The following is a 92,971-nucleotide window of genomic DNA, read 5'->3' as shown; positions in this document are numbered from 1 at the left end:
TAAGACCCCTTGAAGACGACGAGGTAGATAGGTTGGAGGTGGAAGTGCAGCAATGCATGGAGCTGACCAATACTAATCGGTCGAGGGCTTATCCAAATTTCTAATACGCAGATTCATTTCGGATTCAGTTTTCAGGAATCAAATTGGAATTTAAAGAGCTCAAGCAGTTCTGTAAAGGAGATTTGTTTTCAGCATTTGGCGATGTTGAGACCTGAATTATAGCATTTGATATTCAAATGCCCGTTTGGTGGCGATAGCGGAGGGGTTCCACACGTACCCATCCCGAACACGACCGTTAAGCCCTCCAGCGCCGATGGTACTTGGACCGAAGGGTCCTGGGAGAGTAGGACGTTGCCAAGCACACATGACCACTGTTGATTCCTCGACAGTGGTCTTTTTGTATTTTCGGCGCTGACTGAAGGCAGGCCAACCAAACCAGGAGGTATGGTCTCATTTTACAACTCCATAACAACTGTCACTCTACTTTATAACATGTTGAGAGTAAGGTAGTGGTAGAGAAGGCAGCGCAGCAGCACAGAATGATCTCAGACTGACACTGCCGGAGAGTACAGTTCCTGTATTGAAAGTAGCGGCACCCGTGCCAGTATCTACTGTCGATGATTACCTGCGGAAGAATATGAACAAGGAGCTAATGGAGCAAATTTATGATTCGCTGAGCAAAGCACCTGAGCCCACGGTAGTTGGCGGCCAGGATCAAACCGAATCTGAGCTTAACCTTCGAACTAAGCGTCAATGGGTGCTGGAAGATCAGTATGAGTATGATGGCCTTCGGCCTCAGAAGCCCCTGCCCTTCGAGGCGGGACAAGGAGATTTATATCTGGATCTAAAGACCAATACGCTCTACGTTCCAGATAGAACTTGGACCGATGAAGAACTGCTGCAGCTTATAGACTGGAACTATCGCCAGACGCATGCAGCCTCTAAACGTTTTCCGGAAAAACCTGTTCTTCCTCAAAAGTACAGCGAATCTAAATTCATAATGCGTGCAGTTGAAAGTGTGCGGAAGCTCTACGATGCCGATGTGTCTAAGATGCAAATGGCAACTAATCTGAGAAAAGCGGAATATGGCTTCTCTTCACAATGGTGGGTGTATTTCTCTCCCTACAAGGAGCGCACCATGCGTGGGCAAGGGCAGGAGGTCTGGACATACAATGTGTGGATTGATCCAGAAACCGGAGTGGTAGTGGATACGACAGCAGTTAATTTGGCAGCGATAAGAACGCCTATTGATGAGGCTGCGGCTAAATCAGTCCAAAAGGATCCTAGCTGGATCAAGGAAGCTATACGGATTGTTAAGGACAAGCAAGGAGAGCAAAGGAAGATCGTAAAGACCTATCTGACCGATACCGAGGTAAACAATAAGCGCGGAATGGTTGCGGTGGATGTGTTATTAGAAGACGGCAGCAAATATAATGCGGAATTTCGCTATCCGAGTATGATGTTGCGTTGCCTCATTTATGAGCCTGCCGATAAGGGGAAATAAGCGGGAAGCTTATGTTCAATGAACAAACTAGTCCTGACGATCAAGCAGTTCTTGACTCGTCAGGATTTTTTGGCAGGTGGGTGTGTAATGTCAGGTTCGGCTTATAGGTTATGGATGCTCTGTAATCTGGTATGATTAAGATTAGGTTACCTATGAACAGGCACCCTGTGGCTACAGTTAGGAGGATATTCGACAGATGGCTCATATACTTGTTGTTGAGGATGAACAGGCGATTAATGATTTAATAACGATGAATCTTAAGCTGGTGGGACATACGTATGCCAAAGCCTATAGCGGCTCGGAGGTAGCGGATATGCTGGAGAAGGAACGTGCGGATCTGGTCTTGCTGGATGTCATGCTTCCCGGTCTGGACGGGTTCGGGGTGATGGAGCAGATTGCTCCACTGCGGATTCCGGTGATTCTGATTACGGCCCGGGGTGCACTCTCTGACCGGATCAGGGGCTTCGAGCTGGGGGCGGATGATTATATTATTAAGCCTTTTGAGATTCTGGAGCTGCTGGCCCGGATTAATGTTGTGCTGCGGAGGAATGAGCAGGCCGCCTCTGCTTTTGTATGCGATGGGGTTGAAATCCGGTTCACGGAGCGTCAGGTGTGGGTGGAACAGCTGCTGGTGGATCTGACAGCCAGAGAATTCGAGCTGCTTGAAGTGCTAATTCGCAACCGGAATATTGCTCTTTCCAGAGAGAAGCTGCTGGAGCTGGCTTGGGGCTATGATTATGCCGGTGATACCCGTACCGTGGATGTACATATAAGGCAGCTGCGTAAAAAACTGGGCTGGGAAGAACGGATCAAAACCGTGTTCAAGCTGGGCTACCGGCTGGAAGTTCAGGTCTAGCCATGCGGTTCTGGCATAAGATTCTTCTTGCTGTCCTGGTGCTTTTTATAGCGGCCCTTGATGTGAGTGTCGTGATGGTGTTGAAAAAAAGCTGGCAGCTGAACATGGCGAGTGAGCGTAAACGCGCGGCCAGCGAGCAACTGCTAATTACAAACAGTATATATGAGAATCTGGAATCCAATCGGTTCAGAGGGATGTCGCTCAACCCTGAACTGCTGGTAAACGTGACTCAATCTTATGGTCAGCATTACCGCAAACAGGGAATAGAATTGGAACTCCGGGAGAATGGACGGCTGCTTTATCCCATTGAGGACGGGGGGAGTCCCGGTCAGGAGGAGACGCGTTCAGCACAGGAGGAGCATATCATGACGTTAGCGATGCCGCTCCCGGCTCCCTACCAGCATCTGGAGCTGGCCTATAACCGCGATATTAGCGGGCTGTATGCCCAGCAGCAGGAGCTTAACCGTTTTTTTGTGATGATTAACTGGATTGTGGGGCCAACTCTTGTGGTGCTGCTCTACCTTCTGATCCGGCATCTGACCAAGCCGCTCAAGCTGTTGTCAGAGACGACGAAGACGATTGCCGAAGGTGACTATTCCAATCGTGTGGAGTTGAACAGCAGGGATGAGTTCGGGGAGCTGGCCGTAAACTTCAACCGGATGGCTTCAGTGATCGAGCAGCGGATAACCGATCTCGCAGGCATGGCTGAGGATAAGCAGCGGATGGTCGATAATCTGGCTCATGAGCTGCGGACACCGCTGACCAGTATGCAGGGATTCGCGGAGCTGCTGACTACTGCTAACATAGATCAGGAGGATCAGGTCAAGGCGGGGCACTATATTCTTAGCGAGACGGTGAGGTTGAAGAATTTGGCTTTCAAACTGCTGGATCTGTCCGTTCTGCGGCATCAGCCGCTGGTGTTGGCAGAGGTAGATGTGGCTTCGCTATTCGACATAGTGGCCCAGACCGAGCAGCAGAGGGTAACAGATAACGGATTACTGCTGGAAATGGATAGTTCTATTCCTGCCGTATGGGGAGATGCTGATCTTCTGGCAGCTTTGCTGGTGAATCTGATCGAGAATGCGATTCCGGTGTCCCGGCCAGGGCAGACGATCTGTGTGTTGGCCTATCAGCAGGATGGAGAAGGGGTGCTTGAAGTACAGGATAGCGGGAGTGGAATGACAGAAGAGCAGAGCAGGCGGGCATTTGAGCCGTTCTACCGTGCAGATCCTTCACGCTCGCGGGCTTATGGCCATGCAGGTCTGGGTCTCTCTCTATGCCGCCAGATCGCCGAAGCGCATCAGGCCAGAATTGAGCTGCTATCTGCTCCTGGGGAGGGAACGCGCATCCGCCTTTTTTTAAGCTCCGCTTTGTGAAACTATTTTACAACTCCATAACAACTGCTCCTCCACTCTATAACATCCCGGAATTATGCTATGGATAGAAAGAATATCCTGAATTCTGATGGAGGTAATACAATTGAACAAGAAAAAGTGGTCTGTTACTGTGGCAGTTGTCCTATGCTCAGGCGGTATGTTCGCATTCAGCGGACTCCTTGTCCCCAGTCTGGCGAACTCAGCAGTCATTGCGAAGTACAGTACGGCAACTCAGGTCAATGCTAAAGCAAGTCCGGCAGGAAGTGCTGTTCCTGTACTAAAGGTAGAGTCCCCGGCCCCGGTATCTACCGTGAATGATGATCTGCTGCTGAAGCAGATGACGGAGGCAGAAATCCAGCAAATCTACGACTATATAGAGCTCCCAGGCGATCCCCGCATTTCAGGCCGGGCGATGAGCGATGCGGAGATCAATCGCAGGCGGGTGCTGGAGGATCAGTATGTGTATGATGGTGTGCGGCCACAGAAGCCTTTGCCGTTACAGGCGGGTCAAGGAGAATTGTATCTCGATATAAAGACCAATACGTATCATCAACCGGAGCGCACCTGGACGGATGAAGAGCTGCTGCAAATGATTGACTGGTACTACCGGGTTAATCTTCTGTCTTCTAAACGCAATATAACTGCTCCGGCCGTTGCCGTACCAGAGAAATTCAGCAAGGATGAAGTAAAGGCACGGGCGGCTGAAAGTGTACGTAAGCTGTTCGATGCTGATGTCTCCAAGCTGAGAACGAATGTTACGCTGGTGGAACCGGGTTATGGCATACCCTCATTTTGGTCGGTTCACTCTGCACCATATAAGTCGCTTACTCTGCTTGGACAAGGTCAGGAATACTGGCAATATAGTGTACAGATCGATCCTGACACCGGGGTGGTGGTAGATACGACAGCTTTTAACTCTATTATAAAAAGAACCCCTATCGACGCGGCAGCAGCGGCTGCCATGAAGAAGGATGACAGCTGGATAAAGGAAGCTACCCGGATTGTGAAGGACAAGCAGGGAGAGAAACGAAAGATAGTGAAGGCGTATCTGACAGGCACCGAGGTGAACAACAAACGCGGGATGGTAGCCGTGGATGTATTACTGGAAGATGGCAGCAAATATAATGCGGAATTCCGCTATCCGGGTAAGCAGCTGCGTTGTCTGATCTATGAGCCTGCGGGCAAGGCTAAATAAGCAGACAGCTGAGTGGGTATAGAACTGAATTTGTCCTGATGATCAAGTATTTCTTGATTCATCAGGATTTTTTGTTACATTGGAGATAGAAGATGATTGTACAAAAAAAAGTAAAGCGGGTGGAGTGCATGAGAATTCATTGCTTACAGCCTGGGCTGTGCCCATCAGTGTTTTGAATATGAGGATTATGTAGTCGGGCTGCAGTTCCATCTGGAGGTCAATGAATCCAGCATCCGCAAAATCACGACCAACTGCGCCGGAGAGCTGGAGCCTGGTGAGTATATTCAAGCGCACAGATCAGGCGGAGCGAATAACAGCGGCGGGTACCCTGCTATTCCTGCTCCTGGATGCGATGGAAGAGAAGCATTTGTCCAGAACTTCTTAGTATGGCAATTAGTAAGGAGTGTAATATGAAAAGATTAAATGTAGCGATTCCTACGCCTTTTTACAGTGATGAAGGTCTGGATGTAGAAGGATTCGAAGCCATTGTCGCCTTCCAGAAGCAGAACGGCATCGAATCGCTGCTTATCTCAGGAAGCACGGGTGAGCAGCATTCGATGAGTATCGCAGAGAGACTGGAGATCATTGAGTACTTCAATCAGCAGCGATTCGAAGGGATAGAGCTGGTCTTCGGGGCTTCTGCCATCAGAACCCGTGACGCGGTAACGCTGATTCAGGCGCTGGAGACATCGGCGATGGATGCGATTATGATTGGCTTCCCACCATATATCCGGCCTACACAGCAGCAGGCAATCGCTTATGTGGAGGAGCTGCTTAGTCATACGGTCAAGCCGGTGGCATTGTATAATAACCCCGGCCGGACCGGATTCGATCTGGCTCCTGAATCGCTGAATCTGTTAATCCGCCGTTATCCGAACATTGTAGGGTACAAGGAAACAGGCGATTTGCAGCGGCATGTGGGGGTGGAGTACCCGGAGGAATTCATTCTTTTTGCCGCAGGTGATATGAAGCTTGTGGAGAATTTCGCCTCAGGCCCTTGCAATGGTCTCTCCAGTGTGGCCGGAAATATATACCCCCGGGAGATCAAGGTCGCGGTGGAGCGGCTGCTGCGGCAGGAACAGGTAGAGGTGGGTCCCATCGAAGAGAGGGTCTCCCGTGTGTTCAGCGGCCATGCCCTAATTAACATCAAGCAGCATTATAACAGCTTAGGCATTCATGCGGGAATCTGCCGGGCGCCTCTTCTCTGATGCCTACAATGACGGTGGAATGCTTTTGAGCGGCTAATTAAGGGGCCTGCGGTTATTGTTATTAAGGAGGGAGTTCATGCGCAAATTCTTCATAACGGACATCCATGGGGATCAAAAGGGGCTGGAGCTTCTGCTCCGGCAGTCTGGATTGGACTGGGGAAAAGACCAGCTGGTCATCGGCGGAGATATGATCAACCGGGGCAAGGACTCGGCCGGAGTGCTTGGTTATCTTAAGCAGCTTACAGAGCGGCATCCGGGTCAGGTTCATGCGCTAATTGGTAATCATGAAGAAATGATGGGGGATTATATAATCAGCGGTGATAAGCTCTGGCTGAGCCATGGCGGGTGCGAGACGCTGGCGAGCTTGAAGCAGGCTTATCCCGACCCGGATCAACGGCAGGAGCTGATGAAGTGGGCGTATTCTTTGCCGCTGTACTTTGAGGATGATGAATATGTGTATACACATGCAGGATTGTATACAGAGCAGCCTTTGGAGGAGCAGAGCCGGGAGATTCTATGGATGACAGAATATGAATTCTACCGCCAGCCGCGTGAAGCGCTGCTTGATTTAACGAATGGCAGGCCGGTAATTCATGGGCATACGCCGGTTGAACGGATCTATGGTGACGGCGCCAGGATGAACTGCGATCTGGGGTCTAATACCTATCCGATACTTGAAGAAAGGTCGCTTGGGCTGGTGAATCTTACGGAGATGACTTGCCATGTGTATAGGCAGGCAGACCAGTGGTTGGAGATCAGACGGATCGGGCGTATCTAGCCCCAGAAGTGACACAAGACAAGATCGCTTATTTGATATGAAGAAAAGAAAGGACGGAATGAGATGAAGCATCCTTTTCACCTGAAGGCGGTATGGAATGGAGGGCGGAACAGCGAAGGGCATATTGATGCGGGCGGACTGCGGACGGTTATATCGATTCCGCAGGAGATGGGCGGACCGGGAACCGGCACGAACCCGGATGAGATGCTGCTGGGTGCAGCAGCGACCTGTTACCTGATTACCCTGGCCGCAATGCTGGAGCGTTCAGAGATTGTTCCAGAGGAGTTGACCCTGGCGTCTGAAGCGACAGTAGATGTCACGAATAATGTGTTCACGTACGAAAAGATTGTGCACAAGCCTAGCATTGTGCTCCAGGCTGGTGCGGCACCGGCGCAGCTGAAGATGGCAGAGCGGCTGGCACATAAGGCTGAAGCCTCCTGTATGATCTCCAGAGCCGTGGCCGGTAACGTCTCTATAGAGACTGAGCCAGTTGTGGAAATCGCGCGAGGGAGCGGACAAGCCCGGGTAGAGTAATAGAAGCACCGCGGGATACAGAGCTAGAGCTACACTGGTGAGGCAAAATGCTGCTCCACCTCGTAACGCGGCAGCTCTACAATTACTGTGGTTCCCTTGGTGAATTCGCTCTCGATTCGCAGCTGCCCGTCATGCAGCTCGATAATTTCTTTGCAGATGGCGAGGCCCAGGCCGCTTCCGGACTGGCGGGAGCGGCCTTTGAAGAATTTGGTGCCAAGCTGGGCCAGATCCTCAGCCTCGATACCTTCGCCGTTGTCGGCGACTGTGACGAGTATCCGCTCGCCTTCGAGTACTGCTGTAAGGCGGACCTCGCCCTCCGCAGGGGTGAACTTGAAGGCATTATCCAGCAAATTGACAAACACCTGCTTCAACCGGTTAAAATCACCGTCCACCGGCAGCGGCTGATCGGGAAGGTCGGCATAGAGACGGATCTGCTTCGTCTGCCCCCGGTATCTGAACTGCAGCAGCAGATCCTCCAGCAGGCCTCTAAGATCATACGGCTGGCGCACGATGCGAATCTCTCCGGCCTGGAATTTGGAGAAGTCGAGCAGATCCTCCACCAGGCCGATCAGCCGGTCTGTCTCCCCGGTCATGACCTCAAGACCCTGGAGCGTCTCCTGCCTATCCGACAAATCACCGACCAGCAGCGTCTCCCCCCAGCCTTTGATGGAGGTAAGCGGGGTCCGCAGCTCATGGGTGACGGAGGAGATGAAATCATATTTGAGCTTCTCGCTCTTGAGGATTTCCTCCGACATATAATTCAGCGTTACCGCAAGGGTGCCGACTTCATCGTCATAACGCCTCTCTGCCCGGACGGCAAAATTACCGGTGGCCATTTCCTTGGCGACACCGGTCAGTTGCTGGATCGGCCCGACGATCCGTTTGGCAATAATCAGGCTGAGCATGAAGCCGAATCCAATGACGAGCAGGCCGATGAAGGCTGCATTGAGCGCGATTTTGACAATAACGTGATATAAGGGCTCTGCCGAAACCGAGTAGCGCAGCAAGCCGATCGTGCTCCCCGACTCCTTCAGTGCAATAGAAACTGCCATAATTCGTTCCCCGTTCACCGGCTTGATGCTCTGAAAGTTTCCTTTGCCGCTGGTCAGGGCTGCTCTCACATCAGGGGTACTCACCTGCTCTGTACTGGAGAAGCCGAAGGAATTAATGACCACGTGCCCAGCTGGACTCAGAACTTCCACCTTACTGCTCTCCTCAGGGGAGAGATTCTCCAGAATATAACGCGCCCGCTCATTCAAGCTATAACTCTCCAGATACTTATTGAAAAAGGTCGCTGAAGTCGTAGCCCTTGTATTCAATGTCTCCATCGCACTGCCCAGATAATAATAGTGGACAGCAGCGATGAACACTCCCTCCAGCAGCAGCACGATCAGGAGCAGCATAAGGGTAATATAGACGATAAGTCTGGACCTGATTCCCTTCAGCACGATTAGCCCCTCCAAATATATCCGAATCCCCACACCGTCTCAAGGAACTGCGGCCCGGAGGACTCCTGTCCGATCTTTTGGCGGATTCGGCTGATATTCACATCTACAATTTTAAGATCTCCCATGAAATACTGCCCCCATACGGCTGTCAGAATATCGTCCCGGTTCATGGCCTTGTTCGGCTGCTCCATAAGCAGCTTAACGATCATAAACTCGGTTGGGGTCAGCGGGATATCCTGTCCGTCCTTCAATAATTTCCGTTCATCCAGCATTAGAGTAAAAGGTGGAAGCTCGATGAGATTCTCCTGCGGCAGCGCTTCTCCCGGATACATCCGGCGGTAAAGTGAGCGCACCCGGGCGACCAGTTCCACTGGACTGAAGGGCTTGACCACATAGTCGTCTGCGCCGGATTCCAGGCCCATGACCTTGTCGATTTCCTGGCTTTTGGCGGTGAGCATAATGATTCCCAGCCGGGGGAACTGTGTCCGCAGAAGGGTACACACCTCGAACCCGCTGAGTCCGGGCAGCATCAGGTCGAGAATCGCAATATCGAAATCCCTCTGCTCCCTGGCAATCCTCAGCGCCTCTTCACCGGTGGAAGCCTCCGCGATCTCGAAGCCTGCCCGCTTAAGGTTGATGCACAGCAGATCACGGATCGGCTTCTCATCTTCCAGTATCAGCACTTTCATGAACAGCTCTCCTTCTTATTGCCGGGGCTTCTGGGGTGTGCCGGCCAGCTGAACGACTTCATCCAGTGTCAGCTTCAGCAGATTATAAGTCTGCTGGTCGGCCCCCTGCAGCTTGCCGGCGGCATCCGCTGCGGGCATTACGGCAACGAACAGGGTAGGCTCCGTGTCATTGTTAGAGTTCCCTTGCTCATACAGCAGCTTATACTCTCTATTTTCAGCCTTCAGCTGAACCTCTGCGGCAGCCCAGGCCTTCTTCGTCAGCAGGCGAAGCTCCAGCAGCGGAGCCTTCACAGCAGACCCGGCATTCTTATAGCTGAACAGGAGCTTCTCCCAGGGCTGGGGTGATTCTCCCGGAACCTCGAGCAGAGTCTGGCCCGCCCAGGACTTGGGAATACGGAAGTTGAAGCCCCAGCGGTCGAACTGCTCCTGCACGAAGGTCAGGCCGGACTGTCCGTCCCACTGATAATATTTGGTGATGAATGGGGTCGCCAGGGGAGCCATGTTCTTCGTACCGGCTGGCGGCACCAGGAAGCCGAATTCCAAGATCCCGTCATTATTCACATCCAGGCTGGACTGCGGGTAGTCCTTAATTGCAATACTGCTGCTGCCAAGCAGGTCAGGAGAGACGGCTGGCGGAGACAGCACCAGATCCTTGCTTGCAGCGAGCGCGGTACGCTGATAATCATCTGTTGCCAGTATATCAGTAAACCTGTCTTTTTCCCAAGTTAGCAATGAAGTATAAGAAGCATGTGCGCCAATGGCGGCATCTATGACGATTGCGTCCCGTGTAGGGGACGCCTTGCCGAACTGGGCCTCGATCACATTACCGTCCAGCTTCTGGTCGGATAAGGTCTGCAGCTTACCTTCCTTGAGCCGTAGCAACAGGAGATGGGTCTCACGTAAATTATCTGTGGTGTAGGTGCTCTGAAGCAAGGTAATGTCGGTATGCCCGCTCCCGGTCAGGTCGCCAAGAACCAGCTGGTCATAAGGCTGCTTAAGCAGCTCGGCCAGCTGGCCGCCGCTTAGGCTGTAGACCGCCAGCTCTTTGCTTAATCCCTCCCCGCCGCCGTATCCGAGCAGCAGCTCCTGCGCTCCGTCACCGGTAACATCTGTGAAGGACACTTCGTTCAATTCGCTGCCCACCCCGGTAAGGTTAGCCAGCTTGGTCCACTTGCCGTCCTGCTGCGAGAGTAGGAGGGTGTTAATCTCATAATCGGTTTTGTCTGTCTTGTAGAAGGCGAGGAGCTCCTCCTGCCCGTCCTTGTCCAGATCCTGTAATTGAATCGCACTGCCGGATTCTGAATGGATCGGTACCGTTAAATGCGCGTTGGCCGGTAGAAAGGATTTGACGATTCCGGTAAGATTGCCGTCGCTATTCCCCTGTGATGGGGCTTGAAGCAGATCGCTCGGTGTCTTCATGGTGCCACAGCCGGAGGCGATCAGGCTAAAGAATAAGAGGCTGCTGAGGCCGAAGGTATATTTGTTCATTCCAGTTACGCTCCTTAGGATTCATCTGTGGCTAGTATATCCTAACCTTTTGGGCAATTAGTTTCAAAATGGTAAAGGAGCTGACTGAAGATATTAATATGAGATGGAATACGAGATGGAATACGAGATGAAATATGAGATGAAATGGTAGTAACGCAAAGCTTAAACTCGTCGCTGCGGTGAACATTTGGACTTCCGGCCGCTGTTGTATACAGATTTCTAGATTCAAGCCGCTGTTTGCGGTTGAAATCCGTATACAAAGGCGGTCGCTATCGCTCCTACAGTTCCAAATTTCCCCTCCGCTCCTTCCCGCTTTTTGTTAATGGCGTATTCAACTGAAATTGATATCTTCAGTTATCGGGGGGAGGGGTAGGCAAAAAACGGCGGAATGGGGCGCTGTCGCTACCATTACCACAACTTAAAAAAGGCTGTCCCCCATCAGCCTTTTTGAGGCTTTTCGGGACAACCTGTGATGTCTGGTTATTCTATTCGCCTGAGCGCCGCAGGCTCTGTCCGTTGGTAGCAATAACATCCTTGTACCAGTGGAAGGATTTCTTGCGGTAGCGCTCCAGTGTTCCTGTGTTGTCGTCGTGGCGGTCAACGTAGATGAAGCCATAGCGTTTACTTAGCTCTGCAGTTGATGCACTGACCAGGTCAATACAGCCCCAAGAGGTGTAGCCCATGACTTCAACGCCGTCCTCGATGGCTTCGCCTACCTGCAACAGATGGTCATTCAGGTACTCAATCCGGTAGTCGTCATTAACGGTCGGCACGCCGTCTTCGCCGGTGACCAGCTCGTCCTTGGCCCCGAGTCCGTTCTCTACAATAAACAACGGCTTCTGGTAACGGTCATAGAACATATTCAGCACGTAACGCAGACCCTGCGGGTCAATCTGCCAGCCCCATTCGGAAGCCTTCAGGTAGGGATTGGGTGCGCCTCCGATCAGGTTGCCTTCCTGGGTGCGTTTGCTGCTGTCACCGGTCTCACAGATGCTCACATAGTAGCTAAATGAAATGAAATCTACGGTGTGCTTGAGTAACTCAGCATCTCCAGGCTCCATGTGAATCTCAATGCCGTGCTCTCTGAAGTAACGTTTCATGTAGCCAGGGTACACGCCTCTTGCATGCACATCCCCGAAGAAGTAGTTCATATGCTCTGACTTCATTGCCGCAATGACATCGTCCGGGTTAGGTGTGAGCGGGTACGTTGGCATGCTTAGAATCATACAGCCGATCTGGGCCTGCGGGTTGATCTCATGTCCGATTTTGACCGCAGTAGCACTTGCTACCAGCTCGTGATGAATGGCCTGATACAGATCCTGCTTGCTCAGCTTGTCCTTCGGTGTGTAAATTCCGCCGCTCATGAAGGGTTCGTGCAGAATCGAGTTGATCTCGTTGAAGGTCAGCCAATACTTCACTTTATCCTTGTAGCGGGTGAATACTGTTCTGGCATACCGTTCGTAGAAGCCGACTAATTTGCGGTTGACCCAGCCGTCATACTGCTTCGACAAGTGCAGCGGAGTCTCGTAGTGGGAGAGGGTCACCAGCGGCTCAATGCCGTATTTGTGACATTCATCGAACAGGTCATCATAGAATTGCAGGCCTTGCTCATTCGGCTCCAGCTCATCTCCGTTCGGGAAGATCCGTGACCAGGCGATGGAGGTACGGAAGACCTTGAAGCCCATTTCGGCAAAAAGCTTAACATCTTCTTTGTACCGGTGGTAAAAGTCGATCCCGACCAGCTTCATATTATCCTCGGTAGGCACCTCGGTAATCGGCCCCTTGATTCCTTGCGGAGCTACGTCTTGGGTGGACAGGCCTTTGCCGTCCTCGTTATATGCGCCTTCCAATTGATTGGCAGCTACTGCGCCGCCCCACAGGAAGCCTTCAGGAAATGGAGTACTCATGGATTATCCCGCCTTTTTTATAGTTATGGTCAGATATGGTAAGCTATTAATATGTCCCATAATTCCATGCTAAATGTTGTAACGCGTTACATGTCAAGTATTATTTAAAAGATGAGAATTTATGTAAGGAGTGCCATCATGTCGAATCTGGATCAAATCGCCAAACTGTCGGGATTCTCCAAGGCTACGGTATCAAGAGTACTGAATCGTTCTCCCCATGTAAGTCAGGCGACGCGGGAGAGCATCCTGAAGATTATGGAAGAGCTGGACTACGTGCCGAACGGTAATGCCATTTCCTTGTCCAGAGGAGAGACGATGCAGATCGGGATGGTGACGGAAGGGATCAACGAGGTGATGCTGCCTTTTCTGAACAGCTTCGTGGAGACCGCCAGCCAGCACGGATATCAGACGATTATCTATACCTCCGGGGGCGATCCGGCCAAAGAGCTGCAAGCCTTCGAGGATATGCGGCGTAAAAGAGTCGATGCGCTGGTGATCAGCACCTGCGTCAACGATCAGGCGCTCCTTGGCTACTATTGCAAATACGGGCCAATTGTCTCCTGGCAGCGGATGGAGCTTCCGGAGATTCAGAGTGTCGCCATGAATCAATATGACGGATATATGCTGGGACTTGAGCATGTGATCGGACGGGGTTATACGCGGATTGCCAATGCTTGGGGCAGGCCGACCAGTATGAATACCTCCGGGCGGATACAGGCGTACCAGGATGCAGCCCGCAAATATCATCTGGAGGTGAACCCGGAATGGTCGCAGACGGGCATCTACTCCATCCGGCAAGGTGAAGAGCTGATCCGGGGACTGCTGCTGAGTCCAGGAGGGCATCCAAACGCCATCCTCTGCGCCAATGATATGGTAGCGGCAGGTATATTGAGCGAGGCCCGCAGGCTTAAGGTCAAGGTGCCGGAGGAGCTGGCGATTGTCGGATTCGACAATACGGAGCTGTCCCATACGCTGGGGATCACCTCGATTGATAATCCGATTGCCGCGCAGGCACAGAATGCGCTCTATTTGATTATCAGCAAGCTGGGGGGAAAAGAGACCGGGCAGCAGGAGCTTGAATTCCAGCTCGTACAGAGAGCTACTACTTGAATAAGCCGTGAACCGTCCAATTTGGGCGGGTTCGCGGCTTTTTGAGTTGCTCATGCTGAAAGCAAGTTTGCGTTGTCTCCGCCGTAAGTGGGCGGGACGAGGAAAGGAGGAGCAAAAGTGCACCTGAATCCGCCGTAAGTGGGCGGGACGAGCAAACGAGAGGGATAAATCCCTCTGAATCCGCGCGAAGCGGGGTGCCTCGTAAAACAGACAAAGGGCCATACCAAGCAGCCATTTACGGCACTTGAAGTTGAACTCCCCGCAGGAGCTTCAGAAAATAATCTTCTGCGCTGCCATGATCCGGCCGATCTCAAAGATGGCGGCGCATTCCACGAAATGAACCTCGGAGATGATCGAATGGTCATGCGTTCTGTAGTAATACCTGCCGTCGGCATACACGTGATCATAGATGAGGCTGATGTCATACACCGAGGTGGGGTAGAGCTCCCCTTCGCCCTTGGCGATCCCCGCCGTGATAGAATGATGTCCTGAGCCTTCCACGAAGGAGATGCCAAGAGGGAGCCAGAGGGTAACCTGATGATCCTTATCCTGCCGCCAGCTTCCGTTCAGGGTACCTTCACCGATACGGATCAGACTGTCGCGCAGCTTGCGGGGAATCCAGGGGGAGGGGAAGACCAGATCACGTGCCAGGTTGATGATTCTGCTGCTGTTGTCAATCTGCCGCATCAGGAAGTGGAAGCTCCGTCCGTCCAGCGTAACCTCGGCCCATTCATCAAAGAACAGGTTGTCCGAGAACATCCGCTCCATCTGATCGACCTCCCCATAGAGCGCGGGCGTCAGCATGAGCTGGCTCTGAATACGCCTGCCTATCAGCCTTATGAAGTCCACGATCGGGTGGGTCTCCGGCTGGAAATAACCATAATTGATATCGTAATAAAAGCCGAGATTCTCATTGATTAAATCCTTGGCGAACGCCATGAGATTATCGAATTCTTGTTTCATCGTCATGCAAAAGCTGCTCCTTCAACCATATGATAATGTGCTTATCATATTACGTGCTATGCTCCCCTGTCTGTGATGAAAACAGCAGGTAAAGATTGGTTTAGCCTGCTGAACACCCTTTTTGGTATGGCGGGAACGCGGAGAACGGGTTTCAGCCAACCTTAACCTTAGACGCCCGGTGCTGTCGTACGGACCGGAAACATCCGGCTGAACAGGAAGCGGGTCAGCGGACCGGCCACCAGCAGCTGTAGCGGCAGGGCGCAGATGAAATTAAGCCCCAGTATGGAGAAGTAATGACGGAAGAAGTTGTCCCCGAATCCGAAGTGTGCTAGTGTGCCGTATAGAGACATGAGGATGACCATACCGCAGACCATGAAGCACGAGATCGTCAGCACTTTGCGGATCTGGGGCGCAGAAGGCTTCACTATTTTGAAGGCCAGCCCTTTGGCAACTCTGCCAACCACCACAATATCACAGAACAGGGCCACGGCAAGTGCCGGGAGCAAGCCCACAGCCACATCCGTGAGCAGTCTGCTGTTGAATCCGTTCGCTATAATCACATTGTAAAAAGACATAAAGACAACCATGCAAAAACACATCATACTGGTGAAAATTAAAGCTTCTTTTTTGTTACGGCCCATGTTTCCGAACTCCCTTAAATGTAAGTTTGTCAAACTTCACTTATAGTAGCAGTGGGATGGATTATTGTCAACCTGGTTGACAATTTGGGCGACATGGATTGTCGTTAAGACGGAACTGCATTTCTATAATGGAGGTCTTGTAGATGAATGAGTATATCAGCGGGTTGAATCTGGTCGATATGATCAGCGAAAAGCATAAGGTGCTGCGGGACAAGGTAAACCAGATGAGCAGCGAGCCGCTGAATAAGACGGAGACACATATTCTGGCGATGCTGGAGCAGCACGGCGTTCTGTCCATTTCGGAGATCAGCAGGCTGATCAGCATTTCCCGCCAGGGCACGCAAAAGACGATCAACAATCTGCTGGCCGAAGGTTACGTAGATACTGCTGCTAAGGAAGGGAACAGCCGGGACAAGCCTATCGTGCTCACTGCGAAGGGGACAGCAGCTTGCCGGAGTATGCTGGAGATCAAGCAGAAGATTGAGGCCGAAATCACGGCCCGGATCGGCAGGGAGCAGGTGGAGCTGCTGCGGACGCTTCTTACTCAGGACTGGCTCTGAGACATCCTGAAAATGGCTGAATATAGCAAAAAAAGCTGAAATAAGCAAATGGGACGAAGTGGAAAGCCTGCTTGGTCCCTTTTGCTGTGTCTTTCGGCGAATTCCATTTGTTATTCATTGTTTGGGGTTTGTCTAGGATATCTGCATATATACAGATGGTGATAAAAGAATTAATGTAGTATCGAACGGCAGCAAAAATAGTGTCTGTATCCAATTAAAGGTCCAGATTTTAATCGTGCACCAGGGGTAACATAACAATAAAAAAGTCGGTGAGTGATGATGATGTCTTCGGTAAAAAGGTTCCTGATCGGACGGCCGCTGAAGTCCGATCAGCTGGGAGAACAGAAGCTTAACAAAACCAAGGCCTTAGCCATTCTGTCCTCGGATGCCTTGTCCTCTGTGGCTTATGGCCCGGAGCAGATTCTGCTGGTGCTGATCACGATTAGTACAGCCGCGTTCTGGTATTCCATTCCTATTGCAGGCGGGGTATTGGTGCTGCTGCTGGCCCTGATACTCTCCTATAGGCAGATCATCTTCGCCTATCCCCAGGGCGGCGGGGCTTATGTCGTATCCAAGGAGAATCTGGGCAAATATCCGGGTCTGATTGCCGGGGGCTCCTTGCTCGTCGATTATATACTAACCGTAGCGGTCAGTGTCTCTGCGGGAACGGATGCGATCACTTCAGCTTTTCCGAGCCTGCATCCTTATAATGTGATAATTGCCATCATCTTTGTCCTTCTGATCACGACACTCAATCTGCGCGGGGTCACCGAGTCGGCATCCTTCCTGGCGTATCCGGTCTATCTGTTCGTACTGGCGATGTTCATTATGATCGGTCTGGGCCTGTTCAATGTGCTGACCGGAAGAGTACCGGCGGAGCTTCACACCTCACTGGGAACACCGGTGGCCGGAATCAGCCTGTTCCTGCTGCTGCGGGCGTTCTCCTCGGGCAGCTCGGCGCTGACGGGGGTGGAGGCCATATCGAATGCGATCCCCAATTTCAAGGCGCCGGCACCGAATAATGCAGCTAAAACCTTGGCGGCGATGGGGATTCTGCTCGCGCTGTTATTCTCAGGCATCGTCTTCCTGGCGTATTATTACGGCATTGCTCCGCGTGAACAGGTCACGGTGGTATCCGATATTGCCGAGCATGTCTTTGGCCGCAACTTCATGTATTATGTCGTGCAGGGAACGACAGCCTTAATTCTGGTTCTGGCGGCGAACACCGGATATTCCGCATTTCCGCTGCTCGCTGTGAATCTGGCGAAGGATAAATTCATTCCCCGGATGTTCACTGTGCGCGGTGACCGGCTGGGTTACTCTAACGGAATTCTCAGCCTTGGCATTCTGTCGATTATTCTGATCATTGCCTTTAAGGGCCGGACCGAGCATCTCATTCCGCTGTATGCGGTAGGGGTATTCATTCCGTTCACGCTCTCGCAGACCGGGATGATGGTCAAGTGGATACGGCAGAAGCCGGAAGGCTGGCTGCCTAAGCTGTTGATCAACACGACCGGGGCGCTCATCAGCTTCATCGTTACCATTATGTTCTTCCTGACCAAATTCCAGCAGATCTGGCCGGTACTGGTCTTCCTGCCGCTGATTATCCTGTTCTTCTACCGCATCCACAAGCATTATGAAGCGGTAGCCGACCAACTGCGGATCACGACCTGCGGGGAGCCGCCGCTGGCGATTGAAGGGAATATCATCATCCTGCCGGTGGCCGGTATTACCCATGTGGTAGAGAATTCCTTGCGGTATGCCAAGTCGCTGGGCGCGCAACAGATTATCGCCGTCCACATCCCGTTCGAGCGGGAGGATGACGCTATTTTCGAAGAGAAGTGGAAGAAATTCCATCCGGAGGTACGGCTGGTGACGCTGTATTCGCCTTACCGCAGCATTATCCATCCATTGACCAAGTTCATTGATACAGTTCAGCGCAAGGCCAGCGAATCGAATTATCAGGTGACCGTCATTGTCCCGCAATTCATTCCGAAGAAGGGCTGGCATAATATCCTGCATAACCAGTCCAGTCTGCTGATCCGCGCGCATCTGCTGTACCGGCGCAATGTAATTATCACTACCGTCCCTTATCATTTGAAAAAATAACAAGATTATGCGCAGGGAAGCCTCCAGCTTACGGATATCCGCAGGCTGGGGGCTTTCTGTACCTCCCCGCCATGTGATAAGCTTGACTCCATAAGCGCAGATTTGCTTCTGCAAGGTTCGGTTAGGCAATACAACAGTCAGCGGATGGAGGGACAGAGGTTGAGGAAACGCAGGTTGAACGGGAATAGAATTAAGGCAATGCTGATTATGCTTATGCTTGTCCTGCTGCTTACAGGCTGCGCGCAAGGCACGGCCCATGTGACCGTGAAGAAGGACGGCTCACTGGATCTGGCCTTCAGTCTTATGCTGGATGCCCGGGCAGAGAAGCTGGTCAGCGGCAAGGTGGAGGAGCTTCTGACCACCCGGCTGGCGGCCGCAGGCATAGAGCTGAAGAAGACGGCAAGCGATAAATCAACGGAATATCAATTTCATAAATCGTATGCTTCAATGGAGGAACTGAAGAACAGCAGCAGCGGCATAGATATTGTGGAGGCTGAAGTGGGACAGGCGGACAGGTGGCTGTATACCAAATACGATGTGGTTGCCCAGCCTAAGCTGAATGCCTACTCTGATGAGATTATCGATGGCCTCGGCAGCTTGAATGTCCCGAAGTCCCTGGTGCGGCTGCTGATGGGCAGCTTCTCCGTGGATTTCAAATTAACGATTCCCTATGATCTATACGGGGCTAATAATGCGGCAGAGCAAGACGGCAACACGTTAACCTGGCATGTGTCCCTTGCGGATTCCGAGCCTATTCGGCTGGTAGTCTATGTACCGGATATCAGGAATATTGCGATTACTGTAGGCGGGATCTTGCTTATTCTGGCCTTACTTCTTACATGGTTTATCAGAAAAAGAAAGCTGCAGAGGCCCAAGGCCCCGCCTGAAGCCACGGCGCCTACTCATCGTCCGGGACCGCTCTAAGCTTTGTATGGAAGCTGTCACGGTATTGGCCGGGGGTCATCCCCTCCTGCTTACGGAAGGAACGGATGAAGTTCTGTGAATTGTTGTATCTCAGGCGGGAGGCGATATCCTTCACGGGCATATCGGTCTCCTCCAGCCATTTTTTGGCCATTTTGAACCGGTACATGATCAGGTAATCACTGAAATAATACTGCGTTTCCTTGCGGAATACACTGCTGATGTAGTTCGCGTTATAATGCAGCCGGGAAGCACACTCCTCCAGCGTCAAATCCTGGTCATACTCATGCTGGACGATGTCGATCAGCTTCTCGGAGATATTATGATACTGGGCGTTCTGCCTGCTGTGGAAGATGACGATGACCGGCTGGATCACAATGGTCCAGAACCAGTCCTCAATCTCAGCCACGATATGCAGATCGGTCAGCTCCTCGAACAGGGAACCGCTCGCGTGGTAGATCTGATTCAGCGTAATTCCCGATTCCTGCATCATAATGAGCGTATTGTTCAGCAGCCGGGTCAGCGGAATCTGATATTCCTGCGGCGAGAGTCCCAGCGAGAAAATACACTTGAACAGCTTATGCAGCAGCTCCTTCGCCTTATCGCTGTCAGCCAGCTTGATGGCATCCATCAGGTCATTTTCCGTGTGGGTCGGGTAGTTCAAATTGAGATAATGTTTGCCAGAGTTAAGGTTCTCGTACTGGATGATGATGCCTTTGCCCAGGGTAATCCGGTGCTTCAGGGCTTCCAGACTTTCCCTGTAGGCAATGGACATTTTGTCAAACGAATGAAACGGCAGGCTCAGCCCAATGCTGACCTGCAGCTTCAGGACCTCGTTAATCTCCTGCTGGAGCTTCTCCGTAAGCGCATAGAGCATCCGGTGAAAAGATTCCGTTCCCTCATCCTCACTGCCGATGACAACCGCCAGCGCATGACCCATCAACACAGGGGTTAGCCTGTGCTGCACAGAGACCAGCTCCTGAGTCATATTATGAGCTGCGAATAACAGCAGATTGAGGTCCTTTTTCTCATAGCTGTTCTCCTCGGAGAAGTCGATGCTCAGCGTAATGACAGCCATCGTCTTCCACTCCTTGACTTGCTTGCCGTACCCGTATTGCTCCAGCTCCTCTATCAGCTCGCGTCTTCTCAGATTGCCTCCGAACGCCTGAATCAGAAAGAAGGTCCGCACCTGCCCGAGATGCTGGCTAACCTCCTTCTCCAGTTGTGACTTCGATTGGAACAGGGAATGCACCTGCTCGCCGATGAGCTGGAATTCATCCGTACGCCCTGCCCGCAGACCGGGACGGCGCAGTCCAATCTGAGTGAGCAGCCGTTCGATAGGCGTGTACATGCGCCGGGAGCCCAGCCATGCCAGCAGCACAGACAACAGCAGCATGAACGTGCAGACGAATACCGTGTAGGTGCCGATTTTGCCGGATTCGCGGGTCAGACTCTTGATGGAGGTGGCCGACAGATAGATCCAGCCGTTCAACTGGGAACGCATATAGGTGATCGAGTAATCGGCTTCATTAAGCTTGGTCTTGAATTGTCCCGATGGCTCGGCGGCAGCGGCGATCTGCTCGAAGCCCGTGAATCCGGCCGCTGCGGCAGGCTCTCCGATCAGATTGCGGTCCGGATGCAGCAGAATCCGTCCGCTTTTATCCAGCACCATAATACTGTCCAGCGGCTGCATATCGGGATTAATGAAGTCCTGAAGACTGCAGGCGGGAATATTGGCCAGAGCCAGTCCGTATTTCTGCAGCTTGGTCGTGGGCAGCTTCTTAATCAGACTGATGCTGTACTTGCAGCCGGTCACGTTAATGCTCTCTTCGCTGTAGAACAGGGAGGAGGGGTTCAGCACCCATGAGGAGGAGCCTTCCACATTCAGCAGATTCGTGAGCTGCTCGTAATTGCGGTATTCATTCAGCCGGTAGAGCCCGGAGTTCTTGATCATCCAGTTCTGGCGCTGATTGAGCAGGATGACATCTTCCAGCCGTGTATCGAAGGACTGCATATTACGGATCTCATTGCGGATGTCGTTATATAAAATGAAATCGTTTTCATTCAGCGGATTGTTCAGCGCCTTCTTCAGCACCGAAGAGTTCACGACCTGGTTCAAGGTGTGGTTGACAGTATTCAGCTTATGCTCTACATTTGAGGTGATTTGTAAAATGAGTTCCTTTTTGCTTTCGTTAACATTTTTTTGAATTTCGCTGGAGGATGTGAAATAGGAGAACGAGCCAATGAACAGCACCGGCAGGATGCTGATGGCGAACGCGAACATAGTTAATTTACTGAGAAAGCTAAGCTGTTTCAACAGCGTTCAGCACCTTTGCATGAAATATGGAAATCACTGTCTTAAGTGTATGCATCACGAAGGATAATAACAATAATCATCTGGTGCCGCAATAATCATTTTCTCTAATCATTCATACATAAGCTACATTATTCAATAGATAGGCTTCTAAGGCAGATAAATATTACGCTTCAGGGGGTTATGGAATGTTCAACCGGTTAACGGGCAGGAAGAAAGCTCTTGCAGGGTGCTTCATCCTATTCTTATCGTTCATTACGTTAAGCGCTTGCAGCGGGGGGGAGTCTGAGCGTTCCGATTCAGCGGATACCCCGGCGCCGATCTCAATTCTGGCACCGCTGCATTTTCCGCAGACGCCTTCGGCGGAGCTGATCGCCGAGATTGAGAGACTGACCGGGACTCAGCTCAATATTACCTGGGTGCCGGAGGGCGTCTACACGGACAAAATGAATACCGCACTGACCACCGGCTCACTCGGCAAAGTGACATTCGTGAAATTCACCGATTATAATCCGGTCAAGAATATGATCCGCTCCGGCGCCTTTTGGGAGATTGGTCCCTATCTGGCAAAATTTCCGAATCTCAGTCAGCTGAATGCGGCGATTCTTAAGCAGACCTCGGTGGACGGGGGAATCTATGGTCTCTATACAGAAAGACCGGCCTCCCGGCAGGGCATTATTATCCGCAAGGACTGGCTGGAGAAGCTGCATCTCAGTCCGCCCGGAACGCTGGAGGAGCTGTATGAGGTGATGAAGCAGTTCACCACGAATGACCCGGACGGCAACGGCAAGGCAGACACCCTCGGACTGGTGGACCGCAACGATCTGGTGTACGGGGTATTCAAGACGTTAAGCTCCTATTTCGGCACGCCGAATAACTGGAAGATCGAGGAGGGACAGTTCATCCCGGAATTCGCCACCCCTGAATATATGGACACGATGAACTTCATGCGTAAATTATACAAGGAGCAGATCATTAACCAGGATTTCGCCCTGACCAGCAAAGAGGTGCAACGGGATAAATTCATCCGGGGAACAGCGGGGATCTTCATCGGGAGCATGACGGATGTGCAGCGGCTCTCCATTGAGGCCAAGGCGATCAACCCCAAGGCGGAGCTGACGCTGATTAACCGGATTAAAGGGCCGGATGGGTACAAGGTATGGTCGATACCCAAGTACAACGGCTTGTACCTCTTTTCACGTAAAGCCATTGCTACCGAGCAGGAGCTGAAGCAGGTGCTTGGATTCTTCGACCGCACGATGGATGAGGATGTAGCCAACCTGATGGCTTACGGCTTCGAGGGCCGCCATTATAAGCTGGACGGGTACGGCAAAGTGATCCTTCCGGAAGAGACATCCCAGCTGCGGGTGTATGAGGTCAATCCGCTCAATTCCCTGATGATCGCCGATGTGGGCAATCTGCATATCAAGGAGGTCGCACAAAAGGAGCAGCTCACTGCCCTAGCGGATCAGCTCAGCCGGGATAACGAGCAGTTCCTGGTCGATGATCCCACCGTGTCGCTAACCTCACCGACCTATGACGAGAAGAATGCCGAACTCTCCGCCATCATCGCAGATGCCACCTACAACTATATTCTGGGCAACATCGACGCCACCGGCTTCGCCGGGGAGGTCGAGAAATGGCGGAACAGCGGCGGCAGCCTGATTATTCAGGAGTACGCCGAGGCGGAGGCGAAGGTGCGGGGGGTGGAGGAGTGAGGGGTGTACAGAGTTGGAGTTACAACAACTCAGAGATAAGCCCACCATGTCGCGTATAACTTCTAAATTGTGGTAAGATAAGGGTTATTCTAACTTGCAGATTACAAGGAGACAATATGGAACCAATCGTTATCCAACCTGTGAACGCCCAGAATTGGGAAGAAGCTCTTGAGATATCTGTCTGTAAAGAGCATAGGCACTTCGTTCCTTCAGTGATGGAGTCGCTCGTGTATGCTTATATCAAACCGTGGGATGAAGCGTTAGATCCGTATATTCTGTCCATAGACGGCTGTATCATTGGTTTCTTTTACATTTCATATACACCTGGCAGCTCAGATAATTACTGGATCGGCGGTTTTCAAATTGACTACAGGCACCAACGAAAAGGCTACGGGAAACAAGCAATGGTTGAAATCATTAAGTTCATTAAAGAGGTTCATCCGAAGTGCAGCTTAATATCCTTAACGGTGGAACAAGAGAATTCAGTAGCACAGAAGTTGTATGAAGGATTAGGATTCACCAGTGAGCAGCGCTTGAATCAGGATGGGGAGATCATCTATACCATTCAGCTTGACTGAAGATCAATTCATAATGAAGGCTGTGAACACTATGACTATTGTTGAATTACATAAGATTACTCCAGAGCTGGAACACGAATGCACTCAATTGAGCGTGAGCACGGAGCAGTTGGACTTGGTTGCAAGTAATGCAGAGTCCCTTGTACATGCGGTAAATGAGCCTACCTCTGTACCCTACGGCATTTTTGCTGAAGGAAAGATGGTCGGTTTTATCCTGTTTGACAATGAGAGATATACTGACGGTTACTATTGGATTCTGAGATTTATGATTGACGGCAAATTTCAGGGCAAAGGTTATGGGAAATTAGCCATTAAAGAAGTCATTAAGATGCTCAGAGCCCGGGAGGACTGCAAACAGATCAGGGTATCGCATATTCCGCATAATCTAACCGCCAATAAGCTCTATAAGGATGTGGGATTCACCGAGACTGGGGAGTTTGAAGACAACGGGGATATTATATTGGGTTATTCGATGTGAGCATTTTCTTAGGCCTTGAGTGAATCCTCAAGGTCTTTTTTTTGCGTCCGAAACTATGCATTACTCTATTCATGAAAGTGAGGGGGATGGCCATTGTACCAATAGTGGCAACCATAATGCCAAAAATTTAAAGTTTAGGAAAAATACATAAATAAAGCTTGAAAATTGAATCGACCACTGGTATATTTTGTATATATAAAAGGGATTTTATTCAATTTATTGCCAAAAATAATAAGAAAGGTGGTTGTGACTTGGAGGCAACAAGCACAATTTTATCGGAATTGGAGGAGTATCTGAAACAGACGGCTTTGACGATTACCCAATTCGCCAAGCGTTCACAGCTTCACTCCGGGACACTCAGTAATATTATTAATGGGCACCGGCCTATTGCGATGCAGCAGTTGGACCGGATCACCCGGGCCATGGGACAGGAGGAGGGATTCTTCTACGATCTGTACATCACTAATTACATTATTGAAGGTTCGACAGACTGGCGCAGGGTTGGCCCGTTGTTGCTCCGCTGTGCTGAGCTGGACAAGCTGGACAGTATTCGGAGAATTGCCCGCCATGTTATGGATAATCTGATGTATGCGCCCCTGTTGTTCGATACAGCTGAAGAGCTGTTTAACGCCGGGAAAAAGGAGGCTGCTGCCGCAATCTACGAGATTGTCGCCGAGACCGAACGATTCCAGCATTCAGAGCGGCTGGCGCTCTGCCATTACCGGTTGTTTACTATTTCGCTTAGCGATGATCAGGACAGAAACCTGTGGGTGGCCAACCAGTTTGAACCTTTCGTTGAGCGCTTGGACGAAATAGATCAGCTCGACGCACTCAAAGAGCTTGCCAATACATACCGGTCTTTACAGCGCTGGGACAAGGTCGATGAATGTGCCGCCAGGATGGGGCATAAGGCGAAGATTCAATATGACTTGAAGGTCCGGCCTGAACGGCGAATGTCCGAGTCTACCAAGCTCCCCGGCAGACCCCTGTTCTTCTATATCGCCTACAGTGACTTGTTGCGGGGCAATGTTTGTGATGAGTTTGGGGATTATGAGGGGGCGTTGGGTTACAAGTATGCGTATGCTGATTTAAGTTGGGTAAGAGAGCAAGGTGATGCAGTAGAGCATTGGAAAAACCTCTTCCATGAATGGTCAATGGCAAATATTTATATCACAAAGCTATTGAGTGGCGATATCACGGTATTGGGATCATATGTAAGCTATATTGATAAGCACAGAAATGAACTAGTCATGGGACTATTACATATTTTGAGAGCCGCTAATAAAAATCAACTTAATATTGATAGAACACTTGAGTTATATCAGCTAGAGATAGAAGAGATATTAAATGATCTTGTTAAAGGCAGCTATTCCAGAAACCTTGCTATGGATCGGCAAGCTAATTTAATTTATGAACTTGCTTATTATTATTTAAATAAAGAGGAGCACTCTAAAGGTTTTGATTTATTGTTAAAAACTATAATAAATTTCCAAAACTTAAATAATGAAAAGAATATACTTGAATGTGTGACTCTATTTGAAAGGTTTAGAAACGTAGCCAATCAAGAAATTCAGGATCAGTATCAAACTCAACTTTTAGGAGGGTTTTCTCATGAAGAAAAAGGTTGTTATATTTCTTACGGTTTTTAGCATTATTTTAGTGCCAATTGTGGTAGGGCCAACCGTGCCTAGCTCTCCTGGAATTACATTGTTCAATCACGGAGAAGGCTGAATAATTCCTTCAAGTCTCAAATCACCATCATCCTACAAGCTAAACTTAAAGTCCTACTACAGATTCTTGTGGTGGGATTTTTTCGGTAACATCAGCCAGCTAGTTTCCCCAATCAAGCAGACTTCAAGCACACACCTGAACGATGTGCAGAAATATACGTATTTCCAGAATGGAGCTGTTGATGCAAAAGAAGGCCCCGCCGCTTCAGCGGTGGGGCTTGATAGGGGGCTAATCTACGATACAGACAATATATTCTCCGCGGCCCTTGCCTGATTTAATTACGCCCAGTTCTTTAAGTCTTGAAATATTCTTCGCAATACTTGAGGACGAGGCATCCAGTGTATTATCAAATAATTGTCTATGGAAAACCTCCCCATCTTCCATCCTGCTAATCCATTCAAACATCGTTTTGGCATGTCCTCTGCCCAGCAATTCACGAGTATGTTTGATTTTATCGTAACGCTGTAGTTGTCTAAGAACCTTCGTAAGTGATGCGTTTACGCACTCCAGATAAAAAACAATGAATGGTTTTAAATTACCTTGTGTGGCCTCCATCAGCGTATCATAGTAATCTTCAATTCTTTTATCGAAGAATTCTTCAACACTAAATGCATCCTTGATGGTGGCTAAATCACTATGAATCAACCCGACCAAGGTAGAAAATGCACGAGCGGTTCTTCCATTACCGTCAGGAAAAGGGTGGATATAGCCAATTAAATGATGAGTTATTCCAGAAATGATGAGTGGATGGAGCTTTTTATTAAAATCAGCAATTGTAGTATCATACGGGTTACTGTATCCGGTTACGCTGGTATACAACCAAGCGAAGTAAGCCTGCATGAGACGCGGAACCTCAGCAAAGGCTGGGGGTTGATAACTGACATGTCCATCACCATCATGAAGAGCTACTGGAATATTTCTATATCCTTCGGGATAACCGGTCAATTCTTTCATTAAAATATATTGTATTTTCTTTAGTACAGACTCATCCATATCTGATAAGTCAAGGGTTGGATTTAAGGTGTACAGGTACTCATAAGTTTCAAAAACGTTTTTAACTTCGATTTGAGCTTTTTGTTTAATCATCATTGGATTTTTTTTGTAATTTTGATAAAGCTGTTCAACCTCTTTGAATTCCAGTTTATTTTGTTCGATTTTGGTAGTGAAATGCGCTGTCTTAACTAAAGAGTTCCGTAAAATAGTAGGAGTTAAAGGATGGCTTTTTAAGCCGAGTCTTGCTAATGCACCTATATTCCTCTCCGCTTCTAAAATAAGCTGCTGAATCTCGTAATCAAAAGGATTTATTTTCGGCTGATACACTAACCTGTCTTTTGCGTTGTCGAAATGTTTATATGCAGATACGTAAGGCACTCTTACACCACCGTTTACATGGTTTTATATTGTTAAACCAGTCTACACTAAAGCCCCGCCGCGCGAAGGCATTCCTTAGACTTATGCTGATTAATACAAATATTCCTTCGAAAGTTCCATTATCTTTATATCTGTTCAATGTTAATCTGTCCAGAGGAAAAGATCTGTATCTAATAAACATGAATGAAAGATGGTGCTGAGATGAGTATTCGTTACGCTTCAAATATTGAGTTTATCACTAAGGAGGCGCTGCAAGAGTTATTTCTATCTGTAAATTGGGAGTCTGGGAAATATCCGAATGAGCTTCTGCAAGCAATTCAAAACTCTCATTCCATTGTGGCGGCTTGGGATGGAGATAGGCTTATTGGCCTGGTAAATGCTCTGTCTGATGGTATTTTAACAGTGTATTTCCATTATATGCTTATCGATCCCAGTTATCAGGGGAAAGGAGTAGGTAGAGAAATGATGACCACTATGCTCAAACGATATAAAGAATATAAAAATAAAGTGCTGATTTCTTATCCGAGTGCAGTGGAATTTTATTATAAGTGTGGATTTTCGAGTGAGCATGGAGCTACGCCTATGTTTATTTCAGAGTTGGTCTAATGCCGCACTTCTCCCGGGAATGATACGGGCCAGTTGATTATATATCGAATCCGGGGTAATCCGGCCTGTGATTGACCGGATTCTCCGCATAGATGGATGCCCTTTAAGATAACAGTGCTTCCCGATCACCTATAACTTCAATTAATAAGTTTGCCCCCAACTTGAACCCATGACGAAAGGCAGCTTCTACATGCATGTTGTTCACGCTGTCGCACAAGTCCAAATATTCCTCTAATTCTAGAAACACTTCTTCCCCTAAACGTTCACGCCATTGCTGTATCTCTGCTGCTACCTGTTTGCATGCGGAACGATATTCTGGATGTGACGGCACAATGGTCATATCAGGTTGAAGCTTCCCGTGGTACAGGGCTTCCAAAATTGTTTTCATGTTTGTCCTCCCATTATTATCATCGCATCGCTTGAATGAGCTTCCTGCACATGGTAGGATATTTATGCAGTCTGCTTATCCAAGCGATTGCGGGATAGGAAGTAGCGGTGTTCTTCTCGGGACTTACGCTGCTTCCTTTTTTTATTTTTGGAGCTCGTCAAACACCTTTTCAATTCCCTTGCGGATAACATCGGAGCGGGTCGTTTGGAGCTTTTCGGTGCAAGCATCAAGCTTGCTCAGAATCTCTTGATCGACACGGACTCGAATCAATTCACTTTTGGGATTGTCAGATAGTGGACGTCCCATCTTTTTGGACGACATCGCTTCACCCCACTTTTTGTGTCCATGATAAGTATATTTATGTGGCAACAATAAGTCAATGAGGTCGTTCATGATTGATCTATCTTTTCAGCCGAAAAATGAAGCTAACGCCGATGAAAATACAGAATAAGATAAGCATAATGGCAAGGGGAAGGAATGGGTTAATGAGCGGTCAAGTCTATGTGGAGTATAGACGATTAGGTTTCTTTGCTGTACAGACTGAAGATAATTATTTCTCCATCATCGAGGTTCAAAGTAACCTCCCTTCTTTGGGAAACAAATTAATTGGAGAACTTAATTCATTGGGTGAGAAATCACTATATAATGAAACAACTAAAGAAGAATTAAAGGTATCCATTAAATCTACACAGTTAACCCTGGTTGAAGCGAAGAGTTATATAAAGAATGCTGTAAGAGGAGTCTAATTAAGTAAATACGTAATGCAATACTAAATACGAACGGCGACTACGAAGGGCTGGGGAATCAATTCTAGTCTGTCGAGTATAGAAAAAATTATGACGGAGAGAACAGATGGGAAGTGATAAGAGGTATGGATCTGAAATCAATAGAACAGACATTTAATCTCATTTATGATTTTGAAAAAATTAATAATTCTACCCGTAAAATACTCGAAGAAATTGTAAGTAAATCTTCGATCAATTTTTTAAAAGATGAAAAGGGGAATTTGCCAAAGGGAGTAAAATATTCGGATTTATTGATAGAGTATAAATGTGTGAACATCTTTATTAACAATAGTGACAGAGAGTTTCCATACTTCAGAATTTGTTATGATTTAGTTCATCCAAAAACGGGTATTCAAATGTTTTATTATCATGTTGATTATAATATAGATGGAGAGTTTTCAGATGATTACTTTGGCAGATATTAAATGAAGGTTTGATCACTTGTTTCAACTACACATTGTCTGATTCATAGGAGGTAAGATTTTGGAGCCAAGTGATGAATATATGGATTACGTGATTTCAAAGGCACGTGAGATTGGAAAAGAATTTGTGATTGATTCAGGAGAAGGGAATGATTGCGCCAATAATGAACTTGGTTGGTATATCGAAGACTTAAGCGGTTGGCTAGTGGATGCTCACGACGTTGAAGCCGTAATGGCAGCAAAATTAGAACAGAATACAGATAAATATTCTAATTGTTATGTCTTCGCGTATTGGGCATATGATGCGAGAGGGAATTTATCTATTCGATTTGAATACGTACCAAACTATGATCTGTAAAATGACGTACATTAAGCTACTCCAAGCTACTACCTTAAAATGTTGCAGATAATGCATCTCTGAATTGCCCATACCAGAGCATTACAAAGGAATGTTGCACGAAATGCAGAAATTTTCTCTTTGGGCTGCTTAGAAGAGAAAGAATGCTGCTTTTTCTGCAACATTTTTGGATTATGGTTAGTTTATGAAGAGGAATGTTGTAATTTGTGCAGGATTTCTGAGTAACAGCGAGACTAATCAGCTTTCTTACCCTATAAGGCCCCGCCGCGCGAAGCAGCGGGGCTATTTCCTTTGCTCCTTCAAGGATAGGCCTTGAAAGCCCCCAGCCTGGAGCGGCAGAAAGGGACGGAGGGAGGTTTGGAACTGGAGGAGCGGGAGCGTCCGCCTTTAGGTTTGGATTTCTACCGCAACTAGCGGTCCGAATCAGGAAATCCAAACCTAACAGCGGCCGGAAGTCCAAAGCTCACGCAGTCCCGCCCGCCGTAGCTCCCATCCTACAGCGCAGTCCCGCTCCACCTCAGCCCCGCCCCCGCAAACCCGCCCCCCCGTCGCTGCACCGCAATCCCGCCTACTGCTGCCCCCCGCGCACTAGCTTTCAATGCATATCCCCCCATCACACGATAATCATTAACCCACACCTCCCGCTGCAGCGCACCTTTATGAGCAAATGATTGTTTTCGTAATCCTGCGCAGAGCGTAATGTGAGGCTTGTAACCAATACAAGTTAAACGGAGGTCAAAGAGGAATGACGAAAAAATCCTTCACCCTGCTCCTAAGCTCGCTGCTGACACTCAGCATGTTGTCCGCTTGCGGCGGTAACAACAACAAAGAGGCGGCAGCTACGAAAGACCCGGGCGCCAGCACCGGGACCAACACAACCGCAACCACGGACCCGGCCGCAGAGCCGGAGAAGCCCACAGAGATCAAGATTATGCTACCGCTGAATACGACAGATACTCCACCGGATACGATCAAGACGGAAGTGGAGAAAGTAACGAATACGAAGCTGACCTATCAGTTCTTCCCGGCAGATACGTATGAAGAGAAGCTGAACTCCTCGTTCGCCACCGGCTCCCTGCCGCAGGTGACGTATCTGAAGAATCAGACGACCTTCCTGCAGATGAAGGAAGCGATCAAGGACGGGCAGTTCTGGGAGATCGGGCCGCTGCTCAGCGAATTCCCGAACCTGAACAAGCTGAAGCCGGAGATTCTGGGTAACACGAAGGTAGACGGCAAGCTGTATACCCTGTACATCGGCCGTCCGCTGGCCCGCCAAGGGATTATTTACCGCAAGGACTGGGCGGATAAGCTGGGACTGAAAGCGCCGGCCAACACGGAGGAATTGTTCGCGATGGCTAAGGCTTTTACCGAGCAGGACCCGGATGGCAACGGTAAAAAGGATACCATCGGTGTTGTTGACCGCAACGAGTTAGTGTATGGTGCATTCAAAACCGTCTCCTCCTGGTTCGGCACGCCGAACAACTGGGCCGAGAAGGACGGCCAGCTTGCGCCGGAGTTCACTTTTCCGCAATACATCGATACGATGGATTTCTTCAAAAAGCTGCGCGAAGGCGGTTACATGAACCAGGACTTCGCGGCAACCAGCAAGACGGATGCGGTCAATATGTTCACCAGCGGCAAGGCGGGGCTCTATATCGGCGGTTCGATGCAGGACATCGATTCCCTGAACAAGGACCTGATCAAGAACGTGCCGGATGCCGTACTGGATACGCATAGTATGGTGGCTGGACCTGACGGCAAGTTCGCCCAGTGGATGATTCCCGGCTATAACAACGTCGTGCTGTTCCCGAAACCGGCGGTGAAGGATGAAGCGGAGCTGAAGAAGATCCTGAAGTTCTTCGACTACATGATGACTCCTGAAGTATCGAACCTGATGTACTGGGGCATTGAAGGCACGCACTACACCGTCGTGGACGGCAAGGCCAAAGCGACCGACAATAAAGAGCTGATCGAGCGTGAGGTCAAAGGCTTCAAAGACAGCGTCATCGGCGAATACGAAACGAACGGCATGTATCAGAGTCTGAACGTGCTGCCGGGCCGGATTCATGCGGAGGAGCTGGTGCTGGAGAACGTGAAATACGGGGTCGCAGATCCTACGGCGGCGCTCGACTCGGCTACCTATACGTCCAAGGGCGTAGAGCTTCAGCAGATTATTGCGGATGCCACTTACAAATATATGTACGGTCAGCTGGATAAGGCCGGGTTCGAGAAGGAAGTGGAGAACTGGAAGAGCCGGGGCGGGGCGAAGATCATCGAAGAATATAATGCCGCGTACACGAAATAAGCAGAGCACAGCCGCTATAGCAGCGGACTGAACAGGAAGAGGGCTGCGTCGGGGTAGCGCTCCAGCAGCCTTTTTTTCACTACCCGAATAATTTACAGAGAAAGGAAGAGAATCATGCAGGAAGTAACCGCCCCGCCCCGCGTAGTTCCCGAACCGCAGCCGAAGAAATACAAGAGCAGCAGTGAGCTGAAGAAGCGGCTGTGGCGCAACAAATTACTCTATGTCATGCTGATCCCCGGCGTGCTGTATTTCATTATTTTCAAATATTTGCCGATGTACGGACTGATTATTTCCTTCCAGGATTACAAGCCTTACCAAGGGATTACCGGTAGCGAATGGGTGGGCATGAAGCATTTCAGCCGGCTGTTCACCGAGCCTGATTTCCTGAACATTCTAAGCAATACGCTGATTCTGTTCGGGATGAATATTCTGATTTATTTTCCGATTCCGATTATTCTGGCACTGATGCTTAATGAACTCAGAGGCACCTTCTTCAAAAGATTCTTCCAGACCCTGGTGTATCTGCCGCACTTCATGTCCTGGGTTATCGTCGTCTCGATCTCCTTCGTCATGGTGACGATGGACGGGGGGATTATCAACGAGCTGCTGGCTTACTTCGGCTTCTCCAAGATCAATTTCCTGCTGAGTCCGGGCTGGTTCCGGCCGATGTATATCCTTCAGGTGATCTGGCGGGAAGCAGGCTGGGGCACGATTATTTATCTGGCTTCCATTGCGGCTATTGATCCGGGGCTTTATGAAGCTTCGCGTATGGACGGAGCCGGACGGCTCAGACAGGTCTGGCATATTACGCTTCCGGCCATCCGGGGTGTGATTATTACCCTGTTTATTCTGAAAATCGGTTCCGTTCTCGACCTGGGCTTCGAGCATGTCTACCTGCTGCTCAATTCCATGAACCGCGAGGTTGCGGAAATTATCGATACGTATGTCTACACCGCCGGTCTGCGGCAAGGGCAGTTCAGCTACAGTACAGCCATCGGCTTCTTCAAGTCGATTGTGGGCCTGATTATGGTTATGACCGTCAACAAGGTGTCCAAGAAAATAGGAGAAGAAGGCGTTTATTAAAATGCCGCAGGAGGAATTCAAATGGTAGAAGACCGCACGTTCAGCGGCAGACTATTCGCTGCCGTCAACTTTATACTGCTCGCCCTTATCGCGCTGGTAACGGTGCTGCCGTTCGTCCACGTTGTAGCAGGCTCCTTCACAACAAGTGCTGAGCTGGCTGCCAACAAGTTTGTGCTGATTCCGAAGGTATGGAGCTTAGAGGCGTACAAATTTATTTTCTCCACGAATACGATCTTCAGAGCCTTGGGGGTATCGATTGGAGTCACGCTAATAGGCACGCTGTTCAGTATGTTCATCACGGCGCTGATGGCCTACGGTCTCTCCCGCAAGGATCTGGACGGCCGCCGGGTGTTCAACTTCCTGGTGGTGTTCACGATGCTGTTCCACGGGGGAATGATTCCTACGTTCCTCGTGGTGAAGGAGCTGGGGCTGATCGACTCGTATGCGGCGCTGATTCTTCCTTCCGCGATCAGTGCGTTCAATATGATTATACTCAAGAACTTTTTTCAGAACATTCCGGAGGGGCTGGAGGAATCGGCCAAGATTGACGGCTGCAATGACTTCGGGATTCTGTTCAAAATCGTGCTGCCCCTGTCGCTGCCGGCGATTGCCACGATCTCTCTGTTCTACGCCGTGACGTACTGGAACACTTATATGAGCGCCATTCTCTATCTGGATAATAGCGCCAAATGGCCGATTCAGGTCCTGCTGCGGCAGATTGTCGTGCTGGCCAGCGGGATGGATCATAGCGCGACACTGGACGGTACGGTTCCGCCGCCGGATCAGACGATCAAAATGGCGGTTATCGTGGTCGCTACGCTGCCGATTCTGATGGTGTATCCGTTCCTGCAGAAGCATTTTGCCAAGGGTGCGATGCTTGGCTCGATGAAGGGCTGATGCTGACGGGGGAATCGCTGATGCTAAGGGAAGACCGGATATTCTGAATGATTGAAAGGGGAATAACGATGATTGGCAGTCTGCCGCAAACACCGATCGAATGGGCGCAAAAGGCCTGTGATTCACTGATGGATACGTATGAGGCGGGAGAGCTCCCGCCTGCGCACCGCTGGCATTATCATCAGGGCGTGTTCCTGTGCGGGATGGAGCTGCTGTGGAAGACGCTCCGGGAGGACCGCTATATCGATTATATTAAGCAGTATGTGGATGATCTGGTGGATGAGCAGGGGAATTTCGACTTTGCCCGCGATGAGCTGGATGCTGTACAGGCGGGGCTGCTGCTCTTCACGCTGTATGAACGGACCGGCAAGCGAAAATACCGGGAGGCGGCAGTCAAGCTGCGCCATCTGCTGCTGACGCTGAACCGGACCTCCGAGGGCGGGTACTGGCATAAGGACAAATATCCGAACCAAATGTGGCTGGACGGATTGTACATGGCCGGGGTGTTCTCGCTGAAGTACGCGAATACTTATAGAGACGATGCCCTGCGGGCCGAGGTCCTGCACCAGGAGCGCCTAATGCGCAAATACATGAAGGACGAGGCGACCGGTCTGCTCTACCATGCCTGGGATGAGAGCCGCCGTATGCCATGGGCGAATCCCGCCACCGGCTGCTCGCCGGAATTCTGGAGCCGCTCGCTTGGCTGGTACGGGCTTGCGGTCTCGCAGTTCATGGATGAACTGCCGGAGACTGATCCGGGCCGGGCCGAGCTTGCAGCCGAACTCAGCGGATTGGTGCAGGCGCTGATCCGCTATCAGGACCCGCAGAGCGGTCTGTGGTATCAGGTCGTGGATAAGGGATATGAGCCGGACAACTGGCTGGAGACCTCCGGCTCCTGTTTGTTCGTCTACACCATTGCCCGGGCGGTGAAGCTGGGTATCCTTCCGGCTGAAGTTGCGGATGAAGCGGCGGAAGCAGCGCGTAAAGGCTACGAAGGCTTAATTCAGGTGCTCCAGTGGGATGAGCAGGGCCGGCTGTTGCTGCCGGATATCTGCATCGGGACCTCGGCGGGAGATTACCGTAACTATGTAACCCGCCCGAAGGTCAGCAATGATCTGCATGGTGTGGGCGCGCTGGTGATGGCTTGTGTGGAGATGCAGGATTTGTATCGAGCACAGGAGGCGGACCGTGTATAACATATTAGACTATGGAGCACAGCGGGACAGCGTGGTACCGGTAACGCAGGCGATTGCGGATGCTATTGCAGCAGCGCACGTTGCCGGCGGCGGCACGGTATATATTCCGGCCGGTACCTTCCTGACCGGCGCAATCCGTCTATATAGCAATATTGAGCTGTATGTCAGTCCCGGTGCGGTATTGTCCTTCAGTACCGATCCGGCCGATTATCCTGCCGTGGAATCACGGTGGGAAGGGGTGAAGCGGGAAGTCCATATGCCCTGCATCTATGGAGCGGATCTGGTGAATGTGTCCATCACTGGCAGCGGGACTATCGACGGGAATGGTGCGCCCTGGTGGGACAAGCACCGGAACCGCCCGGACGAGCTGGAGTATCCGCGTCCGAGACTGATCGGCTTCGATAACTGCAGCAGGGTAACGATCAGGGATGTCCAGTTGATTAATTCTCCCAGTTGGACCGTGAATCCGATTGGCTGCAGTAATGTGCTGATCGATAATCTGTCGATTCTGAATCCGGCTGATTCGCCCAATACCGACGGAATTAATCCCGAATCCTGCCGCGATGTGCGTATCAGCAACTGCCATATCGATGTCGGTGATGACTGCATTGCTATTAAGTCAGGCACCGAGGATACCAAGGAGCGGATTCCCTGCGAGAATATCACGATTACGAACTGCGTGATGGTGCATGGCCATGGCGCAGTAGTGCTGGGCAGTGAGATGAGCGGCGATATCCGCAATGTGACGATCAGCAATTGTGTGTTCAAGCAGACGGACCGCGGTATCCGCATGAAGTCCCGGCGGGGGCGGGGCGGGATTATTGAGGATGTCCGGATCAGCAACATTGTGATGGAGGATGTGATCTGTCCCTTCACGCTTAACCTCTATTATTTCTGCGGACCCCGGGGCAAGGAGAAATACGTCTGGGACAAGAATCCGTATCCGGTGACAGCGGAGACGCCGCAGTTCCGGCGGATTCATTATGCCAATATTACGGCCCGCAATGTCCATGCAGCGGCGGGATTCCTGTACGGGCTGGCTGAGCAGGCCATCTCGGAAATCACCTTCACCAACATCGATATCTCGATGGCGGAGCACGCGGTGCCCGGCCAGCCCGACATGATGGCAGGACTTCAGGACATGCAGCGCCGGGGCTTCTTCCTCGGCAATGTCCGTGAGGTGCAGTTTCAGCAGGTCACTATTGAGAACCACGACGGTCCGGCCTTTTATGTTGAGAACGGGGAAGAAGTGGAGTTCCTGAACTGCCGCTCCAGGAACACGGCCAAGCCGGAGAAGCTGGTGGAGCAGGTTGGTGTGGATTTGGCGGTGAAGTGAGAACGTAACGCCAATGGGCCGCCGAATTACTGGAGATGAAATACTCTGAATTCAGCAAGATAGCGGTATGCCGAAGAGCCTAGTCCTGTTAGGGGCCCGGGCTCTTTGGTGTTAAATAAAAGTTGTACAATTCATATTAAAAAGCACTAAAGAAATAAACAAAAGGCAAAAGAAGCGGAGGGGAAATTTGGAACTGTAGGAGCGATAGCGACCGCCTCCGAATTTCACTCGCGAACAGCGATATTAATCAAGAATTCTAGGGACAACAGCGGCCGGAAGTCCAAATGTTCACCGCAGTGACGGTGAAGCTTCAAGTTTAAAGCTTAAGTGCTTCTTATTCAACTTGAATTTTCAAGGCATAAATCGCGGAACCTTTCTTCCAAGTAGCCATCACTCCATAAATGTAGGTCCCTTTACTATCTGGGATATTAAATTGGTTCAAATCGGTTATATCTTTGAACTTGTATTTACTAAAGTGTTCTCTTATTAGTATGGAATCAGGCGTAGAGTCAAATTGTATATTGATTGTAGATCCTCCAGAAATGATTTCGGGATCTTTGTCCTCCATAGCTTCCCATGGACCACCGTATAACTCTTTGGCACCCCAATTAAAAGTACTAATCTCCACAGGAATCGTCTCGCCGGTATCCAAAGTAGCAACCATCTCGGGTAACGGCATAGAACTGAATTTACTACAACCAGTAATCAACACTATAATAATCAGCGCTAATACTAACTTCCCTTTCCGGTACATAGGCATCTCCTTTTTTACAGACTATGTATTAAATATTATATACTAAAATTGTGAAAAAAACAAAAAAAGGATAAGAAACTAATTATCTCCTTTTTTGCTTTAATCTATTAATTTGAGTGCATTTTAATTGTGCAAAATAACCATCTCACCAGCTCTAATTTTTGCAATTACTCTATTCTGTAAATCGCCATCTGACACTAGGACAATGAAGTCAGTCAATACATTCCAACAGTCCCTACCCTTTTCATTATTATGTAGGTCCATTCGTTTATGTGCAGCGCCAGTAAATCCATCCGCGAATACTCTAGTTAGATAGGCATCGTCAACATTCTCATGTGCAGTAGCCATTAAATTGGCCCACATTTTGCTTATATGTTTACACATTAATGCGTTCCACACAGCATGGCGAAAAGCATCAGATTCATCACCAGCACCACTGTGACCATAATTAGTTAACGTATAGGAATAAGCTTTATCTCTAGTTGATATAGTGGCATACCCCATTCCTGGATCGCCGACCACTAATAGCTTTTCAGCTGACGTAAGAGTTGACCATGTTGCTTTAGTTTCCTCATAAAATCCTAATGTACTAAAATTCTTCGCCTCATCTACAGTCCAATTGAAGTGCTCAACAATTTCTTCGTTACTTAAGTTAGGATTTTCATTTTTAAAATCTTCTATTCCTTTAAATAAGATCGTATTTTCTTCAGTCTTAGGCAACTCGTTGAACCGAGCATCACTCAAAAATTCATCCACGCTAAAACTACTACTTGCTTGTAGTTGCTCAAGATTGGTGGTCTCTTGTTCGTGCATGTTGTTTGGTATAGAGGTAGAAGCAGCAAAAGTAGAGAGGGGCGAGATAATTGTAATTAAGGAAGAAACAACTGTAGCAACTATAACTTTCTTCAAAAAAACACCTCTTTTATAGGATATAATTTCTATATAAACCTATCATATCCATGGAATAAATGTAAATATATATTAAATCCTGGATCCGTGAAACGATCTATTAGAAAGGTTAGAAAAATAGACTCCGGTGAAGTAAAATAATGAAAAAGGGAAGAATTCCCGTATTTTAAGAACTCACCTTGGAGGTGCACAGATGAACCCCGTCCCGCTTTCAACTCGATCAGTCCGTGGAATGGCTGACCGCTCATTCCGGTTTGGCCCTCATAGGACGGCTCCTTTCTCATACCCGGATCGCCAAACGTTTGATTCGTTATTCGTTGCCGGGTGCCCCGTACCCTACCGTCACTCACCCGGATGTACTTCTGGACTACCTGGGATTGCTTTGCCATGGGAAAAGCGATTTTGACCAGATCGAGCCCTTTCGGGAGGATCGCTTTTTCGCCAAATCCTTAGGCCTTAAACACGTTCCATCTTCGCCTACCCTTCGGCAGCGTCTGGATTTGGCTGCCGCTCATAGCTACGACTGGCAGACGATTTTGCTCGAAGAGTCGGCGGACTTGCTGCGTGCGCTGAAAGCACCGTTGACCCCTGTTCAGGCCACGCTCCCTAATGGAAAACCGTCGTACTGGCTGCCACTAGACCTGGATGTCTCGCCGTTTGACAATAGCAACACCCGCAAAGAAGGGGTGTCCCTGACTTACAAAAAAGTGGACGGCTATGCGCAGTTCTTTGCCTATCTCGGACAGGAAGGCTATGGAGTGAACGTCAACCTGAGTGAAGGCAGTACGCATTTGCAAAAAGAAGCGGCTGCGTTTCTATCCCACAGTCTGGATTATGCCCGCTGCATCACCGATTTGCCCCTGCTTGTGCGTTTGGATGCCGGTAACGATGCCCTGGAGAATTTGAACGTCTGCCTGAACGAAAAGGTGGATTTTATCGTCAAGCGCAATCTTCGCCGGGAATCGCCAGAGGAATGGCTGATGATCGCCAAGGGGGACGGGATGTGCTGTGAAGAACGGGAAGGCAAACGGGTGTATCTCGGCGCAATGGAGTGGAACGACAAGAAGTTGGAACGTCCGATTCGTGTCGTGTATCAAGTGATTGAGCGAACCATGGAAGCCGCTGGGCAGGCTCCTGCTGGTGCCACGGGTAGACGTGCAGGTATTTTTTACGACACTGACCTGTTACCCCTGGCAAGTGATTGGGCTCTACCGCGACCATGCCAAAAGCGAACAATTTCACAGCGACCTCAAGACGGATTTGAACTTGGAGCGCCTGCCTTCGGGTAAATTTGCTACAAATGACCTGGTGCTGTGTGCGGGCCTTGTAGCCTATAACTTGCTTCGAGCGATTGGGCAAATTTCGCTGCAGGAACCCGATGCTCCGGTGCGAACGAAGGTCAACCGCAGATGAGTAAAAACAGTCATTGAGAACCTGATCTGGCTGGCTTCGAGTATGGTCGAGCACGCGAGGCAGACTAAACTCCGGTTTGGACGGCACAGTTCCTGGTTCCCAACGTTTCAGCGTATTTATAGGAGCTTGTCAGGTTGAACCATTGGAAACATACGTTCGAAAATGGCTTGTTTAAAGGCAAGTTCTGTTTCCATATGCCTCACTGCAAACAAATCTGCTCTCCTGTCGAGTTCCAACGCCAATCCCCTCATGTTGACAGGTTAACTTGCTCCAATTTTATCTATTTCACGGATTCAGGATAATATGAAATATGGAAAAAGATTACACAATTATGGTATTGTAAATACAAAACTATCCTATTTATGCTGTAAACATACAATTTTTGGTGCGCAAAAGAGGATTACCGAAAAGGATTTTAGGAGGGGTAATATGTTAAATGTGGCATTGTGTGATGATGATAGTCATTTTTTAGATGAACTTCTTCCAGTGGTAAAGACGACATTTCAAGCATTAAAGATCCAAGTCTCTATCTATTCCTTTACTAGAGCAGATACACTAATTAAAAGATTTGAAGAGTACAATCCATATTTTGACCTAATATTCATGGATATAGATATGCCCTTCATTGATGGGAAAGAAGCGGCAAGAAGGCTTCGTATATTGGACAGCCACTTTAAATTGGTGTTTATAACTGCCTTTGAGCAGGAGGTATTAAATACGTTACAGTTCAATATAAGCGATTTCTTGCCCAAACTATTATTGAAAGAAAGAATGCCAGGTGTAATTGAACGAGTGGCCAAATCCATTATGCAAGAACGCCCTCAGATTCAAATATTCAAAGTTAATCTTAGCGGGGACAGGAGCATGATTATAAAAGTGCCTCTGGATGACATCATATATCTCGAATGCATCAACAGAAAGTCCTATTTGCATACCCGAACAAAAACATATGAAGTGCATTGTTGCAAATTTATGAATGTTATGGAGCAATATAATTCGCTCGGATTTGTTGAGATCTATCGGGCGTGTATAGTGAATCTAAAATACATATTTTCAATAGATGATCTGGAGATTCGGTTGGATAACGGTACTACACTGCCATTAAGCAGAAGAAAGAGACAAAATGTTCTTGGAAAGTTTATTGAGAGTATTGGCGAGGTTACGCGATGTTAGGATTAGACAGGGATTTTTCCTTTATATTCATGGAGACTGTTCTTCAATATGGGATAATAAATCATCTTCTGAAATGGAAAAAGGAAAATGTTAAAAGAATTTGGCTTCTTCCCTTCGTTATGATTGTTGACTCGCTTTTCATACAGTTTTGTCAGGTAGAGTCCCCTTTAATTAGAACATTGATATTGATAGGATTATTGCTGGTGATTGTTCAAACATTGTATCAGGATAACATTCTAGTTAAGATATTTGTTGTTTTACTGACGGAATATATACTGATTATTAGCGATATAATGGCAAGCAATATGCTATTTCTTGTATCCCGGATGAACATAGGGAACAAGATTTTCCAAGTATTTAGTTTAAGGTTACCTTTTTCAATATTCTCCATTATCTTTATGCTTTTGCTGGCAGGTATGTACATAAGATTATTCAATAAGATTAACTTTAACATACCTACAAAGTATTGGATTAGAGTTAATTTGATCCTAGGTATTTTTATTTTTATTGCAAACTATTTCATGATTATAAATAGAATATTTCAGAATGCGAGTCTTCAACTATCATGGTTTTTGATTAGAATATCTATATATTTCTTCGTGATGTCTTTTTTGATCACCTATCTTTTTAAGGAAATCTGCTTATTTTATCACAAAGAGCAGCAAAGAGATGATCTTGAGCTGCAAAATAAAGCTTTGGAATATCAACTTATATCTCAAGAAATTTCATGCTTGGACCTAAAGAAAATTAGACATGATATCGAGAATAATCTTGTGAATATAGCTTTTTTATTAAAAGAGAATTGCATTGAGGAATCTGTAGAATATATACAAGCGATCTCAGCTACCTTAGAAGCCACTAAACCCGTAATAAATTGCGGCAGTAAATATATAGATTCTATTTTGAACTATGAGATAGCCATATGCAAAAAACAGAATATAGATGTCCGATTCGAAATTGAGACTATCCCGGAGTTAAGCATTCCACCTACAGATCTATCCTCCATTATTTCTAATCTTCTTAACAATTCTATTGAGGCAAATTTGAAGGTGCTTGAGAGGGAACGGTATGTTCAGATGAAGATGTTCTGTTATAAGAACTATTTAACAATTGTTGTTGAGAATCCATACAATCACAAGCTGACTCCCGCAGGCGGCTTGCTGAGAACGAGTAAAAAGAACCCACGGAATCATGGTTATGGGTTGAAATCCGTAACAACTTCGGTTAACAATTGCGGTGGAATATTTAAGTACTCTTATGAGAGCAACGTATTTACATCTACAATAATTATTCCTATCGCTCCTATTCCTGCTTGAAAGCTGCCACACAGTAAGAAAAAGGTACCGCTTGGTTAAAAAATATATACATTTATGGTGTAAAATGATAATTTTTGATTGAGTCATTCGAGAAGACAATGGTAATATTATTCAGCCAGCAATTATCATAACAAAATGATGTAATGTCATAAGTTTGTTTGTGAATAAAGTTACAAACCTAGCAGCCCTGAATCAGAATTCACTGAAGATGGAGGAGAGCCGTATGATTAACGAAACGCTGAACTCTAAACTGATGAAGTTCAAACCATTTTTCCAAGATTTAAAAAAGGACAACCACTTCTATCGTTTAGGAAAGCCCTTTGAGACGTCGCAGAAAAAATACTTTTACGATACGGGAACAGGAAAGATATTTCAAATTAATGAAAATGTTTATGTGGTGTTATCCTGTCTCTTTGACTGTGACGATTTTGATTCACTTTTAGAACTGGATATGGAGGAGGATACCCTCGAATCAGCTCTTCAAGAAATCAAAGAATGCATAGATGAGGAACATATTTTATTAGCGCCACCGGTAACCTGCTTCTCCGGACCACATGTCAGCGCTCTGGAGAATTACTTGCAGTACAATATGAATCAACTCACCTTAGAGGTGACGGAACGATGTAATCTAAGGTGCAAATATTGTATTTATCAAGATTCCCATAATGATTTTCATGGATATAATAACCGGGATATGACGTTTGAAACTGCTAAAAAAGCTATTGACTATACTTATCCAAGAGTAGAAGAAGAATTCTTCCTCGCATTTTATGGCGGGGAGCCACTCCTTAACTTTAAATTGATTAAGCAATGTGTCGAATATGCCGAGAAGCTTGTCGTTGATAAGAAGCTGGGATTCTCAATGACTACGAATGCCGTCTTGGTTACTAAAGAAATTGCCGAGTATTTGGTTGAACATAACTTTGTTGTTCTCGTAAGTCTGGACGGACCAGAGGAAATTCATGATGAGAATCGGGTCTTTCAGGATGGAAGCGGAAGCTTCAAACATGTCATGCGTGGTATCAAGCATCTTGTTGAGGCAAAGGAAAAGAACCACTCCAAGGATGAAAGTGGAGATACCTTATACTTCAGCCTGGTTGCAAGTGGTCCAAATTTGGTTGAGAAATACAATAAAATACAAGACTTTTTCGACAATACAGAATGGCTTCCTAAGCCTGTGACAGTAAATGCCTCTTATGTATCTTATGGTCGCACTGCAGAAGAATATTTGGAACCCACCAGTCTTGAAGATAAGTCTTACAGGGAAGATAAATCTATTGATCCGCTGTTTTCCTGGAGCGTTGAGAACCAAAGAGATGCCAATACTGACAAGAAATTATTTTCTAACGGGCAGATGCGGAAGTTTCTTCATATGATTCACAGACGGGATATCAGGCCGCTTCCAATGGAGAATTATTATTTTAATGGCTGCTGTGTTCCAGGCTCTAGAAGGCTTCATGTCAATGTGGATGGTAATTTTCTGCCATGTGAACGAGTAGGCAGTGTTCCGTTTTTGGGAAATGTGGACAGCGGATTTAATATGAAAGCCATTCAAAATCATTACGTCAATAATTTCATGGAGAAATCCGTTGAATATTGCAATAACTGCTGGGCAGTTCATCTTTGTACAAGCTGTTATATTGACTGCTTTGACGAAGAAAAAGTGGATTTATCTTACCGCCATAGCGGATGCAGATATATCAGATATCTTCTTGACCAAAGTCTTAGTTTATACCATGAAATCCTTGAGCATGATCCAGAATCCCTTATGGAGCTTAACGAAATTATTGCTAAATGATGGTAGAAATATACACATGTATATTTTTATAAATGTCACAGGAAAGGAGGGATAAACATGAAATTGATTAATCCTGTTGGACGGGATATGAGTTCGGGTCTGGAAGCACACTTTGAACCTTTGGCTTGTATGTGTGGTTCCGGCGGCGGACAGTTTACAGGTGCTCGCGGTAATAGTGACAGTTGTTTCCATTGTGGATGCGATTGTACGAGCTCTAGCTATGGTTCCGGTAATGATAGAAATGCAACTACTACCATTCACAGAAGCTAAGGCAATCTAAAATTAACGGGAAGAAGTTCTGTAGAAGGGCTTCTTCTTGTTAATTTTGAGTAGGTGAACAGATGAAATCAGTATTTACTTCGTTACGGATGAATATGAGAATTACCGGCAGATCGTTGTGTTTTGTCTGGAACGCGTCGAGACGAACAATGACAGCCATATTATTCATAACTTTTCTTCTAGGAATGATAGTGCCTGTAAATACAATTATATGGAGTCGTTTTCTGAATACATTGGCTAATATAAACAGTGATGATCGATTATCCGGCGTTATATTATGGCTTGCTTTAAATTGCGGGATATGGGTTGTAAACGGCATACTCCAGAAAATAAATAAATATTATAAAGATATGCAGAGTGATTATGTGAATCTGTACATTACGAATATGATTCTTGAAAAAATAAACGGCCTGGAAATTATACATTTCGATGACCCTAATGTGTATGACCAAATTAATAAGGTGAATAGTGAAGCATTAAGCCGATCCATCAGCATTCTAAATAATCTGGTATCCATCCTTCAGAATAGCGTTATTCTTGTAGGGGTAATCGGAATCATTCTATTATATAAGCCAACGATCATTGTGTTGCTGATACTGACGTTTGTACCCTTGCTGATTATAAATATTAAGATTTCATCCAAATTGCATACCATTTATGACAGCAGACTGGAGAACCTGCGTTTGGTTACGGCTATCAAGTCGTTGATGATAAGATATGAGAATTTAAAAGAACTCAAAATTACCCAGATGGGAAAAGAACTGATCCAGCGGGTTTCAAATACATATAAAAAATACTTGTCTGAAGATAGAGTAATCCGAAAAAGGAATACAACGATTCAGACTTTTGGAGATTCGATCGAATTAATTACTAAATTCTGCTTCACACTCTATATCATTATGGATTGTATAAAAAGGAAATTCAGTGTTGGAACTATTGTTATGTATATTAATTCCATCGATAATCTTATGCAGGCTATTGGAAATATGATTGTGACATTTGGTAATACCTACAATGATAATTTATATATGCGGACCTTATTTGATTTTTTAGATAGAGAGACTATTCCTTCTGTACATGGAAGTGAGGTGTCACTCACAGATTTTCGGAATATCAGATTACATCAAGTCTGTTTTGGTTACCCGAAAATGGATACATACGTGCTGGAAGATATTAATCTTGAAATAGAAGCCGGTAAATCTTATCTGATTGTTGGGCTCAACGGCTCTGGAAAAACAACGCTTATCAAGGTGCTCAGTGGATTATATGAACCTAGCCGCGGCAAAATATTGGTGGATGGTGTGGATATCCGAGCCTTCAGCAAAAATTCCTATAGGGGAAATTTCGCAGTGGTATTTCAAGATTTCATTCATTATCCAATGAGTGTGGAGGACAACATTAAGTTTGGTAAATACGAGCATAAAGAACATACTGCAAGAATGTATAGGGCGGCTGAGCAGTCAGGAGCGGCGAAATTTATTCATAAGCTTCCTGATGCTTATCAGACTCAGTTGCAAAATGAATGGTCGGATGGAACAGAAATTTCGGTTGGACAATGGCAAAAGCTTGCAATTACAAGGGCGTTCTTCGCAGATGCACCAATAACTATTATGGATGAACCTACTGCATCCCTTGACCCTGTTGCTGAGAATGAATTCTATATGGGCATTGAAGAGCTAATCAGAAGCAGAACCTGCATTATGATCTCACACAGATTTACTACAGCCAAGCTTGTGGATCAAATTATCGTAATTGATAATCATCGAATCAGGGAATGTGGTTCCTTTGAAGAGCTTATGTGCAGCAATGGCAAATTCAAAGAATTATTCACACTTCAGGCAGAGAAATATAACTTAGGGGACGTTGTAAATGAAGCAAAGCTGTCTACACACTGATAAATATTTGGATTTTAATTATATGCACTATAACAAGAATGACAGGGTCAATGATGCTATGATTACGCTGGCTGTAAAAGTGGGCTCTGTGAATGATGGGGATCGCAAAGGCATTGCACATTTTTTAGAGCATATGCTAATTCTCTCTCTGGCCAATGCTTCTCAAATTGCTCCTGATCAATTCAGGATTAAGGGAACGACAGATTTTGATAAAACACTCTATGAGATCACTTGTTCAGACAAGGCGGAAGATATTGGCCAGGCAATTAAGCTGCTACTGGAAATACACTCCGGTCGTCTGCTAAAGAAGAGGGATATGGAGGAAGCCCGTAGAGATATAGATGAGGAATTTGACCACTTCAACGATGATAGCCAGAGTAGCTTGTTCCGAATACTAATTGATAACTCTGAATTTCTTAATTCAATACCTATAGGATTCAGGGATGGTCTGAAGGACATTTCTTTTCAGGAATTACAAGCGTTTCATCAAAGGAATTATCGTAAGACAAATGCTCATATTCTAATTGTCAGCCGGAGTGATGAGGAGATAATCCGTCAATATTTCCGCTACAGTGTTGAAACCATCTCAACCATTGGGCAATGCCAGCTAGTCACCGGTGAGGAAGAAGACTATGTTTTCACTGCTACAACGAATAAATATCTGTTGAAAACAGAGGATGCTACCAGGTGTAGCCTTTTTGTGCACGATGCACCTGCGGTCAGTACAGGAAGGTCTCAGGATAGAGTCATTAAGGACGTTGCACTTGTAGTCCTGGACTATTGCTTGCGTGAAATCTTGTCTACTGATGATATTTATATTTCTAAGCTGCGTTATAGCGAATTCTACAAATATCTATGTATTAGTATACACATTCCGGCCGGCAAAACTTGCTGTTTATACGAGAATCCGAATCCATTATCCCAATGTATCTCTCGTGAAATTAAAAGCTTGATGCAAAATATTGGCTTACTGCAGGAAATCATGAAAACCTATATAAATCAAATCATAAAAAGCCCACTGACACAAGAATTAGCGATGAAAGAGTTATTATCATATGCCTTGTATGGTGAACCTGTGTATGCACAGCAAGAGTACTGTTCAATTCTAAATAAAGTCACATACGAACAAGTTTTGGAGCAGCTATCAGTCTGGTTCGACAAGGGGGAAGAACTATCTATTGTAGTGGATAAGAATTGGCGGGATAGAGGGGTTCTCAAGAATTTAGGATAATCTTAAGGATTTCATAAGAAAAAACCACAAAATCTTCTGGGATTTTCTGATACAATAGCTGTATTTCATGCAGCGAAGGTGGCCGATGCCCAAATGATTGAAAATATTCTGGTGGTAGATGATGAGCAAACCATTACCGATCTCATCGAAATCTACTTAAAAAATGAAAATTATAATGTTACTAAATTGTATAGTGGGCAAGATGCCCTAGCGTATATTGAGCACGAAAAGGTTGATCTGGCCATTTTGGATATTATGCTTCCGGATATGAACGGGTTTACTGTATGCCAGCGTATCCGGGAGAATCACCATTTTCCTGTCATTATGCTTACGGCCAAAGATGAGGAGACAGATAAAATTACCGGCCTTACGCTGGGCGCGGATGACTATATGACGAAGCCGTTTCGTCCGCTTGAAATGGTTGCACGAGTAAAGGCGCAATTACGCAGATACAAAAAATATCAGCCCATGTCCAAGCCGGACGAAGGCATTATCTCGTACTCAGGGCTAGTTATGAATGTGAATACACATGAGTGTTGGCTGAACGAAGCAACGTTGTCCCTTACACCCACGGAATTTTCGATCTTGCGGATGCTGTGCGAGAATAAAGGCAAAGTGGTCAGCTCTGAACAATTGTTTCATTCCATCTGGGGCAATGAATATTACAATAAAAACAACAACACCATCACTGTACATATCAGACATCTGCGGGAGAAAATGAATGATTCCGTGGAGCATCCGAAATGGATTCGGACGATATGGGGGGTGGGATATAAAATTGAAAAGTAAAAACCAAATGACTGCGAATTATGCAAAACTGAGAATGAAAGTATTTCTACGGATGCTTGTGCTGATTCTCTTGGCTCTTGTGGCAGTGGACGGACTGTATTTATTGGTACGGGGAAGTCTAGGGGAGGGTGGCGTACGGTTGCTGCAATACGTCACTGGCTATGAATATGAACACGCGCTGTCCATTTATGAAAGTGTTTTTCGGGAACATTGGGAAATCATTATGCTGGTTGCCATATCGGCGTTTTTTCTACTGTTTTTCTATTTTTCACTATCATGGTTTACTAAATACTTTAATGAAGTCAATACAGGAATTGATGCCTTAATTCAGGAAGATGCCGAGATCAGGCTGTCGCCGGAGATGTCTTCCATGGAGCAGAAGCTGACATTTGTTAAGCAGACCCTTCATAACCGTGCGCTGGAGGTGCAGAGGGGAGAGCAAAACAAACGAGATCTGGTGATGTATCTGGCTCACGATATCAAAACCCCATTGACTTCAGTCCTTGGATATTTAAGCTTACTGAATGAAGCTCCAGAAATGCCGGATGAGCAGCAACAGCATTATCTGAGAATAGCTTTGGATAAAACGTATCATTTGGAGCGCTTAATCAACGATTTTTTTGAAGTGGAACGTTATAACCAGCAAACGATCCAGCTGAAGAAGCAGATGGTCGATATCTCTTATATGCTGATCCAAATGCCGGATGAATTTTACCCCTCGCTCTCCCCTGCCGGTAAAAGGATGGTCGTTGATGTGGAAGAAACTATAACGGTCTATGGGGATTCCGAGAAGTTGGCACGGGCGTTCAACAATATTCTTAAGAATGCCATTGCGTATAGCGACGATAATAGCACAATAGAGGTATCAGGGAAGGTTCATAAGGGAATGGCGCTGATTACCTTTGCGAATACAGGGGCAATAATCCCGCTGGATAAGCAGGATAAAATATTCGAGAAATTCTACCGCCTGAATGATGCACGTTCAACGAACACCGGAGGCTCCGGGCTTGGACTCGCCATTGCCAAGGAAATTGTAACCCGTCATGCGGGACAGATTGAAATGCAGAGTGAAGACAGGAGAACGGTGTTTTGTGTAAAACTCCCGCTTATTTCACAAGGAGGTCAAGATGGCTGACTTAATGGGTTATTTTATCATAGGAGGTATTCTGATCGTCGCGGTCATGGTACTCTATCTGCCGTTTTTTTTCTTGCTGAGAGGGCGAGTGAGTACAGGCCGGCAACTATGTCTTATATTTTTTACCGGGTCCTGTCTTATTATGTTATATGCAACTATCTTTTCAGCCTGGGGGGCAGACGCCTTTCACCCTAAGGAACATCATTTGAATGTCATTCCCTTTATCGCGTTAGGAGATTCGGAAGGAATGTCAGAGGACAAAATGATTGTGCAAGCCGTTGCCAACATTATTATGTTTATACCCTATGGTTTTTTTCTGCCTATGGTCTTTACACGGCTGCGCTCGTTCAGCCGAACGGCATTTGCGGTGTTTGCTACTAGCTTCTCTATTGAATTTATTCAATACTTTCTTGGAGCAACTGCAGACATCGATGATATCATTCTGAATTTTGTGGGAGGGATACTCGGCTACACTTTGTATGCAACGGTCTTCCGTTACCTTCTGCACCATAGACGCACACTCAGAGATCGGCAGTAATCATCCTCAATGTCAGCAAAACTTAATGATTTCTTAGGATTCTCTACATCAAATGACGATGTAATCTTAAAGTTCAGTCTGCTTGCCTACGGTAAAATAAATACCGGGTAAGCAGATTTTTGTATGTAATGGTACTTATATACGATTTCCAGGGAGGTAGGATTATGGAATTGGTGCTGGATAAGCTGACCAAACAATTTGGCCGCAAAACGGCAGTCGATGAAATGACGATTAGAATGAAACCCGGAGTGTACGGCATGCTGGGAGCGAACGGAGCCGGAAAAACAACCTTGATGCGGATGATCTGCGGGGTATTGAATCCTACACGGGGCACTGTGTTTTTGGATGGAAAGGATGTAGAGAATCTGGGTGAGGATTACCGCAATCTTCTGGGCTATCTTCCGCAGGATTTTGGGTATTATCCGGAGTTCACCGCTGAGAATTTTATGCTCTATGTTGCTGCGCTTAAGGGGATCGCCCCGCAGAATGCCAAGATTCGCAGTAAAGAACTGTTGGAGCTGGTTGGACTTACTGAGGTCTCAGCTAAAAAAATCCGCACTTATTCAGGGGGGATGAAGCAAAGATTAGGAATTGCTCAAGCTGTACTTAATGACCCGCGTATCCTGGTACTGGACGAACCCACAGCCGGACTTGACCCGAAGGAACGGGTGCATTTCCGCAATTTAATTGCTGATTTCTCCAAAGACAAGATCGTTATCTTGTCGACGCATATTGTATCTGATATCGAGTATATTTCCGACACCGTTCTAATGATTAAGGACGGCAAGCTGATTATCAATCGTCCGGCTGAGCACATTGCGCATGAAATGGACGGCAAGGTATGGAGATGCGTAGTGCGGAAGCAAGAGACCGAAGCAATCAGCCGTTCATTCTGTGTGGCCAATCTGCATCATGGAGATGACGATACGGTTATCCTTCGTGTGCTTAACGATGAGTCTCCATTACAGGGAGCTGTGAATGAGACACCTACGCTTGAAGATTTGTACTTGTATCACTTCCAAAGTGACATTGCGGAATACAGGGGGTCGAATAGATGAACAGCCTATTTAAATACGAGTTTATGAAAATCGCCAAAAAGAGAATGAATATCGTCGTGGTTCTGGTCAGTTTGTGCTTAACCCTATTCCTGTTTATTTTACCTGTAAAAAGTTACATTTCTTTGGAGAAGGACGGCAGTCAGCTCAATGGTCTTGCTGCCATCCAGCTTGAGAAGGAATACAGCCAAGAGCTTGCTGGTACACTCACTGAGGAGCGGGTGACAAAGGATATTGCAGCTTATCAAGCCTTATTCTCCAATCCGGAGCAAGTAATTAAAGATGGCAATCAGGTTCTTTTGAAAGATGATATGTATGCCCGTTATGTGTTGCCGTATTTCTCTTATTATAAATTAATTGACGATGCTTTTTTGGAGCCGCAGGTTACAGATAATGGTCTTACGGTGCTGCGCGATATGAAACTTGGGGATACTGCGGATTTTTACCAGGCGCGTGCGGACAAAGTGAAGAATTATATGGATATTGATTTCTCAGACTGGAAATATTCCGCACAAGAGAAGGCATTCTGGCATGCTAAGAACAGCCAAGTGGAGACACCATATGTATATGGATACCATGCCGGCTGGAAAAGCTTATTCCAGTGCTTCGAGCTACTGATTGTTTCTATTATAGCCATCTGCATTTGTATTGCTCCTGTATTTGCAGGAGAATATCAAACAGGGGCGGACAGTGTCATCCTATCCACACGGTATGGCAAATCCAAATTAATTAAGGCGAAGATAGGGGCGGCATTCTTATTTGCTTTGCTAATCTTTACGGTTAATCTGTTGCTTGCTGCCGGAATTCAGCTTGCAGCATTTGGAACAGGAGGCTGGAACTTGCCGCTGCAAATTTTGAATGTTACCATTCCCTATGCATTTTCCTTGCTGGAAGCTGCTTTGATATGTCTTGCGGTTCTATATTCCGTATTGATAGGGATGGTTTCAATTACCCTATGGCTGTCCGCCAAATTGAAAACTGCATTTGTGGTGCTGGTAATCGATGTGTTAATTATTTTGCTCCCCGTCTTTTTGGGACTTAGCGGTTCAAACGGCGTACTGAATCATATTCTGATGTTATTTCCTTATATGGCGGTTCAGCCTGCATTCCCCGCCGAGTATACTTCTTATTTTTCTTATCCGTTTCCCGGCCTGACGGTGGACATTATCACGATGAGGATTGTACTTTATGTAGTGATATGTGTAGTGAGTCTTCCTTTTATCGGTCGTGCATTTAAGCGTCATCAGGTCCAGTAGTCAGCAGGGATTCCCCGGAATTCCTGCTCTGGATGTTGGCGGCCATGCTGTGCATGGCACAGCTCAGGTTCTTCTGAGAGCCCCGGCCGATATCCAGTACAACAGGGTTCTCCCGGCCCGGGAACGCTTGCTCCCGCAGAACACGAGAGTTGCCAAATAGTTAGGAGCAAGCTATAATTAGTACCAAGTACTAATATCAGATACTAATAAAATCATAAGCTGAGGTGGATCTAATGACAGGTGCAAGAATAACAGCGATCGGATCTTACGTGCCGGCCCGCAGACTTACGAATCAGGACCTGGAGCAGATGGTGGATACCAATGATGAGTGGATTGTGCAGCGGACGGGTATCCGGGAGCGCAGGATCAGCCGCGCGGATGAATATACCAGTGATCTGTGTGCAGCTGCCGTCCGGGATATGATGAAGCGTTATGGCAAAAGTGTGCAGGATGTCGATATGGTGCTTGTGGCGACCAGCACGCCAGACTTCTCTTTTCCATCTGTGGCCTCGATTGTACAAAATACCCTGGGCATTCCGCTGACGGCGGGAGCGATAGATCTGAGCACCGCCTGTGCCGGATTCGTATATGCTTTGCATACGGCTCATGCGCTGGTGTCCTCGGGACTGCATCATAAGGTACTGGTCATCGGTGCCGATACGCTGTCCAAAATAACGGATTATACGGACCGCAGTACCTGTATTCTGTTTGGGGATGGAGCAGGGGCTGTACTGGTGGAGAGCGGCGGGGCGCAGGACGACTTCATGGGGTTCAATCTCGGCAGTGACGGAAGCGGAGCGCAGCATGTCTATCGCACAGGGCTGGCGGAGAAGGTGAACGGAGTGGAGCTCTCCGGGACAGGGCTGCTGGTGCAAAATGGCCGGGAAGTATTCAAGTGGGCGGTCCGTACGGTTCCGCAGGGAGTACAGCAGGTGCTGAAGAACGCCGGAGCAGAGCTTGCGGAAGTAGACTGGTTCATCCCGCACAGCGCCAATCTGCGGATGATTGAACCCATCTGTGAACGGCTGAACTATCCTCTGGAGCAGGCATTGTACAGTCTTGAAGCCTTCGGTAATACCTCGGCAGCCAGTATTCCGCTTGCGCTGGATCTGGGCATCCGCGAAGGGAAGGTGCGCAGCGGCCAGCAGGTGTTGCTGTACGGTTTCGGTGCGGGTCTTACCCATGCGGGCCAACTGGTCAGACTGTCGCTGGACCCTCAGGTAGCCGAGCCTGCTCCGCTGTAATGCGGACAGGATAGGGAAGCAAGTACAGGCCAATGTGGGGGCCAAGCCGAAAAATGGTCCCCAAAACCAGAAAAACGGTGCCTTGAAGCAGCCCGTTAAATGAGCGATTATAGTATCGAAAGCGTTATCGGCTGGGTGCGGAATGCAGCCAAGCGAAGTTCTGAGCTGGAGGGGAGGGGGTGCAGGACAGATCCGGGAGAAGCAGGAGTTCAATGGTTCAACGGTTCAGGTGCGTTAGCCCGCTGCCGCAGGATTCACGGACGATCAGCGCCGGTTCAACGACAAACGAGCCGCCTTCAGACTGGTTGTTGATGAGATCGAACAGCATATGGGCGGCGAGCACACCCAGGCGTTCCTTGTTCTGGCGGATGGTAGTCAGTGTAGGGCTGGTATACTGGCAGGCCTCGATATCGTCACAGCCGATGATGGCCACATCCTCGGGAACACGCAGACCCTGCTCCTTCAAGGCGCGGATGGCACCGAGGGCGAGGAGATCGGAGGCGGCGAAGACCGCTTTTGGCAAATTTCCCGATGCAATTAACGAGTTCATCGCCTCATAACCGCTGGGCTCGAAGAAATCACCGCCATGCACGAACCACCCCGGATTCATGGCCAGGCCGAAGCCGGCAATGGCTCGGACATACCCTGCTTCGCGCCGGTTGGAGATATCCGAATCCGCTGTACTGCCTATGAAGCCAAGCTCCCGGTGCCCGAGCAGGTAGAAGTGCTCCACCACCTTGGAAGCAATCTGGTAATTGTCTGACATGACATAGCCGGATTTCTTGCCGGTCAGCTCCAGGTCAACGCCGATGCAGGGAATATGGCTCCGGTCGAGCTCCTGTATGGCGGGTTCCATCTTTTCTCCGGAGATAATAACACAGCCATCCACATGGAAATGCAGGCAACGTGAGTAGTAATCGCCGCTGTTAATGAACTTCTCATTCGAGAAGAAAATCAGATCATACCCCAGCACCCCCATCTGCTTCTTGAACGAATTCAGCACCTCTACAAAAAAAGGATGGGTAAATTCCACATTCAGCTCACCGGCAAAAATAACCCCGATCAGATTCGATTTCTTGGTGGCCAGCGTCTTGGCGGAGCTTGAAGGGGTATATCCGGTTTGTTCGATGATTTCGAGCACTCTTCGTTTCGTTTTTTCGGAAACATCGCTGTAATTGTTCATGATTTTGGACACAGTCGATACAGAGACCCCGGCCATTTCGGCAATTTTTTTGATATTCATTTGCATGACTATGCTCACCCCCGCTGAATAGTTATAACAGGGCCAAAAGACGGGTATGCCAGGGTTTCTCAAGGCTACTGACCGTTCACTTGGACACTCTCTGCTGTCAAACAGCAGTCCTTTCTAGAGTCTATTCAACTTGCCGAAACAAGTCAAAGGTTAATTGCATTCAGAGGAATGGCACGGAGAAAATCGAAACCGATTTCGGTCCGGGGCTTGAGGGCAGCGGGGCGATGGAAATGCGGTAAGAGGAGACTTTAATCCTGAGGAGGCATATACGGAATGAAAAGGAATATATCAGCGCTGTTAGCAGCCGCAGTAATCGTTACCGGACTTTTATCGCCGCTGGGCAGCGGCGGGGCTGAGGCGAAGTCTGTTCAGAGCAGACTGACAGCGCCTGCGGAGACAACGGCCGCCTTGCAGGGCGGAAGCTTGGGGACTAGTGATTTGAAAGCGTTTACCGATGTAAAAGAGGGCAGTTGGGCGGCTCAAGCAGTGCAGCGATGGAGCCGCAGCGGGGTGATCTCCGGCTACGGAGACGGCAGCTTCCGGCCGGAGCAGCAGGTAACCCGGGCAGAATTCACGGCAATCGTCAACCGGATATTCGGCTATAAGGATATGGCGGCTGTGCTTCCGGCGGATATCCCGGCGGCGGCCTGGTACAAGGACGATATTGCCAAAGCGGTAGCAGTGGGGTATCTGAGTACAGACGCAAATCAGCGTATCGAACCTGCGGCTCCGCTGAAGCGCGGGGAGGCAACTGTGGCGTTGCAGCGGATATTGAGGCTGGAGACTGAACGTCAAGCCAAGGGCATGTATAGCGACCTGGCGGGAGCTGACAGTGCAGTAAGCGCTGCGGCGGATGCTTTTACAGCAGCCGGTTATATGCAGGGCTATCCCGGAGGCTTATTCAAGCCGGACGGGGGGATTACCCGTGCTGAGCTGGCGAAGCTGGCAGATACACTGGTGCCGGAGCTCCGCTCCGCAGCCGGGGAAGTGAAGCTGGGCAAGGTGAAGGGCAATGTGGTGCTGAGCCATGGGGATATTACACTGAGGGACAGTATCATTGATGGAAATCTCTATCTTACCGAGGGAATCGGGGAAGGAGTAATCCGGCTTCAGGGGGTGCAGGTTACCGGCACAACCTATATTCGCGGCGGCGGGGGGCAGGGCATAAGCCTTACGGACAGCAGTCCTGGGGCTGTTCAGGTAGCGAAGCCGAAGGGCAGCGTCCGCATCGTTGCCAGCGGGACGACAACTGCCGGAACAGTACACCTTGATTCCGGTGTTATCCTTGAAGAAGGTACGCTTACCGGGGAGGGATTCGGTAATGTTGTCCTCCCGGCAGGGGAGCAGATTGTCACTCTTATTGGTAACTATGGGGTGGTATCCACCGCTGATGCGGCGGGAGGCAACCTCATGCTGAGCTTGTCAGGCAAGCTATCCAAGCTGATCTGGGGCGTTCCCGGCAAGCTGATGCTGATGAATCAAGCGCAGGTGGCTGAGCTGCTCCTTACAGCCGGGGCCCGGGGTACTACGATTACGGGCAGCGGCAGCTTCGGCACCGTGCTGAATCAGGCGGAGGCTGTGACGGCCGGGGGCATCGTGCTCAAGCCGGGCAGCCACAGCAATCTGAATCTGGCCTCGCCGCAGGCCAGCCAGCCGCCTGTTGCTGCTGGGGGAGGAGAGATTGCGACGGCTACACCGGCTGTCACGGCGACGCCGGAGCCAGTAGTTACGCCGGAGCCGACGCCAACGCCGACCAGTGTTCCGTGGAGTCTGGTGTGGAATGATGAATTCGATGACAATGTTATCGATCCTGCGAAGTGGACCTATGATCTCGGCGATGGCACCGCTGTCGGGAATCCCGGCTGGGGCAATAATGAGCTGGAGTATTACACCAATGACGCGAAGAATGTGAAGGAGCAGGACGGCAAGTTAATCATTACCGCGCGCAAGGAGGCAATGGGCGGCAAGCCGTACACTTCCACCAGAATCAAGACCAATGGCTTGTACAGCAAGGTGTACGGCAAATTCGAAATCCGGGCGAAAGCGCCAACAGGCAAGGGGCTCTGGCCGGCGATCTGGATGCTGCCGGAGAATTATGTGTACGGCAATTGGGCGGCCTCCGGGGAGCTGGATATTATGGAAGGCTGGGGCAGCCGCCCGAATGTGGTTGCCGGAACGATCCATTATGGTTCCCAGTGGCCGGATAATGTCTATTCCGGCAAGGAATATGTGTTGCCGGGCGGTTCCACTATTGAAGAATTCCACACCTACTCCATTGAGTGGGAGCCGGGAGAGATCCGCTGGTATGTGGATGGGGTGCTGTTCTCCACCAAGAATGACTGGTACAGCAAAAGTAGCGGACAGCCCGCTATCAATGCGTATCCGGCACCGTTCAACCAGAAGTTCCACCTGCTGATGAATCTGGCAGTCGGCGGCAACTTTGACGGTAACCCTACGGAAGAAACGGTATTTCCGAGTTCCATGGAGATTGACTATGTCAGAATCTATGAGCTGACCGGACGCGAATACCGGCAGCCGGTTCCGGTTGAGCTGGAGAAAGAGCCTTATCTTGAGGGGGCGAAGCCGCCGCTGGCAGATGGGAACTTCATTTATAACAGCGGGTTCACGCAGCAGGTGGAGGGAGATCCGGGGATGGGCATCCCGAATACAGCCCACTGGATACTCTACAAGGATGAAGGCGCGGATGCGGCTCTGTCTCTGGAGCAGGCAGGCGGCGTGAATCTCCTCAAGGTAAACATTTTGAAGCCGGGCGGTAACTCTTATTCGATTCAGCCGCAGGCCATTGTCTCGCTGGCAAAGGGCAGATATTACAAGCTAAGCTTCGACGCCAGAACGGATACGGCGAGGGAGTTCACAGCCCGGCTGACCGGCGGCGCACCGCTGGGCTTCCCGTCCTATTCCCCGGCGTTCAAGGCGGTGCTGACCCCGCAGCTTCAGCATTACGAGACGATGTTCCAGATGAAGGAGAACTCGGACAATGCCGCGCGGATTGAGTTCAATCTGGGGACCAATGCTTCCCCAGTATGGCTTGGCAATGCACGGCTTGAAGAAATCGGCAGTATCCCCTTCGAGCATGACAGCGCCAAGGCGCCGCTCGGCAATGGCAATCACCTCTACAACGGCAGCTTCGATCTGGGCGAACCGGACCGGATGAGCTATTGGCATATCGATGCTTCAGGAGATGCGGAGGTTAATCCGCAGGTTGACACTGAAGGCCGCCTGAAGCTGGACATTACAGGCGCTGACACCGGCGGCAGCGAGGTTACGCTGCAACAGAAGGGGATCTTCCTGGTGCAAGGCCAGGATTACAAGCTGACCTTCGAGGCAGACAGCTCCTCCGCAAGGACAGCAATTGCCACACTGCGCGGCCATGACGGCGTAGTCTATGCTTCCCAGCCGGTTCAGTTGAGTGCGGGCCATCAGCAGGCTGAAGCGGTGTTCAAGAATCTCGCGGGAGCTACGGATCATCTCGGACAATTCATCCTGCGCCTGACCGGGGGCACTGGAACAGTGCTGCTGGATCAATTCATGCTGGTACGCACCAGCTCCTATTATGATCCTGATCTGACCTATTACCCGCTCTTGAACGGGGATTTCAGCTTCGGGCTTACGAGCTGGGAGCGGCTGCTTACAGAAGACGGCGGCCAGAGCACTGCGGCTGCGGTGGATGGAGCAGCCAAATTCAGCATTACGAACACCGGCAATCAGGCGTATTCGGTGATGCTTTTCCAGAATAACCTGAAGGCAGCGGCGGGCCTCGATTATGTGGTTGAATTCGATGCCAGCGCCAGCGTGGCCCGGCAGATCAATGTGAAGGCAGAGAATGCGAGCTATTCCCCTTCCATCGATAAGACGGTGGAGCTGACACCGGAGAAGAAGCATTACCGGTTCGAATTCCGGCAGGGGGCGAATGATACGCTGTCACTGAAATTCTTGCTCGGCAAGGTGGGCGGGGTGAGTGTTCCGCAGAGTCATGACATCATCATCGACAATGTCAGATTCGAGATCAAGGACGCCCCGGCGAAGCCGCAGGAGCTGCTAGCAGATTCCACAGCCAACCGGGTATCACAGCCGATTGAGCTGACCTTCATCCAGAAAGCAGAGTGGTCCGGCAGCATTAAGTCCGTTAAAGTGAACGGCGCCACGCTTGCGGCAGAGTTGTATCATGTAGGGCCGGGAGCAATCACAATTCAGCCTGCCGCCTTCCCGGCAGAGGGAAGCTATATCATTACCGTGGAAGCCGAAGGGTATGTCAACGCTAGTGTGGTGCAGACCTTACTGGCGAATGATAACAATCTGGTCGTTAACGGATCATTCACCGGCGGCAGCTCAGGCTGGTCCACCTGGTCCGGCGAAGGCGGAGCCTCGTCCTTCCAAGTGGTGGACGGAGCAGCGGAGGTGCTGATCACGGCGGCCGGGGCACAAGCCTGGCATACCCAGCTCTATCAGGACAAAATCCCGCTTGAAGCCGGCGCAACCTATGAGCTGAGCTTCAGAGCGAAATCTACCGTTCCCCGGCAGATAGTCGTGGAATACAGCGGAACCTCTGCCCAAGCGGCTCAGTCGAAGTTCGACATTACAGCCACATGGGCGACTTACAGCACACAGTTTAGTGTGACGAATGACAATCCGCTGAAGCTGAATTATCTGATTGGTGCGACACTGGGTGAAGATAAGACGGCGAACCATACGGCGCATACGATTTCTTTTGACGACATTGTGCTTAGGAAGGTAACGGACGTACCGGACACGGAGCCTGCCAGCGGCACACTGGATAACGGTACATTCGATGAACAGCCGGCTCTTAAGGGCTGGACCCAGTACTTCGAGGGCGCCGGAAATGCTGCAGTCCAGAATGGCGAGCTTGAGGTGTCGCTGGGCTTCACGGGATCTGCCAACTACGCCGCCCAGGTAGATTACAGGGATCTGAAGCTCACTCAGGGTAAAAGCTATACCTTGGCCTTCAGCGCCCGTTCGGATATCACCCGGCTGATTGAAGTAGCAGTCGAGCATTTCGGAGGGGAATATACGAAATATTTGCAGACAACCGCCGCTGCGCTGACTGGCGAAATGCAGCGCTTCAGCTACACCTTCACCATGAACGGCGGGACCGATGCAGGTGTTCATTTGGTCTTTCTGCTGGGGCTGAATCCCGGCAACAGCACAGAGACGAATGCGGCTATCGAGGCAGGCAATCATATCTACATCGATGACGTCAGTCTGGTGGAGAACCCGTAAGCTAACGGAAGACGGCGTGATTTGCCGGTAGTATAACTGCCGAAAGACAGCACATCAGCATGCGAAAACGGCCGCGGTCCTTGAATTCAAGGGGCGCGGCCGTTTTGATACTTGTATGGAAACTATAGTTTTCCTGGTAGAGCATCATATGGATCAAATGTATGCGAAAAACAGCATACAATGTGCTCAAACGCAGGCGATGGCCCGAATGCATGTGGAAAACAATATTACATTTGCCAGCGTGGAGGTAATCCCATTCATCCGTTAGGATGATTTTGTCCAGAATAGTTTGAACGCCTATAGCTGATATTATTCTTTAGGGATTAATTCAAAGATCTTGCCGGTTTCAAGCGACTCGATCAGCTTCAGCAGCCAGCGGTAATATTTGATGGCTTCCTCAATCTTGATCTCGTCGGTGTGGAGCAGGCGTGAGAGGTCCGGCTCGTCCGCATAATCGATTTGCATTTGCCGGATTTCGGCGAGCGATTTGTTAAGGGCGGTCATATTTCCTTCCACTGCTTTTCTCCATTTAATGGAGAAGTAGTCGCTGAAGTTCTGATGCCAGTCGGGCACCACCTCGAACAGATCCTTGCGGGTGCCCTTGCCCCAGACTTTGTCGATCATCTTCAAATCCAGCAGTGTACGCACTCCAGTACTCATCGAGGTCTTGCTCATGCCCATGTTACTGCTTAGTTCATCCAGTGTGACCGGGCCCTCCTTGAAGTACATGTAACCGTATAAATGCCCGATGGACAAGGTGATGCCGTATAAATCCATGTTTTTGCCGATAGAATCGATCACTCGTTCACGGGCCTTGCTGATTTTCTCTATTTGCTCGGGCAGAAGCCCCTCTAAATCGTTCATGATGTCCCTCCTGAGGAATAGGCTGACAGGCTAGAAACCTCTCCAGTGTATTGTAATCAAATCCTTGGCAAGAAGTAAAGAATTCATCAGTAACGGAATACGGCGTTAAACAGAGTATTCTATACGTAAAGTTTGTAAAGTTAAAACTGTACACTAAATTTTAACCGAATATGCGCTTTGCTTCTCTTTTCGTAAGTCCGTTACACTAGGTCAGTAGCATTAACCCGAAAGTATAAGGGGAGAAGGAGGTCACCATGGCAATTATAGAGGTGAAACAGTTAACCAAAGTATTCGGTCATGATGCAGCACGGGCGCTTCCATTAATGGAACAAGGCTGGTCCAAAGAAAGAATCGCCAAGGAAGCCAAGCTGACGGTCGGAGTGAACAAAGCCGAATTCAGCATTGAAGAAGGAGAAATATTCGTCATTATGGGCTTGTCGGGCAGCGGTAAATCCACGCTCGTCCGTCTATTGAACCGGCTGATTGAGCCCACCGGGGGCCAGGTGCTGTTCAAGGGCAAGGATGTTGTCAAGATGAGCCCGGAGCAGCTAAGAGAATTCCGGCGCAAGAATATCGGCATGGTCTTTCAAAAGTTCGCGCTGTTCCCGCATCGCAGTGTGCTGGCCAACGCAGAATACGGACTGGAAGTTCAAGGGGTGGAGAAAAGTAAGAGAACCCGACTTGCAATGGAGGCTCTTGAGCTAGTGGGTCTAAAAGGCTGGGAGAATCACCGTCCGGATCAGCTTAGCGGGGGCATGCAGCAGCGTGTCGGCCTGGCGCGCGGTCTGGCCAATGATCCTGACATCCTGCTGATGGATGAAGCGTTCAGTGCGCTTGATCCGCTGATCCGCAAGGATATGCAGCAGGAGCTGCTGGAGCTGCAGTCCAGAGTGAAGAAGACGATTGTATTCATCACGCATGATCTGGATGAGGCGCTGCGGATCGGGGACCGTATTGCCCTGATGAAGGACGGGGTCATTGTCCAGATCGGATCGCCGGAAGAAATTCTTATCCAGCCTGCGAACAAATATGTGGAGCGCTTCGTGGAGGATGTGGATCTGTCCAAAGTCCTGACCGCTTCTCATGTGATGCGCAAGCCGGAGATGATCCGCCCGGAACGCGGACCCCGGGTTGCCCTGCAGCTTATGCGGGACAGCGGCGTATCCAGCCTGTATGTGGCGGATAACGAGATGCGGCTGCAAGGTCTGCTGACTGCGGATAATGCCTCACAGGCGTTGAAGGAGAACCGCAGCATACTCGATGTGATGCTGCGTGATATTCCACGTGTTCAGCCGGATACCCTGTTGAATGATCTGTTCGAGCTGATGTCGGAGACACATCTGCCCGTTGCTGTAGTAGGGGAAGGCGAGAAGCTGAAGGGCATTGTTATCAAAGGGGCTGTGCTGTCTGCTCTGGCCGGTAACGCGGTTCCTGAAGGAGGATTAGGTTCATGAATATACCCAAGATACCGCTCGGAAAGGGCGTAGAATGGATCGAAGATTGGCTCACGACCTACTTCGGCCCTATATTTGATTTCATTCATGCTGTAATCGGGGGAATGGTGAGCGGGATTGATGCGGCGCTGAATTTCCTGCCAGCCATTGTGTTGACCCTTCTTATCGCTGCTCTGGCCTACTGGATTGGCAAATGGCGGATGGCGCTGTTTGCGGTGCTCGGGCTTTTGCTGATAGATAATCTGGGGTTATGGGGCCCGTCGATGCAGTCGCTGGCCCTTGTGCTGACAGCTTCCTTATTGGCTGTAGTTATCGGGGTTCCGCTGGGAGTATTCTGTGCGCAGAGCCGGACCTTCCAGAATATCGCCACCCCTATCTTAGACTTCATGCAGACGATGCCGGCGTTCGTCTATCTGCTTCCGGCCGTCTCCTTCTTCTCGCTGGGGGTTGTTCCCGGCGTCATTGCTTCTATTATATTTGCGATTCCGCCAACGATCCGCTTAACCAACCTGGGCATCCGTCAGGTGTCGCCGGAGCTTGTGGAAGCTGCGGATGCCTTCGGTTCAACCGCAAGCCAGAAGCTGTTCAAGCTGCAGCTGCCGATCGCACTGCCGACCATTATGGCCGGTATTAATCAGACGATCATGCTGTCCCTGTCGATGGTCGTTATCTCGTCCATGATCGGGGCCCAGGGGGTCGGAGCCTATGTATACCGTGCGGTATCGCAGGCCAAGACCGGCGCGGGCTTCGAGGCGGGGATCGCCATTGTTATTATTGCCATACTGCTGGACCGTCTGACCCAGAAGCTGTTCAAATCCAAACCACAAGGATAGGAGTGTATAATAATATGAAAAGAAATCAATCGATAAAGCGTAGACCGCTAATTTTGCTGATGCTGCTCATGGCAGTAGTCCTGGTAGCTGGTTGTTCGTCCAATAATAATAGTACGGTGAAGCTGGCTTATGTGGCCTGGGATTCTGAGATTGCCAGTACAAACGTAGTCAAGGAAGTGCTGGAGACGAAGCTCGGCATGAAGGTGGAGATGCTGCAGGTCGATGCCGGACCGATGTGGGCAGGGATTGCTGACGGAAGCGCAGACGCGATGGTAGCCGCTTGGCTGCCAAGCACCCATGCCTCTTATGTGGAGAAATACGGCAAGGACATTGAGGATGCCGGTGTGAATCTGGATGGAACGAAGACCGGGCTTGCCGTTCCCGCTTATATGGAGATTAACTCCATTGAGGATCTGAACAATGCGGAGCTAGCAGCAACGCTGGATAAGCGGATTATCGGAATTGAGCCGGGGGCCGGAATTATGACGGCTACGGAAAAAGCGCTCGAAGCCTACGGCTTGAGCGATTATACGCTGCTGGAAAGCTCGTCGGCGGCGATGGCGCAGGAGCTGCAGAAGGCTTTTGACAAGAATGAACCGATTGTAGTCACCGGCTGGACTCCGCACTGGATGTTCGCCAACATGGACCTCAAGTACCTGGACGATCCGAAGAATGTCTACGGCGGTGCCGAGCAGATTCATACCATGGTCCGCAAAGGCCTGAAGGAAGATATGCCTGATGTGCACAAGTTCCTGAGCCAATTCAAGTGGACCGCAGAGGATATGGAGCAGGTTATGGTCAAGATTCAAGGCGGACAATCGCCTGAAGAAGCAGCCAAGGACTGGGTAGAGAACAATGAAGCGAAGGTTAATGAGTGGATGGCCGGCGTTTCTGCTTAAGTGAAATCTGGAGGGCTCAGTGATCTGGCGGCGGAAACCGATGTGTGCTATGATGAGAGAAAATAAGCAACAATTCTGTAACTTGTACCGCTAACCACTGTCCTTTTCCTATTCCTGTTTTAAGCGGCTCTTCAAGTAGAATATTTCAATTTATTGTCAATAAACACCCCGCGAGGGGTGTTTTTCTTCAACGTTAATGAGCGGTTCCTTTACATGCTGCAAGGAGTCAGGAAAGGAAGAGCGCTCCATGACCGAGATGATTAATGCCTGGATTGACTGGCTGCTGCAGAGTCTTGGACTTAGCGGACCGTCCATTGTATTCGCTACACTTCCGCTCGCCGTGCTGCAAAGCTTGTTCGGATTTTTCCCCCTGGCGATTCTGATTGTGCTCCATGTCTCTGTATTCGAAGTGATCGGCGGGATGGCTGTCAGCTGGCTGGCCTGCAACCTGGGCGCGGTAGTCGTTTATTTTCTCTTCCGGCGCTATCTCTTCGACTGGTTCGACCGCAAATGGGGCTACAAGCTCAAGAAGTATGAGAAATGGCAGACCTATCTGGATCGCTACGGCATCTGGACGCTGGTGCTGCTGCGTACGATTCCGATTGTGCCCAGCAATATCATCAATCTGATGTCAGCCGTGTCTCCGATGAAGCCGGCAGCTTTTGTCTGGGGGACGGTGCTCGGCAATCTGTCCTTTATCTGGCTGTTCGGTACGCTCAGCTCCTCGCTCATTGTCCCGCGTGAGGACTGGAACGGTTTTCTGTTGTGGTACGGCGTATTTATGCTGATTCTGCTTGCTATCTTTGTCCGGCTGCATTGGGGGCATCTTCAGGAGGATAAGCGCAGGCGGGCGGGGCATTAGGTTCTTCACTTCCAGGATAACCCCACTTTTGTGGGGTTATTTTGCGTGTGCGCCGAATAGCCTATTAGTACAGGGAGCGGCTTGACCGCAGGAATGTCGGGAGGGACTGCAGGGCATGGGCAGAATCAGAAAATGGGGGAAACGAGGCGCAGGCGTACCGCTCTTCGGGCGTCTGCGTCTGCCGGACTTCAGCGGAAGCGGCCTGAGGGGGCCGGTCGGGCGCCGCCAGGCCTTCAAGGCCAAACCGTCCAGAGCGGGAATCCGGCCGCCGGGCGCGGGTCCGGGAGCAAGGTTCGAAGCGAAGCCGTCAAGACCCGGCGCGGGTCTGCCTGGCCGGAGCCGGGGGCGGAGCGGGGGCTTCGTGGCGAAGCCCTCCAGGTCCGACGTCCGGCTGGACGGGGATGTAGCGGATTACGGGACAGTGAAGCCGTCCGGGAGAGCAGCGGGCGCTCCGGGCCAGCGGGCCTGGCGTAAGGCCGGGCGCGGTGGCGGTGGCTTCCGCCTGTTCGGCAGCAGGGACGGGCAGCGGCAGGAAGCTGCCCGGGGCAAGGGGCAGAAGCCGCGCAGACGGGGCAGATTCTGGATCGTTCTGAGCCTGCTGCTGCTTATGGCGGTGCTGCAGGGGCTGCGTTATGTGGAGCAGCATCTGAAGCCGCCGATTCTCCATCTGGCACAGATCCGGGTGAAGCAGATCGCCACGGAATCGATTAACAAGGCGATTACGTCCCAGGTGGCGGACGGCGGGAATGCCGAGGCGCTGATTGACTGGAAGACAGACAAGAACGGCAAAATCTCCGGCTTCATGCTCAACTACAAGGAGCATATGCGGATTACCTCGCAGGCCGCCGAAGTCATCCAGTCCACGCTCCAGGAGCTGCATAACCGGACGGAATATATTCCGCTCGGGCAGGCGCTCGGCAGTCCGTTGATTGCCTCCTATGGGCCGGATATTCCGATCAAGGTGGAGCCTCAGGGGGCAGTGAAGGTCGAGCTGAACACACGGCAGCAGAATGCGGGAATCAATATGATTCTCGTTGAAGTCTTCATTCATATTATTACCGAGGTAGCCGTCGTCATTCCATTTGATATGGAGCCGCAGGTGGTGGATACAGAGATCCCCGTCTCCTACCTGATGGTGGTCGGTGACGTTCCGATGTACTACTATGACAATCAGGGCAAGCCTGTCGGCGAGAACGGCAGCAGTGCGCCGGGCATCGCCATTCCGGCCCCCTCGCTGAGTACCGAGAAGAGCAGCCCCGGCGTGGACAGTACACCAGCAGGCGGTAACAGCAGCTCCAACTCCAGCGGATCAGACGGACATGCGGGCAGCGGGGAGAGCCCCGCGCCTGCCGCAGGCGGTAATAATGCCCCGGATGTGAGCGGGAATGCCGGGGAAGGGTCGGAGTAAGGGGAGCAGAGAAACATAGAAATAGAAAATAGGGAAAGGGCTCCGGCAGTCATTAGATGGCTGAATGGGAGTCCTTTTTATTGTAGGTACGGGTTGTTATGGGCTTATGCGGATACAGTGCGGAATTAGTTGGCAGGCTGGCGGAGCATCTAATTCAAATCCACCTTTCCAATATGAATCCACTAGGAATGAACCGGAATGGCTTCTATAATAAGGGCAACACTGCGGCTGTTATGAACTGCAAACCATTGCCGGGGAGGCTGAGCATAGTGAGAATATTGATCGTAGATGATGAGCCCAGGCATCTTAGAGGGATGGTTAATCTGATCGGGCGCCTTCGGCCGGAGGATCAGGTGGAAGTGGCGAAGGATGGCTTGTCGGCCATGGAAGCGGTGAAGGCTCACCACCCGGATGCCATATTGACGGATATCCGCATGCCTGTCATGGACGGACTTGAATTTCTGGAACGGCTTAAGCTAGAGGATATTAAAACCAGGGTTGTCATGGTATCCGCTTACAATCTATTCGAGTATGCGCAGAAGGCGGTTCGCCATGGCGCTTATGATTACCTGCTGAAGCCGGTGGAGATTGAGAAAATAGCAGAGGTCTTAAGGCGGATCGACCTTCTGCTGACAGCGGAACAGAGGCAGCGCCGTGAAGAGGAAGAGATGCAGCGCCGGCTTAAGCTCGCTTCTTCCGCCTACCTGAACCGGCTCATGCTGTCCTGGCTGAACGGCAGTGCGTCCGTGGCCGAGCTGGCGGAGCTGAACGGTTATGGTTGGCTGCGGGAGAGCGGTGTCGCTGTGTATTCAGAGCTGAACTCCTGCCAGGACAGCGGGGAGAGGCAGGACAGCGGCGTGTTCATCCGTGCTCTGGAGCAGGCCTGGAGCAGGTGGGGGGAAGCCATCACGATTCCCTTGAGCGGGATGACGGAGGTCGGCCCTCTTGCCGCCGTTACCTTGATTACCCTGGAAGGCCTTACCGGGGACAAGCGGGAAGAAGCCCGGTCCATCGCCCAGTCCTTGGCGGCGGATTGGGCGCATACCGGACAGCTCACTCACGGGATTGGCCCGGAATGCCGTTCTCTCCGGGAGGAAGCGCCGCGGTCCTATCTGGCGGCCAGAACGGCCAACAGTTACAACTTCTATGATTTCCGGCAGGGGCTGCTGTTCTCAGATGAGATTAGGTCTTCTTCCCTTGAGGCCGTTCCTGACTGGAGCAAGGTCTATGAGGCGTTGAAAATGGATGATGCTGCGCTTGTTTTGGAAGCTTGTGTGGAAGCCCTCTGCCAGCTTGCGGACGGTGGACATGCCAGCCCTATGCTGCTGAAGGAGCAGGCATCGCTGATGCTGCTGCAGATCCGTAATGAGCATCAGGACATTCTGGATAAGAGAGCGCAGCAGAAGCTGACCGGTACGGCTACGATGCTTATCCGCTCATGCCGCTCGTACCGGGAGCTGGTGGCCCATTTGGGGCAGGCACTCCGGGAAGCGCATCTGGCCTTAACCGTATCCCGGCAGGATCAGGGGGAGAGCATGATCGCTGAATGCCTAAGCTGGATACAGCAGCATAGGAAGGAGGAGCTTACACTGGAGCGGGCAGCCGATCATTTCCATTTTAACCCTTCCTATTTCAGTACACTGATCAAGAACAGGACGGGAAAAACGTTCTCTGAGCATGTGACGGCGGCCCGGATGAAGCGGGCTAAGGTGCTGCTCGCCGGGGAGCCGCTCCGAATATATGAGGTATCCCTGGAATGCGGATTTCAGGATACGAAATATTTTTGCCGCGTATTCAAGAAGTATTACGGCATGTCGCCCAAAGCCTATAAGCACGCGCTGTCGCAAAGGAAACGTGAGGCATGAAGATCACCTTCCGTTACCGGCTGCTGGCCAGCTATATTCTGCTGATCGCCATTCCCCTGCTCGTTCTGGGGGCTTTGTTCTACCGGACCAGCCTGAAGATTATCACAGAGCAGGCGCAGAAGAATGTGTATGAGATTGTCAGGAAAAATAATGAAGTTATGGACACCAAGCTGCGGATCGTGGACCAGAACAGCATGTCCTTGTTTCTCGATAAGGATCTGTTCCGCATCTTCAACCAGCTGGACCCCGCGAATGAAGCGGAGCTGTTCGCAGCTGACCGGCAGGTGACGGCTGTGCTCAGCAAAACATTTTCCCAGAACCAGGATATCTTTGCCTATCAGCTATGGACCTCCTATTTCACCTTCGGACAACCCCTGCCTCAAGGAGAACCGACGCAATCGGATATATACCGTATGGCCCGGCAGGCGGGAGGGAAGCTGGTGTGGATACCGACTTATGAGTTCGCCTCCATGTTCAACCAGCCCTATCTGCAAGGCGGAAATCTGGAGTTCCGTTATCTCTTCTCGGCTACACGGCTGCTGGATTTCACCTATCTGAGCAATACGAAGCTTGCCAAAATGGATGCCGGAGTGGAACGCCCCGTACTTGCCATAAGCTTCAAATCCGAGGTGCTCAAATCCTTGTATGCAGACAGCATTCCGGGAAGCTCGCGCTACATGGTACTTGATCCGCAGGATAAGGTGGTCGCCAGCAGTGAGCCGGGGAACGTTGCCCAGACTTATAAGGAAGCGTGGCTGAACGAGCTCCAGCGGGAGAAAAGCGGGGCGCGGAGAATGACGCTGAACGGCGAAGCCGTGATCGTCTGTTTCGACCGTTCGGAGGTGACCGGCTGGATGTCTGTCGTGTGGATACCGGAGGCAGGGCTGGTGAGCAGCCTGGTGCCAGTGATCCGGACTTCTATTACCGCCCTGGCCGTTGTGATGGGGATTGTGGCCCTGATCTTCGCTTATTTCATTGCGGGTAAAATCACTAAGCCCATCAAGCGTCTGCTCAGTGCGATGAGATCGGTGGGCGAAGGCGATTTCCAGACCCGCGTGGATGTGGTGAGCAATGACGAGTTCGGCATGCTGACGCAGCGCTTCAACCGGATGAATGACCGGATTCACCTGCTCGTGACAGAGAATTACGAGATCAAGCTGAAGGAGAAGGAGGCCGAGATACAGGCACTGAACATGCAGATGCATCCGCATTTCCTGTACAATACGCTGAATGTGATGAACTGGACGGCAATTGAGAATGATCAGCAGGAGCTTAGCAGGATGCTTGTCTGCCTGTCCAACATGCTGCATTATACCTCCAGGAAGACATGGGATGCCGTACCTTTGTCCGAAGAGATGAGCTGGATGAGTAATTACTTCTATATTATGTCGATCCGCTTCGAGGATAAGTTCACCGTGGAGTATGATATGGACCCCCGGCTCATGGAGCATGAGGTGCCGAGACTGCTGTTCCAGCCTTTTGTGGAGAATGCGATTCTTCACGGCTTCGATCAGACCGGCTCTGGCGGACTCATTGGAATCCGCGGCTGGATTAACGGCAGAACCCGGCATTACGAGGTGGCCGACAACGGCCGGGGCATGAGTGCGGAGACGGTACAGAGGATTCTGTATCAGAAATCTTCTTCCGTGGGCATTAAAAATACTATTGACCGCATTCAGATGACCTACGGCGGCGAGTACGGGATATCCATTTCCTCGACTCCGGGAACAGGCACGAAGGTAGTGATTGCGTTGCCGCTATAAGCCAATCCAGGTCCACCAATACAAAGAGATTAGGGTTATGTAAGCGCTATCTTCTATTTTATAATAAAGGCATCATAGACTGCAGCTATGAACCCGTTGAACTTAGAAATCGAGAGGGGCTTGGAATATGTCGCAACCCAGGAAATCAGTCTTCATCACATTGGCTCTGGTTCTGATGCTTGCCGCCGTGCTGTCTGCGTGCTCGAAGTCGGATACTGCAAGCCCTGACACTTCCGCATCTTCCGGAAATTCCGGATCGAAGGAGAATATTAAGCTGCGGATGACTGTCTGGGGATCACCGGAGGAAGTGGCTCCATATAAAAAAGCGATTCAGAATTTCGAGGCCAAGCATACCAACGTTAAGGTCGAGCTTCAGCATATTGCCGCTGATTATGATACCAAGCTGACGACTATGGTCGCCGGGAATGATGTTCCCGACATTGCCATGATGGAATCGGGCACGATTGCTTTTCCGATGGCGGAGCAGGGCAAATTCTATAATCTTCAGGAATTCCTGGATACGGATGCTGATATCAGTCCGGATACACTGGTGCCTAATATCACCTATTCGCTGGAGCCGGGCAATGTCATCGGCATCGGACCGGGACCGGAATCCTTCGGATTGTTCTACAATGAGGATATCTTCAAGGAGGCCGGTGTTGAACCACCTCCGTCGAATGTGGCGGATGCCTGGACCTGGGATGAATTTGTCGAGGTTGCCAAGAAGTTGACCGTGGACATGAACGGCAAAACAGCGGCCGACCCGGACTTTGATCCGGCAAAAATCAAGCAATATGGAGCAAATATCTCCACCTGGTGGGGGGTGTACAGCAACTTCATCTATTCCAACGGCGGGGATTTCATCTCGGCGGACGGCAAAACCTTCGGCCTTAATCAGCCGGAAGCGGTCGAAGCCCTTCAGAAAATATCCGATCTGATGAATGTGCATCATGTATCCCCTTCACCTGTACAGTCCAAGAACATTCCCGCAACGAATGTGGCTCTCCAGACCAAAAAGGTAGCGATGACAGTCGATGGACAATGGGCAAGCGCAGGACTCGCCCAATCGAAGTTCAACTTCAATGTCGGGGTGATGCCTGTAATGAAGGAGCCGGTCACCACGGTGGTCTGCGGCATGTTCTCCATCTTCAAATCTACCAAGCATCCCCAGGAAACCTGGGAGCTGCTGAAGGCGCTGCTTGACCCCGAAGCCTCCATTGATATGCTTACAGCCGGAACCTGGATGCCGTCTCCCAAGGACTGGTATACCGATCCTGCGCTGCTGGCCAAATGGACGGAGAATCTGGATGCCAGACCTTCCGGTTATAAAGAAGCTATCGTGGATGTGATTCTGACCAAAGGCCACCAGACGCCGACCGGATATGTGAAGAATTTCAACAATATTATGGATCTGGTCAATCCCGCCCTGGATAAGGTATGGCTCGGCCAGCAGACCGCCCAGGAAGCGATGGACTCGATCGCTGCAAAAGCTCAGGCTCAGATTAAGGGACGCCGTGATATTAAGGAATAACTAACTGCGAAACTAGCAGCAGGGAGCGGCGTCCGAATCCTCGTTCGCCGTTCTTTTTGCCGAAATTTCGAGATTGGAGGCCGGTATGCGAAAGGGAATGTTCTACGGGCTGCTGTTCACGGCCCCTGCCATCCTTGGGTTTGCCATCTTTACGCTGGGTCCCATGATCGCCAGCCTGGTGCTCAGCCTGACCGACTATAATGTGTTCAAGGAGCAGACTGCCTTTGCGGGTCTGGATAATTACATGCGGCTGTTCTCAGGCGAGGATGAGCTGTTCTATAAATCGCTGGGGATCACCTTCTATTTCGTCGTGCTGCGCGTTCCTGCGGTGATTCTCCTCTCCTTCGGGATTGCGCTGCTGCTGAATCTCAATGTGAAGGGAAGGGCCATCTTCCGTACCATCATCTACCTCCCGAGTATTGTTCCGGCGGTGGCCTCGGCTATGATCTGGATGTGGCTGCTCAACCCCGATCTGGGACTCATCAATTCGCTGCTGAGCCGTCTGCATCTGCCGACCAGCAACTGGCTGTACGGGGAAGGCAGCGTTATCCCCTCGGTCGTACTTACCACGCTATGGGGGATCGGCAGCACGGTGATTATTTTCCTCGCCGGACTCTCCGGTATCCCCCGGCAGTATTACGAAGCGATTGAGGTGGACGGGGGCGGCTGGTTCCGCAAGCTGAGCCATGTGACGATTCCGATGGTCACCCCCACGATCTTTTTCAATACAATCATGACCATTATCGGGTCCTTTCAGGTCTTCAACGAAGCTTACATTCTGACGCAGGGCGGACCGAATAACCAGAGTCTGTTCTATGTATTTTATTTATGGAGAACGGGCTTCCGGGATGCCGAAATGGGCTATGCGTCCGCGCTGGCCTGGATCTTGTTCGTCATTATTCTGTTCTTCACCTTCATCGTCTTCAGAACCTCGAAGTCATGGGTGTATTACGAAGGGGGGGACCGGACTTGAGGCCGTCAAAGCTTTCACTTACCGCAGGCTACGGGGCGCTGATCCTGATCTCCGGTATGTTCATCATTCCGTTTGTCTGGCTGATCCGCAGCTCGCTGATGAATTTATCACAGATATTTACCATGCCCCCCGAATGGATACCGGCGCCGTTTCAATGGGGCAATTTCCATAAGGCGCTCACGGTGCTGCCGTTCGATGTCTTCTTCAAGAATACGCTCATCATCGTGGTCACCGTGCTGGTGGGAACCGTAATTACGAGCAGCATCGGAGCCTTCGGATTCTCACGGATTCAGTGGAAGGGAAGGGATATGGTGTTCGCGGTCCTGATGACCAGCATGATGCTCCCGGCGGCGGTCACGATGATCCCTAGCTTCCTCGGCTGGCAGATGATGGGGTTATACGATACGCTGTATCCGCTGATTGTGCCCGCTTATTTCGGCGGGGGGATCTTCAACATCTTCCTGCTCCGGCAATTCTATCTGAGCATTCCGCGTGATTTCGATGAAGCGGCCTTTGTGGACGGGGCCAACTACTGGAAAATCTATACCCGGATCATCTTCCCCTTAAGCCGTTCCGCGATTATCGTGGTTGCCTTATTCAGCTTCCTGGCTTCCTGGAATGACTTTATGGGTCCGCTGATCTATCTGAAAAGCGACCGTCTCTTCACCCTCGCTCTGGGCCTGCAAATGTTTCAGGGCACCTATACCGCCCAGTGGGATCTGCTGATGGCGGCTTCGGCCACCGTCGTTCTGCCCTGCGTCATTGTGTTTCTGGCCGGACAGCGTTACTTCCTGGAGGGCATAACCTTAACGGGATTGAAAGGATAAAGGAGGCGGGGAACAGAAATGGCAGAGCAACAAGCGAAGATTCATGCCTGGCAGGGTGTGTCTTTTACGGGAGTTACAATCAATGATGAGTTCTGGCTGCCGCGCCTGAAGGTGCTCCGGCAGACCATGCTGCCGGATTGCCTGTCCAAATGTGAGGAGACCGGCCGCATCAAGAACTTCGCCAAGGCCGGAGGCCTGCTGGAAGGGCATTACGAAGGCAAATATTATAATGACTCGGATGTCTACAAGGTGCTTGAAGGCATTGCCTATGCGCTGATGTCGGAGCGGGATGCCCGGCTTGAGGCTGAGGCCGACCGGATCATCGGGCTGATCGCCGCAGCGCAGGAAGAAGACGGCTACCTGTGTGCTTACTTCACACTGGAGAATCCAGAGGGCAAATGGACGGATATGGAAAAGCATGAGATGTACAACGGCGGCCACCTGATTGAAGCGGCGGTGGCCTACTATGAAGCCACGGGCAAGCGTGAGCTGCTGGAGGTCGCCTGCCGTCTGGCGGATCATGTTGACGGGGTGTTCGGCCCCGGCAAGCGGCACTGGGTGGAGGGGCATCAGGAGATTGAGCTGGCGCTGGTGAAGCTGTACCGCGTGACCAGGGCTGAGCGTTACTGGAAGCTTGCACTGTGGCTGCTGGAGGAGCGCGGCCATGGGCATGGCGTGGGCGCGATCTGGGATAATCCGGAATGGGGGCCGGCCTATTGTCAGGATGATGTTCCCGTCCGCGAGATTAAGCAGGTGACCGGCCATGCCGTCCGTGCGATGTATCTGTATACGGCCATGACGGATATTGTTCATGCTTCAGGCGATTCCGCTTATGCGGAGGCTCTGCACCGGGTCTGGACACATACGGTGGAGCGCAACATGTATATAACGGGCGGCATCGGACCGTCCAGGCACAATGAAGGCTTCACCTCCGATTATGATCTGCCCAACGAGACAGCCTATTGCGAGACCTGCGCGGCCATTGCCATGGTGTTCTGGAATCACCGGATGAACCTGACGTTCGGGGACGGCAAATATGCCGATGTCGTAGAACGTGAAATGTATAATGGCGTTTTGTCGGGAATCTCCCTCTCCGGGGATCAATATTTCTATGAGAATCCGCTTGCTTCACAGGGGGGACATCATCGTGTGCCCTGGTTCGAAACCTCCTGCTGTCCGACCAATCTGGCCCGCTTCCTGCCATCCCTGGGCCAGTACGCCTATGCTGTTACAGAGGATGGCCTGGCGGTGAATCAATATATGAACAGCGAAGCGGAGCTGGTGCTGGCCAGCGGGCTGGGCGTCAGGCTGAAGCTAAGCACCCGGTATCCTTGGAAGGGCCGAATTGAGCTTGAAGTGAACCCTGCCGCAAGCGCTGAATTCAGCATCCGGCTGCGTATGCCGGAATGGTGCAGGGGATATCGGCTGGAGGCCGGCGGCGCCAGAATTGGCGGGGCAGGAGCCTTGACGGATCAAGGGTATCTTGTGCTCAGCCGGCATTGGTCGCCGGGAGACAAGGTGGTGCTAGAGCTGGATATGCCCGTGAATATCGTGCGGGCCAAGCCGGAAGTGGAGGCGGACAGAGGGCGGGTTGCCGTTCAGCGGGGACCCGTGGTGTATTGTCTGGAGCAGACGGATCATCCTGGATGGTCCTATGATGCCTTCTCTATTCCGGCCGGGGCGACGTTCCGGGTGGAGCACCTGCCGGAGCTGCTGGGCGGGGTGACGGTGCTATGGAGCCAGGATGAAGACGGCAGGCCGCTCCGGTTCATTCCCTATTATGCCTGGGACAACAGGGAGCCCGGTTTCATGCAGGTCTGGATTCGGGAACGGGAAGAGAGCGGCCTCTACAGCTTTTAATTTGCAGGTTGCGGAGAAAGGAGGGTTTCGCTTGCGAGGAATCACGAACCCTATTGTACCGGGCTGGTATGCAGACCCCGAAGCAAGAACCTATCAGGACAGGCATTATGTGTATGCCACCAGATCTTTTACGGAATATACCCGGCAGATGAATCTGGATGCCTTCAGTTCCGGGGATCTGGTTCATTGGACGACCCACGAGGGGATCATCGAAATGGAGGATTTCCCCTGGATCTGGAGAGCGGTATGGGCTCCGACCCAGATTGAGCAGGGCGGCCGTCATTATCTGGTCTTTGCCTCCAACGATATCCAGAAGGACGGCGAAGCCGGCGGGCTGGAGATTGCTGTTGCAGATGCTCCCGAAGGCCCCTACAGAGGGTATCTCCACCGGCCCCTGATCGGCGGGTTCATTCACGGCGCGCAGCCGATCGACGCCCATCTGTTCAAGGATGATGACGGTGTAATCTATCTGTATTACGGGGGCTGGGGGCATTGCAACGTGGCCCGGATGAATGAGGAGATGACGGGGTTTGTTCCGTTCCCGGACGGAGAGGTTATCCGTTCCGTCACCCCTCCGGGATATGTGGAGGGGCCGTGTATGATTAACAAGGACGGTCTATATTATCTGATGTGGTCGATGGGAGGATGGACGAACGGGACTTACCGGGTAGCTTACGGCGTAAGCGACAATCCGCTGGGACCGTTCGCGAACCACGGGACGATTCTGGAGAGACAGGAGCCTGTAGCGGAAGGCCCCGGCCATCACGGATATCTGCATCTGCCGGAGCGGGATGAATGGCTGATTGTCTATCACCGGAGAATTATCGGGGACCGGGAGCCGGGCAACCGCATGTTATGCATCGACAGACTGGAATTCGGTGCAGGCGTTATCAAGCCGGTAAGAATGACCGACCGGTGGTAAGCTTGTCGGCTTATCGCAGGTGAATACAGGAGGAGTGAGGCCTTGGCTATGAGGGGCCTCTTTTGCCGTGGCGCCGGAGGAACGGTCATTCAATTAATGTTTTTCACCCCTGTATTCCCATAATGTTGTACATATTGCAACACGGCGACCGGGATATCCGGGGATATGATAGAGTTGTTGTATAAAATGCAAGAATTGCCCCCCGCTAAGCGTTTTAGGATGAAAAATCCTGCTTTTTATGCAGCAATTTTGAAATGTAGCCGGGATGAGCATTGGAATGTTGTATTTTGAGCAGGATTTTCACTGGGAGGTTGGGGGGAAATGCAAAATATTCATGATAATGAAATTGTTTCTTATACGGTTGATTTGCAAAAGTCAAAAATTACATTCCAAACATTGGGCGGCAAAGACAATTCAGTTCCCGTCATGATTGAGTTCATTGATGTCTTGGCGCATAGGTTTGAAACGCAGTTGCAAGGGAGTATTCTTCTTGATATCAGCCAATTCGAAATAAGTTCATTTGTCAAAGATAACAAGGAGTTGTTAGAGAAGCAAAAGGACTTCGCTTGGCCGATGTATTATGAAAAAAGAGCGGATTTTCTTGAATATTTACTACATGAAAATTACAACTACTATGTGATCTCCGCTTCGTATGGTCTTAATGGGTGGGTAGTTGCTAAAGAGTATAATATTTATAACTGAACAGAAAGTTTTAAAGTTGACCTTGAGGGAGCTATCCCTCAGGGTCTTTCGTTTCTATGAGTGTTTTAAGAGAATGAGTTAATCTTTGAAACCAATCGTAGCCTCAGACATTGTTATCTCTGTCATCCCCCGCTCTGAAGCACCGACTTCACAAGCAGCAGCCACGGAATGCTGCCCGTAGCGGTGATGCTCCCCTCCGGGTGAACCTCAGCCGCAAGAAGCAGCATGTAATAACTGAGACCAGTGATTGCGGCAGTGCTGCCGGATTGGCGCAGCGTCTGCTCATCGGCGGACGTAAGCTGCGGGACCTGCCCGCAAGACTGGGCAATGGCTGCATAGAGCAGCCATTCCGCAGCATCACCGGGAAGGCTATGGTGTTGTAAATGCCCGGTGTAATCCGCACACCACTGCAACTTAAATGCAACAGGTGCATCCAGTAGTCCTCGCAGTAGCGGCAGGGGAAGTCTGCTCCAGAGAAAATGTGCAGCGCCAAAAGGCCTGCTAAGCAGGAGCAATGTGTCCCAAGCACCTGCCTGAAGGAGCAGTTGTGCTTCGTAAGAATAATCTGCAAAGCTAAGCGGTGTATTCGTACGGTGTTCCGAATCGGCCGCGGGCCCGGGCGGCAGCTCCGCCAGCCGCCCCAGGCCTTGTCCTGCCGCGGCGATCCCGCCGCTGCGGCAGGACAAGGCCCACAGATAGCCGGATACCCAGGGGTTATCCGGCATATCCTCCCGCATCCGCGCAAGCCCGGCGGATGCGGCCCCGGGCTGTTCCGGGTCCCGGAACAGCGTCCCTAGCAGCACCTGAAGCACCTGCCGGATATCCTCCGGCAGGTGCGGTGCTGCGAGAAGCGCCGCCAGCCACGGGGCGGCGCGGGCATTGAGTGCGGCAGGCACCAGCCTGCTCAGCACTCGCCGGGGCAGGGCAGGGAGCAGCGGACGGGTGAATGCCGTCAGCTGCTCCGCTTGGCCGGCCAGCAGGCTCAGCGTGGCCAGCTGCTCCCAAGCGGCGGGATCGTCAGGCGTGTAGCCGATCGCCTGCCTGTAATGCTCCAGCGCTTCCTCGTAGAGGAACAGCCGCTCGCAGACCCGCCCGGCGAACATGCGGGTGCGGCAGGTTCCGCTGCCGGAGGAGGAAGGGTATTTATGCGCGGTATCCCCGCTGTCCAGCGCCTGCTGGAGCAGAGGGTACGCCCGCCATGCTTGCCCTTGCTCCAGCAGCAGCCCTGCATAGCTCTCCAGCAGATCGGTGAAATCTGCATACAGCCCAATCCCGGCCCGATAGACAGACTCCGCGTCCACAGGCCGCCCGCCCGCTTGGAGGGCAAAGGCTGTCTTGAGATACAGGTCAGCGGTATAACCGGACTCTGGCGGAGCTTCCTCCAGCAGCGGCAGGAGAAGGTCTGCTGCCGCCTGATATTGTCCCTGCTGGTAATATTCCGTGCCCAGTGCATACCGCAGAGGAACGCTGTCTGGTTCAAGCCGCAGAGCAGCGTGGATCAGTTCGAGATTGCGGCTGGCTTTATTTTTGCGCTGAAGCTCATCATCCAGATAGCCATAATGGTGCACAGGCAGATGGGCATAAGCGATATGTCCTCCGGGGAGGCTCCAGATGCTGGAGGCCACCTCTTCATGAATGCTCCCGCGAAAACAGATACGTGAATCATTACGGAACAGCCGGCACACATTGTCTGTCACGTATTCGCGCCCGGAGCCCTCCCCCACATAATGGATAAAAGGCAGGAAATACCCGTCCGCACGCTCCGATTCCAGCAGACTCTGCAAGTCATCCAGCTTCCAGTCAGCAAGGGCTTCATCTGCATCCAGCACCAGAATCCAGCCATAGGAGGCCAGTTGTAGGGTATGATTACGGGCTTTGGAGAAATCGTGTTCCCAGGGCAGCCTGATCACCCGGGCGCCGAACCTGCGGGCGATAGCCATACTGTTATCCTCTGATCCGGTATCTGCAATGATGATCTCCGAGACCCTACCCTGAACAGACAGCAGGCATTGCTCCAGATGCTGCGCCTCATTCCTGACGATCATGCAGAGCGAGATCCCGGGAGTATCCATGGTCTGTAAGCTCCTTCCTAACAGTATCTGATTGAAAAAGTGGGAGTGCAAAGCAAGCGGATATACTCCTGACGGACTGGAGAGCCGTTATTTCCCCACAAACAGCACCTTTTACGGAGTGGCGGACTGAGAGGACCCTATTGTCTCTCTAACCGATGATTTTGGGCAGCATATCGGCCTTTAAGCGCCGTGGAGTCCGTAACTCTTCCCAGTCATGCGTTTTCTCCAAAATAAACGCTCCTCAGTCCGCAAAGCTCAGTCACACCAACGCTCTACCTGATAAAAAAACGACTATGCAGGATAGTTGCAGAATGTACACGTAAAACCAGCGAAAAGGTATACTTTCTATGGATAAGTGTAGTCTGTACAACTAAAGCTGGCCCAAAGGGGGAAAAGGAAGAATCGGCGGATGTTTAAATGCCCGAATTACAACTAAACGGGAAATTGGTGATCAATCAGGCGTTTTAGTTGTACCAAATACAATTAAGCCTATCGCCACTCCGATCATCTGATGATGTACTAATCGGTCGATCTGGGGAGCGGAAGAGTGATGCGCGCAGCCGCAGCCGCCGGTGAATACATGGCCGAAGTTACGAGCACAGCCAGAACCTTGTCAGCCAAAAGAATCCAGGGCTGCACAGCCGCAGCAATAGCAGATAAGGGGAGTGCTGTGTTCCGGTCCGCCGGGACAACTGTAGGATGGTTAAGCAGCCCGGTGATATCATCGTAGCTCAGCTCAGCTGCGGAAGCCGCTTCCGCCCGTTGCAACAGCTCCAACAAATCAGCAGTAGGCGACACTTCCGGCTCTGCATCATCTACCGCTCCCGCACCTTGCATCACAGCATCGATCTTACCCTCACCCCGCACCGCCGCACCCAACGCTCCCGCATCTTGCAACACACTATCCATCTCACCCGTACCCGGCGCCGCCGCATCTCGCATCACGCTATCGATCTCACCCTTACTCTGCGCCGTACCATCCATCTTACCCGAATCTTGCACCACACCATCCATCTCTATCGCCCCTACCCCAGCCCCAAGCACATCAGCCGCCGCTGTGTAACAGCCATCCCTTACCAGCAGGCGCAGTAGTTCCTGGCGCTGCTCCGTCAGGATGCCGGGCAGCTGCCCGGCCAGCCAGCCGTGGAGCTCGGGCTCGCGGCCCGTGCATTTGAACAGGCGCGTGAGCCGGGGGATCAGCGGCCAGGGGTCCGGCTGGAGCTGGGCTGCCCTGGTGAAGCAGGCTGCCGCTTCATGCGCTTCGCCGATCTGCTGGCAGACCTGCCCCAGCAACGTGTGGGTGAGATAGGTGCCTAACCCGGATTCCGTATGGTAGAGGGGAGGCGAGGCTCCGATCTCCAGTGTCCGGCACAGCGCGGTCTTGGCTTCGGCTAAGGCCGACACCTGTAGCAATAACGCACCCTTGAGGTGGTGGAGATCGGGATAATCCGGGAAAAGCGTGCTTCCCTGCCCGCAGGCCTCCAACGCACCCGGGTAATCACCGGTTACCGCCAGGCAGCGTACTTTGTATTTATAGAGCAGGTGAACATAGCTGGTACCCGGCTCGGCCAGCTTCAGCGAGGTGCCGATATGCTCCAGCGCCTGCCCGTAATCGTTAAGCCGCATATATTCAACTGCCAGATTGAAATGCTGAAAAGCATCTCCAGGACTTTGCTCCAGCTGCTGCTTCAGCAATCCGAGATTACGGCTGATTTTATCTTTCCGCTCCACGACCCCGTCGGCATAGCCGTAGTGATGGACAATGACGGTGCCCATATGCATCGCGGCCTCCGGGGTCTCCTGCACAATGACAGCCGCAATCTGCTCATGAATAATGCCGCTGAAGCGATAATTCGGGCGGTTCTTGAACATTCGGAGGATCGGGTTAACCGTAAGCGTCTGCGAAGCGCGCTCCGTTCCCTGATGATTATGAATCCGCACAAAAAAAGCCTCATACTCCGTATGCTTCGCGCACACCAGCAGCTCATCCCGGCTCCCCGGCTCCAGCTCCTCGTCTGCATCCAGCACCAGAATCCAGGTGCCCTGCGCCAGGGCCAGACCGGCATTGCGTGCGGCGGCAAAATCCCCGTTCCACGGGTAATCAATAATCCGGGCACCGAAGCTGCGGGCAATGGAACAGGTGGCGTCGGTGGAGCCGGTGTCCACAATGATGATTTCATCCACAGCTCCGCGTACACTACGCAGACAGCGGGCGAGGTTGTCGGCTTCATTTTTGACGATCATACACAAGGAAATCAGCGGTTGGTGTGGTTTCGTAGTCATAAGCTCAGATCAACTCCTCTCTGCCGCTGAGTGTAATTCCACTTCGTATGCCAGGGTGTGCAGCGCAGCACCGCGATGGATTGGGCAACCGCTGCCCTGTCCTCCTGAAGCGGACCATGAGGCTGCTGCCCCTTCCCCTGGAGACGTTCTACAGCTTCTGCGAGACGCTGCTCCGCCAGATGCAGATAACAGAGCGCCAGTCCGGTGCTAACTGCATCGTCTGCAGGAGATTCCCCCAGAGCAAGCCGGTACCAGCCGGCAGCCTCTGCATAATGCCCTTTATCTATCAGAAGTTCTCCGAGATACCGCAGGGTTGCCCCTGAAGCCTCCTTGCTGCCTGCAAGGCCAATGAATAGTTCCCCCGCCTCTGCACGCCAGCCTTCCTCATAGAGCGCCTCTGCCAGAGTGCTTGTGTGTGCCGGAAACCGTCCAACCAGCCGCTTGCCCAGCGCGATGAACTGGTGCTTCACAGCGAGCCTTATCACCTCGGCCAGCAGCGGGGAGTCCCCGGAGGGAGCGAATTCTGCCTGCGGCTCAGTGGAATCGAGAGACAATTCCCTGTCGATCTCAAGCACTGCGGAACGCACTTCCGCAGGGGATTGCAGCCACAGCTCCTCCTGCAGCTTCCCGCCTAGCTCCCAGGTTAAAATGGCCTCAAGCAGGCAGAGCTGCTGTATAGTCTCCGCATTTAGGCCTTCGGGTGACAGCTGGGTGGGGTTAGCCCGCAGCTTGGCGGCAGTCTTTCTGAACGTATGATATTTTCCGGTAATGATCCAGGAAGACAGCAGGAACAGCAAGGTGTCCTCTTCCAGCGGGCAGACCGCAGGCGGCAGCTCTGCAATTGCCTTATAAGCACCCAGCCGATATAAAGTTCCGATAATTGCGGTTCTCGCAGCACGCTGCGCTGTACCGGTCAGCTGTATCAACAGTGCGGCAATCTCTCCCTCCGGCACCTCCAGCTCCTGAAAAGCAGAAGCAATCCCCTCCAGAGCGGGGAGATACAGGGAGTGCTGCTGAAGCGCACGATGGAACAGCTGCGCGGCCTCCTTCTGCTTCCCTAGCTGCTGGAAGATGGCCCCCATCCGGTGCAGCGGGCGGAAGCTGTCCATGCCCTGTTCGGTGACGTATGCTCTGCGCGGAGCTGGGGCAGACATGGTATCTATGGCATGCTGGTAAGACTGGACGGCGGGATCATATAGTCCTTGGCTCTCCCAGGACTGGCCCTGCATGTAATGCAGGTCAGGATAATCTCCATAACGTGTCAGCTCGCGGGTCAGCAGGCTGTCGACCGCTTTTACATGACCGGCGGCCAGATCGATTTTGCACAGATCGCGAATGATCGAGGGACGGTAAGAGGCTTGAAGCGGAGCAAGGGTAAGTGACTGGAGCAGCAGTTCTCTGGCTTCTTCCAGCCTTCCATCCTGACAGCAGGTGACCGCCAAATTATAACGGGCGAATACATCGTCAGGCTCTTCTGCAAGCGTAAGACGCAGCAGCTGCTCGTTGCGGCTGATTTTATGCTTGGCGCTCATGACCGGGGGCAGGTAGCCGAAGTGAAGAATCTCTATTGGACTGGCCTCGATGGCGGCGGACCCATGTTTTATGAGAATAGAGGACTCTACACTTTCATGAATTCTTCCGCTGAAAAGATAGCCCTGCCCACCGCGAAACAGCCGCACGGGACTATGATACAGACGATCCTCGGGCCTGCTTCCCAGCAGGTTCTCTATACGCACCGTGTAGGCTTCAGCTGTGCTGCCCCTGAGAATCTCCTTGATTGACTCTATGGAGGTCTGAAGGACTTCATCCGCATCCAGGACCAATATCCAGCTGCTAGATGCATGAGAGAGACCGGTATTGCGTGCTTCTGAGAAATGGTTATTCCAGTGGGTCTCAATGACCGTTGCCCCATACCTGCGGGCGATCTCCACAGACGGGTCGGTTGAGCCGGTATCGACAACGATGATTTCATCGGCGCCCTGCAGGCTGGCTAGACAACGGGGGAGCAGCTCGGCTTCATTGTTGACAATGAGCTGTACGCCGAGTGTAGGTTTGGCAGATGGATTCAAGATCGTTCCTCCTTCGCGGGCCTTAATTCCTCCGGGTATTCTGCAAAAATAAGAATGTACATGCGTTGCTGCCGTCTTATGTAGATGCGGAATAACGCACAGCCAAGAGTACATGGGTATCCATGCACTCTTGGCTCCTGCATCGTATGACGGAAATTATGCTTACGTTCCTTGTGCATCAAAAATAACATTAAGCGTAGAAGCCGCACCCGGCGTGGCAGATTGATAGGAGAGGCGGGTGTATTTCAGGAACCGGGCAGGCACAATAACGTCTACAGAACCTGCTGGCAGCGGATTGTCTCCGGTCGTATCGACGAAATAGTTGGTTCCGTCTGCACTAATCTCGACCCGTGTATTCACCGGATTGGCTCCGGTATTCACAATGAAGTAGGAATAGGTGCCAAGGACACTGGTATTGTTGGCCGGCAGCGGCGTATAGGTATCCGAGGTTGCAATTGCCGTTGTAGGCAGCTCAATGAAGCTGCGCTGGGAAATAGACGTTACGCTGCTCAGAGTACCAGCAGTGATAGTCGCGCCAAGCACACTAGTAATCGTACCGTCTAAGAGGTTGGTCACTGTACCAGCAGATGATAGAGTACCAGCAGTGATAGTCGCACCAAGCACGCTAGTAATCGTACCGTCTAAGAGGTTGGTCACTGTACCAGCAGATGATAGAGTACCGGCAGTGATAGTCGCGCCAAGCACGCTAGTAATGGTACCGTCTAAGAGGTTGGTCACTGTACCAGCAGATGATAGAGTACCAGCAGTGATAGTCGCACCAAGCACGCTAGTAATGGTACCGTCTAAGAGGTTGGTCACTGTACCAGCAGATGATAGAGTACCAGCAGTGATGGTTGCGCCAAGCACGCTAGAGATGGTGCCGTTTAAAATGACGGTGGTCAGGTTCCCGCTGGCATCCGTAGTTAGCGGCCGGTCGATCAGGGTCGAGGGGTCCCGGCCAAAAATAAGTGTGCGCAAATTATCCGGATTCGCCTGAAATGAACTGAAATTTGGCAAATGGAGTCATCCTTTCTGTGGGCAATTTTTGCCGTCAGCCTGCTCATGAAAAGACCCAAACCGTCGTCTGGGTCCTTAAGCATGTATAGCTGCCGGGTTAATAGAGGGAGAAGCACTTAGGTGGGCAGGACCATTCGAATGGTGTGATATTAGGATATGGAGCTTTTAAGAGAATGACTGGGTTTACTCTGCAAAAATACGCAGCCGCCAAACAACCTGCCGGACAGCTTTGAATACTATGAAAATATGCTAGACCGACAGAAGGAGTGAGCATATGCCGAATGAGACTGTCTTTAACCAGAATAACCAGCCGCTGTATACCGAGCAGGTTAACACCTATAATCAATGACAATGACCAGCCGGTCTATGTGGAAATGACCAACACCTTCCGTGCACCGGATATCAGCGCCCCGCCAGAGATCAGCGCATCGCATGCAGCCGTATTATTCTCGGCGAATGCCTCGAATTCGGTAACGATCGTGCTGTCGCTTCTCTCGGCAGTCATTTCAGTCCGCATCAGTAATCCAGCGGGCAGTGGCCGGACCTTGTATCTGTCGCGGATCAGCGGCAGTATCGGCGGCACCTCCGTGCTGAGCTTTGAGAGAATAGACTTTGAAATTGGACGGTCCCGTCGCTAAAAGAACACCGAAGCCATTGCAACTTGACTTCAGCGTGGTTAAGGTTTATTTTTCTATAAATGGATGAATTAGAAGATTGGGAGGAGGAAGCATGGAGAGCTGTCTGTTTATACACGGCTTCACCGGAGGCGAATACGAGATTTCTCCGCTTGCTCAGTTTCTGGAGGCGAACGGCTATAGGTCCAGAATGTTTACCTTGCATGGACACGGGGGCAGCAGAAGGGAACTGCTCCATTCAAGCCGGGGGGACTGGCAGCTAAGCGCCGAGGAGGAACTGAAGCAGCTATTCTCAAGCTCCGGAAAAGTACATCTGATCGGCTTCTCTACCGGAGCCCTGATTGCGTCGCGGCTGTCTGTTCAGTATTCTTCCAGAATTCAGTCGCTCACCTTGTTGTCTACCCCGGTGTATCCGCTCAACCTGGCCGAGATTCTGCGCACACTGGTCCGCCCGGAGATGCTCCGGAATTATCTCAGCAAATGGGGTTCTACACCCATGAAGGCCACTCGGGAGTTCCAGCGGTTGGTCCGTGAGAGCTTCGAGGTTTATCCGCAGCTGGAGGTGCCGACCTTGATTGTACAGGGCAGGCGGGATCATCTGGTGAAGTTCAAAAGTGCTGACTATCTCCAGCAGACCATTCCTTCTGAACGCAGACAGGTGCTGATTATGGAGCGAAGCGGACATATGGTCTGTCACAGCGGGGAGAGTCCCGCTATGATGGATGAAGTGCTCCGGTTTATCCGCCGCTCGGGCGATTCCGTATAAGCAAAGAACCCTTCCAGAGCTGGAAAGGGTTCTTTGCTTATACGCTTACTCTATGATTTGACGTTGACATTGAGGAGGGGGCGTGGTATTTTCAACTCAAGGAAACCGGTTTCCCCAAAAAAGGAATGATTACCTTCCTCCCGCTATTCTGCTATTCCGTTATTTCATGATTCCGTTAGTTATTCCATTGGTTATTCCGCAGTAACACTGCCGCTTCGCTTGGAAGATAACCGGGGAATTAACTCCGGCTCCAGCAGTTGACCGCTTATGACCGCCGCTTTGTTATCCAACCTGTCCATCAATAGCCGTCCTGCGGATGCACCGAGCTGGAAGGTATCCATATCAAGTGAAGTCAGCGGAGGGGTGGTGTAGGGGGACAAGGGATATTCATCGAATGTGGCAATGCCCAGCTGCGAAGGAATGGAGATATTCAATTCACGGGCTGCCTGCAGCACGCCGTAAGCAGCGAAGTTGCTCATGCACACGATGGAGCTGGGAGGATTAGTACTCTGTAGCAGCTGCTTAGCCGCCTGATAGCCATCTTCCTCAACCGCCCGGCCATGGATGATCCATTCGCTCTGCACAACCATTCCGGCCTCCTCCAGTGCCCGCTGGTAGCCGGCTGCACGGCGCAGGAAGAGCGGCTCATCCTTTTCGCCGCCAATGAAGGCCACAGACGGGTAGCCCTGGTCCAGCAGATGCCGGGTCAGCATGAATCCGCCCAGCTCATTGTCGCAATCGACCCAGATTCCCGGAGCATTGATTTCACCGATGGAGATATAGGGGAACTGAAGCCGGTTCAGCTCCGCACACAGATCAGGAGTCAGCACCGAGGTGTTGGCAATAATACCGTCCACCCGCTTATTAAGCACCAGCCTCTGCAGAAAATGCCCTTCAGCATGGTCATGCTGGATATTGGCAATGGTCAGCTCATATTTCAGAGGGCCAATGATGCTCTCCACCCCGCCGATAATGTTATAGAAGAACTGATTGAGAAACTCGCTTTCCTTGGACATATCAATCAGGATAGCTATCGTATTACTGCTCTGTCTGGCAAGTCCGGTGGCGATGCTGCTCGGAGTATAGTTCATCTGCTTGATGATGTCCCGGACCCGGGCCTTTGTTTCTGCGGATATTTTGGGAGAGTCGTTCATCACCTTGGATACAGTGGATTTGGCGACACCCGCTGCCTGGGCGATATCCTTAATAGTAACTTTCATAGCTTTCCCTCCCGTCCTTACGGTGTGTTACGCCTTAATGGCGAACTTTGTTCTACCTGTCATAATAACACAGTTGCTCAAGCTGCTCTACGCGGCATAAAAGGAGACTATACAGTATGCTTACCCGGTTATTCGTATATCACACAGCGGAAGACCCCTTCGCCTTCCCGGCAGGCCCCCGCCTGCTCAAACTCAGACTATTCGTGCAGAGCGGACAGAACTTGTCCTGCACGGTTGTCCACGCTGACCGTTATGATTCACCTGGCCATGAGCTTCCGCAGGAGATGGAGCGGATCGGCTGTGCCGGAGCGTATGACATACATGAAGCTCTGGTCCCGGCCGAGACAGGCAAATGCCGGTATCTGTTCCACATTGGGAATCCCGCAGGCGGATACACATGGTACGGGGAACGTGGAATTTCGGAGAACAGGGAGCAGGCGGGTGCCTTTCAATATGCCTATATTCACCGTCCGCAGGCCATCGCACTGCCTGCCTGGAGTTCAGATGCGGTAGTCTATGAGATTTACCCTGAGAGCTACCATCAGGGGACGCTTCAAGGCATCACAGACAAGCTTACATACTTGCAGCAGCTTGGCGTGAGTGCTATTTATATGACACCTATCTTTGAATCGCCTTCCGGGCATAAGTACAATACTTCCGATTACTATAAAGTAGACCCTGGATTCGGGACGCTTGACGATCTGAAGACGCTTGTCGGGACTGCTCACCGGCTGGGGATGAAGGTTCTGCTGGATGCGGTCTTTAACCATTCCGGTGATACTTTTTTTGCCTTCCGGGATGTACTGGAGCACGGGGAGGCCTCGCGCTACAAGGACTGGTTCTTCATCCACTCCTTCCCGGTCGGCGGGGCGCCGGCTCCTGACTACGAGACCTTCGCCAAGGCGGAGGCCAGTATGCCGAAGCTGAATATGGACCATCCCGAGGTAGCGGATTACATGATAGATGTAGCCAGGTATTGGGTGCGGGAAGCGGGGATCGACGGCTGGAGGCTGGATGTGGCCAACGAGGTGACTCCGGCCTTCTGGACCAGACTGCGGCGGGAGCTGAAGGCGGAATTCCCGGACCTGCTGCTGATCGGCGAGATTATGCATGCTTCCGGGCCCTGGCTGCGGGGAGATCAGTTCGACGGCGGCATGAATTACCTGCTGCGGGATGCGATGCTGGAGTTTTTTGCAGCGCAGTCGGCGGGTCCGGCCCGGTTCATGGAGCAGCTGCTGCATCAGGAGGCCTTGTACAATGATCAGGCCAATTCGGCGATGTTCCAGCTGCTGGGCAGTCACGATACGCTGCGTTTCCTGACCGCCTGCAAGGAGGGGGGCCGGGGCTGGGACCGGGAAGCTACGGCGATGAGCCGGATGAAGCTGGCTGTCTTTTTCCAGATGACCTATATAGGCCTGCCAATGATTTATTACGGGGATGAGGTTGGAATGGAAGGTGCCACGGACCCGGACTGCCGGCGGCCGATGCTCTGGCAGGAGCAGAATCAGCATACCGGATTACTGGACTGGTATAAGCGGTTGATCTCGCTGAGAACAGAGCATGAGGTGCTGCGCAGAGGGGCCTTCCGCCCCTGGTTCACAGATGAGACGCGTGGGGTCCTGGGCTATGTCCGGCGCAGTGAGCAGGATAGAATGGGGCTGATTATCAACAACTCCCCCAACCGCTACCATCTGGAGCTAACCAGCTTCCGTTCTGACAAAAATGTGCTGACCGAGCTGTTAAGCGGACTCACCCTCCGCAGTTCAAGCAAAATTCTAGTCGACATCGAGCCGTTTGGCTGTCTGATGCTGCACTAACCTGTAACCTCTGTTCCGGGCAAAAGCGAAACAGAATTTGGGTGCGCATCATGCAGGTGTTACTTTTTCTTTTTGCTTTGTCGGAGCAGGCGGAATTCCTGATTCTCCCATTGCTTGAGCAGCGGGTAAGGATCGAAGGCCCATTCCGTAATGCCGCGGTCACGGTAGATGCCGTAATGCAGGTGGGGCGGGAACTTGCCCTGTGTACCCGGGCTGCCGTAGCCGGAGCTGCCTACCCAGCCGATGGTCTGTCCCGGAGTGACAATATCCCCGCGCAGCAGGGTTTTCTCATACCCCATCAGGTGGGCATAATAATGGTAGCGGTTCTCGATATCGCGGATACCGATGCGCCAACCGCCGTAGCGGTTCCAGCCCTTGGTCTCGACTATGCCGAAGCAGGTGCTGCGCACCGTTAAGCCATGCGGCGCGAACAGATCCGTGCCTTCGTGAATGCGCGCGCCGCCCCAGCTCCGGCCGGTTCCCCACGTGCTGCGGTAGGCATAATTGGTCCCTATCGGTAGCGGAAATGCGCTGCCGGACAGGTCCAGCCGTCCAAAATGCTCATATAGCTTGGCGAACTGGGAGACGCGCTGGGCGGCCCGCCCGTTGTGATAGTACTCCCAGACCCCGATATTGAAGTCCGTTGCGGAATCCCCGTACTTGAGCAGGTGGCGGGCCATGCTGTAGAGTATATCAGCATCATTGCCGGGATCGGCGATGCCGTCCCCCGAGCCGTCCAGCCCGAAGCCGCCGAAGAAGCGGATCGAATCCGGCTGCTTGTCGTCCTGATCCGGGTTCAGCGGACCGGACCATACCGGCGCCGGTATCATAATTCCGGTCAGCCGTGGCTTGGCCGCTGCAGTAGGGCTTTCTGCGGCGGCTGTTTTTTTGCTCTTCCTGGCGATGGACCGTTCGTACTGATCAATGGCAGCGAAGCGGTACCAGGGAATGCCGGTTGCAGCACCCATCTGCTCAAAGAGCTGCTTGCGGTCAGCGGCGGCAGTCTCTTTGCTGTCTGCGGGAGCAGGACTGCCCGAGCTGAGTTCGGGAATTTTATGATAACGGGCAGCTTGGGTACTTTCGGCAGGACTACCGCTCCAGAGCAGGGCGGCGGCAGACATGCACATCAAGGTTCTGCGGGTGTAGGGACTCTTTAATAAGGCCAGCATGATCTCATCCTCCTGCGTTTGGACGCATGAATTGCATTTAGGTTTGCGGAAGCGGCACCTGGGCCAGGTGCTTTTCTTTAGATTGAAGCAAAAGGACTTTTTTTATCCATGACCACTCCAAGGTTCACAAAAACAGGCAAACGCCTACTTCACATGCTATAATATGAGGCAGCAACTTTTGACTGTGAAATAAATTGACATTGACATTCAGATCGAAAGCGGGGTCTCATCACTTTGACTAATCGAACAGCCAAACAGCCCAAGCCAGACTGGATCAAAATCAAGTTAACCACCGGTGAGGATTATCAGGAAATCAAGGGTATGATGCGCTCGAAGACGTTACATACCGTATGCGAGGAAGCACGCTGCCCGAATATTTATGAATGCTGGGCTAACCGCACGGCGACCTTCATGATTCTGGGGGACATCTGTACGCGCGCTTGCCGTTTCTGTGCGGTGAATACAGGCCTGCCGACTGAGCTGGACCTGCTGGAGCCGGAACGTGTGGCAGAGGCTGCCGAGGGCATGCAGCTTAAGCATTGTGTGGTTACGAGCGTGGCCCGCGATGATCTGAAGGATGGGGGTGCGGCGATTTTTGCCGAGACCGTGTCTGCGATCCGTAAGCGCCTTCCTCTGTGCAGCGTTGAGGTGCTGATTCCTGATTTCCTGGGAGACCGCGAGAGCCTGGAGACCGTGATGAACAGCCATCCGGATATCCTGAATCACAATATCGAGACCGTGGAGCGGATGTCTGACCGTGTCCGGGCCAGAGCCAAATACCGCCGTTCCCTGGAGCTGCTGCGCCGGGCCAAGGAGATGAAGCCGGAGATTCCGACCAAATCGAGCATTATGCTTGGCGTCGGTGAGCAATGGGATGAGATTCTGCAAGCGATGGATGACCTTAGAGCCGTAGATTGTGATATATTGACATTAGGACAATATCTTCAGCCTTCGCCGAAGCATCTGAACGTGGAGAAGTACTATCCGCCCGAGGAGTTCGCGGTGCTGAAGGAAGAGGGCCTGAAGCGCGGCTTCAGCCATGTGGAGGCCGGCCCGCTGGTGCGCAGCTCTTATCGTGCCCATGAGCAGGTGAAGTCTGCTGCGGTGGCCCGTGAAGCGCGTGCCGTTTCACAGGCATAAATAACGGTAACGCCGTACTTCGTAGATCACCTTTCGAAGTCGCTTGTCGCTTGGCTTTTTGTTAGAATTTGCTATGCAAATTCCCCGCATGACGAAGTCACAGGCAGTTTTTTGCTTTTAAGGTTTAAGGTTTAAGGTTTTAGGTTTTAAAAGGGGTTGAAGGCTGAAAGAACCAATGCCGCAAGAGCGGCGAGGTTCTTGGGTTGGCGGTTGCACCCCCTTCGCGTTGATGGAGTCATGGAGAGGGATTTTGAAATTGTAGGAGCGGGAGCGTACGCCTTTGTGGTCTGATTTCAACCGCCTAGCGGTTAAAAAGAGGAAATCAGACCACAACAGCGGCCGGAAATTCAAAATCCCGCGCAATGACGGCTTATCAACGCCCCCCCAGATATTATTGAAAGGCAGGCGACACACGCTTGATCGTTATAGGTGGAAAAGGTTACGAGCTGATGCTCGATCATAAGGACGGCTGGAACCCGGAGGCTTTTCGCGGAAGATACAGCGAAGTGCTGGAACGGTACGATTATATAATCGGTGACTGGGGCTACAGCCAATTGCGCCTCAAAGGCTTTTACCGGGATAATCACCCCAAGGTGAACCGGGATACAGCCATCTCAGGTATGGTGGATTATATTAACGAATACTGTAATTTTGGCTGTGCGTACTTTGTGCTGCATAAGCTGAAGGAGTCCCCGCAGGAGGGAACCTTCAAGGATATTCTGATTAAGGAAGTACCAGAGCCCGGGGTAGACGATGATCTGGAGCAGGAGGATGAACCGGCGGTAAGTGTAAAAGAACTCCGGGAGCCGCAAGCGGGTACAGGCCGGGAGCGTGCAACCAAGGACAGACCGGTGCGTGAGCATCAGAGCCGGAATCACCGCAACAAAGAAGGCCAAGGCAAGAAGAACCATAAAGAGTTCCAAGGCAGAGGCCAGCAAGGCCAGCCGAATAATGCCAAGCAGAACAGAGAACACAAAGACAACCGGTCAAACAAGCAGGCGAATCAGAACAAGCAGGATAGACCGGATAAGCAAGACAACCAGAATAGACAGGACAAGCAGGATAATAACCAGAACAAGCAGGACAATAAGCAGGACAAGCAGGAAAGTTAGAACGATTAGCCAAGGGGGAACTTCTTGTTCACCCCTGGTTTTCTCGATGCAACTTAAAAAAGGGGCTGTCCCAAAAGTAGATTTTCTACGGCGGAAGAGAGTTCTCTTCATTCTTAATGCTACAAAAAGTGAGCAGAGCAGCGATTCTCCCGTTATTGGAGGATCGCTGCTCTGCGTTTTTGGTCATTGGCGGCTTGCTTCAGCAGATTATGTGCAAGGGAAAGCCACCCGACCTCAAGCGTCACTTTCTCCATGCCGCGAAGCAGAAATCGCCGGAACCCCCGGTTGTTCTTCAGTTGTCCGAATACACTTTCCGGCTCCGTCATTCGGCGTACGGCCAAGGTGTAACCTTCTTCACTCCGTAGAATTTCGCGCGCCTGTTTCTGGTATCGCAGCCGTTCCAGGCTGACGACCACCTCCCGATTTCCTGCCGCTTTCGTGCAACGCTCCTTTAGGGGGCAGCCTTCACAGGAGCTGCTTCGGTAATGCCGTCTGCGAATGTCATAGCCACTCTCTAGGGTCTCCTTGCTTTCCCTGTGGAAATGCAGCCTGTTCCCAGCTGGGCACGTCCAGTGATCCCCAGCTGTATCGTATGTCCAGTTTTCGATTTTACCAACATTCGCTTTCCAGGCTTTAGTCTTTTCCTTGTGGTAGCTGCTGTACTTCACCACCGCCTGTATCTCTTTCTTTTCCAGATAGGCGTAGTTTTCTTCGCTGCCGTAGCCTGCATCTGCAATGACTGTCTTTGGCCATTTTCCT

Annotated in this window: 78 protein-coding genes and 2 rRNA genes; 59 read left to right on the top strand and 21 right to left on the bottom strand. The window is 50.7% G+C overall.

What is annotated here, in order from left to right:
* From ACFSX3_RS21990 to ACFSX3_RS21945, 10 genes are all read left to right on the top strand, one after another.
* Positions 1-96, top strand: a 23S ribosomal RNA gene (locus ACFSX3_RS21990); the annotation flags it as partial.
* A gap of 147 nt (positions 97-243) precedes the next feature.
* Positions 244-360 (top strand): 5S ribosomal RNA (gene rrf / locus ACFSX3_RS21985).
* A gap of 220 nt (positions 361-580) precedes the next feature.
* Positions 581-1,504, top strand: a complete 924-nt coding sequence (locus tag ACFSX3_RS21980; protein ID WP_209993261.1) for a hypothetical protein — start codon at positions 581-583, stop codon at positions 1,502-1,504.
* Between the two features lie 196 nt (positions 1,505-1,700).
* On the top strand, positions 1,701-2,360 hold the full coding sequence (locus ACFSX3_RS21975) for a response regulator transcription factor (RefSeq protein ID WP_209993260.1): 660 nt from the start codon (positions 1,701-1,703) through the stop codon (positions 2,358-2,360).
* 62 nt (positions 2,361-2,422) lie between these two features.
* Positions 2,423-3,736 carry a sensor histidine kinase gene (locus ACFSX3_RS21970; protein WP_379313261.1) on the top strand — a complete coding sequence of 438 codons (1,314 nt, stop codon included), beginning with the start codon at positions 2,423-2,425 and terminating at the stop codon, positions 3,734-3,736.
* A gap of 103 nt (positions 3,737-3,839) precedes the next feature.
* Positions 3,840-4,931, top strand: coding sequence for a hypothetical protein (locus ACFSX3_RS21965; protein WP_209993258.1), 1,092 nt, complete (start codon positions 3,840-3,842; stop codon positions 4,929-4,931).
* Positions 4,932-5,151: 220 nt separating this feature from the next.
* On the top strand, positions 5,152-5,316 hold the full coding sequence (locus ACFSX3_RS21960) for a hypothetical protein (protein WP_209993257.1): 165 nt from the start codon (positions 5,152-5,154) through the stop codon (positions 5,314-5,316).
* Between the two features lie 25 nt (positions 5,317-5,341).
* Entirely contained in the window at positions 5,342-6,139 is a 798-nt protein-coding gene (locus ACFSX3_RS21955; RefSeq protein ID WP_209993256.1) for a dihydrodipicolinate synthase family protein, read from the top strand.
* Positions 6,140-6,215: 76 nt separating this feature from the next.
* Entirely contained in the window at positions 6,216-6,917 is a 702-nt protein-coding gene (locus tag ACFSX3_RS21950; RefSeq protein ID WP_209993255.1) for a metallophosphoesterase, read from the top strand.
* Between the two features lie 63 nt (positions 6,918-6,980).
* Positions 6,981-7,451 (top strand): OsmC family protein, encoded by a 471-nt coding sequence (locus tag ACFSX3_RS21945; RefSeq protein WP_209993254.1) that lies wholly within the window; start codon positions 6,981-6,983, stop codon positions 7,449-7,451.
* Between the two features lie 29 nt (positions 7,452-7,480).
* Here the strand turns inward: ACFSX3_RS21945 and ACFSX3_RS21940 are convergent, their stop codons facing one another.
* The 4 genes from ACFSX3_RS21940 to ACFSX3_RS21925 form a co-directional block, all read right to left on the bottom strand.
* Positions 7,481-8,899, bottom strand: a complete 1,419-nt coding sequence (locus ACFSX3_RS21940; protein ID WP_379255071.1) for a sensor histidine kinase — start codon at positions 8,897-8,899, stop codon at positions 7,481-7,483.
* A gap of 2 nt (positions 8,900-8,901) precedes the next feature.
* Complete coding sequence (locus ACFSX3_RS21935) at positions 8,902-9,588, bottom strand: response regulator transcription factor (protein ID WP_209993253.1); 687 nt, start codon at positions 9,586-9,588, stop codon at positions 8,902-8,904.
* 15 nt (positions 9,589-9,603) lie between these two features.
* The gene (locus tag ACFSX3_RS21930; protein WP_209993252.1) at positions 9,604-11,076 is read right to left on the bottom strand and encodes a hypothetical protein; all 1,473 of its coding nucleotides are present in this window, start codon (positions 11,074-11,076) and stop codon (positions 9,604-9,606) included.
* Positions 11,077-11,561: 485 nt separating this feature from the next.
* Positions 11,562-12,983: a glycoside hydrolase family 1 protein gene (locus ACFSX3_RS21925; protein ID WP_209993251.1), complete on the bottom strand. Its 1,422-nt coding sequence runs from the start codon at positions 12,981-12,983 to the stop codon at positions 11,562-11,564.
* A gap of 138 nt (positions 12,984-13,121) precedes the next feature.
* On the opposite strand from ACFSX3_RS21925, the gene ACFSX3_RS21920 reads away from it, so the two are divergent.
* Positions 13,122-14,093: a LacI family DNA-binding transcriptional regulator gene (locus ACFSX3_RS21920; RefSeq protein WP_209993250.1), complete on the top strand. Its 972-nt coding sequence runs from the start codon at positions 13,122-13,124 to the stop codon at positions 14,091-14,093.
* Between the two features lie 270 nt (positions 14,094-14,363).
* Here ACFSX3_RS21920 and ACFSX3_RS21915 read toward each other — a convergent pair whose 3' ends face one another.
* Both ACFSX3_RS21915 and ACFSX3_RS21910 read right to left on the bottom strand, forming a co-directional pair.
* Positions 14,364-15,062 (bottom strand): DUF6710 family protein, encoded by a 699-nt coding sequence (locus ACFSX3_RS21915; RefSeq protein WP_209993249.1) that lies wholly within the window; start codon positions 15,060-15,062, stop codon positions 14,364-14,366.
* Positions 15,063-15,223: 161 nt separating this feature from the next.
* Positions 15,224-15,697: a DUF2798 domain-containing protein gene (locus ACFSX3_RS21910; RefSeq protein WP_209993248.1), complete on the bottom strand. Its 474-nt coding sequence runs from the start codon at positions 15,695-15,697 to the stop codon at positions 15,224-15,226.
* A 143-nt stretch (positions 15,698-15,840) separates the two neighbouring features.
* Between ACFSX3_RS21910 and ACFSX3_RS21905 the strand changes: the two genes are divergently transcribed.
* The 3 genes from ACFSX3_RS21905 to ACFSX3_RS21895 all read left to right on the top strand — a co-directional run bounded on the left by ACFSX3_RS21905 (position 15,841) and on the right by ACFSX3_RS21895 (position 19,290).
* A complete protein-coding gene (locus ACFSX3_RS21905; protein WP_209993247.1) occupies positions 15,841-16,257 on the top strand; it encodes a MarR family winged helix-turn-helix transcriptional regulator in 417 nt (138 codons plus the stop codon).
* 279 nt (positions 16,258-16,536) lie between these two features.
* A complete protein-coding gene (locus ACFSX3_RS21900; protein ID WP_209993265.1) occupies positions 16,537-18,366 on the top strand; it encodes an APC family permease in 1,830 nt (609 codons plus the stop codon).
* A gap of 159 nt (positions 18,367-18,525) precedes the next feature.
* Entirely contained in the window at positions 18,526-19,290 is a 765-nt protein-coding gene (locus ACFSX3_RS21895; RefSeq protein WP_379255080.1) for a hypothetical protein, read from the top strand.
* On the opposite strand, the gene ACFSX3_RS21890 is transcribed toward ACFSX3_RS21895, so the two are convergent.
* Complete coding sequence (locus ACFSX3_RS21890) at positions 19,265-21,604, bottom strand: AraC family transcriptional regulator (RefSeq protein ID WP_209993245.1); 2,340 nt, start codon at positions 21,602-21,604, stop codon at positions 19,265-19,267. The two genes, ACFSX3_RS21895 and ACFSX3_RS21890, sit on opposite strands and share 26 nt — an antisense overlap.
* A 185-nt stretch (positions 21,605-21,789) precedes the next feature.
* On the opposite strand from ACFSX3_RS21890, the gene ACFSX3_RS21885 reads away from it, so the two are divergent.
* The 4 genes from ACFSX3_RS21885 to ACFSX3_RS21870 all read left to right on the top strand — a co-directional run bounded on the left by ACFSX3_RS21885 (position 21,790) and on the right by ACFSX3_RS21870 (position 26,024).
* Complete coding sequence (locus ACFSX3_RS21885; protein WP_209993244.1) at positions 21,790-23,319, top strand: extracellular solute-binding protein; 1,530 nt, start codon at positions 21,790-21,792, stop codon at positions 23,317-23,319.
* A 116-nt stretch (positions 23,320-23,435) separates the two neighbouring features.
* Entirely contained in the window at positions 23,436-23,897 is a 462-nt protein-coding gene (locus ACFSX3_RS21880) for a GNAT family N-acetyltransferase (protein WP_209993243.1), read from the top strand.
* Between the two features lie 31 nt (positions 23,898-23,928).
* Entirely contained in the window at positions 23,929-24,375 is a 447-nt protein-coding gene (locus ACFSX3_RS21875) for a GNAT family N-acetyltransferase (RefSeq protein ID WP_209993242.1), read from the top strand.
* A gap of 251 nt (positions 24,376-24,626) precedes the next feature.
* Complete coding sequence (locus tag ACFSX3_RS21870; protein WP_209993241.1) at positions 24,627-26,024, top strand: helix-turn-helix transcriptional regulator; 1,398 nt, start codon at positions 24,627-24,629, stop codon at positions 26,022-26,024.
* 310 nt (positions 26,025-26,334) lie between these two features.
* Here the strand turns inward: ACFSX3_RS21870 and ACFSX3_RS21865 are convergent, their stop codons facing one another.
* Entirely contained in the window at positions 26,335-27,477 is a 1,143-nt protein-coding gene (locus tag ACFSX3_RS21865; RefSeq protein ID WP_209993240.1) for a Fic family protein, read from the bottom strand.
* Positions 27,478-27,678: 201 nt separating this feature from the next.
* Here ACFSX3_RS21865 and ACFSX3_RS21860 point away from each other — a divergent pair, with 201 nt between their 5' ends.
* Positions 27,679-28,083: a GNAT family N-acetyltransferase gene (locus ACFSX3_RS21860; protein WP_209993264.1), complete on the top strand. Its 405-nt coding sequence runs from the start codon at positions 27,679-27,681 to the stop codon at positions 28,081-28,083.
* Between the two features lie 103 nt (positions 28,084-28,186).
* Here ACFSX3_RS21860 and ACFSX3_RS21855 read toward each other — a convergent pair whose 3' ends face one another.
* On the bottom strand, positions 28,187-28,471 hold the full coding sequence (locus tag ACFSX3_RS21855) for a DUF6809 family protein (RefSeq protein ID WP_209993239.1): 285 nt from the start codon (positions 28,469-28,471) through the stop codon (positions 28,187-28,189).
* A gap of 141 nt (positions 28,472-28,612) precedes the next feature.
* Complete coding sequence (locus tag ACFSX3_RS21850) at positions 28,613-28,864, bottom strand: CopG family transcriptional regulator (protein ID WP_379313256.1); 252 nt, start codon at positions 28,862-28,864, stop codon at positions 28,613-28,615.
* A gap of 41 nt (positions 28,865-28,905) precedes the next feature.
* Here ACFSX3_RS21850 and ACFSX3_RS21845 point away from each other — a divergent pair, with 41 nt between their 5' ends.
* The 8 genes from ACFSX3_RS21845 to ACFSX3_RS21810 all read left to right on the top strand — a co-directional run bounded on the left by ACFSX3_RS21845 (position 28,906) and on the right by ACFSX3_RS21810 (position 36,853).
* On the top strand, positions 28,906-29,217 hold the full coding sequence (locus tag ACFSX3_RS21845) for a hypothetical protein (protein ID WP_209993238.1): 312 nt from the start codon (positions 28,906-28,908) through the stop codon (positions 29,215-29,217).
* Between the two features lie 125 nt (positions 29,218-29,342).
* The gene (locus ACFSX3_RS21840; protein WP_209993237.1) at positions 29,343-29,681 is read left to right on the top strand and encodes a hypothetical protein; all 339 of its coding nucleotides are present in this window, start codon (positions 29,343-29,345) and stop codon (positions 29,679-29,681) included.
* A gap of 58 nt (positions 29,682-29,739) precedes the next feature.
* Positions 29,740-30,036 carry a hypothetical protein gene (locus ACFSX3_RS21835; RefSeq protein WP_209993236.1) on the top strand — a complete coding sequence of 99 codons (297 nt, stop codon included), beginning with the start codon at positions 29,740-29,742 and terminating at the stop codon, positions 30,034-30,036.
* 745 nt (positions 30,037-30,781) lie between these two features.
* Positions 30,782-32,341, top strand: coding sequence for an extracellular solute-binding protein (locus tag ACFSX3_RS21830; protein WP_209993235.1), 1,560 nt, complete (start codon positions 30,782-30,784; stop codon positions 32,339-32,341).
* 114 nt (positions 32,342-32,455) lie between these two features.
* A complete protein-coding gene (locus ACFSX3_RS21825) occupies positions 32,456-33,424 on the top strand; it encodes an ABC transporter permease (protein WP_209993234.1) in 969 nt (322 codons plus the stop codon).
* Positions 33,425-33,445: 21 nt separating this feature from the next.
* Complete coding sequence (locus ACFSX3_RS21820; protein ID WP_209993233.1) at positions 33,446-34,321, top strand: carbohydrate ABC transporter permease; 876 nt, start codon at positions 33,446-33,448, stop codon at positions 34,319-34,321.
* 68 nt (positions 34,322-34,389) lie between these two features.
* On the top strand, positions 34,390-35,517 hold the full coding sequence (locus tag ACFSX3_RS21815; RefSeq protein ID WP_209993263.1) for a glycoside hydrolase family 88/105 protein: 1,128 nt from the start codon (positions 34,390-34,392) through the stop codon (positions 35,515-35,517).
* A complete protein-coding gene (locus ACFSX3_RS21810; RefSeq protein ID WP_209993232.1) occupies positions 35,510-36,853 on the top strand; it encodes a glycoside hydrolase family 28 protein in 1,344 nt (447 codons plus the stop codon). The genes ACFSX3_RS21815 and ACFSX3_RS21810 overlap by 8 nt, the downstream gene beginning before the upstream one ends.
* Before the next feature lie 334 nt (positions 36,854-37,187).
* Here the strand turns inward: ACFSX3_RS21810 and ACFSX3_RS21805 are convergent, their stop codons facing one another.
* Positions 37,188-37,607, bottom strand: coding sequence for a hypothetical protein (locus ACFSX3_RS21805; RefSeq protein ID WP_209993231.1), 420 nt, complete (start codon positions 37,605-37,607; stop codon positions 37,188-37,190).
* Between the two features lie 123 nt (positions 37,608-37,730).
* Positions 37,731-38,516, bottom strand: a complete 786-nt coding sequence (locus ACFSX3_RS21800) for a DUF6973 domain-containing protein (protein ID WP_209993230.1) — start codon at positions 38,514-38,516, stop codon at positions 37,731-37,733.
* A 227-nt stretch (positions 38,517-38,743) separates the two neighbouring features.
* On the opposite strand from ACFSX3_RS21800, the gene ACFSX3_RS21795 reads away from it, so the two are divergent.
* From ACFSX3_RS21795 to ACFSX3_RS21735, 13 genes are all read left to right on the top strand, one after another.
* Entirely contained in the window at positions 38,744-39,805 is a 1,062-nt protein-coding gene (locus tag ACFSX3_RS21795; protein ID WP_379255097.1) for a transposase, read from the top strand.
* 553 nt (positions 39,806-40,358) lie between these two features.
* Complete coding sequence (locus tag ACFSX3_RS21790) at positions 40,359-41,102, top strand: LytR/AlgR family response regulator transcription factor (RefSeq protein WP_209993229.1); 744 nt, start codon at positions 40,359-40,361, stop codon at positions 41,100-41,102.
* A complete protein-coding gene (locus tag ACFSX3_RS21785) occupies positions 41,096-42,418 on the top strand; it encodes a sensor histidine kinase (protein ID WP_379313253.1) in 1,323 nt (440 codons plus the stop codon). The genes ACFSX3_RS21790 and ACFSX3_RS21785 overlap by 7 nt, the downstream gene beginning before the upstream one ends.
* A 223-nt stretch (positions 42,419-42,641) precedes the next feature.
* Positions 42,642-44,216: a radical SAM protein gene (locus tag ACFSX3_RS21780; RefSeq protein WP_209993227.1), complete on the top strand. Its 1,575-nt coding sequence runs from the start codon at positions 42,642-42,644 to the stop codon at positions 44,214-44,216.
* Between the two features lie 57 nt (positions 44,217-44,273).
* A complete protein-coding gene (locus ACFSX3_RS21775; protein WP_209993226.1) occupies positions 44,274-44,486 on the top strand; it encodes an Apre_1838 family putative sactipeptide bacteriocin in 213 nt (70 codons plus the stop codon).
* 71 nt (positions 44,487-44,557) lie between these two features.
* Positions 44,558-46,390 (top strand): ABC transporter ATP-binding protein, encoded by a 1,833-nt coding sequence (locus tag ACFSX3_RS21770; protein ID WP_379313250.1) that lies wholly within the window; start codon positions 44,558-44,560, stop codon positions 46,388-46,390.
* On the top strand, positions 46,365-47,621 hold the full coding sequence (locus ACFSX3_RS21765; RefSeq protein ID WP_209993224.1) for an insulinase family protein: 1,257 nt from the start codon (positions 46,365-46,367) through the stop codon (positions 47,619-47,621). Before ACFSX3_RS21770 ends, ACFSX3_RS21765 begins: the two co-directional genes overlap by 26 nt.
* A gap of 93 nt (positions 47,622-47,714) precedes the next feature.
* Complete coding sequence (gene vanR, locus ACFSX3_RS21760; protein ID WP_209993223.1) at positions 47,715-48,410, top strand: VanR-ABDEGLN family response regulator transcription factor; 696 nt, start codon at positions 47,715-47,717, stop codon at positions 48,408-48,410.
* A complete protein-coding gene (locus tag ACFSX3_RS21755) occupies positions 48,343-49,545 on the top strand; it encodes a sensor histidine kinase (RefSeq protein ID WP_209993222.1) in 1,203 nt (400 codons plus the stop codon). Before vanR ends, ACFSX3_RS21755 begins: the two co-directional genes overlap by 68 nt.
* Positions 49,538-50,083 (top strand): VanZ family protein, encoded by a 546-nt coding sequence (locus tag ACFSX3_RS21750; RefSeq protein WP_209993221.1) that lies wholly within the window; start codon positions 49,538-49,540, stop codon positions 50,081-50,083. Before ACFSX3_RS21755 ends, ACFSX3_RS21750 begins: the two co-directional genes overlap by 8 nt.
* Positions 50,084-50,247: 164 nt before the next feature.
* Positions 50,248-51,141, top strand: coding sequence for an ABC transporter ATP-binding protein (locus ACFSX3_RS21745; protein WP_209993220.1), 894 nt, complete (start codon positions 50,248-50,250; stop codon positions 51,139-51,141).
* Positions 51,138-52,394 (top strand): ABC transporter permease subunit, encoded by a 1,257-nt coding sequence (locus ACFSX3_RS21740; protein WP_209993219.1) that lies wholly within the window; start codon positions 51,138-51,140, stop codon positions 52,392-52,394. Before ACFSX3_RS21745 ends, ACFSX3_RS21740 begins: the two co-directional genes overlap by 4 nt.
* A 233-nt stretch (positions 52,395-52,627) precedes the next feature.
* Positions 52,628-53,638, top strand: coding sequence for a ketoacyl-ACP synthase III (locus ACFSX3_RS21735; protein WP_209993218.1), 1,011 nt, complete (start codon positions 52,628-52,630; stop codon positions 53,636-53,638).
* A 217-nt stretch (positions 53,639-53,855) separates the two neighbouring features.
* Here the strand turns inward: ACFSX3_RS21735 and ACFSX3_RS21730 are convergent, their stop codons facing one another.
* On the bottom strand, positions 53,856-54,881 hold the full coding sequence (locus tag ACFSX3_RS21730; protein WP_209993217.1) for a LacI family DNA-binding transcriptional regulator: 1,026 nt from the start codon (positions 54,879-54,881) through the stop codon (positions 53,856-53,858).
* Positions 54,882-55,163: 282 nt separating this feature from the next.
* Here ACFSX3_RS21730 and ACFSX3_RS21725 point away from each other — a divergent pair, with 282 nt between their 5' ends.
* Positions 55,164-60,149 (top strand): carbohydrate binding domain-containing protein, encoded by a 4,986-nt coding sequence (locus tag ACFSX3_RS21725; RefSeq protein WP_209993216.1) that lies wholly within the window; start codon positions 55,164-55,166, stop codon positions 60,147-60,149.
* Between the two features lie 309 nt (positions 60,150-60,458).
* On the opposite strand, the gene ACFSX3_RS21720 is transcribed toward ACFSX3_RS21725, so the two are convergent.
* Positions 60,459-61,013 carry a GbsR/MarR family transcriptional regulator gene (locus ACFSX3_RS21720; protein WP_209993215.1) on the bottom strand — a complete coding sequence of 185 codons (555 nt, stop codon included), beginning with the start codon at positions 61,011-61,013 and terminating at the stop codon, positions 60,459-60,461.
* A 254-nt stretch (positions 61,014-61,267) separates the two neighbouring features.
* Between ACFSX3_RS21720 and ACFSX3_RS21715 the strand changes: the two genes are divergently transcribed.
* The 13 genes from ACFSX3_RS21715 to ACFSX3_RS21655 all read left to right on the top strand — a co-directional run bounded on the left by ACFSX3_RS21715 (position 61,268) and on the right by ACFSX3_RS21655 (position 76,912).
* Positions 61,268-62,467 (top strand): quaternary amine ABC transporter ATP-binding protein, encoded by a 1,200-nt coding sequence (locus tag ACFSX3_RS21715; protein ID WP_209993214.1) that lies wholly within the window; start codon positions 61,268-61,270, stop codon positions 62,465-62,467.
* Complete coding sequence (locus ACFSX3_RS21710) at positions 62,464-63,300, top strand: ABC transporter permease (protein ID WP_209993213.1); 837 nt, start codon at positions 62,464-62,466, stop codon at positions 63,298-63,300. The genes ACFSX3_RS21715 and ACFSX3_RS21710 overlap by 4 nt, the downstream gene beginning before the upstream one ends.
* A gap of 14 nt (positions 63,301-63,314) precedes the next feature.
* On the top strand, positions 63,315-64,199 hold the full coding sequence (locus tag ACFSX3_RS21705; protein WP_209993212.1) for a glycine betaine ABC transporter substrate-binding protein: 885 nt from the start codon (positions 63,315-63,317) through the stop codon (positions 64,197-64,199).
* A 247-nt stretch (positions 64,200-64,446) separates the two neighbouring features.
* Positions 64,447-65,061, top strand: coding sequence for a TVP38/TMEM64 family protein (locus ACFSX3_RS21700; RefSeq protein WP_209993211.1), 615 nt, complete (start codon positions 64,447-64,449; stop codon positions 65,059-65,061).
* 607 nt (positions 65,062-65,668) lie between these two features.
* Positions 65,669-66,469, top strand: a complete 801-nt coding sequence (gene yunB, locus ACFSX3_RS21695; protein ID WP_379258589.1) for a sporulation protein YunB — start codon at positions 65,669-65,671, stop codon at positions 66,467-66,469.
* A gap of 269 nt (positions 66,470-66,738) precedes the next feature.
* Positions 66,739-68,334: a response regulator transcription factor gene (locus ACFSX3_RS21690; protein ID WP_209993209.1), complete on the top strand. Its 1,596-nt coding sequence runs from the start codon at positions 66,739-66,741 to the stop codon at positions 68,332-68,334.
* Complete coding sequence (locus ACFSX3_RS21685; protein ID WP_209993208.1) at positions 68,331-70,097, top strand: cache domain-containing sensor histidine kinase; 1,767 nt, start codon at positions 68,331-68,333, stop codon at positions 70,095-70,097. Before ACFSX3_RS21690 ends, ACFSX3_RS21685 begins: the two co-directional genes overlap by 4 nt.
* Before the next feature lie 127 nt (positions 70,098-70,224).
* Positions 70,225-71,628 carry an ABC transporter substrate-binding protein gene (locus ACFSX3_RS21680; RefSeq protein ID WP_209993207.1) on the top strand — a complete coding sequence of 468 codons (1,404 nt, stop codon included), beginning with the start codon at positions 70,225-70,227 and terminating at the stop codon, positions 71,626-71,628.
* Between the two features lie 85 nt (positions 71,629-71,713).
* Positions 71,714-72,601, top strand: coding sequence for a carbohydrate ABC transporter permease (locus ACFSX3_RS21675; RefSeq protein WP_209993206.1), 888 nt, complete (start codon positions 71,714-71,716; stop codon positions 72,599-72,601).
* A complete protein-coding gene (locus tag ACFSX3_RS21670; protein WP_379255133.1) occupies positions 72,598-73,428 on the top strand; it encodes a carbohydrate ABC transporter permease in 831 nt (276 codons plus the stop codon). The genes ACFSX3_RS21675 and ACFSX3_RS21670 overlap by 4 nt, the downstream gene beginning before the upstream one ends.
* An 18-nt stretch (positions 73,429-73,446) precedes the next feature.
* The gene (locus tag ACFSX3_RS21665; protein ID WP_209993204.1) at positions 73,447-75,288 is read left to right on the top strand and encodes a glycoside hydrolase family 127 protein; all 1,842 of its coding nucleotides are present in this window, start codon (positions 73,447-73,449) and stop codon (positions 75,286-75,288) included.
* Positions 75,289-75,319: 31 nt separating this feature from the next.
* On the top strand, positions 75,320-76,210 hold the full coding sequence (locus ACFSX3_RS21660; protein ID WP_339220144.1) for a glycoside hydrolase family 43 protein: 891 nt from the start codon (positions 75,320-75,322) through the stop codon (positions 76,208-76,210).
* Positions 76,211-76,531: 321 nt separating this feature from the next.
* Positions 76,532-76,912: a hypothetical protein gene (locus tag ACFSX3_RS21655; protein WP_209993202.1), complete on the top strand. Its 381-nt coding sequence runs from the start codon at positions 76,532-76,534 to the stop codon at positions 76,910-76,912.
* 122 nt (positions 76,913-77,034) lie between these two features.
* On the opposite strand, the gene ACFSX3_RS21650 is transcribed toward ACFSX3_RS21655, so the two are convergent.
* The 4 genes from ACFSX3_RS21650 to ACFSX3_RS21635 form a co-directional block, all read right to left on the bottom strand.
* On the bottom strand, positions 77,035-78,984 hold the full coding sequence (locus ACFSX3_RS21650; RefSeq protein ID WP_209993201.1) for a glycosyltransferase: 1,950 nt from the start codon (positions 78,982-78,984) through the stop codon (positions 77,035-77,037).
* 519 nt (positions 78,985-79,503) lie between these two features.
* Positions 79,504-81,267, bottom strand: a complete 1,764-nt coding sequence (locus ACFSX3_RS21645; protein ID WP_209993200.1) for a tetratricopeptide repeat-containing glycosyltransferase family 2 protein — start codon at positions 81,265-81,267, stop codon at positions 79,504-79,506.
* Positions 81,264-83,336: a glycosyltransferase gene (locus ACFSX3_RS21640; protein WP_209993199.1), complete on the bottom strand. Its 2,073-nt coding sequence runs from the start codon at positions 83,334-83,336 to the stop codon at positions 81,264-81,266. The genes ACFSX3_RS21645 and ACFSX3_RS21640 overlap by 4 nt, the downstream gene beginning before the upstream one ends.
* Before the next feature lie 162 nt (positions 83,337-83,498).
* A complete protein-coding gene (locus tag ACFSX3_RS21635) occupies positions 83,499-84,353 on the bottom strand; it encodes a DUF6385 domain-containing protein (protein WP_209993198.1) in 855 nt (284 codons plus the stop codon).
* A 281-nt stretch (positions 84,354-84,634) separates the two neighbouring features.
* On the opposite strand from ACFSX3_RS21635, the gene ACFSX3_RS21630 reads away from it, so the two are divergent.
* Both ACFSX3_RS21630 and ACFSX3_RS21625 read left to right on the top strand, forming a co-directional pair.
* Positions 84,635-84,991, top strand: a complete 357-nt coding sequence (locus tag ACFSX3_RS21630; protein ID WP_209993197.1) for a hypothetical protein — start codon at positions 84,635-84,637, stop codon at positions 84,989-84,991.
* Between the two features lie 91 nt (positions 84,992-85,082).
* Positions 85,083-85,754: an alpha/beta hydrolase gene (locus ACFSX3_RS21625; protein ID WP_209993196.1), complete on the top strand. Its 672-nt coding sequence runs from the start codon at positions 85,083-85,085 to the stop codon at positions 85,752-85,754.
* A gap of 191 nt (positions 85,755-85,945) precedes the next feature.
* On the opposite strand, the gene ACFSX3_RS21620 is transcribed toward ACFSX3_RS21625, so the two are convergent.
* Complete coding sequence (locus ACFSX3_RS21620; RefSeq protein WP_209993195.1) at positions 85,946-86,974, bottom strand: LacI family DNA-binding transcriptional regulator; 1,029 nt, start codon at positions 86,972-86,974, stop codon at positions 85,946-85,948.
* Positions 86,975-87,090: 116 nt separating this feature from the next.
* Here ACFSX3_RS21620 and ACFSX3_RS21615 point away from each other — a divergent pair, with 116 nt between their 5' ends.
* Complete coding sequence (locus ACFSX3_RS21615; RefSeq protein ID WP_209993194.1) at positions 87,091-88,791, top strand: alpha amylase N-terminal ig-like domain-containing protein; 1,701 nt, start codon at positions 87,091-87,093, stop codon at positions 88,789-88,791.
* A 59-nt stretch (positions 88,792-88,850) separates the two neighbouring features.
* Here the strand turns inward: ACFSX3_RS21615 and ACFSX3_RS21610 are convergent, their stop codons facing one another.
* Entirely contained in the window at positions 88,851-89,960 is a 1,110-nt protein-coding gene (locus ACFSX3_RS21610) for a M23 family metallopeptidase (protein ID WP_209993193.1), read from the bottom strand.
* Positions 89,961-90,194: 234 nt separating this feature from the next.
* Between ACFSX3_RS21610 and lipA the strand changes: the two genes are divergently transcribed.
* The gene (lipA, locus tag ACFSX3_RS21605) at positions 90,195-91,100 is read left to right on the top strand and encodes a lipoyl synthase (RefSeq protein ID WP_209993192.1); all 906 of its coding nucleotides are present in this window, start codon (positions 90,195-90,197) and stop codon (positions 91,098-91,100) included.
* Between the two features lie 416 nt (positions 91,101-91,516).
* The gene (locus tag ACFSX3_RS21600) at positions 91,517-92,212 is read left to right on the top strand and encodes a YutD family protein (protein ID WP_209993191.1); all 696 of its coding nucleotides are present in this window, start codon (positions 91,517-91,519) and stop codon (positions 92,210-92,212) included.
* Positions 92,213-92,364: 152 nt separating this feature from the next.
* On the opposite strand, the gene ACFSX3_RS21595 is transcribed toward ACFSX3_RS21600, so the two are convergent.
* Positions 92,365-92,971, bottom strand: a 607-nt coding sequence (locus tag ACFSX3_RS21595) for a transposase (RefSeq protein ID WP_379313244.1), incomplete at its 5' end; no start/stop codon positions are given.

This window comes from Paenibacillus rhizoplanae, from assembly GCF_042684125.1.
Classification (GTDB): Bacteria; Bacillota; Bacilli; order Paenibacillales; family Paenibacillaceae; genus Paenibacillus_AQ; species Paenibacillus_AQ rhizoplanae.
Note: the sequence above shows the minus strand (reverse complement) of the source record. Positions and strands in the feature narration are given on the sequence as shown.

Excerpts from the sequence above, each read along its gene's own strand:
- ACFSX3_RS21975 (WP_209993260.1), top strand. The coding sequence starts at position 1,701 with ATGGCTCATATACTTGTTGTTGAGGATGAACAGGCGATTAATGATTTA.
- ACFSX3_RS21960 (WP_209993257.1), top strand. The coding sequence starts at position 5,152 with ATGAATCCAGCATCCGCAAAATCACGACCAACTGCGCCGGAGAGCTGG.
- ACFSX3_RS21955 (WP_209993256.1), top strand. The coding sequence starts at position 5,342 with ATGAAAAGATTAAATGTAGCGATTCCTACGCCTTTTTACAGTGATGAA.
- ACFSX3_RS21950 (WP_209993255.1), top strand. The coding sequence starts at position 6,216 with ATGCGCAAATTCTTCATAACGGACATCCATGGGGATCAAAAGGGGCTG.
- ACFSX3_RS21945 (WP_209993254.1), top strand. The coding sequence starts at position 6,981 with ATGAAGCATCCTTTTCACCTGAAGGCGGTATGGAATGGAGGGCGGAAC.
- ACFSX3_RS21935 (WP_209993253.1), bottom strand. The coding sequence starts at position 9,588 with ATGAAAGTGCTGATACTGGAAGATGAGAAGCCGATCCGTGATCTGCTG.
- ACFSX3_RS21930 (WP_209993252.1), bottom strand. The coding sequence starts at position 11,076 with ATGAACAAATATACCTTCGGCCTCAGCAGCCTCTTATTCTTTAGCCTG.
- ACFSX3_RS21925 (WP_209993251.1), bottom strand. The coding sequence starts at position 12,983 with ATGAGTACTCCATTTCCTGAAGGCTTCCTGTGGGGCGGCGCAGTAGCT.
- ACFSX3_RS21920 (WP_209993250.1), top strand. The coding sequence starts at position 13,122 with ATGTCGAATCTGGATCAAATCGCCAAACTGTCGGGATTCTCCAAGGCT.
- ACFSX3_RS21915 (WP_209993249.1), bottom strand. The coding sequence starts at position 15,062 with ATGACGATGAAACAAGAATTCGATAATCTCATGGCGTTCGCCAAGGAT.
- ACFSX3_RS21910 (WP_209993248.1), bottom strand. The coding sequence starts at position 15,697 with ATGGGCCGTAACAAAAAAGAAGCTTTAATTTTCACCAGTATGATGTGT.
- ACFSX3_RS21905 (WP_209993247.1), top strand. The coding sequence starts at position 15,841 with ATGAATGAGTATATCAGCGGGTTGAATCTGGTCGATATGATCAGCGAA.
- ACFSX3_RS21900 (WP_209993265.1), top strand. The coding sequence starts at position 16,537 with ATGATGTCTTCGGTAAAAAGGTTCCTGATCGGACGGCCGCTGAAGTCC.
- ACFSX3_RS21885 (WP_209993244.1), top strand. The coding sequence starts at position 21,790 with ATGTTCAACCGGTTAACGGGCAGGAAGAAAGCTCTTGCAGGGTGCTTC.
- ACFSX3_RS21880 (WP_209993243.1), top strand. The coding sequence starts at position 23,436 with ATGGAACCAATCGTTATCCAACCTGTGAACGCCCAGAATTGGGAAGAA.
- ACFSX3_RS21875 (WP_209993242.1), top strand. The coding sequence starts at position 23,929 with ATGACTATTGTTGAATTACATAAGATTACTCCAGAGCTGGAACACGAA.
- ACFSX3_RS21860 (WP_209993264.1), top strand. The coding sequence starts at position 27,679 with ATGAGTATTCGTTACGCTTCAAATATTGAGTTTATCACTAAGGAGGCG.
- ACFSX3_RS21855 (WP_209993239.1), bottom strand. The coding sequence starts at position 28,471 with ATGAAAACAATTTTGGAAGCCCTGTACCACGGGAAGCTTCAACCTGAT.
- ACFSX3_RS21850 (WP_379313256.1), bottom strand. The coding sequence starts at position 28,864 with ATGAACGACCTCATTGACTTATTGTTGCCACATAAATATACTTATCAT.
- ACFSX3_RS21845 (WP_209993238.1), top strand. The coding sequence starts at position 28,906 with ATGAAAATACAGAATAAGATAAGCATAATGGCAAGGGGAAGGAATGGG.
- ACFSX3_RS21840 (WP_209993237.1), top strand. The coding sequence starts at position 29,343 with ATGGATCTGAAATCAATAGAACAGACATTTAATCTCATTTATGATTTT.
- ACFSX3_RS21830 (WP_209993235.1), top strand. The coding sequence starts at position 30,782 with ATGACGAAAAAATCCTTCACCCTGCTCCTAAGCTCGCTGCTGACACTC.
- ACFSX3_RS21825 (WP_209993234.1), top strand. The coding sequence starts at position 32,456 with ATGCAGGAAGTAACCGCCCCGCCCCGCGTAGTTCCCGAACCGCAGCCG.
- ACFSX3_RS21820 (WP_209993233.1), top strand. The coding sequence starts at position 33,446 with ATGGTAGAAGACCGCACGTTCAGCGGCAGACTATTCGCTGCCGTCAAC.
- ACFSX3_RS21815 (WP_209993263.1), top strand. The coding sequence starts at position 34,390 with ATGATTGGCAGTCTGCCGCAAACACCGATCGAATGGGCGCAAAAGGCC.
- ACFSX3_RS21805 (WP_209993231.1), bottom strand. The coding sequence starts at position 37,607 with ATGTACCGGAAAGGGAAGTTAGTATTAGCGCTGATTATTATAGTGTTG.
- ACFSX3_RS21790 (WP_209993229.1), top strand. The coding sequence starts at position 40,359 with ATGTTAAATGTGGCATTGTGTGATGATGATAGTCATTTTTTAGATGAA.
- ACFSX3_RS21785 (WP_379313253.1), top strand. The coding sequence starts at position 41,096 with ATGTTAGGATTAGACAGGGATTTTTCCTTTATATTCATGGAGACTGTT.
- ACFSX3_RS21780 (WP_209993227.1), top strand. The coding sequence starts at position 42,642 with ATGATTAACGAAACGCTGAACTCTAAACTGATGAAGTTCAAACCATTT.
- ACFSX3_RS21775 (WP_209993226.1), top strand. The coding sequence starts at position 44,274 with ATGAAATTGATTAATCCTGTTGGACGGGATATGAGTTCGGGTCTGGAA.
- ACFSX3_RS21770 (WP_379313250.1), top strand. The coding sequence starts at position 44,558 with ATGAAATCAGTATTTACTTCGTTACGGATGAATATGAGAATTACCGGC.
- ACFSX3_RS21765 (WP_209993224.1), top strand. The coding sequence starts at position 46,365 with ATGAAGCAAAGCTGTCTACACACTGATAAATATTTGGATTTTAATTAT.
- vanR (WP_209993223.1), top strand. The coding sequence starts at position 47,715 with ATGATTGAAAATATTCTGGTGGTAGATGATGAGCAAACCATTACCGAT.
- ACFSX3_RS21755 (WP_209993222.1), top strand. The coding sequence starts at position 48,343 with ATGATTCCGTGGAGCATCCGAAATGGATTCGGACGATATGGGGGGTGG.
- ACFSX3_RS21750 (WP_209993221.1), top strand. The coding sequence starts at position 49,538 with ATGGCTGACTTAATGGGTTATTTTATCATAGGAGGTATTCTGATCGTC.
- ACFSX3_RS21745 (WP_209993220.1), top strand. The coding sequence starts at position 50,248 with ATGGAATTGGTGCTGGATAAGCTGACCAAACAATTTGGCCGCAAAACG.
- ACFSX3_RS21740 (WP_209993219.1), top strand. The coding sequence starts at position 51,138 with ATGAACAGCCTATTTAAATACGAGTTTATGAAAATCGCCAAAAAGAGA.
- ACFSX3_RS21735 (WP_209993218.1), top strand. The coding sequence starts at position 52,628 with ATGACAGGTGCAAGAATAACAGCGATCGGATCTTACGTGCCGGCCCGC.
- ACFSX3_RS21730 (WP_209993217.1), bottom strand. The coding sequence starts at position 54,881 with ATGAATATCAAAAAAATTGCCGAAATGGCCGGGGTCTCTGTATCGACT.
- ACFSX3_RS21725 (WP_209993216.1), top strand. The coding sequence starts at position 55,164 with ATGAAAAGGAATATATCAGCGCTGTTAGCAGCCGCAGTAATCGTTACC.
- ACFSX3_RS21720 (WP_209993215.1), bottom strand. The coding sequence starts at position 61,013 with ATGAACGATTTAGAGGGGCTTCTGCCCGAGCAAATAGAGAAAATCAGC.
- ACFSX3_RS21715 (WP_209993214.1), top strand. The coding sequence starts at position 61,268 with ATGGCAATTATAGAGGTGAAACAGTTAACCAAAGTATTCGGTCATGAT.
- ACFSX3_RS21710 (WP_209993213.1), top strand. The coding sequence starts at position 62,464 with ATGAATATACCCAAGATACCGCTCGGAAAGGGCGTAGAATGGATCGAA.
- ACFSX3_RS21705 (WP_209993212.1), top strand. The coding sequence starts at position 63,315 with ATGAAAAGAAATCAATCGATAAAGCGTAGACCGCTAATTTTGCTGATG.
- ACFSX3_RS21700 (WP_209993211.1), top strand. The coding sequence starts at position 64,447 with ATGACCGAGATGATTAATGCCTGGATTGACTGGCTGCTGCAGAGTCTT.
- yunB (WP_379258589.1), top strand. The coding sequence starts at position 65,669 with ATGGCGGTGCTGCAGGGGCTGCGTTATGTGGAGCAGCATCTGAAGCCG.
- ACFSX3_RS21685 (WP_209993208.1), top strand. The coding sequence starts at position 68,331 with ATGAAGATCACCTTCCGTTACCGGCTGCTGGCCAGCTATATTCTGCTG.
- ACFSX3_RS21680 (WP_209993207.1), top strand. The coding sequence starts at position 70,225 with ATGTCGCAACCCAGGAAATCAGTCTTCATCACATTGGCTCTGGTTCTG.
- ACFSX3_RS21675 (WP_209993206.1), top strand. The coding sequence starts at position 71,714 with ATGCGAAAGGGAATGTTCTACGGGCTGCTGTTCACGGCCCCTGCCATC.
- ACFSX3_RS21665 (WP_209993204.1), top strand. The coding sequence starts at position 73,447 with ATGGCAGAGCAACAAGCGAAGATTCATGCCTGGCAGGGTGTGTCTTTT.
- ACFSX3_RS21655 (WP_209993202.1), top strand. The coding sequence starts at position 76,532 with ATGCAAAATATTCATGATAATGAAATTGTTTCTTATACGGTTGATTTG.
- ACFSX3_RS21650 (WP_209993201.1), bottom strand. The coding sequence starts at position 78,984 with ATGGATACTCCCGGGATCTCGCTCTGCATGATCGTCAGGAATGAGGCG.
- ACFSX3_RS21645 (WP_209993200.1), bottom strand. The coding sequence starts at position 81,267 with ATGACTACGAAACCACACCAACCGCTGATTTCCTTGTGTATGATCGTC.
- ACFSX3_RS21630 (WP_209993197.1), top strand. The coding sequence starts at position 84,635 with ATGAGACTGTCTTTAACCAGAATAACCAGCCGCTGTATACCGAGCAGG.
- ACFSX3_RS21625 (WP_209993196.1), top strand. The coding sequence starts at position 85,083 with ATGGAGAGCTGTCTGTTTATACACGGCTTCACCGGAGGCGAATACGAG.
- ACFSX3_RS21620 (WP_209993195.1), bottom strand. The coding sequence starts at position 86,974 with ATGAAAGTTACTATTAAGGATATCGCCCAGGCAGCGGGTGTCGCCAAA.
- ACFSX3_RS21615 (WP_209993194.1), top strand. The coding sequence starts at position 87,091 with ATGCTTACCCGGTTATTCGTATATCACACAGCGGAAGACCCCTTCGCC.
- ACFSX3_RS21610 (WP_209993193.1), bottom strand. The coding sequence starts at position 89,960 with ATGCTGGCCTTATTAAAGAGTCCCTACACCCGCAGAACCTTGATGTGC.